The sequence below is a fragment of the Magnetospirillum gryphiswaldense MSR-1 v2 genome (assembly GCF_000513295.1).
GTDB classification, from domain to species: domain Bacteria; phylum Pseudomonadota; class Alphaproteobacteria; order Rhodospirillales; family Magnetospirillaceae; genus Magnetospirillum; species Magnetospirillum gryphiswaldense.
In genome coordinates this window covers 4,184,673-4,297,363 of the sequence record NC_023065.1, presented here as the reverse complement: position 1 = coordinate 4,297,363, position 112,691 = coordinate 4,184,673, and the positions used below count along the sequence as shown (strand labels likewise).

108 protein-coding genes, 2 tRNA genes and 1 pseudogene (2 of these 111 cut by a window edge) are annotated in these 112,691 nt (G+C 63.5%); 51 read left to right on the top strand and 60 right to left on the bottom strand.

Features of this window, described 5'->3' with window-relative positions; all coding sequences use genetic code 11:
- Positions 1–799: the 3' portion of a glycosyltransferase gene (locus MGMSRV2_RS20590; RefSeq protein WP_024082319.1), read on the top strand. The gene continues 86 nt to the left of window position 1, outside the view; the window shows 799 of its 885 coding nt (coding positions 87–885); the start codon falls outside the window, past its left edge; the stop codon is at positions 797–799.
- A gap of 8 nt (positions 800–807) precedes the next feature.
- On the opposite strand, the gene MGMSRV2_RS20585 is transcribed toward MGMSRV2_RS20590, so the two are convergent.
- The 3 genes from MGMSRV2_RS20585 to MGMSRV2_RS20575 are packed head-to-tail and all read right to left on the bottom strand — an operon-like array spanning position 808 to position 3,960.
- Positions 808–1,632, bottom strand: a complete 825-nt coding sequence (locus MGMSRV2_RS20585) for a class I SAM-dependent methyltransferase (RefSeq protein WP_024082318.1) — start codon at positions 1,630–1,632, stop codon at positions 808–810.
- Positions 1,610–2,392, bottom strand: a complete 783-nt coding sequence (locus MGMSRV2_RS20580) for a WbqC family protein (RefSeq protein ID WP_024082317.1) — start codon at positions 2,390–2,392, stop codon at positions 1,610–1,612. The genes MGMSRV2_RS20585 and MGMSRV2_RS20580 overlap by 23 nt, the downstream gene beginning before the upstream one ends.
- On the bottom strand, positions 2,392–3,960 hold the full coding sequence (locus MGMSRV2_RS20575) for a radical SAM/SPASM domain-containing protein (RefSeq protein WP_024082316.1): 1,569 nt from the start codon (positions 3,958–3,960) through the stop codon (positions 2,392–2,394). The genes MGMSRV2_RS20580 and MGMSRV2_RS20575 overlap by 1 nt, the downstream gene beginning before the upstream one ends.
- Before the next feature lie 176 nt (positions 3,961–4,136).
- Here MGMSRV2_RS20575 and MGMSRV2_RS20570 point away from each other — a divergent pair, with 176 nt between their 5' ends.
- The 5 genes from MGMSRV2_RS20570 to MGMSRV2_RS20550 are packed head-to-tail and all read left to right on the top strand — an operon-like array spanning position 4,137 to position 10,559.
- A complete protein-coding gene (locus MGMSRV2_RS20570) occupies positions 4,137–5,303 on the top strand; it encodes an aminotransferase class I/II-fold pyridoxal phosphate-dependent enzyme (RefSeq protein ID WP_024082315.1) in 1,167 nt (388 codons plus the stop codon).
- A gap of 14 nt (positions 5,304–5,317) precedes the next feature.
- Complete coding sequence (locus tag MGMSRV2_RS20565; RefSeq protein ID WP_024082314.1) at positions 5,318–6,196, top strand: N-acetylneuraminate synthase family protein; 879 nt, start codon at positions 5,318–5,320, stop codon at positions 6,194–6,196.
- Positions 6,197–6,202: 6 nt separating this feature from the next.
- Positions 6,203–7,228, top strand: a complete 1,026-nt coding sequence (locus tag MGMSRV2_RS20560) for a glycosyltransferase family protein (RefSeq protein WP_024082313.1) — start codon at positions 6,203–6,205, stop codon at positions 7,226–7,228.
- Positions 7,225–8,724 (top strand): cytidylyltransferase domain-containing protein, encoded by a 1,500-nt coding sequence (locus MGMSRV2_RS20555; protein ID WP_024082312.1) that lies wholly within the window; start codon positions 7,225–7,227, stop codon positions 8,722–8,724. Before MGMSRV2_RS20560 ends, MGMSRV2_RS20555 begins: the two co-directional genes overlap by 4 nt.
- Entirely contained in the window at positions 8,721–10,559 is a 1,839-nt protein-coding gene (locus tag MGMSRV2_RS20550) for a carbamoyltransferase C-terminal domain-containing protein (protein WP_041633850.1), read from the top strand. The genes MGMSRV2_RS20555 and MGMSRV2_RS20550 overlap by 4 nt, the downstream gene beginning before the upstream one ends.
- Positions 10,560–10,595: 36 nt before the next feature.
- On the opposite strand, the gene MGMSRV2_RS20545 is transcribed toward MGMSRV2_RS20550, so the two are convergent.
- From MGMSRV2_RS20545 to MGMSRV2_RS20500, 10 genes are all read right to left on the bottom strand, one after another.
- Entirely contained in the window at positions 10,596–12,230 is a 1,635-nt protein-coding gene (locus MGMSRV2_RS20545; RefSeq protein WP_144084353.1) for a hypothetical protein, read from the bottom strand.
- A gap of 20 nt (positions 12,231–12,250) precedes the next feature.
- A complete protein-coding gene (locus tag MGMSRV2_RS20540; RefSeq protein ID WP_024082309.1) occupies positions 12,251–13,483 on the bottom strand; it encodes a hypothetical protein in 1,233 nt (410 codons plus the stop codon).
- Entirely contained in the window at positions 13,480–14,436 is a 957-nt protein-coding gene (locus MGMSRV2_RS20535; protein ID WP_024082308.1) for a hypothetical protein, read from the bottom strand. Before MGMSRV2_RS20535 ends, MGMSRV2_RS20540 begins: the two co-directional genes overlap by 4 nt.
- 8 nt (positions 14,437–14,444) lie before the next feature.
- Entirely contained in the window at positions 14,445–15,224 is a 780-nt protein-coding gene (locus MGMSRV2_RS20530; protein WP_024082307.1) for a TylF/MycF/NovP-related O-methyltransferase, read from the bottom strand.
- Positions 15,221–16,204: an aldo/keto reductase gene (locus MGMSRV2_RS20525; protein ID WP_024082306.1), complete on the bottom strand. Its 984-nt coding sequence runs from the start codon at positions 16,202–16,204 to the stop codon at positions 15,221–15,223. The genes MGMSRV2_RS20530 and MGMSRV2_RS20525 overlap by 4 nt, the downstream gene beginning before the upstream one ends.
- A 2-nt stretch (positions 16,205–16,206) precedes the next feature.
- The gene (locus MGMSRV2_RS20520) at positions 16,207–17,169 is read right to left on the bottom strand and encodes an NAD-dependent epimerase/dehydratase family protein (RefSeq protein WP_024082305.1); all 963 of its coding nucleotides are present in this window, start codon (positions 17,167–17,169) and stop codon (positions 16,207–16,209) included.
- Positions 17,166–19,184 (bottom strand): B12-binding domain-containing radical SAM protein, encoded by a 2,019-nt coding sequence (locus tag MGMSRV2_RS20515; protein ID WP_024082304.1) that lies wholly within the window; start codon positions 19,182–19,184, stop codon positions 17,166–17,168. Before MGMSRV2_RS20515 ends, MGMSRV2_RS20520 begins: the two co-directional genes overlap by 4 nt.
- Before the next feature lie 63 nt (positions 19,185–19,247).
- A complete protein-coding gene (locus MGMSRV2_RS20510; RefSeq protein ID WP_024082303.1) occupies positions 19,248–20,192 on the bottom strand; it encodes a transketolase family protein in 945 nt (314 codons plus the stop codon).
- Positions 20,189–21,022 carry a transketolase gene (locus MGMSRV2_RS20505; protein WP_041634925.1) on the bottom strand — a complete coding sequence of 278 codons (834 nt, stop codon included), beginning with the start codon at positions 21,020–21,022 and terminating at the stop codon, positions 20,189–20,191. Before MGMSRV2_RS20505 ends, MGMSRV2_RS20510 begins: the two co-directional genes overlap by 4 nt.
- 26 nt (positions 21,023–21,048) lie before the next feature.
- The gene (locus tag MGMSRV2_RS20500; protein WP_144084352.1) at positions 21,049–23,733 is read right to left on the bottom strand and encodes a tetratricopeptide repeat protein; all 2,685 of its coding nucleotides are present in this window, start codon (positions 23,731–23,733) and stop codon (positions 21,049–21,051) included.
- A gap of 196 nt (positions 23,734–23,929) precedes the next feature.
- Between MGMSRV2_RS20500 and MGMSRV2_RS20495 the strand changes: the two genes are divergently transcribed.
- The 5 genes from MGMSRV2_RS20495 to MGMSRV2_RS20475 are packed head-to-tail and all read left to right on the top strand — an operon-like array spanning position 23,930 to position 28,070.
- Positions 23,930–24,802, top strand: coding sequence for a glycosyltransferase family 2 protein (locus tag MGMSRV2_RS20495; RefSeq protein ID WP_024082300.1), 873 nt, complete (start codon positions 23,930–23,932; stop codon positions 24,800–24,802).
- Positions 24,799–25,296: a dTDP-4-dehydrorhamnose 3,5-epimerase gene (rfbC, locus tag MGMSRV2_RS20490; RefSeq protein ID WP_024082299.1), complete on the top strand. Its 498-nt coding sequence runs from the start codon at positions 24,799–24,801 to the stop codon at positions 25,294–25,296. The genes MGMSRV2_RS20495 and rfbC overlap by 4 nt, the downstream gene beginning before the upstream one ends.
- A gap of 11 nt (positions 25,297–25,307) precedes the next feature.
- A complete protein-coding gene (locus MGMSRV2_RS20485; RefSeq protein ID WP_041634923.1) occupies positions 25,308–26,294 on the top strand; it encodes a GHMP family kinase ATP-binding protein in 987 nt (328 codons plus the stop codon).
- Positions 26,295–26,317: 23 nt separating this feature from the next.
- Positions 26,318–27,262: an NAD-dependent epimerase/dehydratase family protein gene (locus tag MGMSRV2_RS20480; RefSeq protein ID WP_024082297.1), complete on the top strand. Its 945-nt coding sequence runs from the start codon at positions 26,318–26,320 to the stop codon at positions 27,260–27,262.
- 37 nt (positions 27,263–27,299) lie between these two features.
- Positions 27,300–28,070, top strand: coding sequence for a tetratricopeptide repeat protein (locus tag MGMSRV2_RS20475; RefSeq protein WP_041633848.1), 771 nt, complete (start codon positions 27,300–27,302; stop codon positions 28,068–28,070).
- Here the strand turns inward: MGMSRV2_RS20475 and MGMSRV2_RS20470 are convergent.
- Positions 28,028–28,477 carry a hypothetical protein gene (locus MGMSRV2_RS20470; protein WP_024082295.1) on the bottom strand — a complete coding sequence of 150 codons (450 nt, stop codon included), beginning with the start codon at positions 28,475–28,477 and terminating at the stop codon, positions 28,028–28,030. The genes MGMSRV2_RS20475 and MGMSRV2_RS20470 overlap by 43 nt on opposite strands.
- An 18-nt stretch (positions 28,478–28,495) precedes the next feature.
- Here MGMSRV2_RS20470 and MGMSRV2_RS20465 point away from each other — a divergent pair, with 18 nt between their 5' ends.
- The 3 genes from MGMSRV2_RS20465 to MGMSRV2_RS20455 are packed head-to-tail and all read left to right on the top strand — an operon-like array spanning position 28,496 to position 30,786.
- Positions 28,496–29,245: an ABC transporter ATP-binding protein gene (locus tag MGMSRV2_RS20465; protein ID WP_024082294.1), complete on the top strand. Its 750-nt coding sequence runs from the start codon at positions 28,496–28,498 to the stop codon at positions 29,243–29,245.
- A gap of 2 nt (positions 29,246–29,247) precedes the next feature.
- Positions 29,248–30,042 carry an ABC transporter permease gene (locus MGMSRV2_RS20460; RefSeq protein WP_024082293.1) on the top strand — a complete coding sequence of 265 codons (795 nt, stop codon included), beginning with the start codon at positions 29,248–29,250 and terminating at the stop codon, positions 30,040–30,042.
- 3 nt (positions 30,043–30,045) lie between these two features.
- Positions 30,046–30,786: a class I SAM-dependent methyltransferase gene (locus MGMSRV2_RS20455; protein ID WP_024082292.1), complete on the top strand. Its 741-nt coding sequence runs from the start codon at positions 30,046–30,048 to the stop codon at positions 30,784–30,786.
- 10 nt (positions 30,787–30,796) lie between these two features.
- Here the strand turns inward: MGMSRV2_RS20455 and MGMSRV2_RS20450 are convergent, their stop codons facing one another.
- The 3 genes from MGMSRV2_RS20450 to metX form a co-directional block, all read right to left on the bottom strand.
- Positions 30,797–32,275 (bottom strand): CoA transferase, encoded by a 1,479-nt coding sequence (locus MGMSRV2_RS20450; RefSeq protein WP_024082291.1) that lies wholly within the window; start codon positions 32,273–32,275, stop codon positions 30,797–30,799.
- Between the two features lie 100 nt (positions 32,276–32,375).
- The gene (gene metW / locus MGMSRV2_RS20445) at positions 32,376–33,002 is read right to left on the bottom strand and encodes a methionine biosynthesis protein MetW (protein WP_144084397.1); all 627 of its coding nucleotides are present in this window, start codon (positions 33,000–33,002) and stop codon (positions 32,376–32,378) included.
- Positions 33,002–34,192, bottom strand: coding sequence for a homoserine O-acetyltransferase MetX (metX, locus tag MGMSRV2_RS20440; RefSeq protein ID WP_024082289.1), 1,191 nt, complete (start codon positions 34,190–34,192; stop codon positions 33,002–33,004). Before metX ends, metW begins: the two co-directional genes overlap by 1 nt.
- 131 nt (positions 34,193–34,323) lie before the next feature.
- On the opposite strand from metX, the gene MGMSRV2_RS20435 reads away from it, so the two are divergent.
- The 9 genes from MGMSRV2_RS20435 (at position 34,324) to MGMSRV2_RS20395 (ending at position 42,312) form a co-directional block, all read left to right on the top strand.
- Complete coding sequence (locus MGMSRV2_RS20435; protein WP_024082288.1) at positions 34,324–35,184, top strand: chorismate mutase; 861 nt, start codon at positions 34,324–34,326, stop codon at positions 35,182–35,184.
- A gap of 29 nt (positions 35,185–35,213) precedes the next feature.
- Positions 35,214–36,320, top strand: coding sequence for a histidinol-phosphate transaminase (hisC, locus tag MGMSRV2_RS20430; RefSeq protein WP_422612274.1), 1,107 nt, complete (start codon positions 35,214–35,216; stop codon positions 36,318–36,320).
- 1 nt (position 36,321) lies between these two features.
- Positions 36,322–37,206, top strand: coding sequence for a prephenate/arogenate dehydrogenase family protein (locus MGMSRV2_RS20425; RefSeq protein WP_024082286.1), 885 nt, complete (start codon positions 36,322–36,324; stop codon positions 37,204–37,206).
- Between the two features lie 217 nt (positions 37,207–37,423).
- Positions 37,424–38,278 (top strand): VOC family protein, encoded by an 855-nt coding sequence (locus MGMSRV2_RS20420; protein ID WP_234016282.1) that lies wholly within the window; start codon positions 37,424–37,426, stop codon positions 38,276–38,278.
- Between the two features lie 2 nt (positions 38,279–38,280).
- The gene (locus MGMSRV2_RS20415) at positions 38,281–39,138 is read left to right on the top strand and encodes an alpha/beta fold hydrolase (protein ID WP_052589055.1); all 858 of its coding nucleotides are present in this window, start codon (positions 38,281–38,283) and stop codon (positions 39,136–39,138) included.
- Between the two features lie 80 nt (positions 39,139–39,218).
- Positions 39,219–39,491: a metal-sulfur cluster assembly factor gene (locus tag MGMSRV2_RS20410; RefSeq protein WP_024082283.1), complete on the top strand. Its 273-nt coding sequence runs from the start codon at positions 39,219–39,221 to the stop codon at positions 39,489–39,491.
- Entirely contained in the window at positions 39,482–40,564 is a 1,083-nt protein-coding gene (locus tag MGMSRV2_RS20405; RefSeq protein WP_024082282.1) for a hypothetical protein, read from the top strand. Before MGMSRV2_RS20410 ends, MGMSRV2_RS20405 begins: the two co-directional genes overlap by 10 nt.
- Positions 40,565–40,825: 261 nt before the next feature.
- Entirely contained in the window at positions 40,826–41,308 is a 483-nt protein-coding gene (locus MGMSRV2_RS20400; protein ID WP_041633847.1) for a methyl-accepting chemotaxis protein, read from the top strand.
- 227 nt (positions 41,309–41,535) lie between these two features.
- Positions 41,536–42,312: a substrate-binding periplasmic protein gene (locus MGMSRV2_RS20395; RefSeq protein WP_024082279.1), complete on the top strand. Its 777-nt coding sequence runs from the start codon at positions 41,536–41,538 to the stop codon at positions 42,310–42,312.
- Positions 42,313–42,385: 73 nt separating this feature from the next.
- Here MGMSRV2_RS20395 and hrpB read toward each other — a convergent pair whose 3' ends face one another.
- Positions 42,386–44,884 carry an ATP-dependent helicase HrpB gene (hrpB, locus tag MGMSRV2_RS20390; protein WP_024082278.1) on the bottom strand — a complete coding sequence of 833 codons (2,499 nt, stop codon included), beginning with the start codon at positions 44,882–44,884 and terminating at the stop codon, positions 42,386–42,388.
- Positions 44,885–45,168: 284 nt separating this feature from the next.
- On the opposite strand from hrpB, the gene MGMSRV2_RS20385 reads away from it, so the two are divergent.
- Entirely contained in the window at positions 45,169–45,531 is a 363-nt protein-coding gene (locus tag MGMSRV2_RS20385; protein ID WP_024082277.1) for a c-type cytochrome, read from the top strand.
- A gap of 62 nt (positions 45,532–45,593) precedes the next feature.
- Here MGMSRV2_RS20385 and MGMSRV2_RS20380 read toward each other — a convergent pair whose 3' ends face one another.
- Both MGMSRV2_RS20380 and MGMSRV2_RS20375 read right to left on the bottom strand, forming a co-directional pair.
- Positions 45,594–46,145 (bottom strand): DUF6969 family protein, encoded by a 552-nt coding sequence (locus MGMSRV2_RS20380; protein ID WP_024082276.1) that lies wholly within the window; start codon positions 46,143–46,145, stop codon positions 45,594–45,596.
- Positions 46,142–47,161 (bottom strand): TAXI family TRAP transporter solute-binding subunit, encoded by a 1,020-nt coding sequence (locus MGMSRV2_RS20375; protein ID WP_024082275.1) that lies wholly within the window; start codon positions 47,159–47,161, stop codon positions 46,142–46,144. The genes MGMSRV2_RS20380 and MGMSRV2_RS20375 overlap by 4 nt, the downstream gene beginning before the upstream one ends.
- Before the next feature lie 325 nt (positions 47,162–47,486).
- Between MGMSRV2_RS20375 and MGMSRV2_RS21760 the strand changes: the two genes are divergently transcribed.
- From MGMSRV2_RS21760 to rpe, 9 genes are all read left to right on the top strand, one after another.
- Positions 47,487–48,455, top strand: coding sequence for a CHAP domain-containing protein (locus MGMSRV2_RS21760; RefSeq protein ID WP_024082274.1), 969 nt, complete (start codon positions 47,487–47,489; stop codon positions 48,453–48,455).
- A 103-nt stretch (positions 48,456–48,558) separates the two neighbouring features.
- Complete coding sequence (locus MGMSRV2_RS20365) at positions 48,559–50,277, top strand: putative bifunctional diguanylate cyclase/phosphodiesterase (RefSeq protein ID WP_144084351.1); 1,719 nt, start codon at positions 48,559–48,561, stop codon at positions 50,275–50,277.
- A gap of 153 nt (positions 50,278–50,430) precedes the next feature.
- Complete coding sequence (locus MGMSRV2_RS20360) at positions 50,431–51,060, top strand: LuxR C-terminal-related transcriptional regulator (RefSeq protein WP_024082272.1); 630 nt, start codon at positions 50,431–50,433, stop codon at positions 51,058–51,060.
- Between the two features lie 74 nt (positions 51,061–51,134).
- Complete coding sequence (locus MGMSRV2_RS20355) at positions 51,135–51,674, top strand: cytochrome b (RefSeq protein ID WP_024082271.1); 540 nt, start codon at positions 51,135–51,137, stop codon at positions 51,672–51,674.
- 170 nt (positions 51,675–51,844) lie between these two features.
- A complete protein-coding gene (locus MGMSRV2_RS20350; protein WP_024082270.1) occupies positions 51,845–52,786 on the top strand; it encodes a fructose-bisphosphatase class II family protein in 942 nt (313 codons plus the stop codon).
- 5 nt (positions 52,787–52,791) lie between these two features.
- Complete coding sequence (locus tag MGMSRV2_RS20345; RefSeq protein ID WP_024082269.1) at positions 52,792–53,748, top strand: phosphoribulokinase; 957 nt, start codon at positions 52,792–52,794, stop codon at positions 53,746–53,748.
- Between the two features lie 20 nt (positions 53,749–53,768).
- A complete protein-coding gene (gene tkt / locus MGMSRV2_RS20340; protein ID WP_024082268.1) occupies positions 53,769–55,766 on the top strand; it encodes a transketolase in 1,998 nt (665 codons plus the stop codon).
- A gap of 25 nt (positions 55,767–55,791) precedes the next feature.
- Positions 55,792–56,856, top strand: a complete 1,065-nt coding sequence (gene fba / locus MGMSRV2_RS20335) for a class II fructose-bisphosphate aldolase (RefSeq protein WP_024082267.1) — start codon at positions 55,792–55,794, stop codon at positions 56,854–56,856.
- 60 nt (positions 56,857–56,916) lie between these two features.
- A complete protein-coding gene (rpe, locus tag MGMSRV2_RS20330; RefSeq protein ID WP_024082266.1) occupies positions 56,917–57,567 on the top strand; it encodes a ribulose-phosphate 3-epimerase in 651 nt (216 codons plus the stop codon).
- A gap of 45 nt (positions 57,568–57,612) precedes the next feature.
- On the opposite strand, the gene MGMSRV2_RS20325 is transcribed toward rpe, so the two are convergent.
- The 11 genes from MGMSRV2_RS20325 to MGMSRV2_RS20275 all read right to left on the bottom strand — a co-directional run bounded on the left by MGMSRV2_RS20325 (position 57,613) and on the right by MGMSRV2_RS20275 (position 65,870).
- Entirely contained in the window at positions 57,613–58,050 is a 438-nt protein-coding gene (locus MGMSRV2_RS20325) for a GNAT family N-acetyltransferase (protein WP_024082265.1), read from the bottom strand.
- Positions 58,047–58,721 carry a polysaccharide deacetylase family protein gene (locus MGMSRV2_RS20320; RefSeq protein WP_024082264.1) on the bottom strand — a complete coding sequence of 225 codons (675 nt, stop codon included), beginning with the start codon at positions 58,719–58,721 and terminating at the stop codon, positions 58,047–58,049. Before MGMSRV2_RS20320 ends, MGMSRV2_RS20325 begins: the two co-directional genes overlap by 4 nt.
- Positions 58,722–58,723: 2 nt before the next feature.
- The gene (locus MGMSRV2_RS20315) at positions 58,724–59,395 is read right to left on the bottom strand and encodes a glutathione S-transferase family protein (protein WP_024082263.1); all 672 of its coding nucleotides are present in this window, start codon (positions 59,393–59,395) and stop codon (positions 58,724–58,726) included.
- A 55-nt stretch (positions 59,396–59,450) separates the two neighbouring features.
- Positions 59,451–59,915 carry a PTS IIA-like nitrogen regulatory protein PtsN gene (gene ptsN / locus MGMSRV2_RS20310; protein ID WP_024082262.1) on the bottom strand — a complete coding sequence of 155 codons (465 nt, stop codon included), beginning with the start codon at positions 59,913–59,915 and terminating at the stop codon, positions 59,451–59,453.
- 189 nt (positions 59,916–60,104) lie between these two features.
- Positions 60,105–61,598 carry an RNA polymerase factor sigma-54 gene (rpoN, locus tag MGMSRV2_RS20305; protein WP_024082261.1) on the bottom strand — a complete coding sequence of 498 codons (1,494 nt, stop codon included), beginning with the start codon at positions 61,596–61,598 and terminating at the stop codon, positions 60,105–60,107.
- A 12-nt stretch (positions 61,599–61,610) separates the two neighbouring features.
- Positions 61,611–62,375, bottom strand: a complete 765-nt coding sequence (gene lptB / locus MGMSRV2_RS20300; protein ID WP_052589140.1) for an LPS export ABC transporter ATP-binding protein — start codon at positions 62,373–62,375, stop codon at positions 61,611–61,613.
- 65 nt (positions 62,376–62,440) lie between these two features.
- Complete coding sequence (locus MGMSRV2_RS20295) at positions 62,441–63,301, bottom strand: LptA/OstA family protein (RefSeq protein WP_024082259.1); 861 nt, start codon at positions 63,299–63,301, stop codon at positions 62,441–62,443.
- Positions 63,298–63,975, bottom strand: a complete 678-nt coding sequence (gene lptC / locus MGMSRV2_RS20290; protein ID WP_158497795.1) for an LPS export ABC transporter periplasmic protein LptC — start codon at positions 63,973–63,975, stop codon at positions 63,298–63,300. The genes MGMSRV2_RS20295 and lptC overlap by 4 nt, the downstream gene beginning before the upstream one ends.
- 16 nt (positions 63,976–63,991) lie before the next feature.
- Positions 63,992–64,975 (bottom strand): KpsF/GutQ family sugar-phosphate isomerase, encoded by a 984-nt coding sequence (locus tag MGMSRV2_RS20285; protein ID WP_024082257.1) that lies wholly within the window; start codon positions 64,973–64,975, stop codon positions 63,992–63,994.
- A gap of 106 nt (positions 64,976–65,081) precedes the next feature.
- Positions 65,082–65,693, bottom strand: coding sequence for a ribonuclease D (locus MGMSRV2_RS20280; RefSeq protein ID WP_024082256.1), 612 nt, complete (start codon positions 65,691–65,693; stop codon positions 65,082–65,084).
- 90 nt (positions 65,694–65,783) lie between these two features.
- Positions 65,784–65,870, bottom strand: a tRNA-Leu gene (locus tag MGMSRV2_RS20275).
- A 248-nt stretch (positions 65,871–66,118) separates the two neighbouring features.
- Here MGMSRV2_RS20275 and MGMSRV2_RS20270 point away from each other — a divergent pair.
- On the top strand, positions 66,119–67,102 hold the full coding sequence (locus MGMSRV2_RS20270) for a complex I NDUFA9 subunit family protein (protein ID WP_024082255.1): 984 nt from the start codon (positions 66,119–66,121) through the stop codon (positions 67,100–67,102).
- 64 nt (positions 67,103–67,166) lie between these two features.
- Here the strand turns inward: MGMSRV2_RS20270 and MGMSRV2_RS20265 are convergent, their stop codons facing one another.
- From MGMSRV2_RS20265 to MGMSRV2_RS20250, 4 genes are all read right to left on the bottom strand, one after another.
- A complete protein-coding gene (locus MGMSRV2_RS20265) occupies positions 67,167–67,493 on the bottom strand; it encodes a YbjQ family protein (RefSeq protein ID WP_024082254.1) in 327 nt (108 codons plus the stop codon).
- Between the two features lie 75 nt (positions 67,494–67,568).
- Entirely contained in the window at positions 67,569–67,802 is a 234-nt protein-coding gene (locus tag MGMSRV2_RS20260) for a hypothetical protein (RefSeq protein WP_024082253.1), read from the bottom strand.
- An 81-nt stretch (positions 67,803–67,883) separates the two neighbouring features.
- Complete coding sequence (locus MGMSRV2_RS20255) at positions 67,884–69,044, bottom strand: DNA polymerase IV (protein WP_024082252.1); 1,161 nt, start codon at positions 69,042–69,044, stop codon at positions 67,884–67,886.
- 33 nt (positions 69,045–69,077) lie between these two features.
- Positions 69,078–69,281: a hypothetical protein gene (locus tag MGMSRV2_RS20250; protein ID WP_024082251.1), complete on the bottom strand. Its 204-nt coding sequence runs from the start codon at positions 69,279–69,281 to the stop codon at positions 69,078–69,080.
- A gap of 154 nt (positions 69,282–69,435) precedes the next feature.
- Between MGMSRV2_RS20250 and MGMSRV2_RS20245 the strand changes: the two genes are divergently transcribed.
- From MGMSRV2_RS20245 to MGMSRV2_RS21295, 3 genes are all read left to right on the top strand, one after another.
- Positions 69,436–69,512, top strand: a tRNA-Arg gene (locus MGMSRV2_RS20245).
- A 184-nt stretch (positions 69,513–69,696) separates the two neighbouring features.
- On the top strand, positions 69,697–70,290 hold the full coding sequence (locus MGMSRV2_RS20240; protein WP_024082250.1) for a hypothetical protein: 594 nt from the start codon (positions 69,697–69,699) through the stop codon (positions 70,288–70,290).
- Positions 70,291–70,456: 166 nt separating this feature from the next.
- Positions 70,457–71,350 carry a retron St85 family effector protein gene (locus MGMSRV2_RS21295; RefSeq protein ID WP_144084350.1) on the top strand — a complete coding sequence of 298 codons (894 nt, stop codon included), beginning with the start codon at positions 70,457–70,459 and terminating at the stop codon, positions 71,348–71,350.
- Positions 71,351–71,611: 261 nt separating this feature from the next.
- Here MGMSRV2_RS21295 and MGMSRV2_RS20230 read toward each other — a convergent pair whose 3' ends face one another.
- Positions 71,612–72,685, bottom strand: a complete 1,074-nt coding sequence (locus MGMSRV2_RS20230; RefSeq protein WP_024082248.1) for an IS5 family transposase — start codon at positions 72,683–72,685, stop codon at positions 71,612–71,614.
- A 128-nt stretch (positions 72,686–72,813) separates the two neighbouring features.
- On the opposite strand from MGMSRV2_RS20230, the gene MGMSRV2_RS20225 reads away from it, so the two are divergent.
- Positions 72,814–73,740 (top strand): retron St85 family RNA-directed DNA polymerase, encoded by a 927-nt coding sequence (locus MGMSRV2_RS20225; protein WP_024082247.1) that lies wholly within the window; start codon positions 72,814–72,816, stop codon positions 73,738–73,740.
- 360 nt (positions 73,741–74,100) lie between these two features.
- Positions 74,101–74,622 (top strand): hypothetical protein, encoded by a 522-nt coding sequence (locus tag MGMSRV2_RS20220; protein WP_041633843.1) that lies wholly within the window; start codon positions 74,101–74,103, stop codon positions 74,620–74,622.
- 25 nt (positions 74,623–74,647) lie between these two features.
- Here the strand turns inward: MGMSRV2_RS20220 and tnpC are convergent.
- Positions 74,648–75,187, bottom strand: a pseudogene (gene tnpC / locus MGMSRV2_RS20215) (IS66 family transposase); the annotation flags it as partial.
- A 167-nt stretch (positions 75,188–75,354) separates the two neighbouring features.
- Between tnpC and MGMSRV2_RS20210 the strand changes: the two are divergent.
- The 3 genes from MGMSRV2_RS20210 (at position 75,355) to MGMSRV2_RS20200 (ending at position 79,205) form a co-directional block, all read left to right on the top strand.
- Positions 75,355–76,155 carry a substrate-binding periplasmic protein gene (locus MGMSRV2_RS20210; protein ID WP_024082244.1) on the top strand — a complete coding sequence of 267 codons (801 nt, stop codon included), beginning with the start codon at positions 75,355–75,357 and terminating at the stop codon, positions 76,153–76,155.
- Positions 76,152–77,951, top strand: coding sequence for a sensor histidine kinase (locus MGMSRV2_RS20205; RefSeq protein WP_024082243.1), 1,800 nt, complete (start codon positions 76,152–76,154; stop codon positions 77,949–77,951). The genes MGMSRV2_RS20210 and MGMSRV2_RS20205 overlap by 4 nt, the downstream gene beginning before the upstream one ends.
- A 292-nt stretch (positions 77,952–78,243) precedes the next feature.
- Positions 78,244–79,205 (top strand): IS630 family transposase gene (locus MGMSRV2_RS20200; protein ID WP_144084247.1). Its coding sequence is split into 2 segments (ribosomal slippage): positions 78,244–78,592 and positions 78,592–79,205, totalling 963 coding nucleotides; the frame shifts between segments, so codons are not numbered across the junction.
- A 7-nt stretch (positions 79,206–79,212) separates the two neighbouring features.
- Here MGMSRV2_RS20200 and MGMSRV2_RS20195 read toward each other — a convergent pair.
- The 7 genes from MGMSRV2_RS20195 to MGMSRV2_RS20165 form a co-directional block, all read right to left on the bottom strand.
- On the bottom strand, positions 79,213–79,446 hold the full coding sequence (locus MGMSRV2_RS20195; protein ID WP_024082242.1) for a hypothetical protein: 234 nt from the start codon (positions 79,444–79,446) through the stop codon (positions 79,213–79,215).
- Positions 79,447–79,551: 105 nt separating this feature from the next.
- Entirely contained in the window at positions 79,552–79,878 is a 327-nt protein-coding gene (locus MGMSRV2_RS20190; RefSeq protein WP_024082241.1) for an STAS domain-containing protein, read from the bottom strand.
- 4 nt (positions 79,879–79,882) lie between these two features.
- Positions 79,883–82,861, bottom strand: coding sequence for a SpoIIE family protein phosphatase (locus MGMSRV2_RS22270; RefSeq protein ID WP_024082240.1), 2,979 nt, complete (start codon positions 82,859–82,861; stop codon positions 79,883–79,885).
- Positions 82,840–83,748, bottom strand: a complete 909-nt coding sequence (locus tag MGMSRV2_RS20180; protein ID WP_024082239.1) for a formyl transferase — start codon at positions 83,746–83,748, stop codon at positions 82,840–82,842. The genes MGMSRV2_RS22270 and MGMSRV2_RS20180 overlap by 22 nt, the downstream gene beginning before the upstream one ends.
- Positions 83,745–84,782, bottom strand: coding sequence for an ABC transporter substrate-binding protein (locus MGMSRV2_RS20175; RefSeq protein WP_024082238.1), 1,038 nt, complete (start codon positions 84,780–84,782; stop codon positions 83,745–83,747). Before MGMSRV2_RS20175 ends, MGMSRV2_RS20180 begins: the two co-directional genes overlap by 4 nt.
- Positions 84,779–86,914, bottom strand: a complete 2,136-nt coding sequence (locus MGMSRV2_RS20170) for an MFS transporter (protein ID WP_024082237.1) — start codon at positions 86,912–86,914, stop codon at positions 84,779–84,781. Before MGMSRV2_RS20170 ends, MGMSRV2_RS20175 begins: the two co-directional genes overlap by 4 nt.
- On the bottom strand, positions 86,883–87,662 hold the full coding sequence (locus MGMSRV2_RS20165) for a hypothetical protein (protein ID WP_024082236.1): 780 nt from the start codon (positions 87,660–87,662) through the stop codon (positions 86,883–86,885). The genes MGMSRV2_RS20170 and MGMSRV2_RS20165 overlap by 32 nt, the downstream gene beginning before the upstream one ends.
- A 290-nt stretch (positions 87,663–87,952) precedes the next feature.
- Here MGMSRV2_RS20165 and murI point away from each other — a divergent pair, with 290 nt between their 5' ends.
- From murI to MGMSRV2_RS20145, 4 genes are all read left to right on the top strand, one after another.
- A complete protein-coding gene (gene murI, locus MGMSRV2_RS20160; protein WP_041633840.1) occupies positions 87,953–88,765 on the top strand; it encodes a glutamate racemase in 813 nt (270 codons plus the stop codon).
- 73 nt (positions 88,766–88,838) lie between these two features.
- The gene (locus tag MGMSRV2_RS20155) at positions 88,839–89,858 is read left to right on the top strand and encodes a glycosyltransferase family 4 protein (RefSeq protein ID WP_024082234.1); all 1,020 of its coding nucleotides are present in this window, start codon (positions 88,839–88,841) and stop codon (positions 89,856–89,858) included.
- Positions 89,859–89,948: 90 nt separating this feature from the next.
- Entirely contained in the window at positions 89,949–90,554 is a 606-nt protein-coding gene (locus tag MGMSRV2_RS20150) for a hypothetical protein (RefSeq protein ID WP_024082233.1), read from the top strand.
- Positions 90,555–90,557: 3 nt separating this feature from the next.
- Positions 90,558–91,151 carry a GDSL-type esterase/lipase family protein gene (locus MGMSRV2_RS20145; protein WP_024082232.1) on the top strand — a complete coding sequence of 198 codons (594 nt, stop codon included), beginning with the start codon at positions 90,558–90,560 and terminating at the stop codon, positions 91,149–91,151.
- A gap of 48 nt (positions 91,152–91,199) precedes the next feature.
- Here the strand turns inward: MGMSRV2_RS20145 and MGMSRV2_RS20140 are convergent, their stop codons facing one another.
- The 4 genes from MGMSRV2_RS20140 to MGMSRV2_RS20125 all read right to left on the bottom strand — a co-directional run bounded on the left by MGMSRV2_RS20140 (position 91,200) and on the right by MGMSRV2_RS20125 (position 94,631).
- A complete protein-coding gene (locus MGMSRV2_RS20140; RefSeq protein ID WP_024082231.1) occupies positions 91,200–91,841 on the bottom strand; it encodes an FMN-binding negative transcriptional regulator in 642 nt (213 codons plus the stop codon).
- Between the two features lie 183 nt (positions 91,842–92,024).
- Positions 92,025–92,984, bottom strand: a complete 960-nt coding sequence (locus MGMSRV2_RS20135) for an OmpA family protein (protein ID WP_024082230.1) — start codon at positions 92,982–92,984, stop codon at positions 92,025–92,027.
- A 104-nt stretch (positions 92,985–93,088) separates the two neighbouring features.
- Entirely contained in the window at positions 93,089–93,943 is an 855-nt protein-coding gene (gene pssA / locus MGMSRV2_RS20130; RefSeq protein ID WP_024082229.1) for a CDP-diacylglycerol--serine O-phosphatidyltransferase, read from the bottom strand.
- A gap of 1 nt (position 93,944) precedes the next feature.
- Positions 93,945–94,631, bottom strand: a complete 687-nt coding sequence (locus MGMSRV2_RS20125; RefSeq protein WP_041633837.1) for a phosphatidylserine decarboxylase — start codon at positions 94,629–94,631, stop codon at positions 93,945–93,947.
- Positions 94,632–94,786: 155 nt separating this feature from the next.
- Here MGMSRV2_RS20125 and MGMSRV2_RS20120 point away from each other — a divergent pair, with 155 nt between their 5' ends.
- On the top strand, positions 94,787–95,293 hold the full coding sequence (locus MGMSRV2_RS20120) for a type III secretion system chaperone family protein (RefSeq protein ID WP_024082227.1): 507 nt from the start codon (positions 94,787–94,789) through the stop codon (positions 95,291–95,293).
- A 12-nt stretch (positions 95,294–95,305) separates the two neighbouring features.
- Here the strand turns inward: MGMSRV2_RS20120 and MGMSRV2_RS20115 are convergent, their stop codons facing one another.
- Entirely contained in the window at positions 95,306–96,238 is a 933-nt protein-coding gene (locus tag MGMSRV2_RS20115) for a LysM peptidoglycan-binding domain-containing protein (protein WP_024082226.1), read from the bottom strand.
- Between the two features lie 177 nt (positions 96,239–96,415).
- Between MGMSRV2_RS20115 and MGMSRV2_RS20110 the strand changes: the two genes are divergently transcribed.
- Positions 96,416–97,099, top strand: coding sequence for a cytochrome b/b6 domain-containing protein (locus MGMSRV2_RS20110; protein WP_024082225.1), 684 nt, complete (start codon positions 96,416–96,418; stop codon positions 97,097–97,099).
- 82 nt (positions 97,100–97,181) lie between these two features.
- Here the strand turns inward: MGMSRV2_RS20110 and MGMSRV2_RS20105 are convergent, their stop codons facing one another.
- Together MGMSRV2_RS20105 and MGMSRV2_RS20100 are read right to left on the bottom strand one after the other, a co-directional pair.
- Positions 97,182–97,958, bottom strand: a complete 777-nt coding sequence (locus MGMSRV2_RS20105) for an alpha/beta fold hydrolase (RefSeq protein WP_024082224.1) — start codon at positions 97,956–97,958, stop codon at positions 97,182–97,184.
- 70 nt (positions 97,959–98,028) lie between these two features.
- Positions 98,029–98,487, bottom strand: coding sequence for a c-type cytochrome (locus tag MGMSRV2_RS20100; protein WP_024082223.1), 459 nt, complete (start codon positions 98,485–98,487; stop codon positions 98,029–98,031).
- Between the two features lie 285 nt (positions 98,488–98,772).
- On the opposite strand from MGMSRV2_RS20100, the gene MGMSRV2_RS20095 reads away from it, so the two are divergent.
- Positions 98,773–99,990, top strand: coding sequence for an NADP-dependent isocitrate dehydrogenase (locus tag MGMSRV2_RS20095; protein ID WP_024082222.1), 1,218 nt, complete (start codon positions 98,773–98,775; stop codon positions 99,988–99,990).
- A 122-nt stretch (positions 99,991–100,112) separates the two neighbouring features.
- On the opposite strand, the gene MGMSRV2_RS20090 is transcribed toward MGMSRV2_RS20095, so the two are convergent.
- The 3 genes from MGMSRV2_RS20090 to MGMSRV2_RS20080 all read right to left on the bottom strand — a co-directional run bounded on the left by MGMSRV2_RS20090 (position 100,113) and on the right by MGMSRV2_RS20080 (position 103,658).
- On the bottom strand, positions 100,113–100,721 hold the full coding sequence (locus MGMSRV2_RS20090; protein WP_052589052.1) for a hypothetical protein: 609 nt from the start codon (positions 100,719–100,721) through the stop codon (positions 100,113–100,115).
- Between the two features lie 118 nt (positions 100,722–100,839).
- A complete protein-coding gene (locus MGMSRV2_RS20085) occupies positions 100,840–103,245 on the bottom strand; it encodes a Lon protease family protein (protein ID WP_024082220.1) in 2,406 nt (801 codons plus the stop codon).
- Positions 103,245–103,658 (bottom strand): metallopeptidase family protein, encoded by a 414-nt coding sequence (locus tag MGMSRV2_RS20080; RefSeq protein WP_024082219.1) that lies wholly within the window; start codon positions 103,656–103,658, stop codon positions 103,245–103,247. Before MGMSRV2_RS20080 ends, MGMSRV2_RS20085 begins: the two co-directional genes overlap by 1 nt.
- Before the next feature lie 77 nt (positions 103,659–103,735).
- Here MGMSRV2_RS20080 and MGMSRV2_RS20075 point away from each other — a divergent pair, with 77 nt between their 5' ends.
- Positions 103,736–104,026 carry a 4a-hydroxytetrahydrobiopterin dehydratase gene (locus MGMSRV2_RS20075; protein WP_024082218.1) on the top strand — a complete coding sequence of 97 codons (291 nt, stop codon included), beginning with the start codon at positions 103,736–103,738 and terminating at the stop codon, positions 104,024–104,026.
- Between the two features lie 75 nt (positions 104,027–104,101).
- Positions 104,102–105,232, top strand: coding sequence for a tetratricopeptide repeat protein (locus MGMSRV2_RS20070; protein WP_024082217.1), 1,131 nt, complete (start codon positions 104,102–104,104; stop codon positions 105,230–105,232).
- An 88-nt stretch (positions 105,233–105,320) separates the two neighbouring features.
- Here MGMSRV2_RS20070 and MGMSRV2_RS20065 read toward each other — a convergent pair whose 3' ends face one another.
- The 6 genes from MGMSRV2_RS20065 to MGMSRV2_RS20040 form a co-directional block, all read right to left on the bottom strand.
- Complete coding sequence (locus MGMSRV2_RS20065; protein WP_024082216.1) at positions 105,321–105,695, bottom strand: response regulator; 375 nt, start codon at positions 105,693–105,695, stop codon at positions 105,321–105,323.
- On the bottom strand, positions 105,692–108,802 hold the full coding sequence (locus MGMSRV2_RS20060) for an EAL domain-containing protein (RefSeq protein WP_052589051.1): 3,111 nt from the start codon (positions 108,800–108,802) through the stop codon (positions 105,692–105,694). Before MGMSRV2_RS20060 ends, MGMSRV2_RS20065 begins: the two co-directional genes overlap by 4 nt.
- A gap of 52 nt (positions 108,803–108,854) precedes the next feature.
- Entirely contained in the window at positions 108,855–110,093 is a 1,239-nt protein-coding gene (locus MGMSRV2_RS20055) for a NupC/NupG family nucleoside CNT transporter (RefSeq protein ID WP_024082214.1), read from the bottom strand.
- Positions 110,093–111,202 (bottom strand): hypothetical protein, encoded by a 1,110-nt coding sequence (locus tag MGMSRV2_RS20050; protein WP_024082213.1) that lies wholly within the window; start codon positions 111,200–111,202, stop codon positions 110,093–110,095. The genes MGMSRV2_RS20055 and MGMSRV2_RS20050 overlap by 1 nt, the downstream gene beginning before the upstream one ends.
- A gap of 74 nt (positions 111,203–111,276) precedes the next feature.
- Entirely contained in the window at positions 111,277–112,218 is a 942-nt protein-coding gene (locus MGMSRV2_RS20045) for an SAM-dependent methyltransferase (RefSeq protein WP_024082212.1), read from the bottom strand.
- A gap of 36 nt (positions 112,219–112,254) precedes the next feature.
- Positions 112,255–112,691, bottom strand: the 3' portion of a protein-coding gene (locus tag MGMSRV2_RS20040) for a substrate-binding periplasmic protein (protein WP_158497794.1). 268 nt of this gene lie beyond the right edge of the window; only the last 437 of its 705 coding nucleotides appear in the window; its start codon lies off the right edge, out of view; it ends in the stop codon at positions 112,255–112,257.

Sequence of the window (112,691 nt, the reverse complement as noted above, 5' to 3'; positions counted from 1 at the left end):
TCAAAGCTTCGACGGCTTCGAGGCGATCATGGTGGACGGCGCCTCGACCGATGCCTCCGTCGACGTTCTCGCCGCCTATCCCCGCCTGCGCTGGATTTCCGAGCCCGACGCCAACGCCAACGAAGGCTTCGACAAAGCCATCGCCATGGCGCGGGGCGAATACGTGACCTTCTGCCCGGTCTCCGACGGGTATCTGTCTCGCAACTGGTTCGCCCGCGCCGTCGCCGAACTGGACGCCGACCCAAGCCTGTCGCTGGTTTGGGGCGCCGATGCGTTGATGACCGAGGACGGCGACCTGTACGGATTGGTCTTTCCCCAATTCCACCGCAAGCCGGCGCCATGCGGTCGCGACTTTCTGCCTTATTGGCTGGGAACCCATCTGTGGTTTCCCGAGCAGAACTACGTCATCCGCCGCTCGGTGCTGTCCCGGCTGTGGCCCAGCCGCCGCTCCCCCAGCTATTTCGACCACTGGAACCCGTTCCTGCGGATCATCCTGGGCTTTCACACCGGGGGCTATCTATCCAAGTTCCTACCGATCATCCCCAACTGGCGGCGCCTGCATGTTGATTCGGTCACCGAGGCGACCAAGGAACACGGATTGCGTACCCTGACCCAATACGTGGATGAAATCGACGCCTATGGCCGGGCGGTGCTGAACGGAAGCGTCCGCCACCTGTTCCGCGCCGGCGACGGCACGAAAATCGGCGCGGTGGAACTCCATGAGCTGCCGGAACTGACCGAACGCATCGCGCACTGGCGCACCAGCCATCCGGTGCACGGGCCGCGCAATCTAGGATGAGCCGGCTGTCAGCCGGACAAGGGACGCGGCGGCGGCTCGTCGTTCCGCCCAGACAACCACAATTCGGACAGATGGTTGAAATAGCGTAATTCCTCGCCCCTCGGGCCAGCGACGCGGTCCGCCTCGACCACCGCCCCCGGCTCTGCCAGATGCCAACCCAGCCAGCCGACCGGATGGATGCGGGTCAAGGGCTGCGGCGCCGCGCCGCGCAGGCAACCGCCAGCCGGAGCGGAGGCCAGGAGGGGGGCCAGGGCCGAATCGTCCCAGGCGGCGTCATCAATGAACAACAATAGGTTCTGCCGGTACCACCACTCGATCTCCACATCCAGCCACAGCGACGACCGCAAGACGTCGTGCACGCCGTAACCCTGGCGGCGAAACAGTTGCGCCCAATATTCCGGCCAATTTTCATGGACATGGCCGGTGCCGCCCTGATAGGGGAGCGCGGCGGCGAAGACCACCACCGGCGCCAGCCGGCACAAATCGGCGACGAAGCCCGGTCCCCGCCCGGCGGGCAGATGCTCGACCACCTCCACAGATACCGCCAAATCGAAACGGCGGTCCACGGTAATGGGAACGGCAAGATCAACGGCCCGGAAGCACGCCGCCGGAACGTGCAGCATCCCAGTGTCGACATGCGGGCCGTCCAACCCCACCACCTCCGCGTCCCCCTGTTCGAGAAAGGCGGCCAGCCAAGTCCCCACCCCGCAGCCCACATCCACCACGGAGCGCGGCTTCAGCAATTGGTGCAGCAACCGCACCACCCGAGCGGCGGAGCGGCGGCTGCCGTCCTGCTGGGCGCGGTAGAAATCACGGTCGTATCGGTTGTCCATCACCGTCCCCTCGCGGATACATCACTCCCAAGCGCCACTCGGCCGGTCGACCCGACAAGACGATATCGCGGGCGGCCGGACCGTGCCAGAACAGACAATCCACCACCGACAGATGCGAGACGAAAGCGGCGTCCGCATCGCCTTGACCATAGACGGGATGGTCGTAATCCTGAAACACGAAGCCGATCCCCTGATCCAGGAATTTGCCCGGCTGGATATAAGGGGCGGAACCGTTGTTGGCCAGATAGAGGGTCGCCCCCAATCGCCGGCACAGCCCCACCAGCTTGTCATCCTTGCTGCCGGACACCGCGAACTGCGAACTGCGGACCAACCGGGCGGCGATCCCCAATTGTCCACACAGGACTTCCAGCAAGTCCATGTTCAAGGCGGTCAGATTGTCGCCCTCGGCTCCAATCACCCGTTCCAGCGCCGGGAAGTACGCGGCGAAATGGGGCGTCCGACCATAAAGCTGCTGCAGCGACGCCAACAGCTTGCTCCGCCAACGGCCCGCCTGGGCGATGCGGATGTCATGGATCAACCCTCCGCCGGCATCATGCTGTACGGGAACGGTCGCCCATTGCCAGCCGCGAGGATGCGGGCTGCGCAGCCGGTTGCGATTGACCCAACCGTTCTTGGAATAGGCGACATCGTCCAGCATGACGAAAACATCGGCACGTGCCGCCATCTCGAAATAGCCGGTCCACGGGATGAAATGCGGCTGGCAGATGGCGACGACACGTTCGGAGGAGGCTGGCGGCATCACTCCTCCCGCCCCCGCAGATCGCGAACCACCTTTTCGTACCCCAGCGCCCAAGGCGAGGCCTGCCAGTCCCGGCACTCCCGGCAAATGGAATCCGCCCGGAAGTCGTTGTTGAGATGCTGCATGCGGTGGTCATGGTAGAAATCGTCGTGCCACTGTGCCTGGATCGGACTGTCCGTCAGCGGGCGGTTCACCAGCCCCCCCTGCCAATCGATGGGGCATGCCTTCAGTTCGCCTCCGTACCCGATCACCACCCGCCGCCACAGATGTGGACATGGCCAGCGCCCGGGCTCGGGCCCATCCGCCCCGCCGGCGACGCCATTCAGGCCGACATTGGAATTAAGCTCGCGGATCAGAACCTTGTCGACCAGCGGCACCCATTGAGCCTGGAAATCCTCGACCTCGTGCGCATTGCCCGGCTGGCGGACGAAACTGGTCATCACCTTCAGGTCCGATCCGCTTTGCCGCCGCAGTTCCAACAAGCGCAGCACATTGTCGCGCACCTGCCGGAAAGACAGCCCGACCCGAATTTTCCTGAAGGTGTCCTCGCTGGCGGCATCGATGGAGACATCGACCATGAAGGTGCCGCTGGTCAGCAGACGGCGGGCATTGGCGTCATTGAGAGCGGCGCCGTTGGTGGTCAGGCCCACCGGCCCCACGCCCTTAGCCGCCGCGTAATCCAACATGTCCCATATCCTGGGATGCAGGAGAGGCTCGCCGTCGGCGGTGATCCGCACGAAGTGGATCGGGCGGTCGACGCATTCATCGATGGCGCGCCTGAAGGCGTCGAAAGCCAAGAAGGTCGGGTTGTCCTGACCGACGAAACCAACCGATTGCGGACAATGGACGCAGGCGGCATTGCAGCGATTGGTCAGATCGAACATGACGTAAGTGGGAAAATCGGCGCATTCCCGACTTTCGAAACCATAAGGCGCGGCCATGCCACGCCTGTCAGTCATGGCGGCGCCAGGGGCGCCGACGTAACCGTGGGTTCCTGGGTCGGCCACCTCGAGATAGCCGGCCAGGGACCATGCCGGCGCGCGCGCCACCGCCGCGGCGGTACGGTCGGAAAAGCGCGTGTCCAGCAAATGATCCTCGTGGCTCACATATGCCCGCTGGTCATAGCGCACGCTAAAGGCGGTCGGATCGGCGACCATGGCCGCCAGAAACGCCGACATGCTGCCGACGTCGCCCCGCCGCAGCGCCTGGGGGGAATAGATCCGCACGCCGACCCCCACCGGCAACAGGCAATGTTCCCACTGGGTGAACATGTCAGGCCGAAAGCGCTCGAATTCGGCCAAGCCGTCCAGGGCGATCTCCACGTCCAGAAAAATCTGTTCGGCCTGAACATGAAGGACAGCCCCGGCGTCCGGAAAGGCGTCCAGAGCTTCACCCGGATGAGCAACGGGCCGCCATCCGCGCGGCCATCCGGACTGCGGATCATCGGTGAGCACCGCGACCATGCCGCCCAGGGCCGCGACACGCTCGACATAGCCGCTCAGCCTCCAGGCATCACGCAATGCCGGAGTCGCCGAAAAGGCCTCAACCAACACCAACAGATCGATCATGACACGTTCATATCCTTGGTCTTGGGTCCAGCCCCCACATGGCCAGAGGTAAAAAATGACACTCGTTTACTTCTGCTCTACACATTCGTCGCTAAAATGGCTGACTGAGGTGCAGAAAGCGCAGAAACCGTCGCCATGGCGGTTTCGTCAGGTAACTCTTATCGCGGAAGAAGCCCGTGTCAAAATTTTATCGCTATGGGTTCCAATGTATTGACGAAGACGACATTTCCGCTCTTTGCCAGGGGCTGAGGGGCGAACTGATCACCAATGGCCCGAACGTGGCCGCCTTCGAGGAAGCCATCGCCCGCCGCTGCGGCGCTGCCCACGCCGTCGCTGTTTCCTGCGGTTCGGCAGCCTTGCAACTGGCGGCCCAAGGCTGCGGATTGGGGCCCGGCAAGCGAGCCTGGACCTCGGCCATGACCTTCGTCGGCGCCGCCAACGCCATCGCCGCCACCGGGGCCGCTCCCGGTTTCGTCGACATCGACCCGCACAGCTTCAACGTTTCGCCGGAAACCTTCGAGGCCGCCCTGGTCGAGGCCGAACGGCGGGGCGAAACCCCCGACCTGTTCATCCCCGTCCATTTCGCCGGCCAGCCCTGCGACATGGAAGGCTTGGCCGCCGTCGCCCGGCGTTGGCGGGTGGCGATCATCGAGGATGCCTGCCATGCCCTGGGCGCCGCGGTGAACGGCCTCCCCGTGGGCGGCTGCCACAGTGGCAGCGCCGCCGCCTGCTTCAGCCTGCACCCAGTGAAGAGCATCACCACAGGCGAGGGCGGCCTGATCCTGACCAATGACGACGCCTTGGCAATGCGGCTGCGGCGGATGCGCAACCACGGCATCGGCATGCAGCCGACCTGCCCGGACGAGCCCTGGCGCCGGGAAATGACCGATATCGGTTTCAATTACCGGATGACCGAGTTCCAGGCCAGCTTGGGACTCAGCCAATTGAGCAAGCTCGATACCTTCCTGGCCCGGCGCCAGGCGCTGGCCGCATTGTACCGTCGAGCCTTCGCCCAGTGGCCCGTCCGCTTCCAACAGACCAATGCGTCCGACCGTCATGCCCACCACCTGCTGCCGGTGGTGTTCGACTTCGACGCCCTTGGCGTCGGCAAACGCGCCTTGTTCGACCAAGCGGCCGCACGGGGAATCTTCCTCGCCGTGCAATATTACCCGCCGCCCTTGCACGCTTATTACCGCCGTCAGGGTTTCGGCGACAATCAGTTCCCCGCCGCCGAGGACTTTTATCGACGGTCGTTCTGCCTGCCGATCCATCCGTCGCTCACCGAGGAGGACGTCGCCGACATCCATCGGCACCTCGGCGACGCAGTGGCGGCGGCCCGCTGACCGGGGGAAAGCGCATGGACCAGAATGATGCTGCATCGCGCAAGACGGTCAAGATCGGCGGCGTCGCCGTGGGCGACGGACATCCGGCGGCCATCGTCGCCGAATTGGGGGTCAACCATCTGGGTGATTTCGGTCGGGCCAAGGAGATGATCCATGCCGCCCACGAGGCCGGCGCCGACCTGATCAAGTTCCAGACCTATGTGGCGGAGGACCGCTACGACGTGACCGCCAACCCCAAGGGTCAGGCCTTCATCGACATGGTGCGCCCCTGGCAGTTCACCCGCGACCAGGAAACCGCCTTGTGGGACTACGCCCACGGCTTGGGTGTGCCGGTATTCACCTCGCCCTTCGACGCCGACAGCGTCGATTTCGCCGACAGCATGGGGTCGCTGGCCTTCAAGGTGGCCGCCTTCGAGATCACCAACCGGGCGTTGCTGCGCAAGATCGCCGACAAGGGCAAGCCGGTGGTGTTTTCCTGCGGCATGGCCAGTCTGGTGGATATCCGCGCCTGTACCCAATTGCTGGACGACCACGGTGTTCCCTACGTCATCTTGCACACCGTGTCGTCCTATCCGTTGGAAAAACGGCACAGCCAATTGCGGCGCATCCATGCCCTACGCCAATTGTTCGACTGCCCGATCGGGCATTCCGACCACACCGCCGGCACCGCCATTCCGCCCCTGGCCATCGCCGCCGGGGCCAACATGATCGAGAAGCATTTCACCACCACCCCCAAGCTGCGCCAGTCCGACAACTTTTTTTCCATCACCCCCGAGGAACTGGGCGAGATCGTCTTTGCCGTCCGTCAGGTGGAACGCTGGATGGGCGACGGTGCCTTCGGCATGCAGGAGACGGAAGAATACATGTACGCTTTCCGCCGCCACACGGAGTGAACCACCATGCGCGTCGCCATGCGCACACGCGGCGGCCCAAGTCAGGGCTGGGGCAATGTCTATCGTCTGGCCGCCGTGGCGGCGGCGTTGGCCGCACGCGGCCATGACATCGTCACCATCCTGGCCGAAGGCCCGCCCGAGGTGGCGGAAGTGCTGCGCCGGCGCGGTTTTCCCGCTCAAATCCTGGCCGACGGCCTGACGACCGAGGCCGAAGCCGCCATCCTGGCCGAAACGCCGCCAGCCGAGCTGTGCGTGGCCGAAATGCTGGACATCAAACCGGCACGCCAACGCCTGCTCCGCTGCGCCTGGCCCCGCCTGGTGATCTTCGACGACCTGCTCGACCAGCGTTACGACGCCGATCTCGTCGTCTGCGGCCAGGACTTGCCGGGATACGGCAATCAAGGCCTGAGCGTGCCGGACTGCCGTTTCCTGACCGGCTACCGCTATTTCATGGCCCCCACGGCCATTGCCGCCCATACGGGCACGCCGGCCCGCGCGCCGGCGTGCCCGCATCGTCTTCTCGTCACCTTGGGGGGGGGCGACTATCACCTGGCCTATGTCAAGATCGCGCAAGCCATCCGCGCCTTGCCCCACCCGGTGGCCGCCACCTTCGTCCTTGGACCGGCGGCCGCACCGCAAGCCATGGCGGAGATCGCCGCCATCTTGCCCACCGCCGCAATTCTGGGCGGAATCGATGCCATGGACAGCCTTTACGCCGCCCACGACACCGCCGTGGTCAGTGCCGGCTACAGCAAATTGGAAGCGGCGATCATGGGGGTTCCCGCCATATCGCTGGCGACCCAATGGCATCAGATCCCGCTGGGCGAGACCTTTGCCGCCCGCACCGGCCTGCCCTTCGCCGGCTATGCCGGATTTCTGGAGCCGGCAACGCTGACGGCGCTTCTGAAGTATTTACTGGACAGCCCCGCACGGCTGGACCTGATCGAATCCGCCCGCCGGGTGGTCGATGGCCAAGGGATGACGCGAGTCGTCGAAGCCATCGAAGCCCTGGTCCGTGAGCCCAGACCGTGAGCGCCGGCCCTCGCGTTCTCGCCATCGTCCTGGCCCGGATGGGCTCCAGCCGCTTTCCCGGCAAGATGCTGTTGCCCTTCGCCGGCCAGGACAGCGTCGTCGCGGTGACGGTGGAGCGCATGCGGGCCTGCCGCTGTGTCGACGAGTTCGTCTTCGCCACTACCAGCGAAACCATCGACACCCCCCTGGCCGAACTGGCCTCGGCCCTGGGGATCGGCGTGATCCGGGGCAGTCAGGCGGATGTGGTCAGCCGCATGGTTCAGGCCATGGAGAGCGCGAGCCACCCTCCCGACGTGGTGGTCCGGGTCTGCTGTGACAACCCGCTGGTCATGCCGACCCTGATCGACGACGCGGTGACCCAGCTTGTTCTGGCGGGAGCGGACGTCATTACCTATGCCGAACAACAGACCTTGCCCTTCGGCCTGTCCATGGTGGCGATGACCGCCCACTGCCTGCGCCGTATCGACGCCGAGGCGACGGCGGGGGTCTACCGCGAGCATGTGGAGAATTTCTGCCTGGAACGGACCGATTCTTTCCGCGTGGTCTACCAGAAAGCCCCCAACCACCTTTATTTCCCCGAACTGTCCTTGACTCTCGACACGGCGATCGACATGGTGCGGCTGGTGCATTTCCATGACCGCATCCGTCGGCAACCGTTGCAGGATCAGCCGGCGGCCTTGGTCGCCCTGGCCCGCCACTGCCGCACCTTGGTCCTGCGCGACGACCCCGCCCTGGATTCGGCCATTACCGCCACCTTCCTGCGTTGCGGCCTGGACGCCCCGACCTTGGCGGAAACGGCGCCGCCGCACATATCCCCGGATCTGGTGCTGATAATGGCTGATCGTCCGCCGCCGCCCGGGCTGACGGCGCCACGCGGCGTCATCGGCTGCCGCTGGCGCGACGGGCACGGCGGTTGGCATTTGTGCGATCTGGCCCGTCCCGACGCCCCCGCCGTCTTCCATCATCCATTTGTCCCCGGCGTCGGCATCCCGTCCCTGGCATCGGAAACGGTGTTCCTTTCGCTGCTGCCGCTGGCGGCACGCACGCTGGCCTGCGGCCCGTTGCGACCGCTGCCCGCCACCGCCGCCCTGGTGCCAGCGGACAAGGACGGCGGCGGCCGGCGGCTGGGCTTTGCCTCCATGATCGCGGCACAGTTCCCGCAAAGGCTGCGCGTGGCCGCCGTCCCGCCGGACACCCCCTGGTTCCAGACCCTTGCCGCCGAGTTAGAGCTGGCACCGCCATCGACGCGAATGATCATCGCCGAGCCCACCGGGGCCGAGGACGACGTCTTCATGACCTTATCCATCGACGCCCATGGCGCCATGTCCGTCCATGACCGCCGGATCGGCTGGCCCATCCCCTTGGGCAACCGCCATACCGTCAGCGTCGCCGAGGCGTGGAACCACCCCATGCTGCGCGGCGCCCGCGCCGACCTCCTCAATGCTGCTCCCGATCCTCTCTCACGACCGCCCCACCCCTTGGGAAAACCGGAATGAAACAAGGCTCCTTCGTCGTCCTCGCCCTGTACGAAGTTCACATGGCCTCGGCTGCGCTGATGATCGACGGCATCGTCGTCGCTGCCACCCACGAGGAACGCTTCACCCGGCACAAGAACGAGATGGGATTTCCCGTCCATGCCGCCCGCTATTGCCTGCAAGCCGCCGGCGTCTCGCCGTCCGAGGTGGACGTGGTCGCCATCCTCAACCACCATTTCGACCAAAACGGCGTCGCCAACCTGCTGTTCAAGCGCATGAGCCGCTACAGCCGCGAGGACTGGCTGGAGGAAAACGAGAAATTCTGGAAGCCGACCCTGATGGAGGGCCGGAATGTCGGGCGCAGCTATTTCCATCTGATGGGCGGATGGTCGCGCGTCGCCTCCGACCACCATTATGATCTGTCAGCCCTGAACGTCGATGCCGCCCCCGACGCCCTGGCCGCCGTCTTCAACGCCATGCGCCGCGACGCGGTGCGCCGCCTGCTGGACATTCCGCCCGAGCGCGTCCGCTTCCTGCCCCATTACATGTGCCACCATCACCATGCCTACTATTCCGGGCCGTTGCGCGGTTCCGGCGTGGCGGTCATCCATGCCGAGGGTGACGGCGGAGAATACAACCAGGCGGTTTCCCTCCCCACCCCCCAGGGACTGCGGATCGTCGCCGGCACCCGGCTGTTCAACCTGGGCCGTCTGTACCAGTGGATGACGCTGATGCTGGGCATGAGCCCCTATGGCCACGAATACAAGGTCATGGGGCTGGCCCCCTATGCCAACGACAAGGAACAGGCCCGGTCGCTCAAGGTGTTCGAGCGCTATTTCAAGACCGATACCGCCAGGATGGTGATCGAGTTCGACCAACGCCCGGCCGACATGTTCTATACCTTCCGCGATCAGTTGCAGACCCATCGGTTCGACGGCATCGCCGGGGCGCTGCAACAGGTGACCGAGGACCGGCTGGTGGAATGGCTGGCCGCCGTGGTCGCCCAGACCGGCTGCCGGAAACTGGCCTATGGCGGCGGCGTGGCCATGAACGTCAAGGCCAATCTGCGTCTGGCCGCCCTGCCCGAGGTCGAACGCCTGTTCGTGCCGCTGTCGCCGGCGGACGAAAGCAACGTCTTCGGCGCCGCCTATTGGCTGACGGAAGAGCACTTCCTGGCGACCGGACGCGCCCCCGACACCATCCCGGCCCTGCCGCACGCCTATTGGGGGCCGGATTACACCATCGCCGAAGCCCGCGCCGCCTTGGCCGCCATGGACCTTTCCGGCTTCGAGGTGAGCGAAAACCCCGAAATCGACCACATCGCCGCCCTGTTGGCCGAAGGCTGCGTCGTCGGCCGCTGTCTTGGGCGCGAGGAATTCGGCCAGCGCGCCCTGGGCAACCGCTCCATCCTGGCCCATCCCGGCCTGCCCGGCACGGTGGACAAGATCAACCACCAGATCAAGCACCGCGATTTCTGGATGCCGTTCGCCCCCACCATCCTGGCCGAATGCGCTGGCGACTACCTGGACAATCCCAACGGTCTGGATGCGCCCTTCATGACCATCGGCTTCGCCACCACCGCCAGCGGTGCCCAAGCCCTTTCCCAGGCGCTACATCCCGCCGATCGCAGCGCCCGCCCGCAGATCCTGGAGCAGCAGGCCAATCCCGCCTACCATGCGCTGCTAACGGCATTCCGCGCCCGTACCGGTATCGGGGCGCTGCTCAACACCTCGTTCAACCTGCACGGCGAGCCGATCGTCAGTTCACCGGCAGACGCCTTGCGGGTGTTCCGGCTGACCGAACTTGACGCCGTGTGGATCGAAGGTCATCTGGTCCGCCGGAAACGCGGCGCCTGATACCGCCCGGCCAATGAAAGGTCGAGCGGTCTGAAATCAGCACAGGGCGTCGAGCAGGCACACGTTGAGCGATCGCCCGCCGTCTTCGCGCAGGCACCGTTCGGTGGCGTGAAAGGCCGGATCGCCAAGATAATGATAGGTGCGGGCGGCGATCAGCATGCGACGCCAGAACGCCGTGTGCTCGCCCGCCTCAAGACCGTAAAATTGCTGGTACGGCCCCAGGTAGACGCTGGGCGATCCCAGGATGTTCTTGCGGAAAAAGTCGTAGCGACGGGCGGTCCGCATCTGTTCCGGCGTCAAGGTCAAGGTGCCGATCCGCGCCAACAGATCCAGATAGGAGCGCCGATCCCCCCCGACCCACGAAAAGCCCAGGTCGGTATAGGCGCCGCCGCCGGAATGGACGACCGGAATGCCGTCCATGGGCAAAAGGTAGCCGATGGTACCGAAGCCGGTGACCGCCTTGTCGAAGGCCCGGGCCATGTCGATGCCCATGACGTCGTGCGGCAGAAACAGGACATGCGGTGCGTCAAAGCGGCATTTCCACTCGGCGACCAGGGCGTCCTCACCATAGGCGGCGGTGCCGGGATGGGGCTTGAACACCCAGAACAGGGACGAATCGGCGACCGCGACCCGCAAGGTGTCCTCGATCCATCGGGTGATGGTGGGATAACAGAAACGGCCGTTGCTCAAGGGCTCGGACACCAGATGCGGGAAGATTCCCACCACCTGCCGGCCCATCGCCCGGCGGCGAATGTCGTCGACCCAAGTTTCCGCCTCGGCCAGGAACGACGATGACACCGACCCGTACCACCACGAATGGCGGATCGCCTGCTTGTGTGCGGTCTCCCGGTCAAGCCGGTCCGACGGAGTGGCGAAGACCGCGCGGAATGCCGCCTCGTCCATGGGAATGAAACGCGACCACGCCAACTCGGCCCCCGCCATGTCACACACCGCGCGGCGATGCTCGGCGGTGAAACGGAAAAAGGAAAAATCCTGGTACTCGAAAAAGAACACCAGACATTCCACATCCCGCCGGATCGCACTTTCCAGCACCGGGCCGAACGGAACGTAATAAGAGTGGCCGATGACCAGGGCGGCCACGTCCAGACGGGCGAACAAAGCGGCGGCCCAGCGCGCCACCGACAAGGCCAGCACCAGATCCTGGCCCAAGGCCCGCAGACGCTTACCCTGATCCGACGGGATCAGCCCTTGGCTGAAGCGGACGAAATGGGTCAGGCATTGCAACCCCACCGGGCTGCCATCGACCGAGCGCAATTCGACCAGGGCCTCGCACGCGGCCTCGACGCTGGCCATGCCGGCCAGGGAGGCGGCCAAGGCGTGATCCTCGGCGGTCGCCGCGGCGACCTGGGCGGCCAGATCCAGCTCGACGAAATCCTCGACACCGAACGACCGGGCCAGCAGGCGGGTGTTGTCCAGATCGTGATGCTCGCCCGACATCCACAGGCCGTGGGCCAACAATCCGACCAACTTGCCGCCGGTCACGAGCTGGCGATACTTGGCCAGCAGCAGCGAACGCAGCAGATAATGATAATCGCTGTGCATCAGATCGACCAGGATCACCCCGTCACCCGCCCCCCCGTGACATCCCAAGGTCTTGTGATTGGCCGCGCAGTATTCCCGGAACACCCCGATATCGCCGTCGACCCGCATGTGCTCACCCTTGCCTTCCATCAATCCGTCGGCAGAATTCCCGCCGCCGCCAGTTGGTCGCCCAGAACGCCGGCGATGAAATCGGCCCCCGCCGCCGTCATATAGGTATAGCGGGGATGGACGTAATAGTGTTCGACATCGTCGCGCAGGCTTTCGCGGGCATGGGCATAGGTGTCGAGGAAAGCGAACCCCAGATGCCGGGCGAGAAAGCCGGCGTAGCGCCGTTCCGGGATGGTGTCGAAGGTGAACCCCCAGGGATGCTGGGGAACCGGCTTGAACAGGGCGCCGCCGCGGACGTTGTAATAGGTCAGGTGCGGCGCCACCACCAAACGCCCGCCGCCGGCCTGCACCGCCGCGTTCCAACGATCAAGCAGCCGGGCGACGATGCGCCACTGATAGGGCAAGTCGGCCATATGGCCGAGAACGCCGTCGCGCAGCGACCGCACCTCCAGGTCCTTGATCTCGACGCGGTCACGCCAGTGGCGCAACCGCACCGGTCCCTGCCGAAAATCATCCAGGCAGGTGTACAGATGGGAACGGTCCAGCAGCCAGCGGTGCACCGACCGTTCGGTTCGTCCGGGCTTCCGCCGGATGGTTCCGTCCTCGTCGAGAAAGACCATGTCGTTGGTATGCGTCGCCGGCTCGACCGCCAGCCGGGTCAACGCGCCGTTGCCGTCCAAACCCCAGACCGGCTGCGACAACACGGGCGACTTGCCGCTTTCATGGGCGGTGATGGTGCGGCGCGGGTGATTGAGGTTCAGGTAATAAAGCACCAGATCAGGCCGGTAGGCGGCAATCTCCTGGTCGTAGAAATCGAAAAGCTGGCCGGTACCGTACAGCCGCACGGCGGCGTTCATCACCTCGACCCGGCGACCGGGCAGGCGGCCTTGCAAGGTGTCACGCAACCGGGCCGCCAAGGTCTGGTCGACCGGCACTTCCCAGCCCACCGCCGTGGTGCACCCCATCAAGGCGACCCGGTAGACGTCGGCCCCCTTGTCGGTGGTGTATTCGGTCGCGTCGTGCAGACCCAGCCGGTTGAAGCGGATGTCCACCGGTCGGCGCAGATAGCGGTGATGAAAGCGGAAGCGGTGACCGGGCCGCTGCATCCAGCCGCGGGTCGGATGCGGTTCCATGGCCGAGGCTTCGTCGAAGGCATGGCACCACAACCGCCACGGATTGGCACGGCGCAGGGCCAGTTCAGCCGCCACGCCGCCGCCGGCAAACAATGCCGCCAGCCATGGCGCCCAACTCATGGCCGTTGGCCCGACGGGACAATGGGGCGCCAGACCACGTACGAGAAGGTGTCGTCGAAACGGGTGCCGAAACGGTGACGATGCAAAGCCTCGATCTCGACCAGCCCCTGGCCTTCCAGTCGGCGCAAATGGGTCACCAGCCCGGACAGGTAATTGCGCTTGCGATGATAGCGCGCGGCCACCGCATCAAGCAGGTCGTCCTCGTCGTACAGTTCCTCCAGCCCCTCCACATGGACACAGCGGGCGGGGGCGTTGGCCAGCAGGTAATCCATGAACGGCGCGATGCGCTCGCCCACCTGTTCCAACGCGCCGAAGGTTAGCACCACCGCCCCCGCGTCCAGCCGCAGCGCCTGATCGGGGTTGAAGAAATCGAACTGCCCGCCACTGACCGGCCAGCCGAAGCGGTGGGCCAGGGCGTCGATGATGCGGGCCGAGGCCGCAGCCCAGTCCAGCCCATGGACCCGACAGCCCGGCAGTCCGGCGGCAAAGGCGGCGACGTGCGAGCACGAGCCGCAGCCGAATTCGTAAAGGGCGGGAAAGCCGCCGAGAAAACGCCCCATCAGCCAGGCCCGGAAGGTCTTGGTGTAGTTCTTGACGAAATGCGGATCAACCGGTTGGACATAGGCGCCATTCAACCGTATCCACTCACCCGGACGGATGTATTTGGGCACCAGCGTATCCAGATCACCATCCGAAGCCAGAAAGTCGGCGAGGTTCTCGCTCCAGCCCGCTTCCCATTCCGGCTTGCGCCCGCAACCGGCCACACTGACCTTGTACGGGTCGAGACGGCGGATCGCCTCCAGCAGGCAGGCATCGCGCGCGGCCCCATCCACAACACGGTAACCGAAGTCGAAAGCGGCCAGTTGCAGCGCGCACCAGCGCCGGACCTCGCTTTCGCTCCCCCCGAACAAAGTGGCCAACGCGGCGGCATCCAGACGGCGCAGGTCGCTCATCGCACGGGCTACTCCAGTCGGGCGTAAGACAAGGTCGAACCGAAGGGAAAGCGCTGGATGCGCAATTTGTTCAACCCCAATTCCTCGAACACCGCCACCGTCTCGCCCGGCCACACCTCGTGATTGAGCTCGTCGAAGGCGATGATCGCCCCCTTGGGCATGCGCGGCACCAGATGGCGCAGGGCGGCCAGCGTCGGCAGGTAGACGTCGAAATCCAGCCACAGCAGGCTGACCACCAGATGCGGGTTGGCGGCCACGTATTGCGGAATGGTCTGGCAGGCGTCGCCGCGAACCAGCTTGACCTTGGGGATATGCTTGAGTACCCGGTTGCGGTCCATCAGGGCAATGGCCTGTTCCAGGTCGTCCTGGGTGTCGATGGCCAACCCGCCTTGCTTCAACTGGGCGGCCGAACCGGTGCGGTCCTGTTCGGCCAGTTCGCTGAAGCCCTGGAAGGTGTCGAAGCCGATCACCGTGCGCAAATGGTTGAACGGCTCGAATACCTCGCTCAGGTGCACCCACGACATCAGCCCGCCGCCGAACAGCACCCCGCATTCGACGATGGAGCCGTGCACGTCGAGCACCTGCTTGAACAATTCGTACCGGCCGACGAAGCGCCGGATATCCTGGGTCGGAACGTATTTCGGGAAGTTCTGCAACTTCTCGACGTTAGAGCCCATGCTATCGGCGAAATATTGCTCCAATCCGGCGCGGAAATCGATCTCGGCCCCGGTGGTCCGCGACGGTTCCAGGAACCGCGCCGGATCGGTCGCACCCTTGTCTTGCTTCATGCTTTCCCCCGCGCTTTCGCCGACGGTTCATAGAACGTGCGGCTGCGATAGATGTCGATGATCTCGGCCATTTCCTCGGCGCTCAGTGGTTCCTGACTGGCGGCGGCGCAATTCTCGTCCAGTTCGGCCAGACTCATCATCCCCGGAATGACCGTCGAGACCTCGGGCGCGGCCAGGCAGAACAGCAGGGCGAACTGGGCGGGCGTACAGCCGCGCCGCCGGATCAAGGAATCGAACAGGCCGGGAGCGGCGGCCCAGCGGCGCAACTGGTCCTCGGGCCAATTGGCGCGATGGTCGCGCCCGGCGAAATTTTCGCCCCCGGTCAGCCGCCCGGTCAGATAGCCGAAGCACAGCGGCGTGCGGGCGATCAGGCCGGCCCCGGTCGCAGCGACGGCGGCGAAGGTACCGGCCTCGGCGGCGCGATGGTCGATCAGGTTGTAATTGACCTGGGTGCATTCGAAGTCGAACTCGGCCAAGGCCGCCGCGGCGTCGGCGGGTGAACGGGCCGACAGGCCGTAATGCCGGATCAATCCCTGGGCCTTGAAGCCGCGCAAGGTTTCCATGATCCTGGGATTCTCGCGCAGCGCGGAAAGGTCAGGACTGTGCAACTGGTACAGATCGACGTAATCGGTGCGCAGCCGTTCCAAGCTGCGGTGCAAGGCATCGCCCAGGTAAGCCGGCGAAAAGTCCTGGGGCATGGTGAAGCCGGTATGCGGCAGCAGGCCGCCCTTGGTGGCGATGATCACCCGGGAGCGGGCATCGCCGAGGGACCGGCCCAGAACCTCCTCGGCATGGCCGTCGCCATAAAGGTCGGAGGTGTCGAAGAAGGTGACGCCGCGCTCGACCGCCGCTTCCAGCACCCGCCGCGACTGGCCGTCATCCACCGGCCCATAGGAATCGCCCCCCAAACCCCAGGTGCCGAAACCGATGGCCGACACCTCCAGCCCGGTCCGTCCCAGCTTTCTGCGTGCGATGCCCATGCCTAGCCCTTGGTCTTGCTATAAAGCCGCACGTGGTCGCGGCGGTTTTCGTAGGCATCGACGAACCATTCGACGGTGCGGCGCAACCCCTCGCGGAAGGGAGTGTAAGCCATCCCCGACAGGGCGACGAAACGGGAATTGTCGGTGTCGCGGCGGGCGACGCTGCTGGGCTTGTCGGTATTGAAGAAGATACGCGCCGGATCGACACCCATGAACTCGGCGATCATCAAGGCGATGTCGCGGATGGAACTGGCCTCGGTCGTACCCGAATTGAGAACCTGATCGTCGTCATAATGATAGGCCGCCCACAGGAAGGCGCGGGCCACGTCCTCGGAGAAGGTGTATTCCCTGACCGGGCTACCGTCGCCCCAGATCTCGATGGGGTCGGCGCTGTCGCGGCCTTCATGGAAACGGCGGATCAGCGCCGGCAGCATGGGCGCGTCCTGGTAATTGAAATTGTCGTTGGGACCGAAGATGCCGTTGGGCACCAACCCCACCACCTTGAGCCCGTATTCGGAACGATAGGCGCGGATGGCCGGCTCGATCAGCCGCTTGGCGTAAGACGAGCCGTAATTGGACCCGTGCGAGGGCCCGGCATGCAGATATTCCTCGCGATAGGGCAAGGGGGCGTCGGGCGGATAGGCGCCGGCGGTCAGGGCCATCACCACCTTGCCGACCCCCAGCTTACGCGCCGCTTCCAGCACCGAGAAGGTCATCAGCGTGTTGTCGCGCAGCATGCTGGCGTGATGAGCGGCGCTCAGGCCAATGCCGCCGCTGACCGCCGCCAGATGGATGATGGCGTCGGGAGCGACGGCCGCGACGTAATCCTGCGCCGCCTTGGCGTCGGTCAGGTCGCAATCCTTGGAGGTGGCGAAGACGAATTCCGACGGATATTCGCCGCTGACGGCGCGAACCGCGGTACCGGCCACGGCGGAACTGCCGGTGACGAGAATCTTTCTGATCATGCTGTCCCCTGAACTGACGCAAGCACGGCGACGGGGTACGTTGCCGTATCGTACCATGAAAACTCGACGTTGAACTTGCCGCCACGACGAGCCCACAACAGCTTTTCCTGGGCGAAACGGGCCTTGTCACCGGCGAAATCCTCGGGGGTGACGACCATGCGTTGGGCCGAGGCATGCAGGCAAGCCGCCTGATCCTGCCGGGCCAGGGCGGCGAAATAGGCGGGAATGGAAAAGCTGAAATCGTATTCCAAGGTTGTGGGCATGACCGGAGTCGGCAGCCGCATGCGCTGATAGCGCACCACTTGGGCCAGTTGCCCGCCATCATGGGCGATGCCGGACCGGCCCAGGAACAGGCCGAGCATGTCCAGCAGTTCCACATAGAAATCGTCGGCCTGGTCGGCGATACGCAGAAAACTGGCTTCCTCCACCGCCCAATAGATGCCGCCGAATTCCGGCTCGACCACGCCCCGGCCTAGACCAGCCAGAATCTGATCCATGAACGCCTCATAGGCAGCCAGTTCGCGCCGCCACAGCGGGAAACGCCCGGCGGGAAAATCGCCTTCCGCCATGAAACGCAACACGTCGATCATCGGCACGCCCAGTTCACGGCGCAGATAGACGAACAGGTCGGCGGCCACCCGCAAGCCGATCATGGTCATGGCCGTCCATGAGAGGATGCCGGTGCGGCGCCAATCCTCCACCGGCATGGTGTCGGTGGCGACCACGTAGTCGATGTATTCCGCCACCAAACCGCTGTCATGCACCCGGCTGTGCACGCCGTAATTGACGTTGCGCCGACCGACCATGCCGTAGCGGGCCATGTATTCGGGCTCAGCCATCTCGGTGTTGGGATAAAGTTCGCACAAGACGATGATCAATTGGGTGACCACCGACTTTTCAAGCAGCACGGCGATGCCGTTGGCGAAGGATTCGTAGGTCTCCCCCGGCAAGGCGATGATCAGTTCGGAAAAAACCGGAATGCCCGCCGCCTCGAACTGGCGTTGCAGGCTTTCATAAACCTCAAGGCTGATATTGGCCCGCTTGGTCCGGGCCAAGGCCTCGGGGTCCAGGCTTTGGCGCGACAGGCCGATCCCTTTGTGCAGGCCGTTTTCGTGCAGCAGCTTGGCGATACGGAAAATCCGTTCGTCGGTGTTCTTGCCGTAAAGGTTGACCACCTTTTCCGGATAGCCGAAGCGCTTCTTCACCGCCACCATGTGGTGGGCGATATCCTCGTCACGCCGGTGCATGCCGAAATTGGAATCGGCATTGTAGACGAAGGTGATCTTGTTGCGACCGATCCAATCCAGTTCCGCTTCGACCCGCTCGGGGCTGAAATAGCGGTACTTGCGGCTCAGACCGCCCTTGCCCCAATAGCAGAAGGTGCAATGAAACGGACAGCCCCGGTTGGTCTCGATGATGACCTGGAAGCGGATTTCCGGGTGAGCGGCGATAAGCTCGTCGTACATCCCTTCAAGGAAGGGGGAAGGGTAGACGTCGAGATCACGCTCAAAGCGCCCGGCATCGGGATTGACGACGATTTCACCGCTGCCGTCGCGCCAGCCGACCCGGTCGATGCCGGAAAGATCGCGCGTGGTCATCAGGCGGCGCATGACCGCCAGGAACGGATCCTCGCCCTCGCCGGTGACGGTGACGTCGATTTCGGGATGCTCGCGCAGAAACCGGGACGGATCGTGCGGCACCTGACTACCACCGAAGATGACCACGCATTGGGGCCAGCGTGCCTTGAGCCGACGCACCACCTCGAAGCATAATTGCTCGTTCCAGATGGCGGCGGAAAAGGCGGCCACCGCTGGCCGGTCATAGGCGGCCAGGATGTCATCGGGGCTTTGGATACGGAAAAGATAGGGCATCCAGCGATAATGGTCGCGGACATCCGGGTCGGTGACGGCGAAGGAATGCAGCTTGCCGGATACCAGTGGCAAATACGCCGCCGATCCGATGAACGGGTTGTATTCATTGAAATACACCCGCGGACGTCCCTTTGTTCCGTCCATGCGCTCTCCTAAGCCTTCTGCCCGGTTGCCTGCCTTTATCCCCCCGTATCGGTTATGAATTCGCTAACGTCGCATCCACGCCTCGATCCGTGCCACCGCACCGTCCACGTCAAGCCCCCGCTCGCCATGCAGGCGGTCGCGTTCGCCATAGGCGAAAACCAGGGCCGGATCGATGGCCAGCCGCAACAGGGGGCGCAGCAGGCCTTCGTCGGCCATGAACTCGGCGACCAGACCGCCCAGGCCGCCAGGCGCCGCCTGTTCCTCGATCGTCACCACCCGACCGGCCCCGGCCAGGGCCGCCAGCAATTCCCCCCGATCGGGCGGCGACAGCCGCAACAGGTCGATGACCCGGCACGCGACCCCCGAATGGCGCAACGTCTCGGCCACGGCCAGGGCGCGATGGGTCATGATGCCGGTGGCGATGATCGCCACCTGCTCCCCTTCCCCCAGGACGCGCAGGCCGCGTGTCAGGTCGAATGCCCCCAAGCCCGGCCAGCGCCCGCGGTCGAAACGCAGATAGGCGGGACCGGGCAGGTCGCTGACCAAATCGGCCATCGCCCCGGCCACCCGCGATTCCGACGGCGACCATACGGTCATGCCGGACAAGGCCCGCATGATGGCGATATCCTCGGTGGCGTGATGGGTCGGCCCGTCCACCGAATAGGCATAGCCGCAACCCACCCCGACCAGCATGACCTTGGCCCCCATGACGCAGATATCCACCTTGACCTGCTCGAGGGCGCGCAAGGTGAGAAAACTGGCGATGGAATAGACCACCGGCTTGCGCCCGGCCATGGCCATGCCGGCGGCCATCGAGATCATGTTCTGCTCGGAGATGGCAGCGTTGACGAACTGCCCCGGCAAGTCGGCCCGAAAGCGGTCGAGACTGGGAGCGCCGAAATCGTTGGACAACACGACGACGGTCGGATCCTGACGGGCGATGTCGTAAAGACGCAGGAAAAAGGCGTCGCGCATGTCGACAGCGGAAAAATCCGTGGCGGCGTTCATCGGTTTTCCTCCATCAATTCGGCGCGGGCCTGGTCGATCAGATCGGCGGTGACGGCGCGGACATGCCAGGTGGGATCGTTCTCGAACGCCGCCACCCCCTTGCCCTTGACGGTATGGGCGATCACCGCCATCGGTCGGTCGGTGGGGCGCTCCGCCGCCAAAGCGTGGATCAATTGGTCGAAATCATGGCCATCGGCCACCTCGCGCACCTCCCAACCGAAAGCCCGCCATTTGTCGGCGAAGGGTTCGAGGGCGATGTAGTTCTCGGTGAAATCCAAAGAGCCGATACGGTTGCGATCGATGATGGCGACCAGATTGCCAAGGCCATGGTGGGCGGCGAACAGCGCCGCCTCCCACACCGAACCCTCGGAACATTCGGCATCGCCCAGCAAAACGTAATGAGCGTGGTCCCGCCCGGCGCGGCCAGCGGCCCAGGCCATGCCGCAGCCCAGGCCCAACCCATGCCCCAACGCCCCCGAGGTGGTTTCGATGCCGGGAATCTTGTGATCCACATGTCCGCCCAACCGGCATTCACCGCCGCGATAAGCGGTGTCGCACCACTGGGCGGGAAAATACCCCATATCGGCCAAAGCGGCGAACAACAGGGTCTCGCCATGGCCCTTGCTGAGCAGGAAACGGTCACGCCCGTCCCAGTCGGGGCGGCTCGGGTCATGACGCAGGACGCCGCCATAATAAAGGGCCACCAGTATCTCGACATAGGAATAGCAGGTCGAAATATGCCCGCCATGGGCGTAGCACATTTCCAGGACGCGCCGCCGCAATTGGTTGGCCTTGCGCTTCAAGTCGGCGACGGATTCGGTGGGCGGCATCGGGGTTTCCTTGCTGGGCGTGGCGATCACTCGGGCGGTACGTCAAAGCCGATGGCGGGCAGACCCCGGCGATGGCGGAGGATGATCCGCTCCCACGCCGTTTCCACCGCCCGCATCAGCGCGTCGGGGGCCATGGCCCGGCTGGTCTCGCGGGCGGCGGCCATGCGCTGACGAATGACCGCCAAAAGATCGGGATCATCATGCAGCCTGACCGCCAGTTGGATATAGTCGTTTTCGGTCCGGCACACCAGATCGTCGAGCCCCATGGCGGCGGACAGGACATGGCCGAAACGGGAATACAGATTGTCCCCGCACAGGGAAATCCGAGGCACATTCATGGCGATGGCGTCGTAACCGGTCAAACCGGCGGAATTGAACGGCACGGTATCGAGGTAAAGATCGGCGGCGCCGATGCGGGACATGTTCTCAAGCTCGGTGCCGACCCAATCGAAGACGTACAGACGGTGCGGATCAACCCCCGCCCGTTCGGCCAGCCGGGTCACCATCAACCGATCCAGCGGGGGCAGCACCAACCGGCTGTCCGGAGTGCGGGCCAGGATTTCCATCCACAACCGCAACGACCGCCACGTCACCTTCATCGCCTGGTGGTATCCCAGAAACACGAAGGCCCGTTCCGGCAGCCCCAGAAGCCGGCGCGGCATAGCCGGCACCGCTGCCGGCAGCGGCTTGGGCGGAATGTAGCTGCCCGGCAGACGGATGAACGCCTCGGAATAACGATCGTCGTAATGGCGATCGAACAGGATTTCGTTGCCGACGATGTAGTCCATGACCCCCGTCAGACCGGGACGGCCCAACCCCAGCCAGGTGGCCTGGACCGGCGCCGGGCGGCGCAGGAACACTTGCGGGATTTCCTCGGCCCACCAGCCCACGCTGTCGACCAGCAGGTCCAGACCGTCGGCGGCGATGCGGTCGGCCATGGCCGCTGCGGGCAGGCGGTCGATGCTGACCACCTGCCCCGGCCACGCGGCCAAAGTCGGCGGGCGGGGACGGTGGGGGCGGACATGGGCGGCGGCTTCCGGCGTGAAGGTGTAGACCCGGACATCGAAACGCGACAGGTCGTGAAAAGTGATGGCGTGCTGTTCCGGCGGCAAGTCCTGGTGCTGGAAGTCGGTCATCACATAACCCAGCCGAAGCCGACCATCCCCGGCCTGCGCCGGCAGCAACGGCAGCGGTGCGGCACCGGCGCGGAAAAAGGCCAAGGCATCGGTGGTCAGGCTGTCGAAATGGCCATCGTCGCCAGCCAGGAACGCCGCCGCCAGCAAGGCGCCTCCCCAAATGGCGGCACCATCGGCGCGGCTTCGGGTCAGGGCCGGCAGACGATGGGCCTGCCGCGACAGCGCCGCCGCCACCGTCTCGCCGCCCCCCGGATATCGTCCCAACACGGCGAAGGTCTTGGTGACGGCCATGATGTAATGGCGATCATCGGCCAGATACTGATCCCACAGCAGATCGACACCGCGCTCGTCGCCCTGGGACTGAACCAGCGAGCACAAGGCCAGATGGGCGCCCAGCATGTCGCCGGGTTCCGTTTCCACCGCCTGGGCGGCGAACCGTCGGTGGTGGGCCAAAGCGGTATCCCCAAGTCCGTCCAGGCTTTCCAGGTAGGCCAGAACCCAGCACCGCAGGGGATCGGGGTCGGTACCCGCCCCCACCCAGCGGGCCAGCAGATCCGGACGGGCCAGCACCCGGTCGAGCAGGCGGCGACGGGCGGCGAAGGCCAGGTCGATGTCGCCCGGCGCGGCCCGCTGGCGCTGCACCAGCAGGATCGACAGATGACTTCGGCACACCCCCACGGGCAAGGGCAAGGGCGGCATCACCCCCTCGGCCAGACACAGCAACCCCAGGTCCAGTCCGGCCTGAGACGAAAGCCAAGCCTCGCCCCGACCCAACAAGGCCCGGGCTTCGTCAACACGGCCCTCCATGACCAGAAGCCGGGACTCCATCGCGTCCAACTCCCCCGCCTCGGGGTTCCAGCAACGGGCTTGTTCCAGGGCTTGACGCATCCGCGTCAGGTTGGCGGCACCCCAACCGACCGCCGGCGGCACCACCAGCGACCGGCACGAACGCCCGGTCTCATCGGCCTGCCGCATCATGGCCAGGGCGGCGGCGGCGGCCCCGGCACGGAAACTCATGTCCAGGGATAATCGCCGGACCTCGGCCGCCTCGTCGCCGTGACCATCGACCCGCGTCAATTGATCAAGGGCCTCGTCGCGCCGCCCGACCCGTTCCAGCGTCTCGGCCAGCCGCAGATGCAGGCCGGGAAGGTCGGGGGCGCACGCCAGTTCCGCTTGCAGGAACGCCAGGGACGGCCCATCCCCCTCGACCCGCCGCAACGCCTCGGCCCGCACGACCGCCCAGGCGGCACGGTCGGACGGCCGTGCGGCAAGACCGTCCAAGACGGCCAAGGCCTCGCCATTGTTACGCATCGCCATCTTGGCCTCGGCAAGATGAAGGGAGGCCATGCCGTCGCCGGAATCCAGGTCAAGGGCACAGCTCAGTTCGAGCTGGGCGAAACGGGGGAATCCCGCACGCAAGGCGCACAGGCCGACGGCCCGATGGGCCGCGGCCAAGCCGGGGGCCAGCACACAGGCCAATTGCGCATTGAACATGGCGAGGGCGCCGCCCTCTTCCCGCCCGGCCTGCATTTCGGCTTGTGCCGCCAAGGCGGCGGCATAATCGGTCGATGTCACCACGCCCCCATGCCGACGGCAGATTTGAATGACGTAAATGCCGATGGGGAACCCGCATGCATGATCGTGGATTTACTTTGCGGATCCCCACTCAATCTTACTGGGATAGCAGCAGTCCACGCTTAACATATAATTAACGCTCATTTCCCGATATTAGATCGCCTGTAGCAACAGTTTTCCGAATGGAAAGCCTTTCGTGAACGCGCACCAGCAGAACGCGACGGTCGCCGTCATCACCCGCACCTGCAACCGCCCCCAGCTTCTGGAACGGGCCTGCGGCAGCGTCATGGCGCAAAGCCGGCGTGACTTTCTTTGGGTTTTGGTCAACAACGGCGGCGACCCCATCCCGGTCGAGGCGGCGGCGGCGCGGGCGGCGGCGGCGGGCTTGGCCGTCCAAGTACACCACATCGCCGCCATGGGAATAGAGGCCGCGTCCAATCACGGTATCCGCCATAGCGTCTCGACCCATGTGGCCATCCATGACGACGACGATTGCTGGGAACCGGAATTCCTGGAACGCACCGTCGGCTATCTGTCGGATCGGTCGCGTCTGGCCGGCGTCGCGACGGCATCGACGCAGGTGATGGAACGGTTGGATGCCGACGGCATCACTATCCTGTCCCGTGCCCCCTATCAACCTTGGGTGCGCGCCATCCATCTCGTCGATATGGCCCAGCGCAACCTTTTCCCGCCTATTGCCCTGCTCTTTCGCCGCGACGCCTGGGAACAGGTCGGCGGCTTCGATGAAGAACTGCCGGTATTGGGGGATTGGGACTTCAATCTCAAGGTGTTGCGCCATCACGATATCGGCTTCATCGCCGAAGCGCTGGCCAACTATCATATCCGTCCCGGCATCACCGACAGCGCCGACACCAACGGCAACACCATCACCGCCGGCCTCGACCGCTTCCACGAGACCGACCCCATAATCCGTAACCGTCTGCTGCGCCAAGACCTCGACCAGGGTCGCATCGGCCTGGGTTGGCTGGTCGCCCTGGGGCGACAACATCAGGCCATGTGGACGGTCTTGCGGGGATTGATGAAAAACACGAAGGACACCAAGCCATGATCGTCGACAAAAGCGAAATCGACGGTGTCCTTACCGTCACCCCCGGCATCTTCGAGGATTACCGCGGCTATTACGTCGAAACCTATAACCAGCATGACTACCAGGCCGCCGGCATCGCCGTCCCTTTCGTCCAGGACGACATTTCGGTGTCGCGCCGGGGCGTGCTGCGCGGGCTGCATGGCGATGCCAAGACCTGGAAGCTGATTTCCTGCCTGTCCGGAGAAATCTATCTGGCCGTCCTCGATTGCCGGGACTGCTCGCCCACCAAGGGGGCGTGGCAGGGCTTCACCATCAGCGACCGCAACCGAATGCAAGTGCTGGTACCGCCGGGGGTGGCCAACGGTCACGCCATTCTGAGCGAGCGGGCGATCTTTCACTACAAGCAGTCGGAATATTATGACCCCGGCAGCCAGTTCACCGTCAAATGGAACGATCCGGCGCACGGCATCTGGTGGCCGCTATCCGATCCGATCCTGTCGCAGCGCGACCGTTGAAGGACGCCGCCATGATCATCAGCCGCACGCCGTTTCGAGTGTCGTTCTTCGGCGGGGGTACCGATTATCCCGACTGGTACCGTGAGCACGGCGGCGCGGTGATCGCGGTGGCCATCGCCAAGTACTGCTACCTGTCGTGCCGCTGGTTCCAGAACTTCTTCGACGCCAAACACCGCATCGTCTACAACCGCATAGAATTATGCGGCGCCATTGACGAGATCGAGCATCCTTCCGTCCGCGCCTGTCTGCGTCATTTCGGCGTCACCGATGGCGTCGAAATCATCCACAACGCCGACCTGCCGGCACGATCGGGACTGGGGTCGAGTTCGTCCTTCACCATCGGCCTGTTGAACGCTTTGCAAGCATTGACCGCCCGCCCGCAACTGGGGCGCCAGGCACTGGCCGATCTGGCCATCCACCTGGAACAAGAGGTCATGGGGGAAAGCGTCGGTTCGCAGGACCAGATGATGGCCGCGCATGGCGGGCTGAACCGGCTGAGTTTCGACGCCAAGGGCTGCCGAGCGCATCCCTTGACCCTGCCGCAGGAACGCCTGGAGAATCTGGAACGGCACATGCTGCTGTTCTGGACCGGGCTGTCGCGCAACGCAAGCGAGATCGCCGCCCATCAGATCGGCAATATCGGGCATAAGCAGCCGGAATTACGGGCCATGCTGCATCTTGTCGACCAGGCCGAAGACATCCTGCTCGGCTCGGGAGACTGGGGCGAGATGGGCCGGCTGATGCACGAATCCTGGACCATCAAGCGCGGCCTGTCCCGGCATATCACCAGTGACCAGATCGACGCCATCTATCACACCGCCCGCGCCAACGGCGCCCTGGGCGGCAAATTGCTGGGCGCCGGCGGCGGCGGCTTCTTCCTCGTCCTGGCGCGCCCCGAGGATCACGAAGGCATCCGCGCCGCCCTAAGCCCCTTGATCTGCACACCGGTCAAGTTCGACCATGTCGGCTCGCAGATCATCTTCCAAAGCCGCGATTGACTCCCGAAAGCAAGGTGATCTAAATGAGCGAGCAACTTTCCATCGTCGTCACCGGAGGCGCCGGCTATCTCGGTTCGATCCTGGTTCCCGCCCTGCTGGCCCGCGGCCACAAGGTCACCGTGGTCGAGACCTTCATGTTCCGTGAAGCCGGATTGTTCGACGTCTGTGCCGAACCCAATTTCAACGTCATCCGCGGCGACGCCCGCGACGAGGCGCTGATGACGCGTATCACCGCCGGGGCCGATCTGGTCATCCCGCTTGCCGCACTGGTTGGCGCTCCGCTTTGCGACCGCGACCGCATCGGCGCAGTAACCACCAACCGCGATGCCGTCCTGATGCTGACCCGTATCCTGTCGCCCGAGCAGCGGATGATCATCCCCAACACCAATAGCGGCTATGGCATCGGCAAGCCGGGGATTGCCTGCACCGAGGACACGCCACTTAATCCCATTTCCCTTTACGGACGCGCCAAGGTGGAAGCCGAATTGGCGGTGCTGGAACGGAAGAATTCCATCAGCCTGCGTCTGGCAACTGTTTTCGGCATGGCGCCACGGATGCGGGTGGACCTTCTGGTCAACGACTTCGTCCATCGGGCTGTCACCGACCGGGCGGTGGTGCTGTTCGAGGCGGACTTCATGCGCAACTACATCCACATCCGCGACGTCACCCGTGCCTTCCTGCATGCCGTCGACAATTTCAACACCATGCGCGGCAGCCCATACAATGTGGGCCTGTCCGACGCCAACCTGTCCAAGCGCCAGCTTTGTGCCTTGATCCAAAAACAGGTTCCCGGCTTCGTCTACCTGGAAGCCCCGGTGGGCGAAGACCCGGACAAGCGTGACTACATCGTCTCGAATGCCCGGATAGAGGCCACCGGCTTCAAACCTGTCCACTCCCTGGAATCTGGCATCACCGAACTGGTAAAGGGCTACACCATCTTGCGGAACTCCCGCTATGCCAACGTCTGAGCGGATTGAAAGATTCCACGCCGAACATGCCCTTCTGATGGGCCATGCCGCTTTGCTCAACGAGCGCCCGGATCAGGCCTTGGACTGGTTCGAACGCCTGTGCGCCCTGAATGATTCATCCGAGGGCTGGCTCCACCAGGGCGTCGCCTTGCTGCGCCTGGGACGGATGGATCAGGCTCGAAAGGCGTTCCGCCATTGCCTGTCCCGGGGAGAACAACCCTGGGCCGAATATGCGCGACAGGCTGAAGGCGGTGCGGCGCAAGACGTGCAGGCGCACTTCCCGGCGATGTTCCTGCATTCGGTCTATGAACTGGCGATGGATCATTTTCGCCGTGAGGAATTCACTCAGTGCCTGGCGATGCTCTCCACCTTCACCACCGATAACGGCGAAATGCCCAATATCCTGAGCCTTTCGGCTCAAACCTGCCTGCGTCTCGAGCGTCCGCAACAAGCCCTGGCCCTGGCGGCCCGCGCGGCGGAATTGCGGCCCGAAGTCGCCCGTTACCATGCTATCACCGCCACCGCCGCCCTGGCGGCTGACCGACTCGACCTTGCCCTGAAATACGCCCGCGAGGCGGTCGCGATCCAGCCCGACCTGCATTACGCCTTGTCGACGTTGGCAACCGTTTTGAGACATATGGGGCAAACGCAAGAGGCCCTGCGGGTGATGGACAACGCCTTGTACATTCACCCCGACGACCCGGTCTTGCTGAAACAACGTGCCCTCATCCAGGCCATGGGCCAAGGCGCATCTGTCATCGACAATCACGCTCCGCCGCACGACCCGCAGCAAACGTCGCCGTCATAAGAGATGCGGGCCACCAACTGGCGGGCACCGCCTGGGGGCAGGAATTGCATCAGCACCTGGGCGATCCCCTTGGGCAGGGCCAGGCGTTCACCGGTCAGCCGCATCATCCGCCCGGCCCCGGCCCGATAATCATCGGCGCCGTCGCAGGCCGAAAATGCCTGGGCGAGAAAATCGGCGGTGGCGGCGGCATCGAGTTCCGCCACCAGCACGGAATCGCCGCGCACCATGGCGACCACCTGATCGGGGCCTTCATCGCCCGCGCGCAACTGGATTTCATTGGCGTGAAGGGTGGCGGCGCTGGTCAGCAATTCGGCGAAAGTGGCGGTCATGGATGGCCTCATCTTGGTTGAGGCGACCAGAAACGGCGAATCCGCCGCCTCGGCGTTGAGCTTGATCAAGCTGCCCATCGCCCCCATAGTCCTTGCATGAGCGCACCCGCCCTTCACGTCGAAAACCTTTGCAAGGCTTTTGCCGGCCAGATGGCGGTGGACGACATCTCTTTTACCGTCGCCACCGGCTCGACCACCGCCCTGCTGGGCGGCAACGGCGCGGGCAAGACCACCACCATCTCCATGTTGCTGGGCCTGTTGCTGCCCGATTCCGGCTCCATCCACGTGCTGGGCGAAGACATGGTGCGGCATCGCTATCGGGTGCTGCCGCGGGTCAATTTCTCCAGCCCCTACGTGGAGTTGCCGCACCGGTTGAGCGTGGCCGAAAACCTCACCGTTTACGGCCATCTCTACGGTATCCCCGACCTAAGGCACCGCATCGCCCAACTGGCGGAAGAACTGGACCTGACCGATATCCTGAAGCGCCCATCGGGCAAGCTGTCGGCGGGGCAGAAAACCCGTGTCGCCCTGGCCAAATCCATGCTCAACCAGCCGGAATTGCTGTTTCTCGACGAGCCCACCGCGTCCCTTGACCCCGATACCGCCGATTGGGTGCGCGGCTATTTCCGCGCCTATCAACAACGGACCGGCGCCACCATCTTGCTGGCCAGCCACAACATGGCCGAGGTCGAGCGTCTGTGCGATCAGGTACTGATGATGAAACAGGGCCGCATCGTCGATACCGGCTCGCCCGCCGATCTGTTGCTGCGCTATGACCGCGACGATATGGAACAGGTATTCCTGGACATCGCCCGCGACCGCCGCCAGCCCAATGAGGACAGGTGATCATGCTTTCGCTGCGCCGCATCGGCGCCGTCATGCTGCGGCACCTTTACCTCATGCGCGGATCGTGGCCGCGAGTGCTGGAAATGGCCTATTGGCCGGCCATCAACATGGCGCTGTGGGGCTTCACCAGTCAGTTCTTCAGCACCCATTCGTCGTGGGTGGCGCAGACCGGCGGCATCCTGATCGGCGCCGTCATCCTGTGGGACGTGATGTTTCGCGGCAATCTGGGGGTGGCGCTGTCGTTCATGGAGGAAATGTGGTCGCGCAATCTCGGCCATCTGTCGGTCAGCCCGCTGCGCCCGCATGAATTGCTGGCCGGCATGCTGGGCATGAGCCTGGTGCGCACCACCATCGGCGTGCTGCCGGCGGCGCTTCTGGCCATTCCGCTTTATCACTATTCGCTGTTCGACATGGGGCTGCCGCTGTTGGCGTTCTGGGTCAACCTGCTGGTGTCGGGCTGGGCCATCGGCCTGGGGGTGTCGGCCCTGGTGCTGCGTTTCGGCCTGGGGGCGGAAAGCATGGCCTGGGTGATGATCTTCGCCCTCGCCCCGGTGGCCGGCATCTATTATCCCATCGCCATCCTGCCCCAGTGGCTGCAATGGCTGGCCTGGGCGCTACCGCCGGCCTATGTGTTCGAGGGCATGCGGTCGGTGATGCAGGGCCACGGCTTCGATTGGGGCTTGCTTGCCGGCGCGGTGGGCTTAAATCTGTTTTACGTGGCCGCCGCCGCCCTGACCTTTTTGCGCGTCCACCACATCGCCCGCCGGCGCGGGCTGTTGCTGAACGTGGGGGAATGACCCATGCAAAGCCTGCCTTCCTATCCCGGCACTTGGTCGGATGTGGTCGATCTGCGCGATTTCTATGATAGCGGCCTGGGCCAGACCACCAAGCGCCTGTTGCGCCGCCATCTGCGCCAGTTGTGGCCCGATACCCATGGCCTGTGCATCCTTGGCCTGGGCTTCGCCACCCCCTTGCTGCGCCCGTTCGTCGCCGAGGCGGAACGGGTGATCGCGGTGATGCCGGCCAATCAGGGCGTGCTGCACTGGCCGCCGGAAGGGCCGGGCCTGACCGTGCTGGCCGATGAAAGCGATCTGCCGCTGCCCGATTCGTCCATGGACCGCATCGTGCTGATGCATGCGCTGGAATCCACCGAGCAGGTGCGCGCCATGATGCGCGAGGTGTGGCGGGTGCTGGCCGATGGCGGGCGGCTGGTGATCATCGTCCCCAACCGGCGCGGCATCTGGGCGCGGCTGGAGCGCACGCCGTTCGGCAATGGCCGGCCCTATACCGGCGGGCAATTGACCCGATTGTTGCGCGACAACATGTTCACCCCGGTATCGCTGTCGGGAGCACTGTTCATGCCGCCGACCAATTCACGGGTGCTGCTGCGCTCGGCCCCGGCCATGGAGGAATTGGGCCGGCGCTGGTTCCACACCATCGCCGGCATCCACATGGTCGAGGCGACCAAGCAGATCTACGCCGCCACCCCGTCACGAACCTCGAAACGGCGCGGCTATGTCATCGCGCCGCAGGGGTTCTAACGCTTGATGACTAACACGGTGCCGCCGCCAGATGCGGATGGCGGGCCCGACTATGCGGCAACGTCCCGCCCAATCCGCCGGCCTCAAGCGGCCAAAGCGGCAGATTGGCGCCCAAGGGCATGGTCGGGCGGTCCCAGGCCGATGGGGTGGCGGTGTAGTTCAGCACCGGCCCCAGGAAGGTCAAGGGACCGAAGGCCGGATTGTCGCGGGTCAGCAGATAAGGCGCGATCTCGGCCGGGGAAATGGCCGGAGGCGGCAATTGGCTGCGATCCACCTGCCCTTGCTCCTGCATCCACATGGCGGTCCGGCACAACGCCACCCGCACATGGTACGATCCGCCCTCGTCGGCGCGGCGCAACAGCGCCATCAGCGTGCCCAAGGCGCCAAGGAAACCGGTGACGTAATCGTTGGGATAGACCGATTGCAGTTGCGGATTGTCCGCCGTGCCCTGCGCCACGGTCATGCCGGTGGCCACCTGGGCCAGTTGCTCCCAGCCGGGGCGATATTGCCAGGGGCCGGCCCAGCCATAGCAATTGACCGAGACATAGATCAGACCGGGGCGCAATCGCGCCGCGTTTTCGGGCGAAAAGCCCAGCTTGGTCATGGCCCCGGGGCGATAGGATTCGACGAAGACGTCGCTTTGCCCGATCAGTCCCTGCAAGGTGGCGGCATCATCGGCATTGGTCAGGGTCAGCAGCGCCTCCAGCTTGCCATGGCCGGTATCCACGTCGAAAGGCGGCAACGCCGGCTGGGTCGGGCTGGTGATGCGCATGATTTCGGCCCCCTGCTCGGCCAAGGTCTTGCCGATGGTCGGGCCGGCGATCACATGGGTCAGGTCCAGCACCTTGGTGCCGCTTAACGGGCGGTCGCCGGGCAGAGCCGGGGCAAAGGGCTCGGGGGCGGAATCGGCGATCTTGACGATTTCGATGATCGGGGTGGCGGCGATGGCGCGGCCTTGTTCGGTCGCCAGCCATTCGGGGTAGGACCGCGCCACGGCGCCGCACAAGCCCTGGTCGGCGATGGCCTGTTCCAGCGCGAAGGCATCCCAGGTGGCCACCTTGTTGGCGATGTCGGTGGGGTTCATGGTACAGCCCAGCAGATTCTGCAAACCGTTGCGCAGCAGCGGGAAAGCGCCGTGCAGCATGATCCAGCGGCTGTCGCGGGCCGGATACAGGGCGACCAGCGGGTAGCTGGGTTCCGGCTGCGGAATGGCGAAGCCATGCTGCGACTGATAACCGACGCTATAGGCGGCCAGCGCCCCGGCCAGGGCATTGATGGAAACCTGCTGGCGCTGGCCCGAACGCCGTCGCCAGATTTCCGCCACCCCGGCGGCCTGAGCCGCCAGCACCGCCCCGGTGCATTCCCCGATGCGGAACACCGAGTTGATGACCGGGTCGGCCCCCGACAACGCCACGTCGGCGGTGGTCGGCCAAGTGATGCCCAATTGCGACAACAGCGACTGGTAGATCTGGTTGATCGACTGGGCCATCACTATCCTCCGGTTATGACGCCAAGATAAAATGCTATCTTTGCGAGCATGACAGAGTGCGAGCCAGGGACAAATATATCTTTGGTTGCGATGCGGTGGATTAACCGTTGCGACTGAGCACGAACAGCCCTTGGGCGGCGAAGATATTGGCCAGCCAGCCGGTCCCGGCCATGGGCAGCACACCGCCGTCGCGATCGAGCGCGATGCCGGTATCGATGCGGATATTCAGCACCCGGCACAATTCCAGGAAATCGCGGATGGTGCAGAAGTGGATGTTGGGGGTGTCGTACCACTCATAGGTCAGGGTATCGGTCACCGGCATGCGACCGCCGATGGCCAGACCGGCGCGCACCCGCCAATGGCCGAAATTGGGGAACGAGATGATGGCGCGCCGACCGATGCGCAGCATGTTGCTGAGCACATCCTTGGGCGCACGGGTGGCTTGCAGGGTCTGGCTTAAAATCACCGTGTCGAAGGCGCCGGCGGGATAATCCTTGAGGTCGGTGTCGGCGTCGCCCTGGATCACCGACAATCCTTGCGCCACCGCCGCCGACACCCCGGCCATGGACAACTCGATGCCGCGCCCGTCCACGTTCTTGTGTTGGCCCAGCCACGACAGCAAGGTGCCCTCGCCGCAACCGACGTCGAGCACGCGCGATCCCGGCTCGATCATGTCGGCGATCAGCTTCAAATCGACGCGCAGCGCGCCGTTGTTCAGGGTCATCATCATGATCCGCCCACCCGCGCCGGCAGGCCGCGATGCCGCGCCGCCCCTTCGATGAAGCCGCCCAAGGTGGCATGGAATTCCGGTTCATCCAGCAAGAAGGCGTCGTGGCCCTTGTCGGACTGGATCTCGACGAAGCTGACATTGGCGGCCACCGCGTTCAGCGCATGGACCACGGCGCGGCTTTCCGGGGTGGGGAACAGCCAGTCGGACGAGAACGAGGCGACGCAGAAGCGGGTCTTGGTGCCCCTGAAGGCATTGGCCAGCACGCCGTCATGTTCGGCGGCGAGGTCGAAATAATCCATGGCCCGGGTGATATACAGGTACGAATTGGCGTCGAAACGGTCGACGAAGGTCGAGCCCTGGTGGCGCAGATAGCTTTCCACCTGGAAATCGGCGCCGAAGCCATAGGAAAAGGCGTCGCGGTCGCCTTGCAGGTTGCGCCCGAACTTGCGGTGCAGCGCCGTCTCCGACAGATAGGTGATGTGGGCGGCCATGCGCGCCACCGCCAGACCGCGCTGGGGCCGGGTGTCGTGCAGCAGATATTCGCCGTTCTTCCAATCGGGATCGGCGATGATCGCCTGACGGCCCACCTCGTGGAAGGCGATGTTCTGGGCCGAGTGGCGGGCGGCGGTGGCGATGGGCACCGCCGAGAACACCCGATCGGGATAGCTGGCGCACCATTCCAACACCTGCATGCCGCCCATGGAGCCGCCGATGGCGCAAAACAACTGGTCGATGCCCAGATGATCCAGCAGCCGCGCCTGCACCTGCACCATGTCGCCGATGGTGATGACCGGAAAACCCTGGCCCCACGGCTGGCCGGTGGCCGGGTTGATGTCCTTGGGGCCGGTGGTGCCCATGCAGCCGCCCAGCACGTTGGAACAGATCAGGAAATAGCGGTCGGTATCCAGCAGCTTGCCCGGACCGACCAGATCGATCCACCAGCCAGGCTTGCCGGTCAACGGGTGGGGATCGGCGACGTAATGGTCGCCGGTCAGGGCGTGGCAGATCAGGATGGCGTTGGATTTGTCGGCATTGAGGCGGCCATAGGTCTGGTACGCCACATTCACCGACGGCATCTCCACCCCGCAATCCAGACGGATGGGACGGTCCAGCCCCAGCTCGACACTGAGGCCAAGCGGGTTGTGGTCGGAACCATCGACGGCAGAGGCGGAAGTGGGGGCGGACATGGCGGAAACGGCAATCCTGGTAAGCAAGGTGACGATTAGCTATGGATGCGCCCCCCCCCTGTCAACGTTTTCTTTGATTTCGCCACGATCAGGCACTAAACCTATGCGGCTTTGCAGCAGAAACCTAAGCAATGATGATGACCACAGATTCAGCCGACCTTGACCGTATCCGCCGCGACATCGACCGCATCGACGATCGTCTCCACGATCTGTTGATGGAACGCGCCGCCTTGGTGGAGAAAGTCGCCCAGGCCAAGGCCCCCGACGTTTCGGTGGCCCTGCGGCCGGGGCGCGAGGCCGAAATCATGCGCCGCCTTGCCGGGCGCCATCAGGGCCGTTTCCCGTTGCCGGCCCTGATCCGTATCTGGCGCGAGATCATGGGCGCCCTGGTCGGCCTGCAAAAGCCGTTTTCCGTCGCCGTCTGCCAGCCCGAGCGCGGCGATGGGTATGTGGAACTGGCCCGCGACCATTTCGGCGTGGTCTGGCCCAAAAGCGTGTTCTCGTCGCCCGGCCAGGTAGTGCGCGCCGTCGCCGATGGCCAGGCCGCCGTCGGCGTGGTGCAATTGCCCCATGAAAACGACCAGGAACCGTGGTGGCTGTCGCTGACCACCGGCTCGGGTAACCTGCCGCAGGTGGTGACCCGTCTGCCGGTGCTGGCCATGCCCGATGTCCCCGGTCGTCCCGAACCGGTCGAGGCCTTCGTCATCGCCTGTCGCCCCCATGACGACACCGGCGCCGACCGCACCCTGATCGCGGTGGAAACCAGCCCCGACCTCAGCCGCGACCGCCTGCGCGCCTTGTTCGCCACCGCCGGACTGGACAACGTCGCGGTCATCGCCACCCATCGCGCCGACGACCACAGCCTGTATCTGTGCGAGCTCGACTGTTTCGTCGGTACCGCCGACCCACGCCTGACCGTCCTGGCCGGCGGTAAGGACGTCATCCGCCATGTCCGCATCATCGGCGGTTACCCGCTGCCGCTTTCCGTCTGATTTCCGTCTTCCGCCCGTTATCAGGAGTTTTGATCGCGATGACCGCCCCCACGCCCCGTCCCGGCATCATGGACATCCGCCCCTATGTGGGCGGCGAATCCGCCCTTGAAGGCGTGAGCCGGGTGATCAAGCTGTCGTCCAACGAAGGCGCGCTGGGCCCCAGCCCCAAGGCGATGGAGGCGTTCCGCGCCCAGGCCGCCGACATGCACCGCTACCCCGACGGCGGCGCCACCCGTCTGCGCGCGGCCCTGGCCGCCCGCTGGGGTGTCGACGCCGAACGCATCGTCTGCGGCGCCGGCTCGGATGAATTGCTGGGCATGCTGTGCCGCGCCTATGCCGGCCCCGGCGACGAGGTCTTGTACTCGGCCCACGGTTTCTTGATGTACGCCATCGCCGCCAAGTCGTGCGGCGCCACCCCGGTGACGGCGCCGGAAGTGGATTTGACCGCCAGCGTCGACAATCTGCTGGCGGCGGTGACGCCCCGGACCAAGATCCTGTTCCTGGCCAATCCCAACAACCCCACCGGCACCTATCTGTCGGCGGACGAGGTGGCGCGCCTGCGCGCCGGTCTGCGCCCCGACATCTTGCTGGTGATCGACGCGGCCTACGCCGAATTCGTCTCGAAGAACGACTACACCCCGGGCATCGAACTGGTGGATGGCAGCGACAACACCGTCATGTGCCGGACGTTCTCGAAGATTTTCGCCCTGGGTGGTCTGCGTCTGGGCTGGGCCTATTGCCCGCCGGGCATCGCCGACGTGCTCAACCGGGTGCGCAACCCCTTCAACGTCGCCGCCCCGTCCCTGGCCGCTGGTGTGGCCGCCCTGGAAGACACGGCCTTCGCCGATCTGACCAAAACCCACAATGATTATTGGCTGCCGTGGATGCAGGCCGAGTTGGCCAAGCTGGGCCTGCCGACCACCCAGTCGGTGTGCAATTTCGTCCTGGTCCAGTTTCCCAAGGAGGAAGGCCGCACCGCCCAGGCGGCCGATGCCTGCTTGCGCGCCCAGGGCATCATCACCCGGGCCATGGGCGGCTACGGCCTGCCCGACTGGCTGCGCATCACCGTCGGCACCGGCGAGGAAAACCAAATGGTCATCGCCGCCATCGCCGCCTTCCAGGCAAGTTGGAACTGACATGAGCTCCCCCCTGTTCGGCACAATCTGTCTGGTCGGCATCGGCCTGATCAATTCGTCCATCGCCCGCGCCGCCCGCCTGCACGGCTTGGCGGCCCGCATCGTCACCTTGGACGCGTCCGAACAGGCTTGTGAAACCGCGCTCCGGCTCGGCATCGTCGATGCCGCCGGCAGCGATCCGGCGGCGTTGCTGGCCGAGGCCGATCTGATCATGGTCGGCACCCCGGTCGGCGCCATGGCCGCGGTGGGGCAGGCCATCGGCCCGCATCTGAAGGCCGGCGCCATCGTCTCCGACGTCGGTTCAGTCAAGATGGCGGTGGTGCGCGACCTGCTGCCGCATCTGCCCGACACCGTGCATTTCGTCCCCGGCCACCCCATCGCCGGCACCGAGCATTCCGGCCCCGAAGCCGGTTTCGCCGAATTGTTCCAGGGCCGCTGGTGCATCCTGACGCCGTTGCCGGGCACCGATCCGGGCGCCATCGACAAGGTCACCCAATTGTGGACGGCCATGGGATCGATGATCGAGATCATGGAGCCCCTCCACCACGACAAGGTGCTGGCCATCACCTCGCACCTGCCGCATCTGATCGCCTATACCATCGTCGGCACCGCCAGCGATCTGGAAGGCGACATGCAACAGGAAGTGATCAAGTTCTCGGCCTCGGGCTTTCGCGATTTCACCCGCATCGCGGCCTCCGACCCGATCATGTGGCGCGACATCTTCCTCAACAACAAGGAAGCGGTGCTGGAAATCATCCAGCGCTTCACCGAGGATCTGACCGCCCTGCAACGGGCCATCCGTTGGGGCGAGGCGGAAACGCTGGAAACTCATTTCCGCGAAACCCGCGCCATCCGCCGCGCCATCATCGACGCCAAACAGGCGTAGTTTCAGCCCCTCAGGCGCCGGGCGCGAAGCGTACCGCTCCGCTTGGCTTACGCGCGCATAAGCGCGCGGGGCCTCAATGGCCCAGTCCCTCGGCCTGGCCTCGCTCCGCCCCTCAGGCGCCGGGCGCGAAACGGGCGTTACGCACTTTTCCCCAGCCATGGGTTGACTCCGCCCCCCTGATCCGTGCGACCCTTCGCGTGTGCAACAGCGGGAGGAAATGATGGCGAACAACATCAACGGCCTGGATCATGCCGTCATCGCCGTGCGCGACCTGGGACTCGCCGACGCGGTGTTTCATCGCCTGGGCTTTACCCTGACGCCGCGCGGCGAGCACCCGGAATGGGGAACCGCCAATCACTGCATCATGTTCCGCCAGGATTACATCGCCCTGCAAGGCGCCGTCGGCGAGGGCGAGGTCGCCGACGAACTGCGCGCCTTCACCGATCTCCGCGAAGGCCTGCACGGCATTTCGCTCGGCACCGATAATGGCGCGGCGGTGGTGGAGCGTCTGCAAGCCGCCGGTTTCGACGTGCCGCTGCCGCGCTCGCTGTCGCGACGCATCGAGACGCCGGACGGCACCGCCACCTTGATGTTTTCCGAAACCCTGCTGCCGGCGGCGGCGACACCGGGCATCCACACCCGCGTCACCCAGCACATCACCGCCGAGCGCGAACGCTTTCCCGAATGGCTGGACCACCCCAACACCGCCATCGGCATCGCTTCGGTCACCGCCATCGTCGCCGAACCGGTCGAGCTGACCACCGCCTGGGATCAGGTTCTGGGTCCGCACCGGTCGGTGATCACCGACGATACCGTCACCATCCATACCGGACGCGGCATGATCTTCCTGTCGCGGCCCGACGACCTGACCCAATTGCACCCCGAGGCCGAGTTGGACGACTTGCCGCCCGCCCCGGCCCTGGTCGCCCTGGCCGTGCTGGTGGCCGACACCGACCGCGCCGCCCAGTGGCTGAAGCATAACGAAGTGGAATTTTCCCGCGACCGCGAAGGCACCATCCGCATCCCGCCGTCGGAAGCCTGCGGCATCCACCTGGAAATGGTGAAAGGTTGATCATGCGCACTTTTCTTCGCCTGCTGCTGATCCTTGTCCTGCTGGCCCCGACTGCGGCTTTCGCCGCCAAGGACGGCGAATCCCGCTTCGCCGGTGCCGACGGCGTCCTCATCCACTACAAAAGCTGGGGCAAGGGCAGCCCGGTCATCCTGATCCACGGCTTTACCCTGAACCAGAGCTTCTGGCGCCATCAGGTGCCGGAATTGGCCAAGACCCATCGGGTCATCGCCCTGGACCTGCCCGGCCACGGCCAGTCCGGCAAGCCGCGCGACACGGCCTATACCATGGATTTCTACGCCAGCGCCGTCGAGGCGGTGGCCAAGGATGCCGGTCTCGACCACACCGCCCTGGTCGGCCATTCCATGGGCCTGCCGGTCATCCACACGGTGATGCGGCGCGGTCAGTTGAAGGTGGACAAGGCCGTGTTCGTCGACGGTGCCATCTTGGCCCATTCCAATGATCCGGCGGCCCAGGCGGCCCAGGCGGCGTGGATGCAGGCCATGATCGACGGCCTGAAAAGCCCCGGCTACCGATTGGTGCTGGAACAATTCTTCCAGGGCATTTCCAGCAAGGTGACGGCCAAGCAGAAAAAGGAATTGCTGGACACCTCGCGCGCCGTCGACCAGCACGTGGCGGTCAGCACCTTCGAGCATTTCGCCGATGCCGCGGTCTGGGCACCGGCCACATACGACATCCCGGTGCTGGGGCTTTATGCCGCCGTGTCGCAAATGGGGGTCAAGGAATGGCTGGCCGTCAATTACCCCAAGGCCAAGCTGGAGGTATGGAGCGACGTCGATCACTTCCCGCAATTGACCCAGCCGGCCCGGGTCAACAAGGCGATCATCGCCTTTCTCAAGTAAGCGCTTGACCACCCTCAAGGGCGGGACATGGCCACAGGGATAGCTTGAGCACATCCCTGGAACGATTTCGGTTCGCAGCCATGTCCCCGACCCTTGAAACGCTGAAGCAGATCATCGACCCCGACGTCGGCATCAACATCGTCGATCTGGGGCTGGTGCAATCGGTGCATGAAGAGGATGGCCAGATCAGCATCGCGCTGATCATGACCACCCCGGCCTGCCCGCAATCGGGCTATCTGCGCGACGAAGCACGGCGCCTGATCCCCGGCGCCCGTGTCGACATCCTGGAAACCCCGCTGTGGGAGCCGGCGCGCATGAGTGCGGCGGCCAAAGACCAATTGGGATGGTCGTGACCATGCCGCGCCTGCCCTTCCTGATGCTCGGCGCGGTATCGCTGCTGACCGGTCTTGCCGCCGGGCTGGCGCGGCTGGGCTGGAACCTGCCGTCGCTGGTCTGGGCCGATATCCACGGACCGCTGATGGTCTGCGGCTTTTTCGGCACCGTCATCGGCCTGGAACGGGCCGTCGCCCTCAACCGGTCCTGGGGCTTCGCCGCCCCCGCCGCCACCGCCGCCGGCGGCATCGCCCTGCTGGCCGGCTGGACCGTGCAAGGGGCGGCACTGTTGACCATGGGCAGCCTGCTGTTTCTGGCCATGGCCGTGCAGGTGTCGCGCCGCCAGCCCGAGGCCTTCACCCGACTGATGGCCCTGGGCGCCCTGTGCTGGGCCTTGGGCAACGCTTTATGGCTGACCGGCGCCTCGGTCGCCGAGGTGGTGGCGCTATGGGCCGCTTTCCTGGTGTTGACCATCGCCGGCGAGCGGCTGGAACTATCGCGCTTTCTACCGCCCAGCACATGGCGCCAGCCCAGTCTGGCCGTGCCCTTGCTGCTGATCGGCGTCGGCGCGGCGCAAAGCGTCATCGCCGCCGGGCCGGCCTGGACGGTGTTGGGCATGGGCTTGCTGCTGCTGGTGGCCTGGAGCCTGTGGAACGATGTCGCGCGGCGCACCATCCGTCAGTCCGGCCTGACCCGCTATGTTGCCGTTTGCCTGCTGTCGGGCTATGTCTGGCTGGCCGTTTCCGGCCTGCTGATGCCGGCCCTGGATGACGGTCTGGCCGGCCCCGCCTATGACGCGGCCCTGCATGCCTTGTTCGTCGGCTTCGTCTTTTCCATGGTGTTCGGCCATGCCCCGGTCATCCTGCCGGCGGTACTGGGGCTGCGGCTGCCATACCATCCGATGTTCTACGCACCTTTGGCCGTGCTGCATCTGTCGCTGGCCGTGCGTCTGGGCGGCGACCTGCTGGAGATAACGGCTGCGCGCCAATGGGGTGGATTGCTGAACGCCGGGACCATCGTCTTGTTCATCGTCCTGACCGCGTCACGGGTGATCGGAAGCCGCAAACGACACGCGGCTGCAAATGGAACTTGATGGAAAAGAACCGGTAGACCCTTTCTCCTGTGGGGGCATGAGTGCCGGATTCGCATGGACGCAGGGTTGGCACGTCGCCACCGCCGACGGGACGTGAAAAAGACGTAGATAGACGCCAATAGACAATAAACGCCCTCCTCCCTTCCATAGTATACTCTACCACTACATGCGGTATGGTCGCTGCTCACGGGATGGGGGGTAGCCATGCTGGGTTCTCGATTTGACATCCGCCGCAGCTTGAAGGCCAGGTTTGCTGTGTCCATGGCCCTGCTTCTGGCCGTGATCTTCACGGTCACCGGTGTGGCCATGGTGCGCAACAACGCCGACGAGCGGCTTGCCCTGGTCGAGCAACGGGGCCGATTGCTGGTCTCCATGCAGGCCGACAGCCTTATCGCCCCTGTGTGGAACGTCTACGGGCCGCAGATCGATGCGGTCTTGGCGGCCTGCCAACGCGACCCCGCCGTCGAACAACTGCGAAACGAGCAGGTCGCCGACGTGCAGTTGGCGACCCGTCAGGCGATGGCGGCGATCGAGGATATCGGCCGTACCATTGCCGATATCAGCACGGTCAACACCACCATTGCCTCGGCCGTGGAAGAACAACAGGCGGCCACCCGCGAGATCGCCCGCAACGTCGACGAGGCCGCCGGCACGGTGCTGGACGACGCCCGGCAATTATCCGCGACGGCGCCCGAACTCAATCGCGAGGTCCAGGGATTCCTTGCTCGAGTCGATGTAACCTGATCGGCATGCAGACCATCGGTCGGGCGGTATTAATATTATGCCAAGTCCCGATGAACTCGACTCATCGAGACTTGGTTAGGCCCCTCTGCCGAAGGCGGACATTGTCCGCAGCGGGCCGCGCGGCTTATGCCGCGGGAGGCAAGGGGGGCGGAGCAACCCGCCCGCCGTTTGAGGGCGCCGCTGATCGGTTCCGATCGGCGGGACATGGTATTAGAGGGAGATGAGCAATGATTCGTTTCTTTGTTGTGGCTTGCATCTCATTGGTGCTTCACGCCACGGCGGCGCGGGCGGAAACTAACCCCGCCCTGATCGCCGAATGTTTTGACGCCGAGCCGCGTTATTACATGGAGGGAATCAAGGTAAAGGGACTGGGGATCGAGCTCCTCCAGTACATCTCCTCAAAGGCCAGCCGCAAGATAACCTATCGTGACGAGATTACTCCGCTGGCGCGGGCGGAAAATAACCTGCTGGCCGGCGACATCGACATTATTCTCGGAATTGGAAAAACACCGGCCCGTGCGCAGAATTATGTGATTGGTGAAAGTCTGTTTGAACAATCGACAATGGCGGTTGTTCGGAAAAACGACACCACGACATTCAAGACCCTTAAGGATTTCGTCGATCTCGGTGATCGCGGCGTGGTCCTGGGCGTCCGTTCGGCTTCGGTGACAACCGCCTTGAAAAGCGTGCCCGGCCTTGTGGTCGACGATGCCGCCAACAACATTGAGCAGGCGCTTGAGAAGCTGGTCGCCGAGCGGGGCCGGGTCGCCATCTACAACAATGTCAACACCCCCTTCGTCATGAAGAAGCCTCAGTTCGCCGGCCAGCTCAAAGTCGCCGACCTGGACTTCTCGTTGGCCTCCAGCCTTGTCGTCACCCCCCAATACATCATGTTCTCGAAGAAGGTCAGTCCAGAGACCGTCGCCGAAATCAATGGGATCATTGCCAAGGGCAAGGAAAACGGCGATATCGGGAAAATCCTCGCCAAATACGATATCAAGTGAGCGGCGCAGAAGGGAGGGCGGCGTCTTTGGCCAATGACGCGTCGCCCCCTTCCTCTGCCCTCAAATGCCCCACCTAACGCCGCGGCTTGGCCCTGGCGGTGGGTTCCGCCTGCATGGGATCGTCGGGCCACCAATGCTTGGGGTACTGGCCTTTCAGATCGGCCTTCACCGCGTGATAGGCGTTGGCCCAGAAACTGGCCAGATCGCGGGTCACCTGCACCGGACGCCGGGCCGGGCTCAGCAGGTGCATCAAGACCGGCACCCGGTCACCGGCGATGCGCGGCGTCTCGGCGCAGCCGAACATTTCCTGCAAGCGCACCGCCAGCACCGGTTCATCGCCGTCGTAATCGATGGGCACCCGCGACCCCGACGGCACCGAAATATGGGTGGGGGCCATCTCGTCCAGGCGCTTGCCCGCCTGCCAGTCGAGCAACCCGCGCAGGGCCGCGTTCAAATCCAGCTTTTGCAGATGGGCGCGGCGGGTGATGCCGGTCAGATAAGGCAGCAACCACTGGTCCAGCGTGTCGAGCAGGGCCTGATCGGACAGATCGGGCCAGCCGCCCTCGGCATCGTGCCGACGCAGGAAAGCCAGCCGGCGGCGGAATTTCTGCAACTCGTCGGTCCACGGCAGACAGGCCAGCCCCATCTGCCGCACCCCTTCGGCCATGGCGGCGGCCAGGGCATCGGGCGCCACCTTGTCCAGCCGCCGTTCCTCTAAGGTCAGCGCGAACAGGCAGGTGCGACGGGCGGCGGTAACCACCTCGTCCCGGCGATCCCAGCCCACCTTGTCTTCGATCCGGATGGACTCGGCGAAATGCGCGTCGATGTCGGCACGGGTCAGGGCGGCGGCCAGAAAAATGCGGGCCTCGCGTTTGTCGCCGTCCAGTTCCACCGCCACCAGCCAGTCTTGCGCCGCCAGCGGTTCATGATCCTGGAAAAAGGCGCCGCGTCCGCCCGACAGGGCGTAGCGTGGCTCGCCGCCCGGACGGCGCTTGGCGATGCGGTCGGGATAAGCGAAGGCCAACAGCACGCCGCACTCCCTGGCGTCGCCGTCCTGCTCGCCCATCCTCAATCCCAGGCGGCGGCGCCAGTCCTTGGCCGATTGGCGGACGCGGGCCAAGGCACCGCGATCGACACCCTGGCCATGGCGCGGGTCCAGACCATCGCCGCCGCGTAGGGCATCCAGACGCAGGCGGATGTCACCGTCGCGGCCGCCGCGTTCGGCCCGCAACACGTCACGTTCCGACAACAGGGCGGCAATGTCGCAGGCCAGACCGGCGACGCCCATATCCCGAGCCCGCAGCACCATATGGGCCAGACGCGGATGCATGGACAGCCGGTTCATGGCCCGGCCATGGGCGGTCAGGCCACCGTCTTGGTCCAACGCCCCCAACTCGGTCAACAATTCGCGCGCCTGGGTCAGGGCGGCGGCGGGCGGCGGATCCAGCCAGGCCAGTTGGTTGGCGTCGCGGATACCCCATTGCGCCAAGTCCAAGGCCAGGGGGGCCAAGTCGGCATCCTGGATTTCCGGCGGCGAAAAGCCCGCCAGCGCCCGGTCCTCGGCTTCCGACCACAGCCGCCAGCACATCCCCGGCGCCTGTCGTCCGGCACGGCCCCGGCGCTGGTCGGCGGAGGCGCGGCTGACCGCCACGGTGACCAGCCGGGTCATGCCCGAACTGGGGTCGAAACGCGGCAGCCGCATCTGGCCGCCATCCACCACCACCCGCACGCCGTCGATGGTCAACGAGGTTTCGGCAATCGAGGTGGCCAGCACCACCTTGCGCCGACCGTCGGGCAACGGACGGATAGCGCGATCCTGGTCGGCCTGGGACAGATCGCCGTAAAGCGGCAACACCTGGGCGGCGCAGTCCCCCAGCGCCACCAACACCCGGCGGATTTCCCCCGAGCCGGGCAGAAAGGCGAGAACGTCGCCTTCGGATTGGGCCAAGGCCTGACGGATGGCGGCGGCCATGGCATCGACGAAGCGGCGCGGCTCGGGCCGGGTGAGGAAACGGGTTTCCACCGCATGGGCGCGGCCCTCACTGGTGACCAGCGGCACATTGCCCATCAACGCCGCCACCGGAGCACCGTCCAAGGTAGCCGACATCACCAAAAGCTTGAGATCGTCACGCAAGGCACCCTGGCTTTCCAGGCACAGGGCCAGCCCGAGATCGGCGTTGAGCGAACGTTCATGGAATTCGTCGAAGATCACCAGCCCCACGCCGGGCAGGGACGGATCGTCCTGCAACATGCGGGTCAGGATGCCTTCGGTCACCACCTCGATACGGGTGGCATTGCTGACCTTGCTGTCCAGACGGATACGATAGCCCACCGTCTCGCCCACGGCCTCGCCCAGGGATTCGGCCATGCGGGCGGCGGCGGCCCGCGCTGCCAGCCGGCGCGGCTCCAGCATGATGATGCGCAGACCGGCCAGCCAGGGCTGGGACAAAAGCGCCAGCGGCACGCGGGTGGTCTTGCCGGCACCGGGCGGTGCTTGCAGCACCAAACCGGAAGCACGGTCCAAGGCGCGGACGATTTCAGGCAGGACGGAATCGATGGGCAGGCTGATCATGCGAATTTATTAGCCTTTTCCCGCCCAAGAAGGAACCGCAAGCGGTTGAAGTTCGCATCAATGTGAATGATAATGCGCGCCCGACGCACCCAAGGATGGGTCTCAGGGAGGAACCAGATATTCGCCAAGGCCGCGCGCCATTTTAGCCGACGCGAAATGCCTAATTTCCGCCAAGAAGTTTTTCTACCCTGATTACTGGATCGGCCTTCAGGCCGGACCGGGCCTCTGCCTTAGGATATGGCGTTAGGTTCATAACTCGCTGAACAAGCAATTGGGAGATGATGATGAAGAAGATGCTCGGTCTGGCCGTTGCCGCTTTGCTGCTGGCCCCCGTCGCCGCCAACGCCCAGGAAGCCCCCAAGGGCTTCAATGCCTGCAAGGCCTGCCACAAGGTGGAAGCCGGCAAGCATGGCGTCGGCCCCTCCCTCGCCGGCGTGTTCGGCACCAAGGCTGGCACCAACTATCCGGAATTCAAGTATTCCGACGCCCACAAGGCCTCGGGTCTGACCTGGGACGAAGCCAACCTGTCCAAGTACCTGGCCGACCCCAAGGGCACCATCCCGGGCAACAAGATGGTGTTCGCCGGCATCAAGAACCCCGACGACCTGAAGGCCGTCGTGGCTTACGTCAAGGGTCTGAAGAAGTAATCCGCACCCTGCGGATATGCTTTGAAAGCCTGCGCCGCCGCCCCACCGGGCGGCGGCGTTTTTCATACCAGGGACAGACGGGCCAGAACCTCCAGGCTTTCGTCGTCCATGCCGCCATCACCCAGTTCCCGCTCCCGCAGCAATGCCAACCGGGCCAGAACGTCGCCATGGGTGGCGACGAAAGCGGTCAACCATTGCCCCAGGCGGGCAAAAGGGGCCGGCAGGTCCAGGCGGAAGCACGGCAGCATGCGGATGATGTCGGCCCCCCCATACCAGGCTTCACCGGTCACCCACCGGTTGGTGGCAAACACCGCCACCGGCCAGCCTTGGTCGTCCAACGCGATCGCCCCCAGATGAGCAGGGGCGTCGGTCGGTCCGGCCAGGGCGACCATACCCGGCGGCATGCCGCCGGGGCGCAGGAACAGATGAAAATGCCCCGCCATACCGGCGGCATGAACATGGAAATAAGCCTGCGACCGCGTCACCCGGTCGTAAAGATCGCCATCGGGATAATGGGCGAAGGGGACCACCCCCGCCCCGTCGCCCAGCAGATCCAGCGGCGACAAGCCGTCTCGGCGCAGACTGTCCTCAAGGACGGTCAGCGCCCCGGTCACTTCAACCCCGTCTCACCATAAAACTTGTCGGCACCATCATGCAGGGGAATGGAAATGCCGTCCTTGGCGGTTTCACCCTTGCCCAGGCCGCGCAGCACCGGGTGCAGATGGGTCAGCGCGCTGAAATTGCCATGGAACGCCTTGAGCCAGCGCTGCACCGTATCGGCATCGGTCCGCGTGGTGGCGACCAGCAGGGCGCGCACCTGCAGGCTGGCGACATCATCCTTCAACCCGTCATAAGCGCCTTTGCGGATACTGGACCGGGTGATCCAGTTATGAGCCTTCACATAAGCGTCCAAGGTCTTGGCCTTGATCGCCACCGGCTGGGCGTCGCATTCGTTGACGGCCATTTCCGCCTCGGGCATGGGGTGAACACCGGCATAGAAGGCGGCATCCACATTGCCCTCGCACAGCTCCGGCGATTGCTCGGACAATTCCAGCTCCACCGCCGGGGCCAAATCGCCCTCGGACAGGCCGACGGCTTCCAGCACCGCCTCGGCCATGGCCCGCTGGAACGAGCCGGGCCGGCCCAGATTGACGCGCTTGCCTTTGAGATCGGATATATTTTCGATGCCTGCGCCCTGGCGCGCCAGCACCAGCACCGATTCGCCGTGCAGGCTCATGACCGCGCGCAATTCGGAAAAAGCCCCCGCCTCCTTGAACGGCCCGATTCCGGCCTGCGCCGCCTGAGCCGCCTGGGCCTGGACCAAGGCCATGTCCACGGCACCGGCGCGCAAGGCCTTCAGATTGGCAGCCGAGCCCGACGACGGCAAAACCGCGCAGGCCGGCGCGCCGCCGGCCTCCTTGTTCAGCACCCGGCACAGCGCCCCGGCGGCGGGATAATAAAAACCGGTAACCTCGCCGGAACCGATCAGCAATGGCCGTGAAACCGGAGTTGGGGCCGCAGACGGCGCTGGATTGGGCACTGTGATCGATGGGGCCGGCGCTTGGGCCTGGGCGGAAAACGAGGCGAACGCACTTGCCGCCAGGATGCATGCCGCTAGCAATCGACCCACTGAACCGCCCTTTCCTTGTCTGTCGTCGCCCCCCAGGCGCACGTACCGTCACCCGACGCGGGCGCGGGCCCGGATCATAGCCGCAACCGGCGCCGGTCCGAAAGCCCCAACCCGCCAAAGCCTGTGCGCATCGCTTCCGCCGCCACATTGTGCTCCGCCGAAAGAATGGAATTTCCATAAAAAACGACTCAAAAGGGTTGCCATCGGCTTTTCAAATGGACACAATCGGCACAGCTCATAAGGTCAGACACATGGCTGGCATGTTAAAACCGCAGTCCTTGCGGAACGAAAACAGGTAAGAGCTTTGGATCGGGGAGAGGGAAGAATGCGGAAAGGCTTGCTGGCGCTTGTGACCGCCGTCGTGCTGTCCACCCTTTCCATTCCCGCCCAAGCCCTGCAATGCGTTCCCTATGCCCGCCAGATTTCCGGTATCGATTTGCAAGGCGACGCCTGGAAGTGGTGGAGCGCCGCTGCTGGTCGCTATGATCGTGGCCGCACCCCGCAGGTAGACGCCGTCATGGTGTTCAGCCGCCAGGGTTCCATGCGCTATGGTCATGTCTCGGTGGTCAGCAAGGTCGTCAACAGCCGCATGATCCTGGTCGATCACGCCAATTGGGCACCGGTGCGCAGCGCCGGACGCGGCGCCATTACCAAGCTGGTGCCGGTTCTCGACGTGTCGGACCGGAATGACTGGTCCAAGGTGCGCGTCTGGTACGAACCCAGCAGCAGCTTTGGCAGCAAGGTCTATCGCGCCGATGGTTTCGTCTACAACCCCAGCCGCCGGGCCAATCCGGCCAAGGGCGGGGTGCAGAAGATCGCCCTGAAGCGCGAAAACCTGGCCATCACCGCCATGGGCAAGGATATTGCGCTGGAAACCGCGCTGTTCGAGGACAGCGAAGTCGAAGTCGATGAAACCACCGAATCGGCCCCGGTTGCCAAGGCTCAGCCGGAAAAGCTGGAAAGTGCCAAGGTTACCGCCCCTCCGGTCGAACCCATTGCGGCCAAGGCTGAGCCCGTTGCCGTTGCCGCGGTTAAGCCGACCCAGGCCGAACCCGCTCCGGCCAAGGCCGAGCCCGTCGCCGTTGCCGAAGTTAAGTCGACCCAGGCCGAGCCCGCTCCGGCCAAGGCCGAGCCCGTGATCGCTGCCGCCAAGCAGCCGGTCGCTGTCGCCGCCGCTCCGGTAGCCCCAATTTCGGCCTCGATCGAGGTCAACGACAACCTTGGCAGCGCCATCGCCGTTGCCAAGGCTTCGTTTGGCCCGCGCGGCACCGCCTCCGGCTTCCTGTTCAACTAGGCCCCTGACGCCACGCGCACGGACCGCCATTCTCAACCAAGACGCTTTAATGACCTGATCCTTTAGTCTAGGATTGTGGACTCAGCGATGCATCTTGGATGTCATGGTCACCCACCCCCTATCCCCGACCGCCGAACCGTATTCGCCGCTTCCATTGCTGGAACTGGTCGACGACGTTCTGTGTCTGTGCCAGGGCGACACCATCGTCTGGATCAATGAATCCGGCGCCGAACAACTGGGCAGCAGCGGTCGCAACCTGACCGGCACCACGTTCAGCCATCTGCTGCACCCCGACCATCGCCACCATTTGAGCAACGGCCCCGAGGGATTGAGCGACGACCCTGCCGGCGTGCCAATGATTCTGGCCCGCCCCGATGGCGGTACCATGGCGGTGCTGATGCGGGTGTTGCCGCTGGGCGGCGGCCTTTATGGGGTGATGCTGCGCGACCTCACCGGGCGCATGCCCGCCTGGGACACCTTGGTGCGCGCCGTCACCCGGTTGGAGGAACGCGCCCGCGACCTCAGCCGCCAAGCCAGTTTCGACGCCCTGACCGGCCTGCCCAACCGCGCCTTGTTCATGGACCGTCTGGGCCAGGCGGTGCATCAGGCCGAACGCAACGGCCAGATGGTTGGCCTGATGTTCATCGACCTTGACGGCTTCAAACTGGTCAACGACACGCTGGGCCACGACATGGGCGATCTGCTGCTGGAGGAAACCGGACGGCGGCTTTCCGCCTGCATCCGCTCGGGCGATACGGTGGCGCGGTTGGGTGGCGATGAATTCACCGTGCTGATGCCCAATCTGGGCACCTACCAGAATGCGCCCGCCGTCGCCGGACGCATCCTCGACATCCTGACCAAGCCCTTCGATCTGGCCGGGCGCGAGGCCTTTGTCTCGGGCTCCATCGGCATCACCGTCTTTCCCGATGACGCCTCCGATGCCATGACCATGCTGAAGAACGCCGACGCCGCCATGTATCGGGCCAAGGATCACGGCAAGGCCAATTTTCAGTTCTTCACCTCGGACATGAACGCGGCGGTGGAAGAGCGTCTGGCCATCAAGACCGGTCTGTCGCAGGCGCTGGAACGAAATGAAATGACCCTGGCCTTCCAGCCCAAGCTGGATCTGGCCTTGGGCACCTTCACCGGGGTCGAGGCGTTGTTGCGCTGGAATGCCGCCGAGTTGGGCCGGGTGTCGCCGGCCAAGTTCATTCCAGTGATGGAGGAATCGGGGCTGATGGGCCGCGTTGGCGAATGGGCCATCGACGCCGCCTGCCGGCAATACCGCGAATGGCTGGACCAGGGTAAGGCAACGCCGCGCATCGCCATCAACCTGTCGGTCCGCCAGTTGCGGGCGCCGGGCTTCGTCGCCTTGGTGCAAGCCGCGCTTGATCGCGCTGCCCTGCCGGCTTGTGCCCTGGAATTCGAGATCACCGAAGGCATGGTCACGCGCGACAGCGATACCGCCGTCGCCATCTTGCGTCAACTGGTCGACATGGGCATCACCTTGTCCATGGACGATTTCGGCACCGGAACCTCGTCGCTGTCGGTGATCCGCCGCTTTCCCGTGGATTCGGTCAAGATCGATCAATCCTTCATCGCCGATATCGCCGGGGACCAGGGATCGCTGGAAATCGTCCGCGCCATCATTTCCATGGGCCACGCCCTGGGCCGGCGCATCATCGCCGAAGGGGTGGAAACCAATGAGCAGGTGGAAATCCTGCGCCGCCTCGGCTGCGACGAAATCCAGGGCTATGTCCTGGCCCCACCGGTTCCGGCCTCGGAACTGGCGGTTTTGCTGGCCCGCCCGGCATCCTTGTAATCACAACCAATCCTTCCGGGTGGGTTGCGAATTGTCAAAAAAATCGGGTAGGTCAAAACCTACTCTTTTCCTTGCATCATGGCCATGTGTGCTTATAATGCCCCCCATCCCGTCATGGCCATTAGGGGCTGAAGCCGGGCAAGGAACCAAAACATGGCCGTCCAGCAAAGCCGCCCGATCGATATCGTCATCGCCGAAAAGAACCCGTTGCTGCAAAGCAGCCTGGTGAAGATTTTCGCCGGCGACGACCGCTTCAACCTGACCGCCGTCACCGATGATGGCGAGCGCTTCATGGAAGCGGTGGAACGCATTCCCTTCGATGTCGGGATCATCGGCTGGGAAATGCCGTACATGGATGGCCGGGCGGTGTTGCAGGCCTTGCGCAACCGCGCCGACGCGCCTCGGCTGATCGTCTATACCGGCAGCCCCAACCCCGACGTGCCGCGTCAGGCCATGACCCTGGGCGCCGCCGGCTTTTGCTCGAAGCGGGAAACACCCGAGCAATTGCTCGATACCATCCTGGCGGTGGCCTCTGGTCGCATGGTGTTCCCGTTCATCGACGTTTCCAGCTTGGCGTCCGACCCGCTTGCCGGTCTGACCCCGCGCGAGCGGGAATTGCTGGCCGCCCTGGCCGGCGGCCTGACCAATCAACAAATGGCCACCCAGTTGGACATTTCGCTCAACACAGTAAAGTTTCACCTGAAAAATCTGTACGACAAGCTTGGCGTGGGCAACCGCGCCCAGGCGGTAGCCTTCTATTTGAAGGGGCGCGAAGGCCGCTAAGCTCCGTTCAGGCTGCATTCAGGCACGGCGGGCAATGATGCCCGCCGTTTCCTTTTGCAACACCGGAGCTCGCCATGCCATCCCCCACCCGTTACGATGCTGTCGCCATGTCCCTGCACTGGTTGATGGCCCTGGTCATTATCGGCCTGTGGAGCCTGGGATTGATCTTGGAGGAATTGCCCAAGGGCGACTTCCGTAACGAGATGAAGGCTCTGCACGCCAGCATTGGCGCCCTAGTCCTGGGCCTGACCGTCCTGCGTCTGGGTTGGCGCCTGACCAAGCCGGTACCGGAACTGCCCCAAGCCATGGTCGGGCTGGAACGGCTGATGGCCGGAGCCGCCCATGTGGGGCTTTATGTGCTGATGGTCGCTCTGCCATTGAGCGGCATCGCCATCGTCGAAACCGGTGGACGGGCGCTCACTGTGTTCGGTTTCCAGGTTCTGCCGGCCTTGATGGCCAAAGATGAAGGGTTGCACGATCTGGCCGAGGACGGTCACGGCCTGTTGGCCTGGATTTTGGCGGCCATCGTCATCGGCCACGTGCTGGCGGCACTACGCCACCACGTCTTGCTCAAGGACGATGTGCTGACCCGCATGCTTCCGGGTGGGAAGTAACCACCCGGCATATTTTCCTCGCATTGCAACATTGACTCTCCCTCCCCGCTCGGGCAGGGTTCCGCCCCTCCACAAGATATTTTCGCCATATCCCGGCGGGTGTTCCGTCATCGGCCCCAACCCGCCAGGATAGGGAAAAAAGAGCATCTTCGTGGGAGGGAGCTGAAGGGATGACCCAGTTGCGCGACGTCCGCCAAGGCCTGTCGCTTTGCGCCTATGAACTGCGCAAGGCGAGCGAGGCGGCTGCGCGCGCGGCATTCATCCGCCTCACCCGGCCCGAGCGCGGCCCCGGCGACGATTCCGCCCGACTGGCCATGGAAGCCGAACTGATCCACCAGGGCATCCAGGCCCGAATCATCGCTGGCTCCACCGTCCGTCTGGGCGACCCGGCCCGCCTGGATCAATGGGATCTGGTCATGGACCCGACCGAAGGCGCCGCCTGCCTGACCAAGGGCCTGACCAACGCCATGGCCTGTCTGGCCCTGGCCCCCATCGGCAGCCTGTTCGATCCCGGCCCCGCCTTTTACATGGAAAAGCTGGTGGCCCCGCCCCAAGCCGCCGGTCATCTGGACCCCACCGCCCCGGTGGCCGAGCGCCTGACCGCCCTGGCCCACTGCCTGGACAAACCCATAAACCAGCTCACCGTCTATGTGCTGGAAAAGCCCCGCCACCGCAACCTGGTCGAAGCCATCCAGGCCGCTGGCGCCCGCGTCACGCTTTATCCCGCCGGCGATGTGGCCGGGGCCATCCTGGCGGCCCTGCCCGGTTCCGGCATCGACGCGCTGATGGGCACCGGCGGTGCCGCCGAGGGCCTGTTGGCCGCCTGTGCCGCCAAGGTGATGGGCGGCACTTTCCTGGCCCGGCTTGATCCGCAACTGACCACCGAACGCCGCGCCGTCGATGAAGCCGGGCTGGATACCAGCACCTGGATGGGACTGGACCAGTTGGTGCGTAGCGACAATGTGGTGTTCTGCGCCACTGGTATCGCCTCGGGCCTGCTGTTGGACGGAATCGAGCGCCGCGATGGTCTGGAACGGACCCATAGCCTGTTGGTCGGCGGCGACGCCAATCCCCGGCAGATGCTGACCACCTGGCACCGGGCGGAGGGCTGAGGCCGATGCCGTTTCTGCGCCCCGACAATCAGCCCATCATCCTTGGCGTGGTCGGCGATTCGGCTGCCGGCAAAAGCACCCTGGCCGGGGGCATCGCCGCCATCTTGGGGCAAGACCGGGTCGCGGTGCTGCAAGCCGACGATTATCACCGCCATTCCCGCGCCGAACGCCGCCGTATCGGCATCACCGCGCTGGACCCCGAGGGCAACCACGTGGACATCCTGGAGCAGCATCTGTGCCTGCTGCGCCGGGGCCACCCCATCCTGAAGCCGGTCTACAATCACAAGGACGGCACCTTATGCCCGCCGGCCCGGCTGGAGCCCAAGCCCTTCGTCATCGTCGAGGGCTTGCTGGCCTATCACAGCCGGATTTTGCGCGATTGTTACGACGTCAAGGTCTTCGTCGAGCCGGACGAGGATTTGCGCACCCGCTGGAAACAGGCGCGCGACTGTGCCGAGCGCGGTTATTCGCCCCAGGATGTGCGCTTGTCGCTGGACCGCCGCGAGGCCGATTCCTTGGCCCATGTGCAACCGCAACGCAGCTTCGCCGACATCGTCGTCCGCTTCGCCCCGTCCTCCGACACTCCCGGCGACATCTCCGACGGGGCCGATTCCCTGTTGAATGCCCGCCACTTGCTGCGCCCGACCCTGGCCCATCCCGATCTGGGGCCGGTGCTGGATGCCGGCGGCAAGGGCGGTTTCCATCTGGCCCTGGCGCGGGACAGCGACGGCAAGCCGGTGGATGTGTTGGACATTTCCGGTCGCATCGATGGCCGTCGGGCCAAGGCGGTGGAAGATCTGTTGTGGAGCCTGATCCCCGAGGCCAGCCATTTGCGTGCCCCCTTAGGCCGCTTCACCGACCGGGCCGGCCAGACCGCCACCAGCCACACCCTGGCCCTGTCGCAATTGTTGATTACCTACCATCTGGTCAAAGCCGCCCAGGGCTTGACCGGCACCCGTTAACCCATCCCAAGGACGAAACGATGACTGCATCCGTGCCCAATACCGCCACCCATGCCGAGATGGCCAACGCCATCCGTTTCCTGTCCATGGATGCCATCGAAAAGGCCAAGTCCGGCCATCCCGGCATGCCCATGGGCATGGCCGACGTGGCCACCGTTTTGTTCACCCGTTTCATGAAGTTCGACGCCAAATCGCCCAAATGGGCCGACCGCGACCGCTTCGTCCTGTCCGCCGGCCATGGCTCGATGCTGCTGTATTCGCTGGGGTATCTGACCGGTTACGATGACCTGGACATCGAGCAGATCAAGAACTTCCGCCAGCTCGGCTACCGCACCGCCGGCCACCCGGAATTCGGTCATGTCAGCAACGCCGACACCACCACCGGCCCCCTGGGTCAGGGCATCACCAACGCCGTCGGTTTCGCCCTGGCCGAGGCCATGCAGGCCGCCCGTTATGGCGCCGGCATCGCCAACCACTACACCTATGTCATCGCCGGTGACGGCTGCCTGATGGAAGGCATCAGCCAGGAAGCCATCACCCTGGCCGGCCACCTGAAGCTTAACAAGATGATCGTGCTGTGGGACGACAACCACATCTGCATCGACGGCGACACCGCGCTGTCCACCTCGGACGACCAATGCGCCCGCTTCGCCGCCGCCGGCTGGGCCACCGCCAAGATCGACGGCCATGACCCGGAACAGATCGCCAGCGCCATCGCGGCGGCGCGCAACGCGGACAAGCCGACCCTGATCGCCTGTCGCACCATCATCGGCAAGGGCGCCCCCAACAAGTGCGGTTCGGAAAAGGTCCACGGCGCCCCCTTGGGCGCCGACGAGATCAAGGCCGCCCGCGATGCCGCCAACTGGCCCTATGAGCCCTTCGTCATCCCCGATCACGTGCTGGCCGCCTGGCGTGCCGCCGGCAGCCGTGGCGCGGTCGAGCGCCAAGCCTGGGAAGGCCGTCTGAGCACCCTGGCCGCCGCGGTCAAGGCCGAGTTCAGCCGCACCCAGGAAGGCCGTCTGCCCGATGGCTGGCAAGCCGCCGTCCAGGCCTTCAAGGCCAAGATTTCCGCCGAACAGCCGAAGGTGGCGACCCGCAAGGCCAGCCAGGACGCGCTGGAGGTGCTGACCGCCGCCATCCCGGAAATGATCGGCGGCTCTGCCGATCTGACCCATTCCAACCTGACCAACACCAAGGCCTGCGCCCCGTCCATCGCCGCCGGCGCCTATGCTGGCCGCTACATCCATTACGGCATCCGCGAACACGGCATGGCGGCGGTGATGAACGGTCTGGCGCTGCATGGCGGTTTCATCCCCTATGGCGGCACCTTCCTGATTTTCGCCAACTATCTGTGGCCGGCGCTGCGCATGTCGGCGTTGATGGAACAGCGGGTTCTCTATGTGCTGACCCACGATTCCATCGGCCTGGGCGAAGACGGCCCCACCCATCAGCCGATCGAAACCATCGCCGCCCTGCGCGCCACGCCCAACACCTTGGTGTTCCGCCCGGCCGACGCGGTGGAAACCATGGAAGCCTATGAAGTGGCGCTGTTGAACCACAAGGGCCCCAGCTGCTTCGCCCTGTCGCGCCAGAACCTGCCGACCTTGCGCACCACCCACACCAGCGACAACCTGACCGCCAAGGGCGCCTATGTCCTGGTGGAAGCGGAAGGCAAGCGCCAGGTCACCTTGCTGGCCACCGGCTCGGAAGTGTCGCTGGCGCTGGACGCCCGCAAATTGCTGGCGGCCAAGGGGGTTCAGGCCGCCGTGGTGTCCATGCCGTGCTGGGAGCTGTTCGACCGGCAGTCAAAGGAGTATCGTGCTGAGGTCCTGGGTGACGGATGCGTGCGGGTCGCCGTCGAGGCGCTCACCACCTTTGGCTGGGAACGCTATGTCGGCCTGGACGGCGCGGTCATCGGCATGACCGGTTACGGCGCGTCCGCTCCGGCCGACAAGCTGTACGCTCATTTCGGCATTACCGCGGATGCGGTGGCGGACGCGGCCCTGGCCCGTCTGTAAAAGAATTCATAAGGGAGAATAAGAAATGCCTCTCGTTTCCATGCGCCAGCTCCTGGATCACGCCGCCGAACACGGCTATGGCGTCCCGGCGTTCAACGTCAACAACATGGAGCAGGTCAAGGCCATCATGGAGGCCGCTGCCGAAACCGACAGCCCGGTCATCCTGCAGGCCTCGGCGGGCGCGCGTAAATATGCCGGCGAGCCCTTCCTGCGTCACCTGATCCTGGCGGCGGCGGAAGCCTATCCGCATATCCCGGTGTGTATGCACCAGGATCACGGCACCAGCCCGGCGGTGAACATCCGCGCCATCCAGTCGGCCTTCTCGTCGGTGATGATGGACGGCAGCTTGCTGGAAGACGGCAAGACCCCGTCGGATTGGGATTATAACGTCGCCGTCACCCGCAAGGTGGTCGACCTCGCCCATGCCTGCGGCGTCTCGGTCGAGGGCGAGCTGGGCTGCCTGGGGTCGCTTGAAACCGGCATGGCCGGCGAGGAAGACGGTGTCGGCGCCGAAGGCAAGCTGGATCACTCCAAGCTGCTCACCGACCCCGACGAAGCCGCCGAATTCGTCAAGCTGACCAAGGTCGACGCCCTGGCCATCGCCATCGGCACCAGCCACGGCGCCTACAAGTTCACCCGTCCGCCCACCGGTGACGTGTTGGCCATCAGCCGCATCAAGGAAATCCACGCCCGCATCCCCAACACCCATCTGGTGATGCATGGTTCCTCCTCGGTGCCGCAGGACTGGCTGAAGATCATCAACGAAAACGGCGGTGATCTGGGCGAGACCTATGGCGTGCCGGTGGCCGAGATCGTCGAGGGCATCAAGCACGGCGTGCGTAAGGTCAATATCGACACCGATCTGCGCATGGCCGCCACCGGTTCGATCCGCAAATACATGGCCGAGAACCCCAAGAAGTTCGATCCGCGCGATTACCTGAAGCCGGCCATGGCCGGCATGAAGGGGATCTGCAAGGCCCGTTACGAAGCCTTCGGCACCGCCGGCAATGCCTCCAAGATCAAGCCGATCTCGCTGGAAGACATGGCCAACCGCTACGCCAAGGGCGATCTGGACCCCAAGGTCAACTAACCAAAAACAGGGCCGGGAAACGCCAATCCCGGCCCTGACTCTGTCTACAGGGAGACAACCATGTCCGTTCTGATCGCGCCGTCCATCCTGTCCGCCGATTTCGCCCAACTGGGCGCCGAGGTCAAAGCCATCGACGAAGCCGGCTGCGACTGGATTCACATCGACGTCATGGACGGGCATTTCGTCCCCAACCTGACCTTCGGCCCGCCGGTGATCAAGGCCATCCGCCCGTGGACCAAGAAGGTGTTCGATGTCCATCTGATGATCGACCCGGCCCAGCCGTACCTGGAAGATTACGCCAAGGCCGGTGCCGATCTGATCACCGTCCACGCCGAGGCCGACAAGCACCTGCACCGCTCGGTCCAGGCGATCAAGGCGCTGGGCAAGAAAGCCGGCGTCTCGCTTAACCCGCATACGCCGGAAAACGTCATCGAATACGTGCTCGACAGCATCGACATGGTGCTGGTGATGAGCGTCAATCCCGGCTTCGGTGGCCAAAGCTTTATCGACAGCCAATTAGAGAAGATCGCCCGCATCAAGCGCATGATCGCGGGCCGCGCCATCGACATCCAGGTCGACGGCGGCGTCACCGCCGACAATGCCTGGAAGGTGATGGAAGCCGGCGCCACCTGTCTGGTCGCCGGGTCCGCCGTGTTCAAGACCAAGGATTACGCCGCGAACATCGCGGCGATCCGTAATTCCAAGGGATGAAGGGGGGCGGGACTCCCCGCCTTCACCGCCTTAGCTGAAACAAGTCTAGCGCAAGCGCTTGCGCATCAGGATTTCGTCTTCGCCGACGCTGATCAGATCGTTCAGTTCGGCCTTTTCGACGAAGCCGTTGCGGCCATAGAAATCGCGCCCCCGGGTATTGAAGGCCGAGACGCAGACCCACAGATTGCCGCCATTCTGTCCCGCCGCCCAAGCCAAAAGCGCGCTGCCAATGCCTTGTCCCTGGCGCTCGGGCACCACCGCCAGCAATTCCACATAGGGGCCGCGAAGCCAGGGCGAACGCAGGCACAGCACGCCGACGGGGCGGCCTTCGTCTTCATAGACCATGCGCAGCAGGTTGCCGTCATCGCGGGTGAGATAGCCAGCCAGCCCATCGTCGGAAAAACCCAAGCGGCGCCACGGGTCCATATGGGCCAAGGCCTCGGCCAGAGCCGGGGCTTCCTGGGGGCGCAACGGGCGGATCATTTCAACACCTCATCCAGACGCACGAATTGAACATGGCGGGCCTTCAGGCCCTTAATGATGGCCGGCAGGGCAGTGGCGGTGGCCGGGGCGCGGCCATTGACATGAAAGATCAGAATATCGCCCGGGCGCGCTTTTGCCAGCACCCAGTTTTTCAGGGGGTCCGGTTTCAGCCCCGGCGCCGGATCGCCCGAGGCGAAGCTCCAATGCACGACCTTGTGGCCGGTGGCCTCGATTGTGGCCAAGGTGGCGGCATCGTAATTGCCGGCGGGAAAGCGGAAGAAACGCGGCTGCCGCCCGGTGATGCCAGCGATCACCGCATCGGTATCGGCCACCTGGGCGCGGACCTGATCGGGGCTCAGGCGTTCCATGTGCTGGGGGTGGTCGAAGGAATGGTTTTCCACCGCGACCAGCGGCGATCGGGCCAGTTCGGCCAATTGCGCCTGATTACGCTTGGCGAACAGGCCGGTGGCGAAAATGGTGTAGGGCAGTTTTTCGGCGGCCAGATAATCCAGGATCGCCTGATCGAAAAAGGCCGGCTTGTTGCGGGCCTCGCAGGCGTCGAAGGTCAGGGCGATGCGGGTTTCCCCCGCCGGCAGATGTTCGATCACCTCGGCCCGCGCGGTTGACGCGGCCAGCAAGAACACGGCGGCGAGCAGCCCCCAGCCCGTCATGATCAGAAATCCAGATCGGCGTAATGCTTTGGCGGCGGCACACCGGGCACATGGTCGGCCAGCAACAGGCGGAAGCTGGGGCGCGACTTGACCATGGCATACCATTCCTTGGCGCCGGGATGGCGGTCCCAGGGCACGTCGCCGATATAGTCGATGCAGGAAATCTGGGCGGCGGCGGCGGCATCGGCCAAGGTGAAATAGCCCCCGGCCAGCCAAGTCCGCCGCTCGGTCAGCCAAGCGATGTATTCCAGATGCTGATGGATATGGGCGAAACCGGCGCGGATGGCCCGCGAATCCGGCGCCCCCTTGACCGTGGTCAGCCGCTTGGTGACCTTTTCGTCCACCAGATTGCGGGTGACCTCGTCATGGAACTTGCGGTCGAACCACCCCACCAGCCGCCGCACTTCCGCCCGCGCCTCCGGCTCCGCCGGCAATAACGGCGAGTCGCGGTGGGTTTCGTCCAGATATTCGCAGATGGCGGTGGCGTCGCCGAAGATGGTGCCGTTCTGCTCGACCAGAACCGGCAGGTCGCCGCCGGGGCTGAGTTCCAGGAACTCGTCACGGCGTTCCCACGCCTTCTCGATCCGCTCATCGAATTCCAGCTTCTTTTCGGCCAGAACGATGCGGACCTTCCGCGAAAACGGGCATAGGGGGTAATGGTAGAGCGTCCTCATACGCTTCTTCTACCGCGTTTCACGCTGTAAGAACAGAGGGGGAAGACCTGACATATCAGGCGGCACGGCTGGCCGGCGATTCGGTCAGCAGGGCATAAAGCGCCTCGGGGCTGTCGGTGCCGCGCAGCTTTTCGCACACGCCCTTGTCGCGCAACAGCCGCGACACCCGGGCCAAGGCCTTGAGATGATCGGCCCCGGCGGATTCGGGGGCGAGCAGCAGGAAAATCAGATCGACCGGATGTTCGTCGATGGATTCGAAATTGATGGGGCGCTCAAGCCGGGCGAACAGACCGTACAGGCGATCCAAGGTGGCCAGCTTGCCGTGGGGAATGGCGATGCCGTTGCCGACGCCGGTGGTGCCCAGACGCTCGCGCTCCAGCAGCACGTCGAAGACGGCGCGTTCGTGCAAGCCGGTCAGGTCCGCCGCCTTCTTGGCCAAATCCTGCAGCGCCTGCTTTTTCGAGGTGGCGCGCAGATTGGGGATGACGGCAGCCGGAGTAATCAGGTCGGCGATGTCCATGAAGTATCTAACCCTATGGTTTAAGAGCAGATCCCCGAGGGAAGGCCACGCCTTCCGCATCGAACCAGCGCGGATCGCCATCCGCTGTTATTGGCCTCTTGTGGTCGCGGCATCGTTGGCCGTCAACCAGTTCAGGGAAGCGCCGGACCTTAATTCCGCTACACTTCCAAGTCAAGCATTCTAGGGTATTCACCCGCCCAACGCCTTTTCCCGCCGCCGCTGGACCGAGGAGGGGATGTTCATCCCTTCCCGGTATTTTGCCACCGTCCGCCGGGCGATGTCGATGCCTTCGCGCTTCAGGATGTCGACGATGCTGTCGTCGGACAGCACCGCCTTGCCCTCGGCCTCGATCAGCGCCTTGATGCGGTGGCGCACCGATTCGGCCGAATGGGCATCGCCGCCGTCATTGGAGCCGATCGCCTGGGTAAAGAAGTACTTGAGCTCGTAGATGCCGCGCGGTGTCGAGATGTACTTGTTGGAGGTCACCCGGCTGACCGTGCTTTCGTGCATGCCGATGGCCCCGGCGATGTCGCGCAGCACCAAAGGCCGCAGATGCTGGACACCGAGACGGAAGAAGGCGTCCTGCTGGCGCACCAGTTCCGCCGCCACCTTCAAGATGGTGGTGGCGCGCTGATGCAACGACTTCACCAGCCAATTCGCCGATTGAAAGCGTTCCGTCAGATAGGATTTGTCGTCGCGTTTGCGGGTCTGGTCGGCCACCTGGGTGTAATAGCGGGTGTTGACCAAAACGCGCGGCAAGGTGTCGGAATTAAGCTCTACCGCCCAAGCCCCGTCGGGGGTGCGGCGCATCAGCACGTCAGGCGTCACCGGTTGCGCCACCACGTGATCGAACCTGAGGGCCGGCTTGGGGTCCAGCGCCTTGATCTCGCCGATCATCTCGGTCAGATCCTCGGCGTCGATGGCGCACACCTTCATCAGCCCGACCAGATCGCGCCGCGCCAGCATTTCCAGGTTGTTCAACAGCGCCTGCATGGCCGGGTCCAGGCGGTTGCGCTCGGCCAGTTGCAGGGCTAGGCATTCCTTGAGCGAGCGGGCGAAGGCGCCGATGGGGTCGAAACGCTGGACCTTGACCAGCACCGCCTCGACAGCGGCGACGGAACAGCCCAGCTTTTCCGCCAGTTCGTCCAAGCTGCCGATCAGATAGCCCGATTCGTCCAGCATTTCGATCAGATGCAGGCCGATCAGTTTTTCCGCCGGATCGATGATGTCCATGTTCAACTGGGCGATCAGGTGGTCGCGCAGCGAAATCTCGCCGGCCACCGTCTGTTCCAGATTGTTTTCGCCATCGTCGAAACCGTGATGGCCGCCCGATTGCCCCCACTGGCCAAAGGCCTCGCCGCCGCCGATGCCGTCAGAGGCGCTGTCGTTGTTGTAGAGGTTGTCGTAATCCACATCCATGCCGTCTTCGGCGGACGACTGGGTCATGCCGTCCAGCATGGGCGGTTCTTCCGCCTGGGGCTGCATGTCCGGTTCCGGCGCCGGTTCCGGTTCACCCCGTTCGGCATCCTCGCGCTCGAGCAGCGGATTGCGCTCCAATTCCTGCTCGATGAAGGCGGTCAGTTCCATGTTGGACAATTGCAACAGCTTGATGGCCTGCTGCAATTGCGGTGTCATCACCAGAGACTGGCTTTGACGAAGATCGAGGCGGGGGGTCAGGGCCATGGAATCAGGTCATCACAGGCTGAACCGCTCGCCCAGATAGACGCGGCGAACGCCTTCATGGGCAACGATTTCCGACGGCCGTCCCTCCATCAGTACCACCCCGTCATGCAGGATATAAGCGCGATCGATGATATCCAGGGTTTCGCGCACATTGTGGTCGGTGATCAGCACGCCGATGCCGCGATCCTTCAGGTGCGACACCAGATCACGGATGTCGGACACGGCAATGGGGTCGATACCGGCCAAGGGCTCATCCAGCAAGATGAAATGCGGCTTGGACGCCAGGGCGCGGGCGATTTCGACGCGGCGGCGTTCGCCGCCCGACAGCGCCATGGCCGGGGCGCGGCGCAGATGCTCGATGGAAAATTCGGCCAGCAGCGAATCCAAGGCGGCCTCGCGGGTGGCTCGGTCGGGTTCAATGGCCTCCAGCACCGCCATGATGTTGCCTTCCACCGAAAGCCCACGAAAAATCGAGGCTTCCTGCGGCAGATAACCGATGCCCAGACGGGCGCGCTGGTACATGGGCAAGCCGGTGATGTCGTTGCCGTCCAGCATGATGGCGCCGGCATCGGGATTGATCAGGCCGGTAATGCAGTAGAAACAGGTGGTCTTGCCGGCGCCGTTGGGCCCCAACAGCCCCACCGCCTCACCGCGTTGGACCGAGATCGAGACATCGCGCAGCACCGCGCGGCGCTTAAAACGCTTGCCGATATTGTTGGCCACCAGCCCCGCATTGTCGGCCACCAGACGCGGCCCGGTCACACGGGGGCTGTCCATTTCGGCGGCTTGGGCCTGGTCCATCCGGTCGTCGGGTTCAATCCCGGTCATTCTGGTTTTGTCCCTTACCGCTGCTTGTCGACCGACGGACCGGCCCCCTTGAAGATGGCCCGGCGCTGATCCGGATTTTGCTTGTCGGGGGTGAAGGTGCCGCGCACCCGCGTTTCCCCCTGCCCGCCCGGCGGCTGACCGAACAGCTTGCTGATGCCGGTATTCAGATTGACGTGGGCATAGCCGCCGTTCAGTTCATTGCCGTCACGAATGATCTTAACCGAACCGGCGACGGTGGCGATACCGGTTTGCAGGTTGTAGTCGGAACGGTCGCCGGTCACCACCTCCTTGGGGGTGGTCAGCACCACGTGGCCATAGCCGTCGGCACGTTCCAGTTCCAGGCTGCCCTTGGCGCCTTCCTTGAAATGGGCGGTCAGGATGTCGGACTGAATCTTCTTGTCCTTCTGGATGGCCACCGCATCGCCACGCGCCACCGCCATGCGTTCCTTCTCCCAATATTCCAAGGTGTCCTTGGCGGTCACCTGATCGGTGGGAGTGACGATCTTGGCCGGATGGCCGCGCAACACGAAGATGGCCTTTTCCAGGTCATAGGTGGCCTTGGTGCCGGTGCCGGTCTCGGTCGGGGTGGTGATGGTGACGTTGCCATCGGCATCCAGGCGCCAGATTTCATTGCCGCCGGCGCCGTCGCGGTAATAGGCGGTCAGGCTGTCCGCGGTCACCGTCATGGTGCCGCGGGTGGCCTTGGCGTTGCCACGGGCGATGACGCGGGTGGCGTCGGATATCCATTCGATACCGTCATCGGCATAGACCTGAATTTCCTCGTTGTTGCCGCGCCCCAGGTTGAAGCCCTGCGCCCACGCCTGAACCGGCGCCAGCAGTACCGCCAGCAGAAGAACTACACCTCGCCCGATCATTTCTTCTGCCCCGCCTTTTTCAAAGTCATGCCCGACTGACCGATGACGACGATCTTGCGGCCCTCGTCGGTGATGCGGAAACCCTTGCCGTCCAATCGGCCCTGCGGCCCCTTGCCGGTCACCGCCTCGTGTCCCTCGGCGCTGGAATCCTTGAGATTGATGCGGGCGCGCTGGGTGTGCAACTCGTAGCCCTGATCATGATACAGATTGACGTCGCCTTCCAGGTCCAGCCATTGCTCGTGCTGGTAATAGGTGCCCAGGCGCGCCTCGATATAGACGCCGGCACCGCTTTGGGTGACGAAATCGGCCTTGGGATTGTCCAACACCACCACGCCGTTCTTGGGATCCTCCTCGGTACCCTTATCGGCGGTGACGGCGAACGGATTGTTGCGCTTGTCGATGCCCTGATAGCGGGCGTTGACCATGGACAGGTTTTCCACCGCGTCCGGCTTCAGATTGGCGAACCCCACCTGAAAGCGGTCATCACTGCCGCGCAATTGCGGCCACAAGCCCAGCAATACCAGCAGCACCAGGGCAGTGGCCGGCAGCGCCACCCGCAAGATGCCGACCCGGCGAGAATGGGCCCGATGCGCCACCGGCTTGACCGGATGCGGATGAGCCCGCTTGTACGGGGCGGCTTTGGGCCGCATATCGCTGTCGGCGCGCAGGTCCATGGCCGTCATCCTGACTTCACACCACCCCGGCCCGCAACAGATCGTGGACATGCAGGACGCCCAGGGGGCGCCCGTCCTCGACTACGAACAGGCTGGTAATGGATTTTTCGTTCATCACCCGCAACGCCTCGGCCGCCAGCAGACTGGGCAGAACCGTCTTCGGATTGCGGGTCATCACCTCGATGGCCGGCTGGCTCATCAGATCGGCACGCAGATGCCGGCGCAAATCACCATCGGTGATGATCCCGGCCAGCAAACCGTCGTCGCCGACCACGCCGACGCAGCCCAGGCTTTTGGCGGTCATTTCCAAGATCACCTCGGTCATTCCCGCCTGAGGCGAAACCAGCGGCAGGCCGTGACCGCCGTGCATGATGTCGGCCACCTTCAACAGCCGCCGCCCCAATTGGCCGCCGGGATGAAAAACGCGGAAATCGGCGGCGGAAAAGCCACGCCGGTCCAGCAAAGCCACGGCCAGGGCATCGCCCAAAGCCAGCATCATGGTGGTCGAGGTAGTCGGCGCCAAGCCGATGGAACAGGCCTCGGGCATGGGCGGCAGCACCAGGGCGATGTCGGATTCCACCGCCAGGGTGCTGGCGGCGCGCGAGGTGATGCCGATCAGCGGAATCTCGAAACGGCGGGTAAAGGCGATGATATCGGACAGTTCCGGCGTCTCGCCGGAATTGGAAAGCGCAATCACCGCGTCACTGGTGGTGATCATGCCCAGATCGCCGTGGCTGGCCTCGGCCGGATGGACGAAAAACGACGGCGTGCCGGTGGACGCCAAGGTGGCGGCGATCTTGCACCCCACATGACCCGACTTGCCCATACCCGACACCACCACCCGACCAACGACACCGGCAAGGGCGTCACAGGCGGCGACAAAGGCGTCGCCCAGCGAGTCCGACAACGCGGTCAGCGCCGTCGCCTCGGTGGCAAGGACACGACGAGCCGAAGCGAGATCGGCGGAAGCGGTGGAACCGTCGTGGACAGCAGTGTTCATGGCTTGGCCCTGGGACAGACTTGCAATCCCCGCGCCAAACACGGCCAGGGCGCTTAACTATACGAATCGAGCGGCCAAGCGGAAGGCAAAAGAACGGTTGACGTCATTAATGCGTGAAAACGTCCTGCTCGTCCCAGCCGGCCAAGTCCAGGGCGGCGCGGTCGGGCAGGAAGCGGAAACAAGCCTCTACCAGGGCGCGGCGACCTTCGCGGTCGAGCAGATGCTCGAGCCGGGCCTTCAACTGATGCAGGTACAACACATCCGAAGCGGCATAGGCCAACTGGTCGTCATTGAGCACCGGCGCCCCCCAATCCGAGGTCTGCTGCTGCTTGGACAAATCCACGCCCAGCAATTCGCGGCACAGATCCTTCAGGCCATGGCGGTCGGTGTTGGTGCGCACCAGCTTGGACGCCACCTTGGTGCACCAGACCGGTTCGCAGCGGATGCCCAGATACTTGGCGATCATGGCCAGGTCGAAGCGGGCGAAGTGGAACAGCTTGACCACCCCAGGGTCGGCCAGCAGGCGCTTGAGATTGGGAGCGTCGTAAGTACCGTCGGGAAAGTGCACCACGTGGGCATTGCCGTCACCCGCCGAAAGCTGGATCACGCACAGCCGATCGCGCACCAGGCTAAGGCCCATGGTTTCGCTGTCGATGGCGACGACCGGCCCCAAATCCACATGAGCCGGCAAATCACCGACATGATACTGGATAGACATGCGAACGGCTCCTTCAGGATATGCCCGAAGGAGCCGTTGGCAGGTGGCCCCTTGAGGGGCGTTTCCGACGCCGAAGCATCGGAAGCAGTATGGTGCCCAGGAGAAGACTCGAACTTCCACGACCTCACGGCCACACGGACCTGAACCGTGCGCGTCTACCAATTCCGCCACCTGGGCTAGGTGGTGCCTCTCTGGGTTACCCCGTTGAGCTGGCATCTCGTCGGGTCACCCCGTCGAGGCGCAGAGAAATATGCGACCAGCGCCCCCCTGTCAACCGACAAAAAAACAGGATTTGAAAAAAATTTCATCCACGCGGTTTTGCCCTCGCCTCGCCACCCTTGCCGCACCGGGCGGAAACGAATAGCCTTCACGGCAACAGACAAGTCGCCTGGTTGCAAGGCGGCATCAGGGATGCGGAGGTCCATATGAACCGGCAGGTGGTTACGGTTTTCGGCGGTTCTGGCTTCATCGGACGCCAGGTGGTCAAGCGTTTCGCCAAGGCGGGCTGGATCGTCCGCGCCGCCATGCGCGACACCATTGCCGGCGCCGTGCTCAAGCCCATGGGCGAGCCCGGCCAAGTCACCCCCATCCGTGCCGATATCACCGATCCCGCCGCAATCGCCGCCGCCGTCAACGGCGCCCAATGCGTGGTCAATCTGGTCGGCATCTTATTCGAAAAAGGCAAGTGCCGTTTCGACGCCATCCACACCCAAGGCGCCGCCAATGTCGCCCGCGCCGCCCGCGCCGCCGGGGTTCAAACCCTGGTGCACATGTCGGCGCTGGGCGCCGATAAGGGATCTGCCTCGGCCTATGCCCGCAGCAAGGCACTGGGTGAGGAAGCGGTGCTGGCCGCCTTCCCCACCGCCGCCATCATCCGCCCCTCGGTGGTGTTCGGCCCCGACGACGACTTCTTCAACCGCTTCGCCAAGCTGGCGCGGGTCTCGCCGGTGCTGCCGGTGTTCACTGCGGACGGTTTCAAACCCACCCACACCGAAAGCGGTTATGGCCTGGATCTGTTCGGGTCGGGCGGCCCGACCTTCCAGCCGGTCTATGTGGGCGATGTGGCCGACGCCATCTTCCGCGCCGCCACCGATACCGCCGCCGCCGGCAAGATCTATGAGCTGGGCGGCCCGCGCCGCTACACCATGAAGGAAATCATGGAGACTGTACGCGCCGGCACCGGCCTGTGCCGCCTGCTGCTGCCCCTGCCGTTCTTCGTCGCCGGCATCCAGGCGGCTTTCCTGAAATTCCTGCCGACACCGCCCTTGACGCCGGATCAGGTGATCCTGATGCGCAGCGACAACGTGGTGCGCGGCGGCAAGCCCGGCTTGGCCGAGCTTGGCATCACCGCCACCGCTTGCGAGGCCATCGTGCCGGCCTATCTGGCCCGCTTCGCCCCGACCAGTTAAGGCGACCGTGAAAAAGTCCCCTTAAAGCGAAGCGAAGGACTTTTCCACGGGCACCTGAGGCGGATCAACTGCCCAAGGTGACGGCAGTGCCGTTGACACTGACCATCAGCAAGGTCTTGCTGTCGCCGCCGATCACTTCGTAATCCAGATCGACACCGACCACCGCGTCGGCACCCAGGGCCTTGGCCCGCGCCACCATGTCGGCAATGGCTTGGTCCTTGCCTTCCTGCAACAGCTTCTCATAGGACGCCGAACGACCGCCGACGATGTCGCGGACCGAAGCGAACAGATCCTTGAAGATGTTGGTCCCGAGGACGGCATCGCCGGAGACGATCCCCAGATAGCCGGTGATGCGGGTACCTTCGACGGTTTCAGTCGTAGTGATGATCATGAACGTATCCTCCCCGGGCACCATCGCCCAATCTCAAAACAGGCAAATAGCACGGCGGCGGCGACGTTCAAGCCATCAGAACTCGGCGGCCTGCCGCACGTGCTGAAAACAATCGGGATCGAACAGCATGGACACGGCCACGGTCATGGCCCGAGCGCCGTTGCGCTCGACCAGACGGACGTGCCGGGGGATATCGGGATAGTCGAAAATACGTTCGACGATCCACTCGCCTCCATAGGTTCCGGCCTTGCGGAAAATATCGCCGGGAGCAACATCGTCGCCCCGAGCCCGGCGGCCAAACAGGCTCATGGTCCATTACCTTTCATTGAATGCCCAAATATATCCCCAAAACCACTCATACCGCGACCAACCAAGACTTGTCGAGAAGAGTTAAGGGCCAAAAAGATCAGGGGGATCAGCGTTATCACCTGAACATAAGTCGGCCACGCCAACGCCGATCAGGCGAAAGGCCCGCCCATCCGCTTCGCGTTCCAATAAAGATTGCGCTGTGCGCATTATGATATCCGCTCTCCGTGTGGGTTCGCTCAGACGATGGTTGCGCGTCAAAACCCGAAAATCCGACGCCTTCATCTTCAACACCACCGTGTGACCAGCCAGCCCGGCTTTGCCCAGACGGGCGGCAACTTTTTCCGCCAAGGGCAGCAAGGCCGCCAGCAAATCGGCAGGCCTGTGCATATCGTGCCGGAAGGTGGTTTCATTGGATACGCTTTTGGCCGGTCGATCGGGGATGATGGGTCGATTGTCCTCGCCTCGGGCCATGAGAAAAAGGTGACGCCCGAACTTGCCGAAGCGAGCGACCAGATCGGCCTCGGCCATTTTTTGCAATTGGCTGATGGTAGTGATACCGGCGGCTTCCATGCGGGCAGCGGTTGCCGCCCCCACCCCCCAGATGGCAGCGACCGGCAAACCGGCCAACTGCCCCACCGCCTCGGCCCGACCGATGACGGAGAAGCCGCGCGGCTTGTTGCGGTCCGAAGCCATCTTGGCCAAAAACTTGTTGTAGGACAGACCGACGGAAATGGTGATGCCGACCTGACGCTCGATGGCGCGGGCCAAGCGGGCCAGCAACACTGCCGCCGGGCGGTCGCTCAGCCGATGTTCAGGTGACAGATCGAGATAGGCTTCATCCAGGGACAAGGGCTCGACCAGGGGGGTGGCCTGCACCAGCAAGGCCCGGATGGCCTGGGACACGGCTTTGTATTTGGTCATGTCGGGGGGCACGACCACGGCGTCGGGACACAGTTCCAACGCCTTATACATGGGCATGGCCGAACGCGGACCATATTTGCGGGCGATATAACAGGCGGTGGTGACGACGCCGCGCCCGCCGGCATGGCCGACGATCAGCGGGCGATCGGCCAAGGCCGGATTGTCGCGCTTTTCCACCGAGGCGTAAAAAGCATCGCAATCCATATGGGCAATGGTGAGATCGAACAATTCGGGATGGGCGATGACCCTGGCCGAGCCGCACCGGGGACAATCGTCCCCGGACTTGAACGGGCGGCAGCAATCGCGACAAAGGGCGGGCATGGCCGCATCATAGCCCGGCGATGCCGGGGATGCCTAGCGTCGACCAGCGGCCTTGATGTCGGCTTCCAACTCGGCAATGCGCTTGGTCAGCGAGGTCTTGACTGCCTCGGCCGCCCAGGGCTTCAAGGCCGCCTGCTGTTCTTTCAACTGCACCAGCATGCGCTTCTTTTCATCCAAGGAACGCTTGATCGGCATGCGATCGGAATGCTGGCCGTCATGGCTACGAAATCCACTCATTGGCCGTCCTTTCCATGACTGACTCGGTTAGCGGGGGCGGGACCATGCCCCAACGGGGCGATCCCGGCAAGGGACAAAACAAAGACGGATACACGCCACCGGATGATTTGTCGCCGGCCCCGGCATTTGCTATAACCCGGCCATCATCACCGGCGTCCCGGTAGCTCAGCAGGATAGAGCAACGGTTTCCTAAACCGTAGGTCAGGGGTTCGAATCCCTTCCGGGACACCAAATTTACCCAGCAAAAACAATGCGTTAGCTGTTGCCGCCCTTGTGGCGGGCGCCGGCGCTTGCCGTTAGTAGGGCAAAAGTAGGGCGGGTGGGTGCGGTGCCCTACTTGGGTTTTTGCCGGTAACGGCGAGTGGATTGGCGGACAGTGAAAGCCCACACTCGTGCGAGCATCGCGAGAGGCAGCATGGCCCCCATCAAGCGCATTCAACGAACCTTCCTCCGCGATATCCCCCCTGGCGAGTCCGCGTACCGCTATCCGCATAAGATCGAAGAGTTTGAACCAGGCATTACCCTCCGCTATCGGCGGACGCAGAAACGTGTCATCGACGACGGCCACGGTCTCGTTCGCACAAGGGAGCTTTTCTGCTGGATTTGCCAGGGGCGTAACAGGATCGGCTACGTCCATTTCACGGAGTGCTATATCGCTCCAGAGACGCTGAATGACGAGTTCCTGGAGGACATGGACATTCCGTCTGCCGCGTCCTTTGCCGTTGCGGAAACGATCTGCTCATGCTGGTTCGTGGACGAGATTGCCGATGTCGGGTCCGTAATCGAACTACGTCGCGTCTGGATGGAGCCTTCCCAGGCCCGCGACGGCCTGTGGGCGCGAGTGGCAAACCACTTCATCAACACGCTGTTCTCGGCGGACGCGGCCCTTCTGGTGCTGAAGGCTTTTCCGCTCGAATACGAAGGCGAGGTCACGCCGGCCGTCGCCAGGGCCTTTGAACTTCGCCGCAAAGCGATGCGCCGGCAACTATCGCCACCACCTTCGAGTTGAGGCGTTGCCAGGGCCGGCGGGTGGAAATGGGTGGATGTGGCGGGCATTGAAGGGACAGATGCCGATACCCAGAAGTGTTGAAGGGTAACTTTCTGATGGCCGCAGCCAATTGCCCCTCTGAAGCCCGCAGATGCGTTGACGCTTCAGCGAACATGTGGATTATAGGTTGCAAATCCACGACGGGCTTTGCCATATGCCTCAGGCGCAGCGCACATTGATTGAACCTGGACTTCTGAAAAGGGAAGTCCAAAACAATCCGCTTACGGTCTTTCTCTGCGGGCCGGGCATTGGCATGTCCGGCTTTGATGGGCGGGCGAAGATAAAGGAATATTTGGAGTCGCATTCAAATGTGGATGTCAAATACGGCGAAGACCTTTTAAGCGGGAAAATAAAACGATCCGGCTCAAGACCTGCCGACCTTCAAACACTTGAAGCCGAATTTGCACATGAAGCCGACTTCACAGTACTGATACTTGACAGTCCGGGTGCAATTGCGGAACTTGGCACGTTTTCGATGATTGAAAATATCGTGCCGAGATTGTTTGTGGCCGTCCCTGCAGCTTTTCATAAAAGCGAGAGTTACATTGCCCGAGGCTCTCTTAGTATTATTTCACGATACAGCAAAACCAATGTTTTCTATTTTGAGCGAGGAGAGGCGGAAACAATAAATGACCACCTAAATATACCAGTATGCCTCTTTAAATTTGCAGCCGCCCGCAAAGGCTATAACTCCAAAGCACGATTTGGACACAAGGCCAAAATATACAATAGGGCCTATTATAATAACTTTATTTCTCCGATTAGAAATGAATTCCTCATGGCAGCAACCCTTATCGGAATTATTAGCCTAGATCGCCCGACGTACGCTCAATTAGTCAGACGACTCAAGCTATCTTCCGATGATGTGAGGTTTGCTCTCGCGAGTTTGTTCGAGTTAAACAAGATTGAGAAAAGCAAGGGCGCATACCGAGCGCTCGCAAGCTTCGACGACCCCTTGCTGGAAGCCTTCAGCAGCACAAGGATCAGTCGCCTAAAGGCAATTGTTCTGGCGCAGGGTTGACCTAAAACCATACCTCAGATAAACATGACTCACCCTTAGCGTGCCCTCGAAAGAGGGGGTATGGCGCTTCGCCATGCATCTGAAAGTACGTAGACGAAAAATTCCCAATACAGGTCTCAAGGGAAATTGGACACCTCTAAAAACCTGGGCGTTGGCCTGATTTTGGCCTGACGGGAGCGGCATTGGTGCCGGTCAGCCCCTATCGGCGCCAATTTCCGCAGTCCATTGGTGGTTTCGGACGGGATTTCCCTGGTTTTGCCCTCAAGCGGGCACACGTTTCCTCTCAAGCCACATGAAACGCCGCATGTTGTAGGCGAGGTTGATCATGCCGATCTTGGTTTCCGCCCTGGCCTTGCCGATGGTGCGGACGATGGCGGCCATTGGCCCCTTCTGGTGGGCAAAGATGTGCTCGATCTTGGAGCGCACCATGGATTTGAGCGCATTGGCCTTGCGGGTTCTGTCCGGCATCGGCTTGCCCTTGGGCTTCTTGCGATGGACCTGGGAGACGAAACCGTTCTTCACCATGAACGTCTCGTTCTTTTCCGAACGATAGGCCGTGTCGGCCCAGACGCCGCTCGCCGTATTGGTCTTGTCGAGCAGATCAGGCAGCCGGGAACCATCATGAGCAGCCGCATCCGTCACCAGCCATTTGCGGATCAGACCATGCGCCCGGTCCGCCGAAACGTGGTTCTTGTAGCCGAAGGATGGGACGGCCAGGTCGACCTGGGGCTGGCCATCCTCACGGGGCTTGGCCTTGGAATACTTCACCGTCCACCGCGCATCGCGGTCCTTTTGCCGCAATTTCGCTGGCTTGTCCTGCCAGTCGTCGGGAATGGTTCCGGCCTTGATCGCCGCCTTTTCGCCATCTGTATTGCGCTGCTTGGGTGCGGCGACAATGGTGGCATCCAGAAATTGCCCCGACATCGCCAGATAGCCTGCCTCCCGCAGAGCCGCATCAAACCGCTCGAACAGACCCTTGATGGCGCTGGCCTTGGTCAGGTGCTCGCGGAACGTCCAGATCGTGTTGGCGTCGGGAACCGGATCGGCAATCCCCAACCCCAGGAACCGCTTCCAGGTCAGGCGGTCGCGCATGAAATATTCTGCGGCCTCGTCGCCCAGGCCATTCATCGCCTGCAGGATCAGCACCTTGAACATCAGCACATGATCGAACGGCGGACGGCCGCCTTTGGCGCCATTCGAGCGCGGAAACGCTCGTTCAAGGTCAGCACGGAACAGCTCGAAATCAATCGTACGGCTCAAGTGTTCCAGCACGTCGCCTTTCTTCGACAGACCCGCCAGACATTCTTCAATGTCGAAAAATCCCGGTGCCTTCATCGCCCCACCTCACAGCCGCAATCCCGTCAGTGAATCAAACGCCCGCCCAAATCGCCAGGGTTTTTGGAGGTGTCCAATTTCCCTTAACACCTGCATTGCGAATTTTGAATAAGAATCAAGGTAAGGGTATGACGACTGCGGCACTTAGCCTAGAACTGAGAGAACTAAGCAGCGAACTAGGCTTTGCGCCGCAGCACGTCTTTTATTTAGTGAAATGCGCTGACGAATTGTATTTTGACATTGAGATCCCAAAGAGAACTCCAGGGGAATTTCGGAAAATATCCGTACCCAGGACAGAATTAAAGGGGGTCCAGCGCGCAATTCTCAGAAAAATTTTGAGCTCGCACGAACCCAGCGAATTCGCTCACTCATACATAAAGGGGAAGTCTGTAATCTCAGCGGCTAAAAAGCTTCTGGGGGAAAAGGCTGTTCTTAAAGTCGATCTAAAGAACTTTTTTCCTGCAATTAGCGCGCGCCGGGTCTTTGGACTGTTCCGCGCCCTCGGCTTCAGCAACAAGAAGGCTTTCATTTTAACGAAGCTAACGACTTACAAAGGCACTCTGTGTCAGGGCGCCCCAACAAGCCCTGCAATCAGCAATTTAGTCTGCAGAAGCCTAGACAAAAATATCAACGCGCTAGCCATTAGCTGGAAACTAAATTACTTGAGATACTGCGATGACATTTATCTTTATCACAGAATCAACTTTAACAGCGATAAACTTCTCACTCGCCTAAGGCGGACTGTCAATGATCACGGTTTTTCGCTGAACGAAGACAAGACGCGATATTATGCTGCTGGCAATCCAAGAATTACGCTTGGCCTTTCCACTCATGGCCGCGTGCTGAGGTTGCCTAGGGCAATGAGGCGAGAGCATCGCGCCGCATTTCACAAAGCTTCGACCAGCCCCACGTGGGCGGAGGCCAATCTTTCCAAACTTCGTGGCATGGCTGAGTGGCACAAGGCGGTCTATGGAAGCGATGCGACGTATAAGCACTATCGTGAGATAATCAAAAATGTACCGCTAATGAAGGTACATGAGCCATTTGCGATTTAGCGCCAGCCTCTTTATCAAGCCCTATCGAACACCCATTCCACTGCCCGTCGCCCCGCCACCCCAGCGGCACCGGGGCGGCCGCCCCAGCGACTTCGATGCGGATTGTGGGGCTGTAGTGGTTGGCAGTATCTACCCGGTCCTTTCGGCGCCTACGGCTCAACGCGAGCTTGGCAGACCTTATACGGCGGAAACGCAGGACTGTACGTGCGGCGGTCCATCTATGCCAGCGCAACGCAGCGACAATGCTGCGGCGGCTTCCGGTATACCCAGCCCTGCCAAACAGCACACCCCTCATGATTGCAGCAGGCCGCGCATCAGTATACCCTTAGAGATGAGATCGATCGCCAAAGAGCCTGCAAGATGACCTATTTCCGCCTGTATCGCGCACAGATATTCCGAATCCAAATGCCCTTGATTCCGGATGATTACCCAGGTGGCGAAACGATGTTGCGTCGGGTTCTGGAAGAGGCGCGGCTGGAGAGAACACTTAAGACCAGGAAATATTTCTTGGTCGGCAGACAAACGATCGGTGAAAATGCCGTTCTATTCAAATTTGCAAGGACTCGGAAAGTCAATACAGTTGACTTTGACGGGGATAATTTTTACAAAGTCGCACACCCTGACCATCCGTTTATACACGTGCTATTTGATTTGAAACTGCAGATTTGCGCAATTGAGAGAAATTCTAATTTTGCTTCGGACGTTGATTGGTCGGCGCAAGCTTTGGCGAAACTGCTGGCAGAATCCCATGCCGTCAAAAGATATGATTGTGAGGTCACATTCGATGCCATTCGCGACCCGACGGAATTGATTGAGTATGTAAGAAAAGCTAGCCAAATCATAAACGTGTTTTTTGACGTTCGCCGGGTGTGCATCCGGTGAGAACCGCAGGTGAGTGCTGCTTTGATCAGGCTGCCTGACTGTCGGCGACGCGCGGCAGCGGACGCCAGTTCCAAGGCAGGAGTTCATCGATCCGGTTGGCGGGATGCGCGGCGATGCGGGCCAGGACGTCGGCCAGCCAGGCTTGCGGATCGATGTCGTTCATCTTGGCGGTGACGATCAGGCTGTAGATGGCGGCGGCACGCTGGCCACCGCGATCCGAACCGGCGAACAACCAGGATTTCCGGCCCAAGGCGAAGCCGCGCAGGGCGCGTTCGGCGGCATTGTTGGGCAGGCAGACGCGACCGTCGTCGAGGAAGCGGGTGAATGCGTGCCAGCGCTTGAGCATGTAGTCCATGGCCTTGGCGAGATCGTTGCCGCGCGAGAGATTGGCGCGCTGTCCGCGCAGCCAGCCTTCCAGATCTGCAACCAAGGGGGCGCTGAGCTCCTGGCGGACGGCACGGCGCTGCTCGGCGGTCTGGCCGTTGATCGTCCGCTCGATCTCGAACAGCGCGTCGATGCGTTGGACCGCCTCCAGGGCCAACGGTGAAATCGGCGCCGTGGTCTTTTCGTCCATCGGCCCTACATGACCCGAAGGGGACATTGCGCGCAGAAAGCGTTCATATGCATCCTTGACGAAGGTATGGTCAGACCGCTCTTTCGGCGGTAGTCTTTCCACGAGGGCTTTGATCCCCAGGCTTTGGATTGGCGACTAGAATCGAAGGGCGGATGGGAATGGTCAGAGGCTTCGCCATCTTGGTGGTCAGCATGTTTTTGTGCTTCGGCCTCGGCCAGAGCGCGGCCGCCGCCCCTGACTGCTCAAGGCCATTCACGCTTGCCCTGCATGATCATGGCCTTCTCTATTCGGCGGACACCGACACCGGCATCGACAAGGACGTCGCCGAGGAACTCATTCGGCGCAGTGGATGCCGGGTCATCGTCAATTTGATGCCGCGCGCCAGAATTTGGCAGTTGATCGAGTCCGGAGCCCTGGATTTCAGCCTTTCGGGCATCACTACCGTCGAGCGAGACAAATTCGCCTCCTTCGCGTGGTACATCAGCAACAAATATTATCTCTTGGTCCGCAAGGATGCCGCCGTTCGTGACCTTGCGGATTTCGAGCGCAATGACCGCCTTCGGCTTGGAGTGATACGCAGCTTTCGCTACAGCGAATCCGCCAACCGGCTTGTCGATACGCTGCAACAGGCGGGCCGCGTCAGTCAATCCGGCGGACTTGGGCCGCTCTATCAGGTCCTGATCGGCAACCAAATCCAGGCGATGATCATAGAACCCTTCGATTACCCCGCGCTGGACGAGAAGCAGATCCGCGGCATCTCGGACATCATCGAGTTCAATGATCCCCCGGTGCTTCACGGCCTGATCATGTCGAAAAAGGCGCTGCCCGCCCATGAACAGGAAAAGTGGCGTAAGCTGGTGAAAGACATGCACCACGACGGGACCGTGCGCCGGATCTTCGAGAAATACTTCCCGCCGGAATTAGCCGCCGCCATGACCACATTCGAAGATCAGCCTTGAGCACATTACGCCTCAAATTCCTTCCCTGGCTGGTCTTGTTCGCGGCACTCGGCGTGACATGGGTCGTTTGGGGTCACGAACGCCAAGCGGTCCGCCAGCAATTGCGGACACAGGTCGATTTTTCCCTGCGCGATGTCGCCAGCAGGATCGAGCAGCGCATTGCCACCTACGAACTGATGCTGCGAGGCGTGCAGGGAATGTATGCCACGGCCGACATCTCCCAGCGGGACATGCTGGCCGGCTATGTTGCATCCCTCCAGTCGGATGCAAATTTTTCCGCCGTTCAGGCAATTGGCGTCGTCGAATTGATTCCGGCGGACCGCAAGGACGCGCATCAACGCGCCATGCGCCAATTGGGAATGGCAGACTATGCCATATTTCCCGAGGGCCAACGGGACGTCTATGGCCCCATCGTCCAGCGCGAGCCGAATATCGGCCTTAACCGTGCCCCTGCCGGATTTGACGCATGGTCTGATCCGGTGCGGCGAGCGGCCATGGAAAAGGCTCGCGACTCCGGCATGGTCGTAATGTCGGGAAAACTCAAGCTCGCGGTGGATGCCGGACAGGAATCTCAGCCCGGATTTATCATGTACATCCCGATCTTCGTCCGGGGACAATCCCATGAGTCGGTCGCCGAACGCCGGAATGCATTGACGGGATGGGTCTTTGCCTCATTCCGGATCAAAGACGTCATGGCCAGCCTGTATGGCGAGCTTCCGCCGGGGGTTGCCTTCACCATTTTTGACGGTGTCGATTTGTCGGCCGAGGGCGTCTTGTACAAGTCCCCCAATTCCGGAGAAGTAAGTCTGTCGGCCGCCACCGCCAATGAATACCTCGTTGTCACCGGTCATAGCTGGACGCTGTCGGCGCGATCTCTGAGGTCTTTTGAAGCCGGTTTCGGCCGCAAGGCAGAATCCCTGATCGCGGGGGGCGGCGTGGGGCTTAGCCTTTTGCTGTCCTTGCTGGTTTGGTTGATGGCCACCGGCAGGGCCCGGGCCATTCAACTTGCCGAATCAATGACGAAGGACCTTCGGATCGCGGTACAGAACACCGAATCCGCGCAGCGAGATCTTGCTGTTCAGGCGCAAAGCCTTGCCCAGTCCAATACGGATCTTGAGCAATTCGCCTATGTGGCATCCCACGATCTGCGCGAGCCGCTTCGGATGGTGACCATGTACCTTGCCCTGGTGTCGAGGAAGCTTGGACCGGATCTTGATGCCGACATGAAGGAATTCATCGGATTTGCCGTGGATGGGGCAAAGCGGATGGACGCGCTTATTCTCGGTCTTCTCGAGTATGCCCGTATTGCACGGAGTGAAATGCCGCTCCAGCCCTTGGCACTCGGCGAGCCTATTGCCGAAAGCCTCCGGAATCTGCAGATCCTCTGTCAGGAGGCCGGGGCGGTGGTTTCCGTGGCGGAAGACTTGCCCTCCATCTTGGGTGACCGCACCGAGTTGATCCGGCTGTTCCAGAATCTGTTCGCCAATGCCGTCAAGTATCGCTCCCCAGACCGCGCTCCCATTATCTCGGTCGGCTGGCGCGACGACGGAACGGAATGGTGCGTTTGGGTGAAGGATAACGGCATCGGAATCGCGCCAGAATATTTCGAGCAGGTCTTCGGCATCTTCAAGCGGCTTGTAACCCGCAAGGAATACGAAGGCACCGGCATCGGGCTGGCGATCTGCAAGAGGATCGTAGAGCATCACCTTGGCCGCATTTGGGTTATGTCCATCGTCGGTGAAGGCTGCACGTTCTTGATGGCCTTTCCCAAAATCGATGCCCAGAAGGGTCATTGAAGGATTAAGCGGCGGCCCTTCATGGCACAACTGGGCCATAGCGGACGCTCCAGCCGAGTGGCGGTTGCCGGGGGTACAGCGGTCAGATACCAACGGGTTGCGCACCTCTACCGCCAGCTTACGCTGTGCGGAGAAATAGGGTTCGCGGCAAATGGTGGCGCGCCCCCGCAACAAAATTAGATAGAAATATCAAACAATTAGAGCGGTTTCACGCCGGAATCGGTAGAGGATTCCCCCTGAGGTCATTTTGTGATTCAACATCTTCGGTAACAACGCTCCCGAGGATGATGCGATGACGTGGCGCTCAGGGCAGTCCTATTCTCAGGACTTGCGCGATAGAGTTTTGGCGGCTGTGGACAGCGGCATGAGCGCCTACGAGGTGGCGCCGCTGTTCCGGGTGAGCGTTTCGTACATCTACAAGGCCCAAGGCCGCCGCCGGGCCACCGGCGAGACGACGGTGAAGCCACGGCCTGGGCGGCCAGGACAGAAGCTGGCGGCTCACCTTGAGGCGTTGCAGGCGCAGATCAAGGTCGAGCCCGATGCCACGCTGGCTGAGTTGCGCGCCTGGGTTCTGGCCGAATTGGGCGTGTCGATCAGCGTCGGCGGCCTGTGGAACACGCTTGAGCGGCTCGACCTCAGTCTGAAAAAAAGAGTGCGCATGCTGCCGAGCAGGAACGTCCCGACGTAGCCGAAGGACGCATCGCCTGGCGAGCCGAGCAGCCGGCGCTGGACCCAACCCGCTTGGTCTTCCTTGATGAAACCGGGGCATCGACCAACATGACCCGGCGCTACGGACGGGCGCCGCGCGGTCAGCGGCTGCTGGCTGCGGTGCCGCACGGTCATTGGAAAATGACCACCTTCGTCGGGGCGCTCCGGCATGACGGAATCTCCGCCCCCTTCGTCATCGACAAGGCGATGAATGGCGCGATCTTCCTGGCCTATGTCGAGCAGGTCCTGGCTCCGACCTTGCGGCCCGGCGACATCGTCGTAATGGACAATCTGCCCGCCCACAAGGTGGCAGGGGTCAAGCAACTCATCGAAGCCCGAGGGGCCACCCTGCGGTATCTGCCGCCCTACTCCCCAGACCTCAATCCCATCGAGCTCGCCTTCGCCAAGCTCAAGAGCCTGCTGCGAAAGGCGCAAGCCCGCACCATCAACACCTTATGGGACGTGATCGGAAAACTCATCGACCTGTTTCCGCCCGAGGAATGCGCCAATTTCTTCGCCCACGACGGATATGGACGCTCGATGTGAAAATGCTCTAAATGTCCCGCTCGGGATCGATATCGTGGGCGCGCTTCCCGTACTTGTCGGTCAGCGATGCACCGGTGGCGATTTCGACATGATCGCGATGGTACTTGGCCGCGTGGCTCAGAAATTTTTGCTGCATATCCAGCATGTGGGTCAGCATGGTGGTCATGTTCTGCGCCGAATGGGACCACGCTTTCAGCCAAGCGGCCTGGAATTCGGTAAAGCCCTTGAAGGGATCGGCCATGGCATCCTCCCGTTGTTGCAGATCGATCCCGAAGGGATACGATTGTAAACTTTTCGAGTGTAGCAGAGCCTATCCTTTGGTTCTAGCCGAGCCCGGTCATGGCATCTATGCCGACAAGGCAGCGGCGCGATCGGGCAGAATAGTCAGGATGCGGGCAAAACCGGACACATCGAAGATTTCGCGGATATGCGGCTTCATGCCGCACAGGGCGAATTTACGCGGGACACGGGTCATCTTGGCCCCCACCAGGACGACACGCAGGCCGGCGCTGGAGATATAGTCAAGCTCGGCGAAGTCGATGACGATCTTGCCCGCGCCGGAATTGACGGCGGCGAGGACCCGGACCTCGAAAGCCTTGGCGGTGGCACTGTCGACACGGGCGACAGGAACCAAAATTATCGCGCCATCAGCTTGGTCTTCCCGAATCTCCATTTCCTTAACTCTCCTGTTCGGTGACGTTCTTTTCCAGCGTCACGATATTTGTGCCGCCCTCGCGGCGGTAATCGGTGCGATCCATGAATTCCTTGACCAGGAATACCCCCAATCCGCCGATGGGACGGTCGTCCACATCCAAGGCCAGATCGGGTTCGGGGGCATCGGTAAAGGGATTGTACTCTTTGCCGTCGTCGATGATTTCGGTGATCAGACGACCATTGTCCAGCGCGAATTTAACGTGGATATCGTGGTGGTGGCCGTCCTCGTAGCCATAAGAGACGATATTGGTGATCAACTCGTCCAAACACAGATTTAGATTGAAAGAAATTCGCTCCGGCATGCTGTTGCGCTCGACGAATTCATCGACCAGACCGGCCAGACGCGCCAATTCATCCAGATCGTTGGCAATCGTCACTTCCAGCCGGGTATGCGGCACGGGCTTGGGCTTCGGCGGCTGCATCACCACCCGAGGACGCTTGGTGACGCTGGCGCCATTGACCACCGGCGCAACCGCCGGCTTGGCCGCATCGGTCTTGATCAGCTTGGCCGTGGAAACCGCCATCACCGGTGCCTTGGCGGGAGCGGGAGCGACCGTCGGGGTCGGGGCCGGGGTCGGGGCCGGGGCCGAGGTCGGGGCCGACACCGGCTGGACCATGATCCTGGGCCGCTTCGCCGGCGGGTTCGTCGGCGCGGCGGGCGCCCGTACGGCGGACACCGAGACAGCGATGGGGGCTGGCGGCGGAACCGGAGTCGACGGCGGTGTCGGAGATGGTGTGGAAACGGGCTCGGGCACCGCCTCGCCGCCACTGCCCTGGAAGCCGGTCAGCATCAATCGCCGTTGCTGAGTCTCGATGCCACCGTCATGAACGCTGACACGGTCGAAACGCAGCGACAGCATGGTGATATCGTCGAATTGCGGGGCGTCGCCGACAAAGGCCTCGACCGCCCGCTGCACGGTGGCGATGACCTGTTCCGGGTGAATGGGGCCCAAGCCCCGCAGGGTCTGGATCAGTCGCGGTTCGTCATACAGCGTCTCGGACACGTCTTGCGCCTCGGTGACGCCGTCGGTGTAAAGCACGATGGTATCATCGGGGGCGATGGTGAAGGTGCCGGTATCGTATTCCAGATCCTCCATCACCCCTAAGGCGACCCCCGAGACATCGCGGATGGCGTCCACATTTTGACCTTGGCGCAGGATCAGGGGCGGCGGATGGCCGGCATTGCAGAAGGCCACCTCGCCCGAGCGGGTGTCGACCACCGCGTAGAAGCAGGTGGCGAACAGGGTCTGCGGATTGTCCGCCGACAACATGGTATTGACGAAGGCCAGGCACTCGCCGGGCGAGCGCGACAGCGGCGCCACCGCCTTGATCAGCGAGCGGGCGATGGCGATGAACATGGCCGCCGGCACACCCTTGCCCGAGGCGTCGCCGATGACGATGCCCAGATGATGATGATCGAGCAGGAAGAAATCGTAGAAATCGCCGCCGACTTCCTTGGCCGGAACCATGGCGGCGTGAATCTGGAATTCGTCGCGGTCGGGGAAGGGCGGGAAAACCTGCGGCAGCGACGACAATTGCAGTTCGCGGGCGAAATCCAGTTCCTGCCGCAATGCGTTCAACTGGTCGCGGGTGCGCAGGGCTTCGCGCAAGACCTCGGCCTCGCGCGTACGTTCGGCGATCAGGGTTTCCAACGACAGGTGCTGTTCGCGGATGCGGTCGGACATGGTCTGGAAGGCCACGCCCAATACTTCCAACTCGCCCTTGCCGCTGTCGGCGGCATCCTCGGACCCGGCCTTCCTTTCGGCCATGGCCTCGATCTGCTTCATGTCCGACAAGATCGCGGCGCGGGCCTCTTCCTCCAGCATTTCCGACAGTTTCAGCATCTGCAGGCGGATGAACAATTCCTGCCGGCGGCGCTGGCGTTCGCGCCGCTGTTGCATCAGGTCCAGCTTGACGGTGTTTTCGCGGAACACGCCGACGGTGCCGGCGATGCGACCGATTTCGTCCTTGTCGTTCCTGACTTCCAAGGTCACCGAGGTATCGCCGCGCGACAGCGCGTTCAACACGGCGATGGCTTCGTCGAGCGGATGGAAGGACCGGCGCAGATAGACGTAGAAGATGCCCAGCACCAGCACCAGGAAGCCGATGACGGCACCGATGGCGATGACCCGGATCAGGCGTTGGCGTGCCTGGGTTTCCGACACGTCCCTGGCGGTGACCAGGGCGCCGATGACCCGATTGAAACCGTCCTGCACCGGCAAGACGACGACGGAATAGTACTTTTCGCCCTCGGCCCAGGTCAGCAGACGGCTTTTGCGCACGCTGATCTTGCCGTTGAACACCGACCACAGGGCATCGTTGGTGCCCTGGGCCAAATGACCGTTGCGATCGACCAGGAAGATGTCCGAGCCGGTGGAGGCCTGGAACTCCGACAAGGGCGGCTGCATGTCGGCGGCCAGCACGGCGATGCCGGCCACTTCGTCACCGCCGATCTGCAACGGAAAGGCCAAGGTGGCGGTGAAGGTCCGCGACGCGTCCTGCAACACCCCGCGCACCGGGCGCTTGCCATCGACGATGGCACGCACGGTGCCGGCGTCCAGGATCGGCGGCTCCAGCAAAGACCCGCGCGAGCTGTACAAAAGCTCGCCGTCGCGGTCCAGGATTTCCAGGCGGCTGACGGTGCCGCGCGTCTTCATCGCCTCGGCCAGCGGCCCCATATGGACCAGGGTCTGGGCCGGGTCGCGGTGATCCACCGCGGTGACGATCTGCATGTTGCCGGCGATGCCGCGGGCATCGGTTTCCAGGCGCTGGACGGTGTTTTCCACCAGCTTGCGCCAGAAGATTTCCTGCCCGTTCAGCGTCGCCTGGGCATAGCGCTCATCGGCCAGTTCCTCGCTTTTGAGGCCGGCGAAGGTCAGGCCGGCGACCAGCAGCGAATAGGTTATGGAAACGATCAGCGTTACGCGTGTGCGCAGCAGCATGACGCCCCCACCTTTTCAGCCGCGGCTCCGGCGATGGCCTGCAATTGGACGGCGCTCTCCGCCGGCATGAAACGGCGCAGAACGTCCATGTATTCCTGTGGGTCGTACAGCCGCAACCCCTTGGAGCGGAAGGCGTCGAAGGCCTCACGCCCCGGCAGGCTGCCGTAAACCCGCAGCGAGCGGTCCTGACCCTGCAAGTCGGGGCCCTGACCCTGGCGCAGACCGTCGAGGACGGTCATGAACAGATCGAGGCCGGCGCCATAGGTGTTGACCACATGCCACAGCAAGGACCGTTCCGCCTGGATTGGCAGCCAGCCGATCCCCACCACCGGGCCGGTATCGATGCCGTCATCCACCCGGTGCAGGGTGCAGCCGATGGCATCACCGCCTTCCAACATGCAGCGGAACGGCGCGAACAGGCCGGCATAGCGCGGCAAGGCGCCAGGATGGACGTTATAGGTGCCGAAGCGGGGGATATCGAAGACATTACGGCGGAAAATCAGCGAAAATCGCGCCGACAACATGATGTCGGGGGCGAAGCGCCGCAACATCTCTTCGCCCTCGGGGCCGTTGATGTCGCCGATCACCTGGATGGGAACGCCAAAGCGCTGCGCCAACCCGTCGAAGGTGGCCAGCTCCGCCGGCGCGCCATCGTCGTCGAGGCGGTCGATCAGCGGAAACAGCGTATCCATGGGCAAATCGCGCTCGAGAAACTTCATCTCGGCCAGTTCAGGCACCGCCTGTTCCACCGGGCGGGTCTTGTCCGACAGCAGCACCATGACCGTGTCGCCACCCAGACGCGGCAACAGCTGATTGAGAATCAGCGCCCCGGCCAGATCGCGCTTGGTGCAGATGACGATCCGCAACGGCGTGTGCTCCTTGTTCATGGCCGGACCTCGGCGCCGCTATCCACCACTTCGGCCAAGCTCAGCAGCCCCATGGGCGGATAGAATTCAAGCGCGCGCACCACCGGCATGTTGATGATGATGGACAGACGCCGCGGCGGGTCGATGGGCAGGTCCGCCGGCGCCTTCTTGTGGACCAGGATCTGTTCCGCCTTGTAGGCGGTCAGTTGGCCGACGGTGTAATAACGATAGACCCCGCCGAACATGGCCTTGGACGACAGTACCGGGTTTTCGGCGGCGGCGAAGCTGGGCATCTTTTCCGCCAAGGCGGCACCGGTCAGGACGTCGCGATTGACGTTAAGGAAGGTGTCGGGGGGGATATAAAGAAAATCCACCCCGTCCTGCTTGAGGTCGCGCACCTTGCCGGCGATGCTTTCCACCACCGGCTTGCCATCGACCACGTCCACCGCGGCCACCGCCAGCTCATAGCCGTTCTTGCGTCCCAGTTCGCGCAATTCGTCGGCGGCCACCAGCGAGTTCTTTTCCAAGGGATTGTAAACCATGCCCAATTTGCGCACCTGACGATAGGATTGCAGCAGGTTTACCTGGGTATCCATGGGCACCAGATAGCTGGTGCCGGCGATATTGCGGCCCGACGACGCCAGATCGGGCACCACCTTGGCCCCCACCGGCTGCGACACGATGGCGAAGACGGCGGGAATATCGGTGATGTGCTTAGCCGGGTCGACCTTGTCATAGGTGCCCAACATGTCCACCGTCACCGTGGTGCCCCAGGTGAACACCAGATCGACACCCAATTGCTTGGCCTCGGCCACGAATTCCGGCAGCTTGGCCCGGTCCTGGCCGGCGTCGCGGATGATCAGCTCGACCGGAATGTTCTGGTTGGTGAAGTAGTCCTTGAAGCCCTGGGCGGCATCTTCCCAGCCGCGCCACAGCGCCATATAGATGCGATAGGGCTTGGCCGGAGATTGGCCCGGAGATTGGGCCTGGGCCGGCAGGGCGGCGAACACAGCCGCCGACAGGGCGGCGCCCAGGAGCACACGGCGCATCATCATGGGGCGTCCTCCTCGGTTTCCAGGTGCGGGCCGCTGCCATAGGCGCCGGCGACCATGGCGAAGATGGCAGCCATGACCAGGACCACCGCCCCCAGACCGATCACCGCCCCCTTGGGTCCCCAGTGCAGCAGGAAGCCAGCGGCCAGCAACGGACCGATCACCGAACCCACCCGTTCCAGCGTGCGCAGCAAGGCCAGAACCTGGGTGCGACCGTGGCGATTGCATTCGATCCAGCAGATATCGGGAATGGCCGCCAATTGCGGCGATGCCGACATGCCATGGGAAATACCCAGACAGACGATGCCGATGACCAAGGGCAGCGTACCGTCGAAAGCCAGCATGGACAAAATACCGGCACCGCCGATCAGCCCGCCCAGGGCCACCTGACCGATGCGCCAGCCTATCTGATCGGCCAGGCGGGTCGATTGCGACGACACCGCCAGCATGACCAGGGGATACAGCACCATGATGCGGGCCAGTTCGGCCAAGGAATGGTCCGAACTCCACAAGGTCAGCGGTACCAGGAAGAAGAAATAGCCGGTCAGCGCCATCTTGGCCGGAATGGCGGCGAACAGTACCAGGACGGTGAACCGCCAATTGGCGAAGATGCGTAGCAACGGGCGACCGGACGGAACCGGGGCCACTACCGGGGCACCGTGGTCCACCACCGACAGCAGATGGCTGAGCAGCCAGCCGGACACCAGGATCAACACGGTGGAGACGAAGAAGGTGGGGGCGAAGCCGATGCGCTCGGCCAGCACACCGCCGGCGGCGGTGCCGCAAACGGCCGCTGTCAGCACCGCGCCGACATAACTGCCCAGACCGGTGGCGCGGTTGCTGTCCACCGTGGTCTTCGAGATATAACTTTGGCAGGCCACCGTCACCAGGGCATAGCCCAGGCCGGCGATGCCGCGCCACAGGCTCAGTTCAACGACGCCCTGGGCCAACCCGCTCATGACGCAGCCCAACACCGCCGGAGCCAGACCGAACTGGAACACCTTGCGGCTGCCCAGCCGTTCGGTCACCGCCCCCGCCCACAACGAGCCCACGGCGATACCGGCCATGAACACGGCGATGGGCAGCGCCATCAGCACTTCAGGCGTCAGCCAGCCCGCCTGCGACGGCAAGGCCTGGGCATAAAGCGGCATGAAGGCGCGGCTCAGCTCCTCGGCGAAGATAAACAGGAACAACGGCAGCCGCACGTCCGACGACAGTTTCTCGCGCAGGACCTGTGGCGCCCCCGAAGGATGGAAACGGAACAGGAAGCGCACCCGATCGGCGATCTCACTCACCTGACCAGCCACATCGCGATCAAAATGGCCGCTGCGCACTTCATCGATATAGGCCATCAGGCCGCGATAGGCACCATCGACCTGGCGCATGGCGCTGTTGAAGACACGAACGAAATGCCCCACCTCGTCGGACGAGGTGATCCCCGGCACCCGGGTGAAGTCGCCGCGCCGGGCCTGGGCCACCACCTCGGCCACCAGTTTCATCGGGCCGGAAACGTTGAACACCACCACGAACAGCAGAACCTCGAAGGCGATGATCAGCGACGTCACCAGCACCACGGCGATATCGTAGAAAATACCGAACAACTGAGTGGCGACGTAATCCTGATCAAAGCCCACATGGACCTGCGCCACCGCGACATCCCGCACATGGACGGGCAAAGCCAGATCGACGAAGTCGGCGATGTTCGCCTTCAATCCGGTATCGTCCAGCACCGCGCCCGAGCGGCTGCGATAGGCGTCGTTCAACTGCTCGGACAGCGCCCCGCGCAAAAACAGGATATCACCCTTGGCATCGGTGATCCCCAGATAACGGATTTCCGGATTGGCACTGAGCACCTGGGCAAAGAATTCATCCACCCCCACCAGCTTATCGACGGGAATGCCAAAGCCCACGGCGCGTTCCAGTTGCGCCACCAGATCGCGGGCGATGGCGGCGGCCTTCAGGTCCATTTCCGGACTCAAGCCCCGCTTGAAACTATCGAGCGCCCGGTACGAACCGATGACCATGGGCGGCACCAGCACCAGCACCGCCAGCATCAGCAACCGGATCAACAATGAGCGGGACGAGTCGAGACGCATGGCCCCCTCACGCAAGCCGGTCAAGGCGTTCGACTTCATCGGTCGACGCTTTGATATGTTCAACCGCTTCACGGGTCTTGGCGACGAACTCGCCGAAATGCCCGTCGAATTCATTTACCGTCGCCACATCATCCAGCGGCGCCTCGGCCCCCGGGGCCAGAAGCAGGGCATGTTCCATGGCGTGCAGGCGCCGGCGCACCGCGCCCAGGGCGATGCTGGCCACGACCACGGCCAGCAGACTGAACACCACCACCAGCCCGGCGATCTCGCCGGCCAGACGCCACAGCATGGGGCCCAATTCACGCTCCACATAGCCGGTGGGATAAAGCAACACCACCGCGCCTTCGACCTTGCCCAGACTGTTGACCAGGGGCAGGCCGACGACGTTGGAATCCTCGTCGAGGAAAGCGAAAGGCTGCAAATTGGTGAGACTCAACGGCAACAGCCAATTTTCCGGCACCGAGGCGCCGATGCGGCCTCGGTCGCTGTTGAAGAGAATTTCACCCTTGGCGTCATAAATCTCGATGCCCTGAACCTGCTCGTCACGGGCTTTTTCCAGCTCGATGGTTTCTTGCACCTGACGTAATTGTCGCAGGGCGAAACCCAGGTTCAGACTGTCTTCCACCTTCTGCTTGATGGTGAAGGCGACGAAGCTGTAACGGGAGCGCACCAGCTCCGACATCACGTCCTGGAACTTGAAAAAGCCGAACAGAGCCGTCACCATCATGGTGCACACCAAAATGGCGATCAACGCGGCGGATACCTTGCGGGCCAACGACCACGACATGGGATCAAGCCCCCTCGGCCCGCTGTGTGGCGGGCCGCGCCCTTGACCAATGCAGAGACCCGCTCAAGCCAGACAAACCATGCCTCCCAACTCCGCTAACCATACCAATGCACGGCACCGGCCATTTCCCCAACTACATTTATAGGCTATTTACATAAAACCGCCAAGGGCCGGATAATCCCGGCACCAAAATAACCATATGACTGCGCAAATGGAACCTGTGCGCAATAGGTAATAGGGACTAAATCTTGGATAATCCCGATCATTCTACGGTCAATACCTTAGAGCATATGAACTGCACCCGCCCCATCGGGGTGTTCGATTCCGGTGTCGGCGGCTTGACCGTGGCCGCGGCCCTGCACCGCCGCCTGCCGGCAGAGACATTGCTGTACCTGGGTGATGTCGCACGTTTACCCTATGGAACCAAAGCGCCGCAGACGATTATTCAATATGTGTTGAGGGCGGCGGCTTTTTTCAGGTCGCAGGACATAAAAATGCTGGTCCTGGCCTGCAACACCGCCTCGGCCCATGCCGCCGCCGCCTTGGCCCAGCATTTTCCCGATCTTCTGGTCTTGGGCGTGATCGATGCCGGGGCCGAGCAGGCCGCCGCCCTGTCGCCCGGCGGGCGCATCGTCGTCGCCGCCACCGAGGGCACCTGCCGCTCCGGCGCCTTCGACCGGGCGATTGCCGCTCAGCGACCCACAGCCGCCATCACCCCGGTGCCCTGCCCGCTCTTCGTTGCCATGGTGGAAGAAGGGCTGACCGAAGGGCCCATCGCCGAGGCCATGATCCGCCAATATCTGGCCGAGCACTTCCAAGGCGACGGCGCAGCCGATTGTCTGGTGCTGGGCTGCACGCATTTCCCGCTGCTTGCCCCCTCCTTACGCAAGGTGCTGGGGCCCATTCCGGTGCTGGTTGATTGCGCCCAGGCGGTGGCTGAACGGGCCGCCCTCATGCTGGCACAAAAAGGATTGGCCGCCGGCAGCGGCAAAGGCGGCATCCATCTTTACACCACCGACGCCCCGGCCCGCTTTTCCGCCACCGCCGGCGCTTTTTTCCCCGGCCTGGGGACGGCACCACCGGTGGAACTGATCGATTTGTGATTTCATCGCTTCGTCACTTGCCGCCACAGCGGCGGCGGCTTAGGCATGCGCAAACGCCCCGAAGGAGGCCCCCATGCGCATCGCCATCGTCACCGACGCCTGGCACCCCCAACGCAACGGCGTGGTCCGCGTCCTTGCCAGTCTGTGCGGCCAGCTGGAGCGCCTTGGTCACCAGCTATTGGTGATCGAGCCAGGGCAATTCAGGACCATCCCGTGTCCGTCCTACCCGGAAATCAAGCTGTCGCTATTCGTCGCCGCCGGGCTTGGTCAAGCCCTGCACGATTTCGCCCCCGACGCCATCCATCTGGCGACGGAAGGCCCGTTGGGCTGGGCGGCGCGGCGCTGGTGCCTGGACCGGCGCCTGCCCTTCACCACCGCCTATCACACCAAGTTTCCCCATTACGTCCGCGCCCGTACCGGCGTGCCGCTATCCTGGCCCTATGCCTTGATGCGGCGATTTCACGCCCCCTCGGCGGCGGTGATGTGCCCATCGCCGTCGGTACGGCGGGAATTGGCGGAATGGGGCTTCGTCAATGCGGTGGAATGGAGCCACGGCGTCGATGCCGTCACCTTCCACCCCCAGGCCAAGGATTTCGTCGATCTGCCGCGCCCCCTCTTCCTCTATGTGGGCCGGGTGGCGGTGGAAAAAAACCTGCCGGCGTTTCTGTCGCTGGACCTGCCGGGTTCGAAAATGGTGGTCGGCGATGGCCCCGCCCGCGCCGGCCTGATGAAGCGCTTTCCCCAGGTGCACTGGCGCATCGCCAATGGCGACGCCGAATTATCGCGCTATTTCGCCGCCGGCGATTGCTTCGTCTTCCCCTCCAAAACCGACACGTTCGGACTGGTCATGCTGGAAGCCCTGGCCTCGGGCGTGCCGGTGGCGGCCTTTCCGGTCCCCGGCCCGCTGGACGTGATCGGCGATTCCCCCGCCGGCGTGCTGAACCATGACCTGCGGGCCGCCGCCCTGGCCGCCCTGGACATTCCATCCGCGTCATGCCGTGACCATGCCTGTCGCTTTTCTTGGGAGCGTGTCAGCGCCGAATTCCTGGCCTTGCTGGCCCCCACCGGCCGGAATGCGGGAAATGCCGGGTAAAAGGTGAAGGGTGTCGTCGGAAATGTTGCACTTTCGCCGACGCTTCGCCACACTGGCGCCGCTTTGAAACCCACCATCGCGAGGCACTTAGTGATTCGTAAATCCAGCAGCGCCATTGCCGCCCTCGTCTGCATCGCCATCGCCGCTCCGGCCTTCGCCAAGCAGCAATGCTATACGCCGCAAGACATCCGGGCCATGCAGGTGCGCCAGCTGCATTACGAGTTGATGGTCGCCGCCCTCAAGTGCCAGGGCACCGAGGTCGACTTCCGCGGCAAATGGTCCACCTGGGTCAACCGCTTCGGCACCACCATGAATGCCAATGCCACCCACCTGCGCGGCATGTTCGGACGCCTGGGCAAGGGCCAAAGCGGCATGGACCGCTATGTCACCCAATTGTCCAACGACGCCTCCATGCGGGCGCAGCACGTGGAAGAATATTGCGACACCCAGGTCAAGCTGTTCGATACCGTCTTGGACCTGTCGCCGCACGAGATGGAAAACTGGGCGGCCAATACCATTGAAAAGCCGATCCCGGCCACCGCCGGCTGCTCGGCCGCGCCGGTTCCGTCGCCGGTGAAGCAGGCCAAGGCCGAAAAGGCAGCGCCGAAACCCGATTCCAGCAAGGCCAAGGCGGAAAAAGCCAAGGCCGACAAGCCCGCCGCCAAGCCGGCGACGCAGGCCGCCAGCAAGGGCTGACCCTTGCCCGCGGCCTTGCGGTTGTGTTTCTTCGGGGACAGCTTCATCAACGGCACCGGCGATCCCACTGGCTTGGGCTGGGTCGGTCGCGCCTGCGCCTCACAGAGGACCGCTTCGCCCGACCTGACCGTCTACAACCTGGGCATTCGCGGCGATAAAACCGCACAAATTCACCGGCGCTGGCAGGTCGAAGCCCAAGCCCGGCTGGATGGCATCGCTCCCGCCCAGCGTCGCCTGATCTTTTCTTTTGGCGCCAATGATTCCGCCCAGAACATTCCGCCTCAACACACCCTGGCCGAAGCGGAATGCCTGCTGCGCCCCGCCCAAGCCTATGCCCGCACCCTCTTCATCGGCCCCGCCCCCATCGCGGACGATGCTGCCGCCGATGGCCGTATCACCTCTTTGTGTGAGGATTTCACGGCCCTTGCCGCACGCCTGGACCTGCCTTATCTGCCCATCCATGGGTTTCTGCGCCAGCACCGTTCCTGGATGGATGAAGCGGGCGCCGGGGATGGCGTCCACCCTGGCGCTGGCGGTTATGCCGCGCTGGCCGACTTCATCTGTGGATGGGCGCCCTGGCAAGGGCTGTTTGATTAGAGCTGCCTGCATTCAGCGGCCAGTCGGCTTTGCCCACTGATTTTACCCCTATACCTCCTCCTTGGCCGAGACGCAGGCGAGCATTGCGTCGGCAATCAGGTGATCACCTTGCCTTTTCAAGGCTAAAGCAGCCCCTCGAATGTCTCGCGGCTCCCGATTCTGGCTCAGCTTGGATTTCCCAATCAGGCGCGTGACGTGGATCTCGATCCCGACAATGGCTTTCACCATGGTGTCGATGAACGCCTTGGGGCTATCGCTCATCTTCCACGGTACGGGCTGCGACACTTCGTGGGATTTGGTCAGGCGGGCGACGATGCCGCGCACGGTTCGTTCGTCATCTTTGACGACGATGCGTCCGTAAGCGTGAGCAACCTTGTAGTTCCAAGTTGGAACCTGCTTATGGGACTCGTGCTTGCTGGGGTACCAGTTGGGTGAGATGTAGGCGTCACCGGCTTGGAATACCGCCAGCACCTCATCGCCGTCGCTTACATTCCGCCAAAGCGGATTTGCCCGTGCCACATGAGCACGCAGCACGCCAAGCGACCCTTCCCCTTTGTCCAGTTCAAAGGGAATGTGGTTGGCGTCCAGACCGTCGATCCCATACGTCACCAAGACCCCGAACGGATGGCATGAAATGAGGTCGTGAAGAATGTCGACTTCGGCTTCTTCAAAATGGGACGGAACGTACATGCAAACGCCTCTCTGGCTGAGAATTGCGGGCAATCAGCCGATGACCATGACGATCACGCGCCCGCGATTGCCTCTCAACCACCCGGAAGACATCCGCATTTGGGCCGAACGATAGCCATGCTTTCCTAAAACGCAAAAAACCCCCGGTCCTTAGGACCGGGGGTCTTCGCTACGACCAACCGATTAGGGCAGGACGATTTCGACGCGGCGGTTCTGCGGCTCGCGCACACCGTCGGGGGTCTGGACCAGCGGGACCGCTTCGCCCTTGCCGACAACCGAGATCTGGTCGGCGGGGATGCCCTGCTTGACCATGGCGGCCTTGACGGCGTTGGCGCGCTTCAGCGACAGAGCCATGTTGTACTTGTCCGGGCCGGAACGGTCGGCGTGGCCGGTCAGGTCAACACGGGTGGTCTTGCCCTTCTTGGCGGTATCGACGGCCTGGGTGATGACCTTGGAAGCTTCCGGGGTGATGTCCGACTTGTTGAAGTCGAAGAACACGATGAAGTTCTTGGGGGTCGGCACGGGCTTGGCGACCGGGGCAGGAGCCGGGGCGGCAACCGGAACCGGAGCCGGGGCCGGAGCAACGACCGGAGCCGGAGCGCCGAACTTGTAGGTGAAGCCGGCCAGGATCGAGTGGTTGCGATAATCGCTGTCGCCCGAATTGGCGGTGCCCACATCGGCGTCCAGGGTGGCGAAGTAACGGTACTGAGCCTTCAAAGCCCAGTTGCTGTCGAGGTCGTAGCCGACGCCGGCGATGCCCTGGTAGGCGAAAGCGTTATCGGAATTGCGGGCGCCGTTCCCGGCGAAGTCGCCGTCCAGCCAAGCCCAGCCGATACCGGCGCCGACGAAGGGATGCCACTTGCCGGTCGGCATGAAGTCATAGATGCCGTTGACCATGGTGCTGATCGAGTCGATCGAGTCGTTGGCGCGGTAGCCGACTTCAAACTCCACCTTGGGAGCGCCGAAGCTGTAGCCGACCTGGCCCAGACCAACCCAACCCCAATCGGAATCGGCGCCGGTGGACGAACCCGGGTCTTGCATGTAATTGGCGCCACCGTCCAAACCAACATACCACTGGGCGTTGGCGGCGACGGGCAGGGCGGCGAGAACGCCAGCAACCAGCAGAGTCTTCATGGTACGCATTGAGAGGGCTTCCTTATGCATTAACAGGTTCGCACGCGATTAGTCTGGTTTCTACCGCAGGACGTCACCCACGGCAAGGACCGCCTTAGAGAAGATTCAATGTTTCACGACACCGTGGCATTTTCGTCACTATCAGAAGGAGCCGCCACCAGCGTCTCCGCCTGCACCACCGCCTCGGCCTGGCGTTTGAGCCGGCGGAAGGCGCGGATACTGACGGGAATCAGGCCGACATAGGCAAAACCCAGCACCACCAGGGTCAACCACGGCTCGGTCACCAGGAACGCGGCCAGCAGGCCGACGATCAACAGCACCGGCAACACCCAGGCATTGGGGATGCGAACCTTCTTGAAAGAGAAGGTGGGGATGGTGCTGACCATCAGGAAGGCCACCCCCAGCAGAAAGACCGACACCACGGTGGGGCGGGCGAAAAAGCTGTCGCCGAATTCAAAGCTGGCGACCATGGGCAGCAGCACCACCCCGGCGGCGGCGGGGGCGGGAATGCCGGTGAAGAAATTATAGGCATAAGGCGGCAGGTCGGCATTGCCCAGCATGGTGTTGAAACGGGCCAGCCGCAGGGCGCAGCACACCGCGAACAAAAGCACCAAGGCCCAGCCGAAGCCGCCGGCGCCCTGCATGGTCCAGAAATACAGCACCATGGCCGGAGCGACGCCGAAACTGACGAAATCGGACAGGGAATCCAACTCGGCGCCGAATTTCGACGTCCCTTGCAGCAGCCGCGCCACCCGCCCGTCCAGACCGTCGAGGATGGCGGCCAGGACGATGGACAGCACCGCGTGCTCCCACTTGCCATGCAGGGCGAAGCGGATCGAAGTCAGCCCCGCGCACAGGGCCAGCACGGTCAGGATATTGGGAATAAGCTTGTTCAGCGACAGGCCGGGCAGCTTGGGCGGACGGATCAGACGGCGCCGGGGCTGGCCTGGGGCTGATGGCTTGAACATCTCAGCGCACCTCGCCCTGGCGGGCCGGTTCGGTCGAATTGAGGTCGGCCAACACGGTTTCTCCGGCGATGCAGCGCTGCCCCAAGGTGACTTGCGGCTGAACCCCTTCGGGGAAATAGACGTCAACGCGCGAACCGAAACGGATCAGGCCGAAACGCTCGCCGGCGCGGATGGTCTGGCCTTCGACCAGATCGCAGCGGATGCGTCGTGCCACCAGACCGGCGATCTGGACGAAGGCGACAGAGCGCCCGTCTTCCAATTCCAGCGCCACCGCCATGCGTTCGTTTTCCTCGCTCGCCTTGTCGAGGGCGGCATTGACGAACTTGCCGGCATGATAGGCCAGCTTGGTCACCCGGCCCGACAGCGGCGCGCGGTTGATATGGACGTCGAACACGCTCATGAACACGCAAACGCGCGGGCGCGGCGTCTCGCCCAGGCCCAGGCCGGCGGGCGGCACCGCATCGCCGACCAAACAGACCACACCGTCGGCGGGGCTGATGACCAGACCGTCGCGCGTGGGGGTGACCCGGTCGGGATTGCGGAAGAAATAGGCGCACCACAAGGTCGCCACCAGCCCCAGCCAGCCCAAAGGTTGCCACAGCAGACCCAACAAGATCGCCGCGACGGCGAACAGGGCGATGAACGGCCAGCCTTCCCGATGGATCGGGACCATGATGTAGCTGGACATGGACAGGTTTTGAGACTGCAAGGTGAACCTCGTGCGTTTTGATGGCTGCGCATTGTAAACGTGCGAACAGCCGCCGTTAATAGGCTTATGGCGGTTTTATCCGGAATCGGGACGTGCTACCGTCAACGCCGGTCCGTGAAACAGTCAAAGTCCCAATGCCCGATCCTAAACATCTGATCATCGGCGGCATGTGCCTGCCCCTGGATATGGAAGCCCTGGAAGCTCTGCCCATCAATCCGGGCGGCGTCTTTCAGTTCGACTTCACCTTCCATGACATCCGCTTCGCCATCCGCTACGAGGAAAAGGACGATCACGGCCATCTGCGGGTGGTCGGCGATGTCGGCCCCATGCCGTTTTCCGCCGAATCGCCGGCGGCGCGGGCCGGTCTCAACCAGATCATGGGCGCTGCCAACGATGCGCTGAAATCCCGCTTCCGCGTCGCCCAAGGCCGCCTGGTCCTGGGCACCGAGGTGGAAATCGACCGACCGGTCACCGCCACCAAGCTGATCAGCACGGTGGCCATGCTGATCATTCCGGCCACACCTTATCTGGATTTGGTCGCGCTTTACCTGCGTCCGCCCATGGCACCGGCCAAGCCGGGCCAGCCGGCGCTGCGCCCGGAATGGCGGCGCAAGGCATTACCCGCTCCCACCCGACGCTGAGTTTCCGGCGCGTTAACGCTTGGGCAACTGGAACACCTGACCGGGATAGATCAGGTCGGGATCGCGGATGTTGTCCTTATTGGCCTTATAAATAATGGTGTAGGCCTCACCCGAGCCATAGATACGCCGGGCGATGCGCCACAACGAATTGCCCGCCGACACCACCACCGCCGTGTCGGATGCGGCTTTCAGTTCGCCTTGCGCGGCCACCGGCATTTCCACCCGCGCCAGCACCTTGCCCTTGGCATCGACCAGATCGGCCCGCACGGTGATGTTGTCACCCTTCGGCAGGGTGGCGGTCACCTTCCAGGTACCGTCGCTTTCGACGGTAGCGGCGCCGACGAAAGCATTGCCCAGATAGACATGAACCTTGCCGCCGGCGGGACCGCGCCCACCGATGAACAGGCGCCCCTTGTTGTCAGCCTCGACGATGTCGATGGAGATACCGCCCTCGCCCAAGGGCGGACCGATCAACAACTTGGCGCCACCTCCAGGCAGCGGCTTGAACGCCAGAATCTGCTCCCCCGGACGATCAGGGACCACCAACACCACCGGGGCGCCGGAATTGGTCACCGAACCATCGGGATTGTGAGCCCGCAAGGTCAACTGGCGCGCACCGGAGGCCATGGGAGTGCTGGGCACGAACACCCACTCACCCCGACCATCGGCGATGGTCCGACCGATTTCGACCCCACCGTCGAGAATGACCACCTCGGCCTTGGGCACGGCCCGGCCAGCCAGAACGGCATCGCCGCGCTCGCCGATGCGGACCACGTCGAAGCTGGGGTCGTTGGCCGCAGCGTCGCCGCTGACGGCGGGGGCATTGGTTCCGCCCACGGTGGCCACGGCCTTGCCGTCGTCATCTTTGCCCAGGGTCAGGGCCAACAACACGGCCAGCAGCGCAGCGGCCAGTCCGATCAGGGAAATGAATACGGGTCGGGTCAAAGAGGCATCCGCCAGGGTGGCTTCAGGGAATCGGGGAAAGCGTAGCGCCTCGCGCCCCCCAGAGCAAGCATCCTGGACGATGGTTATGGCCGATGGGCATGGGCGACGTGCTGGATCATTCATTGACCGCAGACAACCAACACGGAAAAATCAGCCGACGACATCAGGAGACAAAGCATGCGCCCATCCCCCCCCATCCGCCGCGTCAAAGTCTGGGATCTGCCCACCCGGCTGTTCCACTGGGCTCTGGTGCTGCTGATCATCGTGATGGGAGTAAGCGGTGAGCTTGGACAGTTGTTGATCCACATGCTGGTCGGCCCGGCGGTGATCGCATTGATCCTGTTCCGCCTGATCTGGGGGGTGATCGGCAGTGAAACCGCCCGCTTCAGCCATTTCGTCCGCGGCCCCAAATCAGTTCTGGCCTATCTGACCGCCGCCCGCAACGGCGCCGTGCGCTCGGTCGGTCACAACCCGTTGGGGGCTTTCAGCGTGCTGGCCCTGCTGACCTTGGTGCTGGTTCAGGGCGTCACCGGCCTGTTCACCAGCGACGACATCTTAAGCCAAGGCCCGCTGGCCCATCTGCTGTCATCCAAGGACGTGGCCCTGCTGTCGTCGCTGCACCGCATCGGCTTCAAGCTGCTGCTGGCCTTCATCGCCGTGCATCTGGCGGCGGTGCTGTTTTATCGTCTGGTGAAGAAGGACGATCTGGTCCGGGCCATGATCACCGGTGAAAAGCAGGCGCCCGAGGGGGTCGAAGGCATCCGCTTCCGTCATCCGCTGCTGGCCTTGGCCGCCCTGGCGGTGGCTTGTCTGGTGGTTTGGGGAGGGTTGGCCCTGGCGCCGGAGGCGCCGGCGTTTTAACGAATTAGCCGGAGGCGCCGGCGTTTTAATGAATTAGCCGGAGGCGCCGGCGTTTTAATGAATCAGCCGGAGGCGCCGGCGTTTAATCCCCCAGCGCCAGCAGCCATTGCGTCAACGGTTCGGCGGCGGCGGCGGGCGCCCCCAGATGGTCGCTATCCATGTCCTGTCGGCTAAAGACGATAGCGGCGGGCAGTTTGGGCGCCACCTGCTCGGCGAATATCCTGGTGATCGGATCCTGCTTGGGCGCCAGCCACAATATATTCCGCTCGCGGATTTGCCCTGCCCTTTCCCCCATGGCGGCAGGACCGTCGGGGGCGAAATAGGACAGGAACACCCCGGCCGGCATGGACAGGGAGCGGGTGCGATTTCCGGTATTGTAATCGGTGATCGGCATCACCTTATCCCCATCGCCGGATGCCAGCATTTGCCGTGCCTGAACCACATCGGCGGCTGCACTGTCACGCAGATGGCCGAGATCGGGTAGATGACCGGGGGCGATCAGCACCACAGCCGCCAAACCGCGTCCCAAGGTGGCATAGTTCCAGGCGGCGTTGGCGCCCATGCTTTGCCCGACAATCACCACCCGCTTGGCCCCATTGGCACGCAGACCGGCAACCGCCGCGTCGATCTCGTCCATGGCCTGATCGAACGAGCGGTCATACAGCCGCATCGCCGACCACGGCATCTGAGGGACGACGACGGTAAAGCCGGCGGCGCCCAAACTTTGCTGCACCGGCTTCATCTGCTCGGGCTTGCTCCACTTGCCATGCAGCAGGACCACCCCGGTGGAGGCCGGGTCCAACGCCTGGGCGGGCAAGGCCGAGAGCACCAAGAAAACCAGCGTCAGGACAAAACGCATGCGCCCCCCAATAAAAAAGGCTCCGCGTCGAAACGCGGAGCCGATCATACGCCAAGACGGCGGTTCAGTTCTATTCCTTGCGGAAGGTGTCGTGACAGCCCTTGCAGGTCTTGCCAACGCCACCGACGGCGGCCTTGATGGCCTCGGCATCACCCGACTTGGCGGCGGCGGCCAGCTTCACGGCCGCTTCCTCCATCATCGGGAAGCCCTTGAGGAAATCGGCGGAGGTGAAAGCCTCGGCCTTGGTGTTGCTGCCCGACAATGCTTCCGAACCCTTGCCGAAGGCCATGGGCAGCATGCGGGCCAAAGCGGCCACGTTCTCGGCCTTGGCGGCGGCATCGGCGGGCAGATCGCCCTTGCCCTGGGCGAAGGCGCCGATGGGGCCGAAATTCATGCGCACCGCCTGGAACAGACCTTGGCGCATCTTCAAGGTTTCCTCCGGCTTCTGCTGGGCCGAAGCGGGGGCGGCAAAGCCGATCACGGCGACGGCCAAAGCGGCGGCGGTCATGGCCTTGGGGATGAAACGCATGGAAAAAGTCCTCCGTCCGATTGATCTTCGTCCCCAGGGCTTACTCCCAAGCCTCGGGGGCGTCTGTGACAATATCACGGGTTGTCGAAATTTCAGGTTACGGAAAATCGATACCGAATTACCCGCCCTGCCCGTTTCCCATCCATAGGTGTAGTTTTTGCCGCTTGCGTTCGTGGTCGGGAATGCTATCGTGCCCCCGCTGTCCGGGGTTTGTCAGGTCTCCGCATGACGTGAGGCGCACCCCAGCGGAATTTTGCCAATACCGTCAACACGGGGAACACGTCGATGAATAAGATCAAGGTCGCCAATCCCATCGTCGAGCTCGACGGCGACGAGATGACCCGCATCATCTGGAAGTTCATTAAGGACAAGCTGATCCTGCCCTATCTGGACGTGGATCTGAAGTACTACGACCTGGGCGTCGAGTACCGCGACGAAACCAATGACCAAGTCACCATCGATGCCGCCGAAGCCATCAAGAAGTACGGCGTCGGCGTCAAGTGCGCCACCATCACCCCCGATGAAGCGCGCGTGAAGGAATTCAACCTCAAGAAGATGTGGAAGTCGCCCAACGGCACCATCCGCAACATCCTTGACGGCACCGTGTTCCGCGAGCCGATCATCTGCCAGAACGTGCCGCGCCTGGTTCCCGGCTGGACCAAGCCCATCGTCATCGGTCGTCATGCTTTCGGCGACCAGTATCGCGCCACCGATTTCAAGGTGCCCGGCCCCGGCATCCTGACCATGAAGTTCGTCGGCGAGGACGGTCAGGTCATCGAACACGAAGTGTTCAACTTCCCCAGCTCGGGCGTTGCCATGGGCATGTACAACCTGGATGAATCCATCCGTGGTTTCGCCCGCGCCTGCATGAATTACGGCCTGGCCAAGAAGTGGCCGGTCTACCTGTCGACCAAGAACACCATTCTCAAGGCCTATGACGGTCGCTTCAAGGACATCTTCCAGGAAGTGTACGAGAAGGAATTCAAGGCCGAGTTCGACAAGTACGGCATGACCTACGAACACCGCCTGATCGACGACATGGTCGCGTCGGCCCTGAAGTGGTCGGGTGAATTCGTCTGGGCCTGCAAGAACTATGACGGCGACGTCCAGTCCGACACCGTCGCCCAGGGCTTCGGCTCGTTGGGCCTGATGACCTCGGTCCTGCTGTCCCCCGATGGCAAGACCGTCGAGGCCGAAGCCGCCCACGGTACCGTGACCCGTCACTACCGCGAGCACCAGAAGGGCAAGGAAACCTCGACCAACCCCATCGCCTCGATCTTCGCCTGGACCCGCGGCTTGCTGTACCGCGCCCAGTTCGACAACACTCCCGAGGTGGCCAAGTTCGCCACCGCCTTGGAGGAAGTCTGCGTCGAGACGGTGGAAGCCGGCTTCATGACCAAGGATCTGGCCATCCTGATCGGCCCCGATCAGCCCTGGCTGACCACCACCCAGTTCCTGGACAAGCTGGACGAAAACCTGAAGAAGAAGATGGGCGTCGCCTGACACCCATCCGATCCTCGCTGATCAACGAAACCCCGCCGGATGCATCCGGCGGGGTTTTTGTTTGGGGACAATGAGAAGCCCCAGGGGCGGAAGCCGCCCAGAAAGGCATCGTTTGGGGAAGATCAGAACTTCAGCTCGAGCCCTGCGCCGAAATGCAGGCCGGAATTGACCTTGCTGGCCTCGTCCTCGCCCCGGCTGGCGGCGGCGAAGCCGCCCATGGAAAACGACGGGGTGACGTCGTGGGTGAAGGACAGCGACAACGACAGATCGTTGGCGGCGCCCAAAGAGCCCACCGATACCCCCATCTGCGCCGGATTCAGGCTGAAGGCGCCCGACTGGGTCCATTGATAGCCCAAGGACAGGGCGGCGATGCCATCGACGCCCAAGGGCGAAACCATCTGGCTGGCGGTGAAATCGGCGGTGCCGACACCACCGCCCGAGACCAACGAGGTCGACAGACGCAACCAATCACCGGAATAGGCGGTGTAGCCGCCCACCACCATGCCGTCACCCCCGGCAAGAGACAGTCCGGGGGTGGAGGCGGCCGGGGCCGACAGCGTGCCCAGGCTGAATCCGCCCAAGGAATAGACCGCCACCCGATTTTCATCGGCCAAGCTGGGGAGTGCCGGCGAATTGCCGCCAGGGACCAGACGCGGACGCACAGCATCACCACCCCATGCGGGGGTGGCGGCGAGCAGACACAACATCAAGGCGGCAGTGCTACGGATCATCGGCTTTCGGCAATGCAACATTTGTCAGGGACTCATATAATGTCCCCAGGCCCGCTGCAAAGGCCTTGATTGCGAATCCGAGTCAAATGAATCCAAGCGTTGCGTCTGCGCAACAGTGCTATTCCGTCTCGGGCTTCTTGTCCCGCTCGGGCACCAGACGCAGGGCGGCGCGGCTGGCGAAGGCGGCCAAACGGGCCTGGACCTTGCGGTTGACGGTGCCGGTGGGGTAGCGGCCCTGGGCATCGGCCTCGCCCGCCGGCACTCCGGTCAGCACTTCGATGCCCTGATCCACATGGTCGATGGCATAAATGGCGAAGCGGCCCTGGCGGCAGGCCTCGACCACATCAGCGCGCAGCATCAGATGGGCGACGTTGCTGGCCGGAATCAGCACCCCCTGGCTGCCGCTCAGGCCGCGCGCCGCGCACAGGTCGAAGAAGCCTTCGATCTTTTCGTTGACGCCGCCGATGGCCTGCACCCGTCCGAACTGGTCAACCGAACCGGTCACCGCCAGATCCTGGCGGATGGGCAGATCGGCCAGCGCCGACAGCAGCACGTACAATTCGGTGGACGAGGCGGAATCGCCGTCGATGCCGCCATAGGATTGCTCGAACACCAGCGACGCCGACAGCGACAGCGGCTCGTGCGCACCGAAACGGGCGGCCAAGAAGCCCGACAGGATCAGCACGCCCTTGCCGTGCAACGGTCCGCCCAGATCGACCTCGCGCTCGATGTCGATGACGTCGCCCTTGCCGGCATGGATGCGCGCGGTGATGCGGACGGGATGACCAAAGGCGAAATTACCCAGTTGCAGCACCGCCAAGGCATTGATCTGGCCGATTTCGGCGCCATCGGTGGCGACGTGGATGATGCCGCGCTGGATTTCCTCCTGCACGTTTTCACGCACCCGGTCCTGGCGACGGATGGCGGCATCGATGGCTTGCTGCACATGGGCGGCGGCGATTTGTCTGGCACTGGCGGCATGAGCCCAATGATCGGCCTCGCGCACCAGATCGGCCAGCGAGGCCATGTGGGTGGACAGTTTCTCCGCATCCTCGACCAGACGCGAAGCCTGCTCGATCACCCGGGCCATGCCGCTGCGATCAAGCGGTAACAGGCCTTCCTTGCGCACCAGAGCCGCCACCGAGCGCGACAATTCCAGCACCGCCCGGGGCGAACGGTCCATGCGCCAATCGAAATCGGCGGCCACCTTGAACAACTCGGAAAATTCCGGGTCATGGTGGGACAGCAGGTAATACAGCATGGGGTCGCCGATCAGCACCACCTTGATATCCAAGGGGATGGGCTCGGGCTCCAGGCTGAAGGTGGAGAACAGCCCCATGGACTGGCCGGGGCTTTCGATGCGAATTTCGCGCGCCTTCAGCGCCCGTTTCAGGTCTTCCCAGGCGAACGGGTTCATCAACAGCTTGCGCGCATCCATGACCAGGAAGCCGCCATTGGCCTTGTGCAGCGAACCGGCGCGGATCAGGTTGAAATCGGTGATCAGGGCACCGTACTGGGCCAGATGCTCGACCCGACCGATCAGATTGGGCTGGGTCGGATAATCCTCATAGACCACCGGCGCGCCCTGGGCCTGGGCATTGTCCACCAGCACGTTGACGCGGTAGCGGCGGAATGAATCCCCCCCCAGGGCACGGCGTATCTTCGACCGCTCATCCTCGCCCAGAAAGTCGCCCACATTGGCGGCGACATCCGCCGACACCGCCTGCAAATAAGTCTGCACCTGCGGCAGATCGGTGTATTTGGCGGTCAGTTCTTCCAGCAGATGGTCGATGGCGAAGGCGACCACGTCGTGATCCAGGGCACGCAGGCGGGCCCGGGTTTCGCGCTCCCATTTGGGTACCTGCTTGATGGTCGCTTCCAGCTTTTCCTGCAACGCCGCCATGTCGGCCTTGAAGCGATCCTGGGAATCGTCGGGCAGCTTCTTGAACTCGTCCGGCGACAGTACCTCGCCGTCCTTCATCGGCGCCAGGGCCAGACCGACGGGAGTGCGGATCAGCGCCACGCTGCTTTCCCCGGCCTCATGGGCGACGGTGCCGAAGGCGGTTTCCTGCCGTTCCTTCAACTCGTCTTCGATGGCTTGCCGGCGGTTGCGGTATTCCTCGGCCTCGAAGGCGGCAGGTAGGGCCTGGCCCAATTCCCCCACCAGCCAATCCATGTCCTTCTTCAGCCCACTGGCGCGCCCCGCCGGCAAGGACAAGACCTTGGGCCGCTGGTTCTGGTCGAAATCGTTGACATAGACCCAATCGCCGGGCGCCGCCCGTTCTGCCGCCTGCCGCGACAGCAGCCGCATCACCAGCGAGCGCCGCCCGGTACCTTCCGGCCCCAGGGCGAACAGGTTGAAACCACGGTGGCGCATGCCGACGGCGAAACGGATGGCCTCGACCGCCCGTTCCTGTCCGACCGCGTCATCGGCATCCCCCAGGTCGTCAGTGCTGTCAAACGGCAACGATTGCGGATCGCAGACGGTGAACAAGAGCTCTGGCGACAAGGGCGATTGCAGCATCAGGCTTCGTCCTCGATGCGTTCCATGTCGTCGTCGCTGAAGCCGAAATGGTGGCCGATCTCATGGATCAGCACATGCTTGACCAAGCTGGTCAGATCCTCGCCGGTTTCGCACCAGTAATCCAAAATGGGGCGGCGATACAGATAGATCTGGTCGACGTCGTTGCGCGGCCCGAATTCGGAAAAGCTTTGCAGCGGCAAGGACACCCCCCGATACAAACCCAGCAGGTCGAAGGGGGTTTCCAGCCCCATTTCCTGCTCGGTGTCCTCGTCGGGAAAGTCGTCGACGCGGATGACCACGTCGGCGGCATAGACGCGCAGCTCCTCGGGGATCTCGGCGAAGGCGGCGTGGGCGATGGTTTCCAGGTCGGCCTGGCTGGGCGGAACCGTGTGCGGGGGGATCACTCTTGACATGACCTCAGCTTACCTCGCCTTGAAGCGGGCGTGAAGGGTGCCCATTAAAAATGGGGTGATCATAGACAGGATGCACCATGCCCCAACGCCTGACTGCGGAAGAACGAACCCAAGCCCTGGCCGATTTGTCCGGATGGGCCCCCTCCCCTGGCCGAGATGCCATCACCAAGGATTTCAAATTCAAGGATTTTTCCCAGGCCTTCGGCTTCATCAGTCGCGTCGCCCTGGCGGCCGAAAAGCTGGATTATCACCCGGAATGGAGCAACGTCTACAACCGGGTCATCATTACCTTATCCACCCATGAGTGTGGCGGTCTCAGCCAGTTGGATCTCAAACTCGCCCACATGATCGACACATTCGGCGCATAGGCTCATTTACAGTTATCGGGGGCTGTGGAATCATGCGCCCCCGACCCATCGTGTTACCATGAAAGCGCCGCCTAAATGAGGATTGCCGTCATCGCCGCCGTGATCGCCGCCGCCTTTGCCGGTCAGGCCATGGCGCAAGGCAAGCCGGCCGCCAAATCGGCCCCCGCCGCCAAGGCTGTCACCCCGGCCAAACCCAGTCTGGCCCAACAGGCCGCCGAGGGCGACGTCGCCGCCCAACTGGAACTGGGCCAAAGCCTGCTGAATGGTGGCAAGGGCATCAAGAAGAACCCGACCGAGGCGGCCCAATGGCTGGCCTTGGCCGCCAGCAACGGCACGCCCCAGGCCGCCATCCTGCTGGCCAACGGACACGAGCAGGGCTGGTTCGGCAAGCGCGACCCGGCGGCGGCGGCCGAGTGGTGGTATCGCGCCGGTGATTTAGGCGATGCCGAGGCGCGCCAGCGCTTTCTGACGCTTTATCTGGATGGGCAGACCGAGTCCATCGGCGGCCCCGCCGGTGTGCGCTGGCTGGAACAGATGGCCGCCCAGGACAACACCCGTGCCATCTTGGCCCTGGGGCGCATCTATGAGTTCGGCGAAGGCATGGTGGTCGACCACGCCAAGGCCCAGCGCTGGTACCGCATCGCCGCCATCGCCGGCAATGTGGAGGCCCAGTTCCGCCTGGGCAGCATGCTGCTGGCCGAGCCGGCGGCGTGGCGTCTGCTGTTCAAGGATATCGGCCGCGAAAAGGACAACACCGAACGCGACCGTCTGTATCCCACCCGCGACGCCGCCGAGCAGGCCGCCGGCACCGACCGCTGGATCGACATCATGCGTCCCGGCATGATCCATGGTGAATATTGGCTGACCAAGGCCGCCTTGCGCGGCCACCCGCAAGCCGCCTTGATGCTGGGTGAGGCCTATCTGGGCGGGCGCGACCTGCCCTTCGATCTGGGCCAGGCCATGCGCTGGCTATCGGCGGCGGCCATCGCCGGCGAACCCCATGCCATGAAATTGCTGGCCGATCTGGCCGCCAGCGGCCAAGGCCTGTTCGCCCCCGATCCGGTGCGCGCCTGGGTCAATTATGAACTTGCCGCCAGCGCCGGGCTGAAGGACGCCGAGGATGCCCGCGACAAACTGGCCAAGGGTATGAGCGCCCGCCAATTAAGCCGCGGTCGCCAAATCGCCGGCGATCTGCGGGGAAACTGAATCGGAAACGGCGGGCGGTCCACGCGACGCCACGCCCAGCCGAGGGCGACCCTCTAAAGGCCCGACCTCGTCACCAATTCCTCCACACTCAATCCCGCGTTTCGCTGCAATAGCGCTCGACTTCGTCGAGCAGCTTGCGCACGGAGATGGGTTTGGTGATGACTTGGTTGAAACCTTCCGACAAGAAGCCGCTGACCGATTCCGGATCGGCGAAGGCGGTCACCGCCAGCACCGGGATGGTGCGGGTGCGCGGATCGTCGCGCAATTCCTTCAGCAGATCGACGCCCGAACGTTTGGGCAATTGGATGTCCATCAGCACCACCTGGGCGCCGTCGGCGGTCAGCTCCACCAGGTTTTCCCCGTCGGGAGACTTGACCGTGCGATAGCCGGCGATCGTCAGCGCCTGATCCAACAGCTTCATGTTCATGGCGTTGTCTTCGACGATGACCACGGTGCCGCTCATGCTTTCCCCCCTTTAGCCCAGGACGATCCGTCATAGCCGGCGGCAAAGACGGCGAAATCCGCCACCGGCATGGGGCGACCGATCAGATAGCCCTGGATTTCATCGCAGCCGTGATGCAGCAACAGCGAAGCCTGGGCTTCGGTTTCCACACCTTCGGCGATGGTTTTCAAATTCAGCGAATGGGCCAAGGATACGATGGCCTTGGCGATGGTGCGGCCATCCTCGTCATGATCGAGATCGCGGACGAAGGCGCGGTCGATCTTGACGGTATGGACCGGGAAACGCTTCAGATAGGCCAGGCTGGAATAGCCGGTGCCGAAATCGTCGATGGACAGGGTCACCCCCAGATCGGCCAGTCGGCGCAGCACCCTGAGCGTGCTTTCGCCATCGGCCATCAACATGCTTTCGGTCAGTTCCAGGTCAAGCAGGCGGGCATCAATGCCGCTGCCGCGAATGACCTCGGCCACGGTTTCGGCCAGATCGACCTCGCGGAACTGGCGGCCCGAGATGTTGACGCCCATGCGCACCTGGGTCAGCCCCTGGTGCTGCCACAGATTGAGCTGACGGCAGGCCTGCTCCAACACCCAGCGACCCAAGGGCACGATCAGGCCGGTTTCCTCGGCGACGGGGATAAACTTGTCCGGCGCGATGGTGCCCAGCTCAGGATGGCGCCAGCGGATCAGCGCCTCGGCCCCGATCAGGGCATAATCCGACAGCCGCACCTGCGGCTGATAGAACAGCTCGAACTGGCCGGCCTTCAGCGCCTCTTTCAACGAGCGCTCCAGGGTCAGGCGTTCCGATACCGCATAGGACATGGCGGTGTCGAAGAAACCCAGGCGCTGATCCTCGCGCTTCTTCACCTGATGCAGCGCCATCTCGGCGTTGCGCAGCAGGTCCAACGGCTCGTCGCCGTCGCGCGGGAACACCGAGACGCCGATATCCACCGGCAGGGCCAGATCGCTGCCGCCGACGGTCATGGGCCGGTTCAGCATCTCCAGCACCTGCTCGGTGCCGGCGCTGACTCCGGCCAGATCACGCAAGCCGGGCAGGATGACGGCGAATTCATCGCCGGCCAGCCGGGCGGCGGTGCCGTTATGCAAGCTCACCCATTGGGCCAGCCGCCGCGCCGTCTCGCGCAGCACGCCGTTGCCGACGTCATGGCCCAGGGAATCGTTGATCATGGTGAAGCCGGCAAGGTCGATGGTCATCACCGCCACATGCTGGCCGGTGCCACGCGCCGCCGCCAGCGCTTGGCCCAGGCGGTCGCACAGCAGCGTGCGGTTGGGCAGGTCGGTGAGCGAATCGTGATTGGCGAGATAGGCCACCCGCTGGGCCAATTGCTTGTTTTCGGTCAGATCGCGGATGGTGCCGGTGAACAGACGGCGCTTGTCGAGCCTGAGTTCCGACACCGACAGATGCACCGGGAACAGCGAGCCGTCCTTGCGCCGGGCCATCACCTCGCGCCCCGAGCCGATCAGACCGCCACCCTGGCCTTGCAGGTAGTTCTTGATATAGCTGTCATGACGACCGGCATCGGGTTCGGGCATCAGGATCGACACATTGGCGCCGATCAGTTCCGACAGCGGATAACCGAAGATACGTTCCACCGACAGATTGGCCGAGACGATCAGGCCGTCCTCGTCGATGGTGACGATGCCGTCCAAGACGGTGTCCATGATGGCGCGGATGCGATGTTCACGCGCCGCCACCGCCCGCATGGCCGCCGTCACCTCGGTGGTATCGCGTCCGACCAGAAGAGCAGCGGTGTGGCCGTCGCGGCGCAGGGGGACGGCGTTGATTTCCACGTCGCGCACCCGCCCGGCGAAGGTCACCACCTTGACCGGGACCGGATGGTCTTCCTCGTACAGGGCTTCGATGCCCATGTCGAACAGACCGCGATAATCGGGGTGGATGAAATCGACGAAGGGCTTGCCCTCGCAGGCGCTGGCGGCAGGCGCGCGCAGCAGGCCCAGGCCGGCGGCGTTGATGCGCTCGATGGCGCCGTCGACGCAGACGCAGATCAAGTCGGGCGACAGCTCGACCAGATCGCGATAGGACGATTGGTCCTTCAACAGCGCCGATTCCAGCATGGAGACGTCGGTGATGCGGTCCAGCATCTTCAGGATCTGCGAGCCCGAGGCCAGGATGGTTTCACCGTATTCGCGATAGCCCGAGGGGGCCAGCGGCCCCAGCATCTCGGTGGCGATCATCTCGGAGAAGCCGATGACGTCATTCAGGGGCGTGCGGATATCGCGGCTCATGCGGCCCATGAACTCGGTCTTCGACCGGTTGGCCAACTCGGCCTCTTCCTTGGCCGCTTCCAGATTGGCCGCCGCTGCCCGTTCGCCCGAAATGTCGCGCGAGAAGATGGCACAGCGCCGCGCCGCGCCCTCGGCCCCCACCGCCAGGAAGCGATGGGTGAACCAGCGCGGGCCGTCATTGTCCTCGGACTGGATGGTGCGGCCCGATTCCAGCGCCTTGGCGAAGAAGGCGCGGCGGCGGTCGGCCAGATCGGGCGGCATCAGGGTGAAAACGTCCATGCCTTCCAGCTCTTCCGAGCGGCGGCCGAAGGCCTCGGCGGCTTGGGCGTTCAAGGTGATGATGTGGCCGTCTTCGTCCAGCAGCATGGCCATGTCGTGGCTGGCGTCCAGCAGCGCTTGCGCCGTCTGGTGCGACAGTTCCAGCGCCGTGCGCGATTGCTGGCGTTCGATGGCGTGGCGGATGACGCGGGGCAGCATGTCGAGGCCGGCCAGCGACTTGACCACGTAATCCTGGGCGCCGGCGCGGATGGCGTCTTGCGCCACCCGTTCGTCATCCAATCCGGTCAGCACCACCAGCGCCTTGTCGGGGGCGGCTTCCGTCAGCCGCAGCACCGAGGTCAGGCCGGCGGCGTCGGGCAGGCCCAGATCAGCCAGGATGCAGGTATAATCGGTACTGATGGCCATGGCGATGCCATCAGCCAGAGTGGCGCGGCAATCGGCTTTCCAACCCGGCATGGCCTCAGCGAGTTTGATCTCGATGAGGCGCTGGTCGCCTGGATTGTCCTCGATGACGAGGAGCCGTTTGAGTTGTGCGCTGCCATTCATGGTTCGATGAAGATGACGCATCGACGCCGGCTTGTAAACGTACGGAAAACAATTGTGACGGATGGATAATCGGTCATATCAGAATACCGACCACGGCGCCGGTCAGGCACGACGCCAAGGTGCCGGAAATGATGCTGCGTCCGCCCAAGGCGACGATGTCGTCGCGGCGCTCGGGCGCCATGGCGGCGAGACCGGCGATCATGATGCCGAGCGAGCCGAAATTGGCGAAGCCGCACAGCCCATAGGTCATGATGACGCGCGAGCGTTCCGACAACGCGCCCGCCGGCAGATGGGCCAGATCCACATAGGCCAGCAATTCGTTCAGCACCGTCTTGGTGCCCATCAAGGCGCCGGCGGTCATCATCTCGGCGGCGGGAATGCCCATCAACCAGACGATGGGGGCCATGACCAGCCCCATCAGCCGCTGCAAGGTGACCGGCGCCCCGGCTATTTCGGGCAACAGCGCCAACAGCCCGTTGGCCAGGGCGACCAGGGCCACCAGTACGATCAGCATGGCGATGATGTTGATGAGCAGGCCGACGCCGTCGGCGGTGCCCCGAACCACCGCATCCATACTGCTGGCATAGACCATGGGCTGATCGTCCTGGCCGCCGGTGCGGGTATCGTCGGGGATCATGATCTTGGCCACCATGATGGCGGCGGGGACGCTGATCAGGGAGGCGGTCAACAGATGGCCGATGGGATCGGGGATGACCCCGGTCAGGAAGGTGGCGTACAGCACCATCATGGTGCCGGCGATGGTGGCCATGCCGCCGGTCATCACCACGAACAATTCGCCGCGCGACAGCCGGGCCAGATAGGGGCGGATCAGCAAGGGCGCCTCGACCATGCCGACGAAAGCGTTGGCCGCCGACGACACGCCAACGGCGCCGCCCAGGCCCATGCTGCGCTCGAGCAGACGCGAAAACGCCTTCACCACCAGGGGCAGGATACGCCAGTGATAAAGCAACGCCGACAGCGCGCTCATCAGCAGGACCAGGGGCAAGGCCTGGAAGGCAAGGACGAAACCGGCGCCCGGGTCGGTGACGGCGAAGGGCGAACGACCGCCGCCCACATAGCCGAACACAAAGGAAGTGCCGGCGATGGTTGCCGCCTGCACGGCATCGACCAGCCGGGTCAGCCCCAGGAACAGGGTTTGCGACGGCGGAAACTTCAGCAGCAAGAGCGCCAGCAGGAACTGGACGATCAGGCCGGCGGCGATGATCCGCCATGACACAAGCCGGCGTTGTTCCGACAGCAGCCAGGCGATGGCCACCAATCCGGCGATGCCGACGGCGCTTTGAACGGCCATCAGGCGCGCGGCTGCTTGGCCAGCCATTCCATGACGGTGGGGACCATCGCTTTGCAGGTCAGGGCGAAGGACGTCATCAGCTTGTCCTTTTCCTGGCTCATGTGCAGCAGGTTGTCGACCACCTTGCGCAGGATATCCTTGCCCAGATTGGGATGCCCCAACACCACCGGCGCCTTGTTGCCGAAGGCGGAGCGCAGCGACGACACCAGAACCTCGGCCTTGTCGATGTTGAGGCGCTGGATTTCCTCTAGGTTCTCGGCGGCGATATAGCACAGGACCTCGCCGTAGACCTTGGCATTGGCCTTGTCGAGCGCGGCGACGACGTTGAAGAAGCTCTTGTCGCGGGCGAAGAAATCCCAGGCGTGATCGCCCAGAAGCTTGCGATAGAACTCGTACATCTCGCGGTTCCACACGGCGACGCCGGCGATGGCCTGGGGCCGGTTGAGCAGGATGTCGACGAAATCGGGGCCGGCGGCGGCCTTGACCTTGGTCAGGATTTCCGGGCTGAACTTGCCGACCGTGGCCACCGCATCGGCGGTGCGCAGGGCCAGGACGTCTTCCTCGATGGCCATGACCTGCTGGTAATGCAGGTGCTGGCGATAGGCTTCCAACAGCGGCAATTGCCAGCCATAGGCGATATAGCGCATCAGCTCGCGCACCTTGCGTTCCTCGATGGGATCGGCGGCGATGCGGGTGACTTCCACCTGCTCGGTCTTCTTGATCAGGCCGAACAGGGCCTTCTTGGTCACCGTCTCGGTGACCGTCTGTTCGGTCTTTTCCGCCTCGAACACCTTCTTGGCGCAGGTGCGCACCAGCAATTGCTGGATCTGGTTCAACGAGACATTGCACACCAGCATCTTATCGTCGTCGCGGACCGGCTGGCCGTCCTTGGCGGTGACGATGTCGTCGCATTGGTCGCGGTGGGCGATGAAGACGGTGATGAAGTGTTCCAGCGGCTGCGGATGGGCGATCAGATCCTGATAGCTCAGGTCCGGATCGATCAGGCTGGCTTGTTGCAGCCGGGCCAGCACCCTTTTCAGGCCGTCGATGATGGCCTTCTTGGTGTTGCCGTCGATGTCCACCGGCGGCGGAAGAGTGATGGCGGTCATGCGCTTAAAAACCCTGGATTAATGCGGTCCCCGAAATGGTGTACCGCGTCGGGGCCGGCGAGGCAACATCGCCTTCAGTTTTCCTCCTTACGAAGGACCCAGGTCAGTTCATGCTTGTTATGGGACAGATGCAGCAGCCGTGACCCGGGGATGGCGGCAAAAGCGGCGGCGGTGGCGTGGTCGGTTTCACCCTGGAATTTGATGGTGCACAGGAAGTTTTTGACCTGCCCTTTTTCCCGCCAGTTCTGCACCAGCCGGTACAGGCGCTCGGGGTAGCAGATGATGTCGGAGAACAGCCAATCCACCGGCCCCAGGCTGGCGGGGTCCAGACCGAAGGCGCTTTCCTGGCGGATCGATACCCCTGGCATGGCCGCCACCTTGGGGTCCAGCGGCGCCTTGTCGACGGCGATGACCTGCGCGCCCAGGGACGCCAGAACCCAGGTCCAGCCGCCGGGGCAGGCGCCCAAATCCAGGCAGGTTTCACCCGGTTTGGGACCAAAGCCCAGCACGGTGAAGGCATCCCACAATTTCAGATAAGCGCGGCTGGGCGGATTGACCCGGTCCTCGATCAAAGCGCATTCGCCGTTGGGAAAGGCCGAGGAACAGTGCGGCGCGGCCAACAGCGTGTATTCATCCAACAGCGTGAACGACCCCAACGGCGCGGTCGGCGCTGCTTGGCCGAAAGTGAGCGGCTTGGCCGACACCTTGGGCAGCTTCTCCACCATCAGCGCCGTGCGCCGGTGCAGGTCGGGGGTATAGGGCCACCAGTTGCGCTGCAGGGATTTCAGCACCCGCGCCCCTTCGCCGATGGAGGCGATGGGGATACGAAGCACATCGTGCCAGACATTCTGGGCCCAGGCGGCGGGCTTGGCCGGGCCGGGGGACAGCAGCAGCCGGCCATGCTCCTGGGCGATATCGCCCAGTTCATGCCGCAATTCGGCCTCGAACCCCTCGGGCGCCAGATAGCCGGTCAGTCCGGTGGGCTGGGGAACGGGAAGGGAGGATGGTTCACTCATGCGCCGGTCTATAGCACAAGCCGGGTTGGCTGCGCCTTATTTCACCGCCTGGGCCAGATTGTTTTCCATCTGCGACAGATAGCGGGCGACGATGCGGTCGAATTCGCCGCTTTCCTTGAGCCGGGCAAGGCCTTGGTTGAACTCGGCGCACAGCGCTGGATCGCGGAACGCCATCTGATAATCGGTGGGCGGGAAAATCGGGTGCAGCCGCAGACGCTGGGTCACGTCCACCTTGCCGCGCACCTCGGCGGCGAACCAGCGGAAGATGTTGTGATCGGCGACCACCACCTGGATGCGGTCGCTGTACAGCAGCAGCGCCTGCACCACCTGATTGGCTTCCTCGCGATAGCTGGCGGCTTTCTGGGTGGCGCGGGCGTAGTCCTCGCCCAGATAGACATGGGCGTTCTGGAACGCCACCACCGATTTGTCAGCGAGGTCGGCGACGGAGCCCACGCGCACGTCGTTCTTTTCCA

Bases quoted from the DNA above. Each gene is read 5' to 3' on its own strand.
- MGMSRV2_RS20230 (WP_024082248.1), bottom strand. From the start codon at position 72,685: ATGAAGGCACCGGGATTTTTCGACATTGAAGAATGTCTGGCGGGTCTG.
- MGMSRV2_RS20315 (WP_024082263.1), bottom strand. From the start codon at position 59,395: ATGAGGACGCTCTACCATTACCCCCTATGCCCGTTTTCGCGGAAGGTC.
- MGMSRV2_RS20175 (WP_024082238.1), bottom strand. From the start codon at position 84,782: ATGATGATGCGCCGTGTGCTCCTGGGCGCCGCCCTGTCGGCGGCTGTG.
- lptC (WP_158497795.1), bottom strand. From the start codon at position 63,975: ATGGACCTGCGCGCCGACAGCGATATGCGGCCCAAAGCCGCCCCGTAC.
- MGMSRV2_RS20465 (WP_024082294.1), top strand. From the start codon at position 28,496: ATGAGCGCACCCGCCCTTCACGTCGAAAACCTTTGCAAGGCTTTTGCC.
- MGMSRV2_RS20385 (WP_024082277.1), top strand. From the start codon at position 45,169: ATGAAGAAGATGCTCGGTCTGGCCGTTGCCGCTTTGCTGCTGGCCCCC.
- MGMSRV2_RS20125 (WP_041633837.1), bottom strand. From the start codon at position 94,631: ATGTCCAGCTACATCATGGTCCCGATCCATCGGGAAGGCTGGCCGTTC.
- MGMSRV2_RS20255 (WP_024082252.1), bottom strand. From the start codon at position 69,044: ATGCCCGCCCTTTGTCGCGATTGCTGCCGCCCGTTCAAGTCCGGGGAC.
- MGMSRV2_RS20535 (WP_024082308.1), bottom strand. From the start codon at position 14,436: ATGAGCGACCTGCGCCGTCTGGATGCCGCCGCGTTGGCCACTTTGTTC.
- MGMSRV2_RS20410 (WP_024082283.1), top strand. From the start codon at position 39,219: ATGTCCCCGACCCTTGAAACGCTGAAGCAGATCATCGACCCCGACGTC.
- MGMSRV2_RS20575 (WP_024082316.1), bottom strand. From the start codon at position 3,960: ATGATCGATCTGTTGGTGTTGGTTGAGGCCTTTTCGGCGACTCCGGCA.
- MGMSRV2_RS20585 (WP_024082318.1), bottom strand. From the start codon at position 1,632: ATGGACAACCGATACGACCGTGATTTCTACCGCGCCCAGCAGGACGGC.
- MGMSRV2_RS20170 (WP_024082237.1), bottom strand. From the start codon at position 86,914: ATGAAGTCGAACGCCTTGACCGGCTTGCGTGAGGGGGCCATGCGTCTC.
- MGMSRV2_RS20195 (WP_024082242.1), bottom strand. From the start codon at position 79,446: ATGGCCGATCCCTTCAAGGGCTTTACCGAATTCCAGGCCGCTTGGCTG.
- MGMSRV2_RS21760 (WP_024082274.1), top strand. From the start codon at position 47,487: ATGCGGAAAGGCTTGCTGGCGCTTGTGACCGCCGTCGTGCTGTCCACC.
- MGMSRV2_RS20295 (WP_024082259.1), bottom strand. From the start codon at position 63,301: ATGATCGGGCGAGGTGTAGTTCTTCTGCTGGCGGTACTGCTGGCGCCG.
- pssA (WP_024082229.1), bottom strand. From the start codon at position 93,943: ATGTTCAAGCCATCAGCCCCAGGCCAGCCCCGGCGCCGTCTGATCCGT.
- rpoN (WP_024082261.1), bottom strand. From the start codon at position 61,598: ATGGCCCTGACCCCCCGCCTCGATCTTCGTCAAAGCCAGTCTCTGGTG.
- MGMSRV2_RS20045 (WP_024082212.1), bottom strand. From the start codon at position 112,218: ATGAGTGAACCATCCTCCCTTCCCGTTCCCCAGCCCACCGGACTGACC.
- MGMSRV2_RS20105 (WP_024082224.1), bottom strand. From the start codon at position 97,958: ATGCGTTTTGTCCTGACGCTGGTTTTCTTGGTGCTCTCGGCCTTGCCC.
- MGMSRV2_RS20060 (WP_052589051.1), bottom strand. From the start codon at position 108,802: ATGCGTCATCTTCATCGAACCATGAATGGCAGCGCACAACTCAAACGG.
- MGMSRV2_RS20135 (WP_024082230.1), bottom strand. From the start codon at position 92,984: ATGCGTACCATGAAGACTCTGCTGGTTGCTGGCGTTCTCGCCGCCCTG.
- MGMSRV2_RS20280 (WP_024082256.1), bottom strand. From the start codon at position 65,693: ATGTCTATCCAGTATCATGTCGGTGATTTGCCGGCTCATGTGGATTTG.
- MGMSRV2_RS20285 (WP_024082257.1), bottom strand. From the start codon at position 64,975: ATGAACACTGCTGTCCACGACGGTTCCACCGCTTCCGCCGATCTCGCT.
- MGMSRV2_RS20120 (WP_024082227.1), top strand. From the start codon at position 94,787: ATGCCCGATCCTAAACATCTGATCATCGGCGGCATGTGCCTGCCCCTG.
- MGMSRV2_RS20050 (WP_024082213.1), bottom strand. From the start codon at position 111,202: ATGACCGCCATCACTCTTCCGCCGCCGGTGGACATCGACGGCAACACC.
- MGMSRV2_RS20530 (WP_024082307.1), bottom strand. From the start codon at position 15,224: ATGAAGCAAGACAAGGGTGCGACCGATCCGGCGCGGTTCCTGGAACCG.
- MGMSRV2_RS20550 (WP_041633850.1), top strand. From the start codon at position 8,721: ATGAAACAAGGCTCCTTCGTCGTCCTCGCCCTGTACGAAGTTCACATG.
- MGMSRV2_RS20560 (WP_024082313.1), top strand. From the start codon at position 6,203: ATGCGCGTCGCCATGCGCACACGCGGCGGCCCAAGTCAGGGCTGGGGC.
- MGMSRV2_RS20265 (WP_024082254.1), bottom strand. From the start codon at position 67,493: ATGATCATCACTACGACTGAAACCGTCGAAGGTACCCGCATCACCGGC.
- MGMSRV2_RS20505 (WP_041634925.1), bottom strand. From the start codon at position 21,022: ATGCCGCCCACCGAATCCGTCGCCGACTTGAAGCGCAAGGCCAACCAA.
- MGMSRV2_RS20260 (WP_024082253.1), bottom strand. From the start codon at position 67,802: ATGAGCCTGTTTGGCCGCCGGGCTCGGGGCGACGATGTTGCTCCCGGC.
- MGMSRV2_RS20065 (WP_024082216.1), bottom strand. From the start codon at position 105,695: ATGAGCGGCACCGTGGTCATCGTCGAAGACAACGCCATGAACATGAAG.
- MGMSRV2_RS20075 (WP_024082218.1), top strand. From the start codon at position 103,736: ATGCCCCAACGCCTGACTGCGGAAGAACGAACCCAAGCCCTGGCCGAT.
- MGMSRV2_RS20450 (WP_024082291.1), bottom strand. From the start codon at position 32,275: ATGGCCCAGTCGATCAACCAGATCTACCAGTCGCTGTTGTCGCAATTG.
- MGMSRV2_RS20055 (WP_024082214.1), bottom strand. From the start codon at position 110,093: ATGGCCGTTCAAAGCGCCGTCGGCATCGCCGGATTGGTGGCCATCGCC.
- MGMSRV2_RS20165 (WP_024082236.1), bottom strand. From the start codon at position 87,662: ATGTCGTGGTCGTTGGCCCGCAAGGTATCCGCCGCGTTGATCGCCATT.
- MGMSRV2_RS20085 (WP_024082220.1), bottom strand. From the start codon at position 103,245: ATGCTGCAATCGCCCTTGTCGCCAGAGCTCTTGTTCACCGTCTGCGAT.
- fba (WP_024082267.1), top strand. From the start codon at position 55,792: ATGCCTCTCGTTTCCATGCGCCAGCTCCTGGATCACGCCGCCGAACAC.
- metX (WP_024082289.1), bottom strand. From the start codon at position 34,192: ATGTCCGCCCCCACTTCCGCCTCTGCCGTCGATGGTTCCGACCACAAC.
- MGMSRV2_RS20210 (WP_024082244.1), top strand. From the start codon at position 75,355: ATGGTCAGAGGCTTCGCCATCTTGGTGGTCAGCATGTTTTTGTGCTTC.
- MGMSRV2_RS20270 (WP_024082255.1), top strand. From the start codon at position 66,119: ATGAACCGGCAGGTGGTTACGGTTTTCGGCGGTTCTGGCTTCATCGGA.
- MGMSRV2_RS20580 (WP_024082317.1), bottom strand. From the start codon at position 2,392: ATGCCGCCAGCCTCCTCCGAACGTGTCGTCGCCATCTGCCAGCCGCAT.
- MGMSRV2_RS20140 (WP_024082231.1), bottom strand. From the start codon at position 91,841: ATGTACGTTCCGTCCCATTTTGAAGAAGCCGAAGTCGACATTCTTCAC.
- MGMSRV2_RS20420 (WP_234016282.1), top strand. From the start codon at position 37,424: ATGATGGCGAACAACATCAACGGCCTGGATCATGCCGTCATCGCCGTG.
- MGMSRV2_RS20515 (WP_024082304.1), bottom strand. From the start codon at position 19,184: ATGGACGGAACAAAGGGACGTCCGCGGGTGTATTTCAATGAATACAAC.
- MGMSRV2_RS20400 (WP_041633847.1), top strand. From the start codon at position 40,826: ATGGCCCTGCTTCTGGCCGTGATCTTCACGGTCACCGGTGTGGCCATG.
- MGMSRV2_RS20395 (WP_024082279.1), top strand. From the start codon at position 41,536: ATGATTCGTTTCTTTGTTGTGGCTTGCATCTCATTGGTGCTTCACGCC.
- MGMSRV2_RS20320 (WP_024082264.1), bottom strand. From the start codon at position 58,721: ATGACGGGCTGGGGGCTGCTCGCCGCCGTGTTCTTGCTGGCCGCGTCA.
- MGMSRV2_RS20080 (WP_024082219.1), bottom strand. From the start codon at position 103,658: ATGTCAAGAGTGATCCCCCCGCACACGGTTCCGCCCAGCCAGGCCGAC.
- MGMSRV2_RS20240 (WP_024082250.1), top strand. From the start codon at position 69,697: ATGGCCCCCATCAAGCGCATTCAACGAACCTTCCTCCGCGATATCCCC.
- MGMSRV2_RS20565 (WP_024082314.1), top strand. From the start codon at position 5,318: ATGGACCAGAATGATGCTGCATCGCGCAAGACGGTCAAGATCGGCGGC.
- MGMSRV2_RS20095 (WP_024082222.1), top strand. From the start codon at position 98,773: ATGAATAAGATCAAGGTCGCCAATCCCATCGTCGAGCTCGACGGCGAC.
- MGMSRV2_RS20485 (WP_041634923.1), top strand. From the start codon at position 25,308: ATGATCATCAGCCGCACGCCGTTTCGAGTGTCGTTCTTCGGCGGGGGT.
- lptB (WP_052589140.1), bottom strand. From the start codon at position 62,375: ATGGACAGCCCCCGTGTGACCGGGCCGCGTCTGGTGGCCGACAATGCG.
- MGMSRV2_RS20220 (WP_041633843.1), top strand. From the start codon at position 74,101: ATGACCTATTTCCGCCTGTATCGCGCACAGATATTCCGAATCCAAATG.
- MGMSRV2_RS20405 (WP_024082282.1), top strand. From the start codon at position 39,482: ATGGTCGTGACCATGCCGCGCCTGCCCTTCCTGATGCTCGGCGCGGTA.
- ptsN (WP_024082262.1), bottom strand. From the start codon at position 59,915: ATGGACATCGCCGACCTGATTACTCCGGCTGCCGTCATCCCCAATCTG.
- MGMSRV2_RS20345 (WP_024082269.1), top strand. From the start codon at position 52,792: ATGCCGTTTCTGCGCCCCGACAATCAGCCCATCATCCTTGGCGTGGTC.
- hrpB (WP_024082278.1), bottom strand. From the start codon at position 44,884: ATGATCAGCCTGCCCATCGATTCCGTCCTGCCTGAAATCGTCCGCGCC.
- MGMSRV2_RS20480 (WP_024082297.1), top strand. From the start codon at position 26,318: ATGAGCGAGCAACTTTCCATCGTCGTCACCGGAGGCGCCGGCTATCTC.
- MGMSRV2_RS20545 (WP_144084353.1), bottom strand. From the start codon at position 12,230: ATGCGGGTCGACGGCGATATCGGGGTGTTCCGGGAATACTGCGCGGCC.
- metW (WP_144084397.1), bottom strand. From the start codon at position 33,002: ATGATGACCCTGAACAACGGCGCGCTGCGCGTCGATTTGAAGCTGATC.
- MGMSRV2_RS20110 (WP_024082225.1), top strand. From the start codon at position 96,416: ATGCGCCCATCCCCCCCCATCCGCCGCGTCAAAGTCTGGGATCTGCCC.
- MGMSRV2_RS20360 (WP_024082272.1), top strand. From the start codon at position 50,431: ATGGCCGTCCAGCAAAGCCGCCCGATCGATATCGTCATCGCCGAAAAG.
- MGMSRV2_RS20425 (WP_024082286.1), top strand. From the start codon at position 36,322: ATGAGCTCCCCCCTGTTCGGCACAATCTGTCTGGTCGGCATCGGCCTG.
- MGMSRV2_RS20470 (WP_024082295.1), bottom strand. From the start codon at position 28,477: ATGGGCAGCTTGATCAAGCTCAACGCCGAGGCGGCGGATTCGCCGTTT.
- MGMSRV2_RS20520 (WP_024082305.1), bottom strand. From the start codon at position 17,169: ATGATCAGAAAGATTCTCGTCACCGGCAGTTCCGCCGTGGCCGGTACC.
- tkt (WP_024082268.1), top strand. From the start codon at position 53,769: ATGACTGCATCCGTGCCCAATACCGCCACCCATGCCGAGATGGCCAAC.
- MGMSRV2_RS20540 (WP_024082309.1), bottom strand. From the start codon at position 13,483: ATGAGTTGGGCGCCATGGCTGGCGGCATTGTTTGCCGGCGGCGGCGTG.
- MGMSRV2_RS20225 (WP_024082247.1), top strand. From the start codon at position 72,814: ATGACGACTGCGGCACTTAGCCTAGAACTGAGAGAACTAAGCAGCGAA.
- murI (WP_041633840.1), top strand. From the start codon at position 87,953: ATGAACTGCACCCGCCCCATCGGGGTGTTCGATTCCGGTGTCGGCGGC.
- MGMSRV2_RS20510 (WP_024082303.1), bottom strand. From the start codon at position 20,192: ATGAACGCCGCCACGGATTTTTCCGCTGTCGACATGCGCGACGCCTTT.
- MGMSRV2_RS20250 (WP_024082251.1), bottom strand. From the start codon at position 69,281: ATGAGTGGATTTCGTAGCCATGACGGCCAGCATTCCGATCGCATGCCG.
- MGMSRV2_RS20435 (WP_024082288.1), top strand. From the start codon at position 34,324: ATGATGATGACCACAGATTCAGCCGACCTTGACCGTATCCGCCGCGAC.
- MGMSRV2_RS20155 (WP_024082234.1), top strand. From the start codon at position 88,839: ATGCGCATCGCCATCGTCACCGACGCCTGGCACCCCCAACGCAACGGC.
- MGMSRV2_RS20525 (WP_024082306.1), bottom strand. From the start codon at position 16,204: ATGGGCATCGCACGCAGAAAGCTGGGACGGACCGGGCTGGAGGTGTCG.
- MGMSRV2_RS20070 (WP_024082217.1), top strand. From the start codon at position 104,102: ATGAGGATTGCCGTCATCGCCGCCGTGATCGCCGCCGCCTTTGCCGGT.
- MGMSRV2_RS20355 (WP_024082271.1), top strand. From the start codon at position 51,135: ATGCCATCCCCCACCCGTTACGATGCTGTCGCCATGTCCCTGCACTGG.
- MGMSRV2_RS20090 (WP_052589052.1), bottom strand. From the start codon at position 100,721: ATGATCCGTAGCACTGCCGCCTTGATGTTGTGTCTGCTCGCCGCCACC.
- MGMSRV2_RS20455 (WP_024082292.1), top strand. From the start codon at position 30,046: ATGCAAAGCCTGCCTTCCTATCCCGGCACTTGGTCGGATGTGGTCGAT.
- MGMSRV2_RS22270 (WP_024082240.1), bottom strand. From the start codon at position 82,861: ATGCTGCTGCGCACACGCGTAACGCTGATCGTTTCCATAACCTATTCG.
- MGMSRV2_RS20460 (WP_024082293.1), top strand. From the start codon at position 29,248: ATGCTTTCGCTGCGCCGCATCGGCGCCGTCATGCTGCGGCACCTTTAC.
- MGMSRV2_RS20350 (WP_024082270.1), top strand. From the start codon at position 51,845: ATGACCCAGTTGCGCGACGTCCGCCAAGGCCTGTCGCTTTGCGCCTAT.
- MGMSRV2_RS20415 (WP_052589055.1), top strand. From the start codon at position 38,281: ATGCGCACTTTTCTTCGCCTGCTGCTGATCCTTGTCCTGCTGGCCCCG.
- rfbC (WP_024082299.1), top strand. From the start codon at position 24,799: ATGATCGTCGACAAAAGCGAAATCGACGGTGTCCTTACCGTCACCCCC.
- MGMSRV2_RS20180 (WP_024082239.1), bottom strand. From the start codon at position 83,748: ATGAACAAGGAGCACACGCCGTTGCGGATCGTCATCTGCACCAAGCGC.
- MGMSRV2_RS20325 (WP_024082265.1), bottom strand. From the start codon at position 58,050: ATGATCCGCCCGTTGCGCCCCCAGGAAGCCCCGGCTCTGGCCGAGGCC.
- MGMSRV2_RS20365 (WP_144084351.1), top strand. From the start codon at position 48,559: ATGGTCACCCACCCCCTATCCCCGACCGCCGAACCGTATTCGCCGCTT.
- MGMSRV2_RS20475 (WP_041633848.1), top strand. From the start codon at position 27,300: ATGGGCCATGCCGCTTTGCTCAACGAGCGCCCGGATCAGGCCTTGGAC.
- MGMSRV2_RS20100 (WP_024082223.1), bottom strand. From the start codon at position 98,487: ATGCGTTTCATCCCCAAGGCCATGACCGCCGCCGCTTTGGCCGTCGCC.
- rpe (WP_024082266.1), top strand. From the start codon at position 56,917: ATGTCCGTTCTGATCGCGCCGTCCATCCTGTCCGCCGATTTCGCCCAA.
- MGMSRV2_RS20190 (WP_024082241.1), bottom strand. From the start codon at position 79,878: ATGGAGATTCGGGAAGACCAAGCTGATGGCGCGATAATTTTGGTTCCT.